The 115343-nt window shown below is 65.7% G+C and carries 97 protein-coding genes, 1 tRNA gene and 2 pseudogenes (2 of these 100 only partly in view); 63 read left to right on the top strand and 37 right to left on the bottom strand.

Annotated features, from left to right (window positions below):
- The 3 genes in view from ACREYQ_RS09065 to ACREYQ_RS09055 are tightly spaced (at most 21 nt apart) and all read right to left on the bottom strand, a layout consistent with a single transcriptional unit that may run on beyond the window.
- Positions 1-425, bottom strand: the beginning of a protein-coding gene (locus ACREYQ_RS09065; protein ID WP_432257318.1) for a Y4yA family PLP-dependent enzyme. It extends 910 nt beyond the left edge of the window; only the first 425 of its 1335 coding nucleotides appear in the window; it begins with the start codon at positions 423-425; its stop codon lies off the left edge, out of view.
- Positions 416-1411, bottom strand: a complete 996-nt coding sequence (locus ACREYQ_RS09060; protein WP_432257317.1) for an ornithine cyclodeaminase family protein — start codon at positions 1409-1411, stop codon at positions 416-418. Before ACREYQ_RS09060 ends, ACREYQ_RS09065 begins: the two co-directional genes overlap by 10 nt.
- 21 nt (positions 1412-1432) lie before the next feature.
- Complete coding sequence (locus tag ACREYQ_RS09055; RefSeq protein WP_432257316.1) at positions 1433-3388, bottom strand: TonB-dependent receptor; 1956 nt, start codon at positions 3386-3388, stop codon at positions 1433-1435.
- A 618-nt stretch (positions 3389-4006) separates the two neighbouring features.
- On the opposite strand from ACREYQ_RS09055, the pseudogene ACREYQ_RS09050 reads away from it, so the two are divergent.
- Positions 4007-4269, top strand: a pseudogene (locus ACREYQ_RS09050) (integrase); the annotation flags it as partial.
- 161 nt (positions 4270-4430) lie between these two features.
- Here ACREYQ_RS09050 and ACREYQ_RS09045 read toward each other — a convergent pair.
- The 8 genes from ACREYQ_RS09045 to ACREYQ_RS09010 all read right to left on the bottom strand — a co-directional run bounded on the left by ACREYQ_RS09045 (position 4431) and on the right by ACREYQ_RS09010 (position 11620).
- Positions 4431-5243: an SDR family NAD(P)-dependent oxidoreductase gene (locus ACREYQ_RS09045; RefSeq protein ID WP_432257315.1), complete on the bottom strand. Its 813-nt coding sequence runs from the start codon at positions 5241-5243 to the stop codon at positions 4431-4433.
- A 23-nt stretch (positions 5244-5266) separates the two neighbouring features.
- A complete protein-coding gene (locus ACREYQ_RS09040; protein WP_432257314.1) occupies positions 5267-6202 on the bottom strand; it encodes an NAD-dependent epimerase/dehydratase family protein in 936 nt (311 codons plus the stop codon).
- A gap of 29 nt (positions 6203-6231) precedes the next feature.
- Positions 6232-7431 carry an ABC transporter substrate-binding protein gene (locus ACREYQ_RS09035; protein ID WP_432257313.1) on the bottom strand — a complete coding sequence of 400 codons (1200 nt, stop codon included), beginning with the start codon at positions 7429-7431 and terminating at the stop codon, positions 6232-6234.
- Between the two features lie 88 nt (positions 7432-7519).
- Complete coding sequence (locus ACREYQ_RS09030) at positions 7520-8224, bottom strand: ABC transporter ATP-binding protein (RefSeq protein WP_432257312.1); 705 nt, start codon at positions 8222-8224, stop codon at positions 7520-7522.
- Entirely contained in the window at positions 8221-8940 is a 720-nt protein-coding gene (locus ACREYQ_RS09025; protein WP_432257311.1) for an ABC transporter ATP-binding protein, read from the bottom strand. The genes ACREYQ_RS09030 and ACREYQ_RS09025 overlap by 4 nt, the downstream gene beginning before the upstream one ends.
- Before the next feature lie 12 nt (positions 8941-8952).
- Positions 8953-9942 carry a branched-chain amino acid ABC transporter permease gene (locus tag ACREYQ_RS09020; protein ID WP_432257310.1) on the bottom strand — a complete coding sequence of 330 codons (990 nt, stop codon included), beginning with the start codon at positions 9940-9942 and terminating at the stop codon, positions 8953-8955.
- Positions 9943-9954: 12 nt separating this feature from the next.
- A complete protein-coding gene (locus ACREYQ_RS09015; protein WP_432257309.1) occupies positions 9955-10806 on the bottom strand; it encodes a branched-chain amino acid ABC transporter permease in 852 nt (283 codons plus the stop codon).
- 19 nt (positions 10807-10825) lie between these two features.
- Positions 10826-11620, bottom strand: a complete 795-nt coding sequence (locus ACREYQ_RS09010; RefSeq protein WP_432257308.1) for an SDR family NAD(P)-dependent oxidoreductase — start codon at positions 11618-11620, stop codon at positions 10826-10828.
- Positions 11621-12078: 458 nt separating this feature from the next.
- On the opposite strand from ACREYQ_RS09010, the gene ACREYQ_RS09005 reads away from it, so the two are divergent.
- The 4 genes from ACREYQ_RS09005 (at position 12079) to ACREYQ_RS08990 (ending at position 16866) form a co-directional block, all read left to right on the top strand.
- Positions 12079-13128 carry a Gfo/Idh/MocA family protein gene (locus tag ACREYQ_RS09005; protein ID WP_432257307.1) on the top strand — a complete coding sequence of 350 codons (1050 nt, stop codon included), beginning with the start codon at positions 12079-12081 and terminating at the stop codon, positions 13126-13128.
- A 76-nt stretch (positions 13129-13204) separates the two neighbouring features.
- Positions 13205-14032 carry a sugar phosphate isomerase/epimerase family protein gene (locus ACREYQ_RS09000; RefSeq protein ID WP_432257306.1) on the top strand — a complete coding sequence of 276 codons (828 nt, stop codon included), beginning with the start codon at positions 13205-13207 and terminating at the stop codon, positions 14030-14032.
- A 73-nt stretch (positions 14033-14105) separates the two neighbouring features.
- Complete coding sequence (locus ACREYQ_RS08995; protein WP_432257305.1) at positions 14106-15266, top strand: acyl-CoA dehydrogenase family protein; 1161 nt, start codon at positions 14106-14108, stop codon at positions 15264-15266.
- Positions 15267-15276: 10 nt separating this feature from the next.
- Entirely contained in the window at positions 15277-16866 is a 1590-nt protein-coding gene (locus ACREYQ_RS08990; RefSeq protein ID WP_432257304.1) for an acyl CoA:acetate/3-ketoacid CoA transferase, read from the top strand.
- A gap of 10 nt (positions 16867-16876) precedes the next feature.
- On the opposite strand, the gene ACREYQ_RS08985 is transcribed toward ACREYQ_RS08990, so the two are convergent.
- The 3 genes from ACREYQ_RS08985 to ACREYQ_RS08975 are packed head-to-tail and all read right to left on the bottom strand — an operon-like array spanning position 16877 to position 19798.
- Positions 16877-17242: an NIPSNAP family protein gene (locus tag ACREYQ_RS08985; RefSeq protein WP_432257303.1), complete on the bottom strand. Its 366-nt coding sequence runs from the start codon at positions 17240-17242 to the stop codon at positions 16877-16879.
- Positions 17239-18945, bottom strand: coding sequence for an FAD-dependent oxidoreductase (locus ACREYQ_RS08980; RefSeq protein ID WP_432257302.1), 1707 nt, complete (start codon positions 18943-18945; stop codon positions 17239-17241). Before ACREYQ_RS08980 ends, ACREYQ_RS08985 begins: the two co-directional genes overlap by 4 nt.
- Positions 18946-18964: 19 nt before the next feature.
- Positions 18965-19798 carry an SDR family NAD(P)-dependent oxidoreductase gene (locus ACREYQ_RS08975; RefSeq protein WP_432257301.1) on the bottom strand — a complete coding sequence of 278 codons (834 nt, stop codon included), beginning with the start codon at positions 19796-19798 and terminating at the stop codon, positions 18965-18967.
- Between the two features lie 53 nt (positions 19799-19851).
- Between ACREYQ_RS08975 and ACREYQ_RS08970 the strand changes: the two genes are divergently transcribed.
- Positions 19852-20850: a helix-turn-helix domain-containing protein gene (locus ACREYQ_RS08970; protein WP_432257300.1), complete on the top strand. Its 999-nt coding sequence runs from the start codon at positions 19852-19854 to the stop codon at positions 20848-20850.
- Between the two features lie 208 nt (positions 20851-21058).
- Here the strand turns inward: ACREYQ_RS08970 and ACREYQ_RS08965 are convergent, their stop codons facing one another.
- From ACREYQ_RS08965 to ACREYQ_RS08955, 3 genes are all read right to left on the bottom strand, one after another.
- The gene (locus ACREYQ_RS08965; RefSeq protein WP_432257299.1) at positions 21059-21577 is read right to left on the bottom strand and encodes a hypothetical protein; all 519 of its coding nucleotides are present in this window, start codon (positions 21575-21577) and stop codon (positions 21059-21061) included.
- Positions 21578-21646: 69 nt separating this feature from the next.
- Complete coding sequence (locus ACREYQ_RS08960; protein ID WP_432257298.1) at positions 21647-22684, bottom strand: transporter; 1038 nt, start codon at positions 22682-22684, stop codon at positions 21647-21649.
- 109 nt (positions 22685-22793) lie between these two features.
- The gene (locus ACREYQ_RS08955; RefSeq protein ID WP_432257297.1) at positions 22794-24557 is read right to left on the bottom strand and encodes an ABC transporter ATP-binding protein/permease; all 1764 of its coding nucleotides are present in this window, start codon (positions 24555-24557) and stop codon (positions 22794-22796) included.
- A 264-nt stretch (positions 24558-24821) separates the two neighbouring features.
- On the opposite strand from ACREYQ_RS08955, the gene ACREYQ_RS08950 reads away from it, so the two are divergent.
- The 11 genes from ACREYQ_RS08950 (at position 24822) to ACREYQ_RS08900 (ending at position 36927) form a co-directional block, all read left to right on the top strand.
- On the top strand, positions 24822-25769 hold the full coding sequence (locus tag ACREYQ_RS08950; RefSeq protein WP_432257296.1) for a helix-turn-helix domain-containing protein: 948 nt from the start codon (positions 24822-24824) through the stop codon (positions 25767-25769).
- A 373-nt stretch (positions 25770-26142) separates the two neighbouring features.
- The gene (locus tag ACREYQ_RS08945) at positions 26143-27531 is read left to right on the top strand and encodes a DUF1329 domain-containing protein (protein WP_432257295.1); all 1389 of its coding nucleotides are present in this window, start codon (positions 26143-26145) and stop codon (positions 27529-27531) included.
- Between the two features lie 134 nt (positions 27532-27665).
- Positions 27666-29489, top strand: coding sequence for a DUF1302 domain-containing protein (locus ACREYQ_RS08940; protein WP_432257294.1), 1824 nt, complete (start codon positions 27666-27668; stop codon positions 29487-29489).
- Positions 29490-29562: 73 nt separating this feature from the next.
- Positions 29563-31917, top strand: coding sequence for an efflux RND transporter permease subunit (locus tag ACREYQ_RS08935; protein WP_432260387.1), 2355 nt, complete (start codon positions 29563-29565; stop codon positions 31915-31917).
- An 11-nt stretch (positions 31918-31928) separates the two neighbouring features.
- Positions 31929-32936 carry a WD40/YVTN/BNR-like repeat-containing protein gene (locus ACREYQ_RS08930; protein WP_432257293.1) on the top strand — a complete coding sequence of 336 codons (1008 nt, stop codon included), beginning with the start codon at positions 31929-31931 and terminating at the stop codon, positions 32934-32936.
- A 136-nt stretch (positions 32937-33072) separates the two neighbouring features.
- On the top strand, positions 33073-34212 hold the full coding sequence (locus ACREYQ_RS08925; RefSeq protein ID WP_432257292.1) for an amine dehydrogenase large subunit: 1140 nt from the start codon (positions 33073-33075) through the stop codon (positions 34210-34212).
- 8 nt (positions 34213-34220) lie between these two features.
- The gene (locus ACREYQ_RS08920; RefSeq protein WP_432257291.1) at positions 34221-34772 is read left to right on the top strand and encodes a MauE/DoxX family redox-associated membrane protein; all 552 of its coding nucleotides are present in this window, start codon (positions 34221-34223) and stop codon (positions 34770-34772) included.
- Between the two features lies 1 nt (position 34773).
- Positions 34774-35409: a methylamine dehydrogenase accessory protein MauD gene (gene mauD / locus ACREYQ_RS08915; RefSeq protein WP_432257290.1), complete on the top strand. Its 636-nt coding sequence runs from the start codon at positions 34774-34776 to the stop codon at positions 35407-35409.
- 11 nt (positions 35410-35420) lie between these two features.
- Entirely contained in the window at positions 35421-35951 is a 531-nt protein-coding gene (locus ACREYQ_RS08910) for a methylamine dehydrogenase light chain (protein WP_432257289.1), read from the top strand.
- Positions 35952-35986: 35 nt separating this feature from the next.
- Positions 35987-36439 carry a c-type cytochrome gene (locus tag ACREYQ_RS08905; RefSeq protein WP_432257288.1) on the top strand — a complete coding sequence of 151 codons (453 nt, stop codon included), beginning with the start codon at positions 35987-35989 and terminating at the stop codon, positions 36437-36439.
- Positions 36440-36471: 32 nt separating this feature from the next.
- A complete protein-coding gene (locus ACREYQ_RS08900) occupies positions 36472-36927 on the top strand; it encodes a c-type cytochrome (RefSeq protein ID WP_432257287.1) in 456 nt (151 codons plus the stop codon).
- 28 nt (positions 36928-36955) lie between these two features.
- On the opposite strand, the gene ACREYQ_RS08895 is transcribed toward ACREYQ_RS08900, so the two are convergent.
- The 8 genes and pseudogenes from ACREYQ_RS08895 to ACREYQ_RS08860 form a co-directional block, all read right to left on the bottom strand.
- On the bottom strand, positions 36956-37375 hold the full coding sequence (locus ACREYQ_RS08895) for a DUF1801 domain-containing protein (RefSeq protein ID WP_432257286.1): 420 nt from the start codon (positions 37373-37375) through the stop codon (positions 36956-36958).
- A gap of 506 nt (positions 37376-37881) precedes the next feature.
- Positions 37882-39444, bottom strand: coding sequence for a TolC family protein (locus ACREYQ_RS08890; protein WP_432257285.1), 1563 nt, complete (start codon positions 39442-39444; stop codon positions 37882-37884).
- Entirely contained in the window at positions 39431-41410 is a 1980-nt protein-coding gene (locus ACREYQ_RS08885; RefSeq protein ID WP_432257284.1) for an FUSC family protein, read from the bottom strand. Before ACREYQ_RS08885 ends, ACREYQ_RS08890 begins: the two co-directional genes overlap by 14 nt.
- On the bottom strand, positions 41391-42440 hold the full coding sequence (gene mdtN / locus ACREYQ_RS08880; protein WP_432257283.1) for a multidrug transporter subunit MdtN: 1050 nt from the start codon (positions 42438-42440) through the stop codon (positions 41391-41393). Before mdtN ends, ACREYQ_RS08885 begins: the two co-directional genes overlap by 20 nt.
- The gene (locus ACREYQ_RS08875; protein ID WP_432257282.1) at positions 42437-42700 is read right to left on the bottom strand and encodes a hypothetical protein; all 264 of its coding nucleotides are present in this window, start codon (positions 42698-42700) and stop codon (positions 42437-42439) included. The genes mdtN and ACREYQ_RS08875 overlap by 4 nt, the downstream gene beginning before the upstream one ends.
- Before the next feature lie 70 nt (positions 42701-42770).
- Positions 42771-44448 (bottom strand): annotated as a pseudogene (locus ACREYQ_RS08870) (ABC-F family ATP-binding cassette domain-containing protein).
- A 373-nt stretch (positions 44449-44821) separates the two neighbouring features.
- Complete coding sequence (locus ACREYQ_RS08865) at positions 44822-45100, bottom strand: DUF302 domain-containing protein (RefSeq protein ID WP_432257281.1); 279 nt, start codon at positions 45098-45100, stop codon at positions 44822-44824.
- A 145-nt stretch (positions 45101-45245) separates the two neighbouring features.
- Positions 45246-46154, bottom strand: coding sequence for a LysR family transcriptional regulator (locus ACREYQ_RS08860; RefSeq protein WP_432257280.1), 909 nt, complete (start codon positions 46152-46154; stop codon positions 45246-45248).
- A gap of 127 nt (positions 46155-46281) precedes the next feature.
- Here ACREYQ_RS08860 and ACREYQ_RS08855 point away from each other — a divergent pair, with 127 nt between their 5' ends.
- From ACREYQ_RS08855 to ACREYQ_RS08835, 5 genes are read left to right on the top strand one after another with little or no spacing between them, the layout of a single operon-like run.
- Positions 46282-47286 carry a Bug family tripartite tricarboxylate transporter substrate binding protein gene (locus ACREYQ_RS08855; protein ID WP_432257279.1) on the top strand — a complete coding sequence of 335 codons (1005 nt, stop codon included), beginning with the start codon at positions 46282-46284 and terminating at the stop codon, positions 47284-47286.
- The gene (locus ACREYQ_RS08850) at positions 47279-49369 is read left to right on the top strand and encodes an acetate--CoA ligase family protein (protein WP_432257278.1); all 2091 of its coding nucleotides are present in this window, start codon (positions 47279-47281) and stop codon (positions 49367-49369) included. Before ACREYQ_RS08855 ends, ACREYQ_RS08850 begins: the two co-directional genes overlap by 8 nt.
- 2 nt (positions 49370-49371) lie before the next feature.
- Entirely contained in the window at positions 49372-50142 is a 771-nt protein-coding gene (locus ACREYQ_RS08845; protein ID WP_432257277.1) for an enoyl-CoA hydratase/isomerase family protein, read from the top strand.
- Positions 50139-51554, top strand: coding sequence for an aldehyde dehydrogenase family protein (locus tag ACREYQ_RS08840; protein WP_432257276.1), 1416 nt, complete (start codon positions 50139-50141; stop codon positions 51552-51554). Before ACREYQ_RS08845 ends, ACREYQ_RS08840 begins: the two co-directional genes overlap by 4 nt.
- A 23-nt stretch (positions 51555-51577) precedes the next feature.
- Entirely contained in the window at positions 51578-52396 is an 819-nt protein-coding gene (locus ACREYQ_RS08835; RefSeq protein WP_432257275.1) for an enoyl-CoA hydratase, read from the top strand.
- 59 nt (positions 52397-52455) lie between these two features.
- Here ACREYQ_RS08835 and ACREYQ_RS08830 read toward each other — a convergent pair whose 3' ends face one another.
- Positions 52456-53970 carry a CoA-acylating methylmalonate-semialdehyde dehydrogenase gene (locus ACREYQ_RS08830; protein ID WP_432257274.1) on the bottom strand — a complete coding sequence of 505 codons (1515 nt, stop codon included), beginning with the start codon at positions 53968-53970 and terminating at the stop codon, positions 52456-52458.
- A 176-nt stretch (positions 53971-54146) separates the two neighbouring features.
- Between ACREYQ_RS08830 and ACREYQ_RS08825 the strand changes: the two genes are divergently transcribed.
- The 15 genes from ACREYQ_RS08825 (at position 54147) to ACREYQ_RS08755 (ending at position 67353) form a co-directional block, all read left to right on the top strand.
- Positions 54147-55112, top strand: coding sequence for a LysR family transcriptional regulator (locus ACREYQ_RS08825; protein WP_432257273.1), 966 nt, complete (start codon positions 54147-54149; stop codon positions 55110-55112).
- A gap of 155 nt (positions 55113-55267) precedes the next feature.
- Entirely contained in the window at positions 55268-56899 is a 1632-nt protein-coding gene (locus ACREYQ_RS08820) for a thiamine pyrophosphate-binding protein (RefSeq protein WP_432257272.1), read from the top strand.
- Between the two features lie 18 nt (positions 56900-56917).
- Positions 56918-57652 carry a succinate dehydrogenase/fumarate reductase iron-sulfur subunit gene (locus ACREYQ_RS08815; protein ID WP_432257271.1) on the top strand — a complete coding sequence of 245 codons (735 nt, stop codon included), beginning with the start codon at positions 56918-56920 and terminating at the stop codon, positions 57650-57652.
- 2 nt (positions 57653-57654) lie between these two features.
- Complete coding sequence (locus tag ACREYQ_RS08810; protein WP_432257270.1) at positions 57655-57990, top strand: succinate dehydrogenase; 336 nt, start codon at positions 57655-57657, stop codon at positions 57988-57990.
- Positions 57987-58334 (top strand): succinate dehydrogenase, encoded by a 348-nt coding sequence (locus ACREYQ_RS08805; RefSeq protein WP_432257269.1) that lies wholly within the window; start codon positions 57987-57989, stop codon positions 58332-58334. Before ACREYQ_RS08810 ends, ACREYQ_RS08805 begins: the two co-directional genes overlap by 4 nt.
- Before the next feature lies 1 nt (position 58335).
- Complete coding sequence (locus ACREYQ_RS08800) at positions 58336-60084, top strand: L-aspartate oxidase (RefSeq protein ID WP_432257268.1); 1749 nt, start codon at positions 58336-58338, stop codon at positions 60082-60084.
- Between the two features lie 11 nt (positions 60085-60095).
- Entirely contained in the window at positions 60096-61031 is a 936-nt protein-coding gene (locus ACREYQ_RS08795) for a fumarate hydratase (protein ID WP_432257267.1), read from the top strand.
- Complete coding sequence (locus ACREYQ_RS08790; protein WP_432257266.1) at positions 61025-61708, top strand: fumarate hydratase C-terminal domain-containing protein; 684 nt, start codon at positions 61025-61027, stop codon at positions 61706-61708. Before ACREYQ_RS08795 ends, ACREYQ_RS08790 begins: the two co-directional genes overlap by 7 nt.
- 37 nt (positions 61709-61745) lie before the next feature.
- Positions 61746-62579 carry an amidohydrolase family protein gene (locus tag ACREYQ_RS08785; protein WP_432257265.1) on the top strand — a complete coding sequence of 278 codons (834 nt, stop codon included), beginning with the start codon at positions 61746-61748 and terminating at the stop codon, positions 62577-62579.
- Positions 62580-62657: 78 nt separating this feature from the next.
- Positions 62658-63572, top strand: a complete 915-nt coding sequence (locus ACREYQ_RS08780) for a LysR family transcriptional regulator (protein WP_432257264.1) — start codon at positions 62658-62660, stop codon at positions 63570-63572.
- A gap of 2 nt (positions 63573-63574) precedes the next feature.
- Positions 63575-64141 (top strand): LysR family transcriptional regulator, encoded by a 567-nt coding sequence (locus ACREYQ_RS08775; protein WP_432257263.1) that lies wholly within the window; start codon positions 63575-63577, stop codon positions 64139-64141.
- A 212-nt stretch (positions 64142-64353) separates the two neighbouring features.
- Positions 64354-65448, top strand: a complete 1095-nt coding sequence (locus tag ACREYQ_RS08770; protein ID WP_432260332.1) for a Bug family tripartite tricarboxylate transporter substrate binding protein — start codon at positions 64354-64356, stop codon at positions 65446-65448.
- A gap of 116 nt (positions 65449-65564) precedes the next feature.
- The gene (locus ACREYQ_RS08765) at positions 65565-66353 is read left to right on the top strand and encodes a tripartite tricarboxylate transporter substrate binding protein (protein WP_432260331.1); all 789 of its coding nucleotides are present in this window, start codon (positions 65565-65567) and stop codon (positions 66351-66353) included.
- A 24-nt stretch (positions 66354-66377) separates the two neighbouring features.
- The gene (locus ACREYQ_RS08760; RefSeq protein ID WP_432260330.1) at positions 66378-66572 is read left to right on the top strand and encodes a hypothetical protein; all 195 of its coding nucleotides are present in this window, start codon (positions 66378-66380) and stop codon (positions 66570-66572) included.
- A gap of 37 nt (positions 66573-66609) precedes the next feature.
- The gene (locus ACREYQ_RS08755) at positions 66610-67353 is read left to right on the top strand and encodes a sulfite exporter TauE/SafE family protein (protein ID WP_432260329.1); all 744 of its coding nucleotides are present in this window, start codon (positions 66610-66612) and stop codon (positions 67351-67353) included.
- Between the two features lie 307 nt (positions 67354-67660).
- Here the strand turns inward: ACREYQ_RS08755 and ACREYQ_RS08750 are convergent, their stop codons facing one another.
- The gene (locus ACREYQ_RS08750) at positions 67661-68584 is read right to left on the bottom strand and encodes a LysR family transcriptional regulator (RefSeq protein ID WP_432260328.1); all 924 of its coding nucleotides are present in this window, start codon (positions 68582-68584) and stop codon (positions 67661-67663) included.
- Positions 68585-68697: 113 nt separating this feature from the next.
- Between ACREYQ_RS08750 and ACREYQ_RS08745 the strand changes: the two genes are divergently transcribed.
- From ACREYQ_RS08745 to ACREYQ_RS08720, 6 genes are all read left to right on the top strand, one after another.
- Entirely contained in the window at positions 68698-69786 is a 1089-nt protein-coding gene (locus tag ACREYQ_RS08745) for a tartrate dehydrogenase (protein WP_432260327.1), read from the top strand.
- Positions 69787-69925: 139 nt separating this feature from the next.
- A complete protein-coding gene (locus ACREYQ_RS08740; RefSeq protein WP_432260326.1) occupies positions 69926-71284 on the top strand; it encodes a dicarboxylate/amino acid:cation symporter in 1359 nt (452 codons plus the stop codon).
- A 51-nt stretch (positions 71285-71335) separates the two neighbouring features.
- On the top strand, positions 71336-72586 hold the full coding sequence (locus tag ACREYQ_RS08735) for a glycerate kinase type-2 family protein (protein ID WP_432260386.1): 1251 nt from the start codon (positions 71336-71338) through the stop codon (positions 72584-72586).
- Positions 72583-74001, top strand: a complete 1419-nt coding sequence (gene pyk / locus ACREYQ_RS08730) for a pyruvate kinase (RefSeq protein WP_432260325.1) — start codon at positions 72583-72585, stop codon at positions 73999-74001. The genes ACREYQ_RS08735 and pyk overlap by 4 nt, the downstream gene beginning before the upstream one ends.
- A gap of 10 nt (positions 74002-74011) precedes the next feature.
- Positions 74012-75298, top strand: coding sequence for a phosphopyruvate hydratase (eno, locus tag ACREYQ_RS08725; RefSeq protein ID WP_432260324.1), 1287 nt, complete (start codon positions 74012-74014; stop codon positions 75296-75298).
- Positions 75299-75353: 55 nt separating this feature from the next.
- Positions 75354-76340, top strand: a complete 987-nt coding sequence (locus ACREYQ_RS08720) for a tripartite tricarboxylate transporter substrate binding protein (RefSeq protein WP_432260323.1) — start codon at positions 75354-75356, stop codon at positions 76338-76340.
- Positions 76341-76364: 24 nt separating this feature from the next.
- Here ACREYQ_RS08720 and ACREYQ_RS08715 read toward each other — a convergent pair whose 3' ends face one another.
- Positions 76365-77228 (bottom strand): c-type cytochrome, encoded by an 864-nt coding sequence (locus ACREYQ_RS08715; RefSeq protein WP_432260322.1) that lies wholly within the window; start codon positions 77226-77228, stop codon positions 76365-76367.
- Between the two features lie 365 nt (positions 77229-77593).
- On the opposite strand from ACREYQ_RS08715, the gene ACREYQ_RS08710 reads away from it, so the two are divergent.
- Positions 77594-77812, top strand: coding sequence for a hypothetical protein (locus ACREYQ_RS08710; protein ID WP_432260321.1), 219 nt, complete (start codon positions 77594-77596; stop codon positions 77810-77812).
- 62 nt (positions 77813-77874) lie between these two features.
- Here the strand turns inward: ACREYQ_RS08710 and ACREYQ_RS08705 are convergent.
- A tRNA-Leu gene (locus tag ACREYQ_RS08705) sits at positions 77875-77961 on the bottom strand.
- A 392-nt stretch (positions 77962-78353) separates the two neighbouring features.
- Between ACREYQ_RS08705 and ACREYQ_RS08700 the strand changes: the two genes are divergently transcribed.
- A complete protein-coding gene (locus ACREYQ_RS08700) occupies positions 78354-79379 on the top strand; it encodes an IS110 family transposase (RefSeq protein WP_432257737.1) in 1026 nt (341 codons plus the stop codon).
- A 404-nt stretch (positions 79380-79783) separates the two neighbouring features.
- Positions 79784-80932: an integrase core domain-containing protein gene (locus tag ACREYQ_RS08695; protein ID WP_432258891.1), complete on the top strand. Its 1149-nt coding sequence runs from the start codon at positions 79784-79786 to the stop codon at positions 80930-80932.
- 790 nt (positions 80933-81722) lie between these two features.
- Here the strand turns inward: ACREYQ_RS08695 and ACREYQ_RS08690 are convergent.
- Positions 81723-82625, bottom strand: coding sequence for an acyltransferase (locus ACREYQ_RS08690; protein WP_432260320.1), 903 nt, complete (start codon positions 82623-82625; stop codon positions 81723-81725).
- A gap of 355 nt (positions 82626-82980) precedes the next feature.
- Here ACREYQ_RS08690 and ACREYQ_RS08685 point away from each other — a divergent pair, with 355 nt between their 5' ends.
- On the top strand, positions 82981-86730 hold the full coding sequence (locus ACREYQ_RS08685; RefSeq protein WP_432260319.1) for an autotransporter outer membrane beta-barrel domain-containing protein: 3750 nt from the start codon (positions 82981-82983) through the stop codon (positions 86728-86730).
- Positions 86731-86757: 27 nt separating this feature from the next.
- On the opposite strand, the gene ACREYQ_RS08680 is transcribed toward ACREYQ_RS08685, so the two are convergent.
- On the bottom strand, positions 86758-87714 hold the full coding sequence (locus ACREYQ_RS08680) for a SphA family protein (protein ID WP_432260318.1): 957 nt from the start codon (positions 87712-87714) through the stop codon (positions 86758-86760).
- Positions 87715-87951: 237 nt separating this feature from the next.
- On the opposite strand from ACREYQ_RS08680, the gene ACREYQ_RS08675 reads away from it, so the two are divergent.
- The 14 genes from ACREYQ_RS08675 (at position 87952) to aspT (ending at position 105916) form a co-directional block, all read left to right on the top strand.
- On the top strand, positions 87952-88812 hold the full coding sequence (locus tag ACREYQ_RS08675) for a hypothetical protein (RefSeq protein WP_432260317.1): 861 nt from the start codon (positions 87952-87954) through the stop codon (positions 88810-88812).
- A 29-nt stretch (positions 88813-88841) separates the two neighbouring features.
- Positions 88842-90005 carry a BamA/TamA family outer membrane protein gene (locus ACREYQ_RS08670; protein ID WP_432260316.1) on the top strand — a complete coding sequence of 388 codons (1164 nt, stop codon included), beginning with the start codon at positions 88842-88844 and terminating at the stop codon, positions 90003-90005.
- A 102-nt stretch (positions 90006-90107) separates the two neighbouring features.
- Positions 90108-90473, top strand: a complete 366-nt coding sequence (locus ACREYQ_RS08665) for a hypothetical protein (protein WP_432260315.1) — start codon at positions 90108-90110, stop codon at positions 90471-90473.
- Between the two features lie 147 nt (positions 90474-90620).
- Complete coding sequence (locus ACREYQ_RS08660) at positions 90621-91865, top strand: formylglycine-generating enzyme family protein (protein WP_432260314.1); 1245 nt, start codon at positions 90621-90623, stop codon at positions 91863-91865.
- Positions 91866-91914: 49 nt separating this feature from the next.
- Positions 91915-92991 (top strand): HAD family hydrolase, encoded by a 1077-nt coding sequence (locus ACREYQ_RS08655; RefSeq protein WP_432260313.1) that lies wholly within the window; start codon positions 91915-91917, stop codon positions 92989-92991.
- 70 nt (positions 92992-93061) lie between these two features.
- Positions 93062-94816, top strand: coding sequence for an arylsulfatase (locus ACREYQ_RS08650; protein WP_432260312.1), 1755 nt, complete (start codon positions 93062-93064; stop codon positions 94814-94816).
- Positions 94817-94909: 93 nt separating this feature from the next.
- A complete protein-coding gene (locus ACREYQ_RS08645; protein ID WP_432260311.1) occupies positions 94910-97552 on the top strand; it encodes a fused MFS/spermidine synthase in 2643 nt (880 codons plus the stop codon).
- Positions 97549-98523, top strand: a complete 975-nt coding sequence (locus tag ACREYQ_RS08640; RefSeq protein WP_432260310.1) for an AAA family ATPase — start codon at positions 97549-97551, stop codon at positions 98521-98523. Before ACREYQ_RS08645 ends, ACREYQ_RS08640 begins: the two co-directional genes overlap by 4 nt.
- A gap of 16 nt (positions 98524-98539) precedes the next feature.
- Complete coding sequence (locus ACREYQ_RS08635) at positions 98540-99562, top strand: DUF58 domain-containing protein (RefSeq protein ID WP_432260309.1); 1023 nt, start codon at positions 98540-98542, stop codon at positions 99560-99562.
- Complete coding sequence (locus tag ACREYQ_RS08630) at positions 99559-100098, top strand: DUF4381 domain-containing protein (RefSeq protein WP_432260308.1); 540 nt, start codon at positions 99559-99561, stop codon at positions 100096-100098. The genes ACREYQ_RS08635 and ACREYQ_RS08630 overlap by 4 nt, the downstream gene beginning before the upstream one ends.
- The gene (locus tag ACREYQ_RS08625) at positions 100085-101134 is read left to right on the top strand and encodes a vWA domain-containing protein (RefSeq protein WP_432260307.1); all 1050 of its coding nucleotides are present in this window, start codon (positions 100085-100087) and stop codon (positions 101132-101134) included. Before ACREYQ_RS08630 ends, ACREYQ_RS08625 begins: the two co-directional genes overlap by 14 nt.
- Entirely contained in the window at positions 101134-102789 is a 1656-nt protein-coding gene (locus ACREYQ_RS08620) for a VWA domain-containing protein (RefSeq protein WP_432260306.1), read from the top strand. Before ACREYQ_RS08625 ends, ACREYQ_RS08620 begins: the two co-directional genes overlap by 1 nt.
- Positions 102786-104174, top strand: a complete 1389-nt coding sequence (locus ACREYQ_RS08615; protein WP_432260305.1) for a BatD family protein — start codon at positions 102786-102788, stop codon at positions 104172-104174. The genes ACREYQ_RS08620 and ACREYQ_RS08615 overlap by 4 nt, the downstream gene beginning before the upstream one ends.
- 44 nt (positions 104175-104218) lie before the next feature.
- Positions 104219-105916, top strand: a complete 1698-nt coding sequence (aspT, locus tag ACREYQ_RS08610; protein WP_432260304.1) for an aspartate-alanine antiporter — start codon at positions 104219-104221, stop codon at positions 105914-105916.
- A gap of 55 nt (positions 105917-105971) precedes the next feature.
- Here aspT and ACREYQ_RS08605 read toward each other — a convergent pair whose 3' ends face one another.
- On the bottom strand, positions 105972-106142 hold the full coding sequence (locus ACREYQ_RS08605; RefSeq protein ID WP_432260303.1) for a hypothetical protein: 171 nt from the start codon (positions 106140-106142) through the stop codon (positions 105972-105974).
- A gap of 197 nt (positions 106143-106339) precedes the next feature.
- Here ACREYQ_RS08605 and ACREYQ_RS08600 point away from each other — a divergent pair, with 197 nt between their 5' ends.
- Positions 106340-106462 (top strand): hypothetical protein, encoded by a 123-nt coding sequence (locus ACREYQ_RS08600; protein WP_432260302.1) that lies wholly within the window; start codon positions 106340-106342, stop codon positions 106460-106462.
- A gap of 290 nt (positions 106463-106752) precedes the next feature.
- Entirely contained in the window at positions 106753-107598 is an 846-nt protein-coding gene (locus ACREYQ_RS08595; RefSeq protein ID WP_432260301.1) for a class II glutamine amidotransferase, read from the top strand.
- Positions 107599-107601: 3 nt separating this feature from the next.
- Here ACREYQ_RS08595 and ACREYQ_RS08590 read toward each other — a convergent pair whose 3' ends face one another.
- The 5 genes from ACREYQ_RS08590 to ACREYQ_RS08570 form a co-directional block, all read right to left on the bottom strand.
- On the bottom strand, positions 107602-110409 hold the full coding sequence (locus ACREYQ_RS08590) for an Hsp70 family protein (RefSeq protein ID WP_432260300.1): 2808 nt from the start codon (positions 110407-110409) through the stop codon (positions 107602-107604).
- Positions 110402-112249 carry an Hsp70 family protein gene (locus ACREYQ_RS08585; protein ID WP_432260299.1) on the bottom strand — a complete coding sequence of 616 codons (1848 nt, stop codon included), beginning with the start codon at positions 112247-112249 and terminating at the stop codon, positions 110402-110404. The genes ACREYQ_RS08590 and ACREYQ_RS08585 overlap by 8 nt, the downstream gene beginning before the upstream one ends.
- Positions 112246-112812: a DUF2760 domain-containing protein gene (locus ACREYQ_RS08580; RefSeq protein WP_432260298.1), complete on the bottom strand. Its 567-nt coding sequence runs from the start codon at positions 112810-112812 to the stop codon at positions 112246-112248. Before ACREYQ_RS08580 ends, ACREYQ_RS08585 begins: the two co-directional genes overlap by 4 nt.
- 149 nt (positions 112813-112961) lie before the next feature.
- Positions 112962-114929: an RNA polymerase sigma factor RpoD gene (rpoD, locus tag ACREYQ_RS08575; protein WP_432260297.1), complete on the bottom strand. Its 1968-nt coding sequence runs from the start codon at positions 114927-114929 to the stop codon at positions 112962-112964.
- A gap of 317 nt (positions 114930-115246) precedes the next feature.
- Positions 115247-115343, bottom strand: partial view of an Lrp/AsnC family transcriptional regulator gene (locus tag ACREYQ_RS08570; RefSeq protein ID WP_432260296.1) — the 3' portion only. 362 nt of this gene lie beyond the right edge of the window; only the last 97 of its 459 coding nucleotides appear in the window; its start codon lies off the right edge, out of view; it ends in the stop codon at positions 115247-115249.

Genomic DNA, 115343 nt, shown 5'->3' with positions numbered 1-115343 from the left:
GCGCGCTCGAGTTCGTCCAACGCGTCGATGGCAACAATCGCGTCATGGCGGCAGGCCAGCCATAAAAGCTCGTTGCGCTTTGCTGCGCCCGTGACGCCGATGTTCTCCCCTCGAACGCCGTTGGCAAGTGCATGAACGAACTCGGGCACGCTGGCAACATCGACCGATCCGCCGAACCTTGCCACTTCGCGCAACCACGCCCCTGCCTTGTTGGCCTTCTTGCCGAAATAGACATGCCCCGAGACATTCCGGTCCCGTAGAACGCGCTGGAAGCCCGACAGATTGTCGGCAAAGCTCTCGGGGTGAACGAGGTGGAACGGGCCGTCCGTCGCACACGCTATCTGGTCGAGCAGCATGACGTCCTGCCGGGCGGCGACGGCCCACGCCCGCTCGCGGGCGCGCATCGAATTGGCCATCAGTTCCATAGCTCGACCCGACTGCCGCGGCCAGCTGCAATCCCTCGGGTTGCGAGAGCATGGGCGACGGGAATATCCGTGATGATCATCCCGCTCGAGAATGCGAACACCCGATCCTCCTGCGAGCGCCGTCCCGCTTTACGGCCGGCCACGATGTCGGGCAATTCGGCATCGATATGGGCTTCGCCGCCAGGCCCGGCGAGCCGCTTGCCGGTGACGCCCATCTGCGCTTCGTTCGTCGCGATTGCGTAGTCGGCCTGCCGCAGGGCACCCGCCTCCACGCCCTTGCTGGCGACAGAAATGAGCAAGCCACCCGGCGGCATCCACGCTGTCTGGACTTTCGGATGCGCGGCGCGACCCGAGGCGACGACGACGATATCGGATTGAGCGACGGCCTCGGGAACGTCCTTCACGAGTTCGATCTCGCGGTCGGGGAAGTGCCGGGCAAAGGTCGCAAGGCTCGCGGCGATCCCGTCGGGGTGCGTGCCGAACAGGCGCAGGGTTTTGAGAGAAGGCACCGCAGTCAAGAGATAGGACAATGTGTTGATGCCCTGTGCGCCCGTGCCGACCATCAGCGCCGATTGGGCGTTCTCCTTGGCGCAGTGCTTGGCGATGATCGCCGTGGTTGCCGGCGTGCGAGAGCCGCCGACGCGGTGGCAATCCATGAATACGAACGGCAATCCGGTTGTGTCGTCATAGAGGCTGATCGTCGTGTAGTACTTTTCGGCACTATCGTTGCCCTGGCGATAGGAGGTCTTGAAACCGAGTTGCTGGAGAGCGCCGTCGTAACCGAGCATCGAATAGGAAACCGCGTCCCGCTCCTCATTGGGAAGTTCCATCATGAGTTTCGTCGGGCAACGGGACTCTCCGTTGGCGTAGAACAGATAGGCATCCTCGACAAGCCGGATCACGTCCGCCGGAGGAAGGACGATGTCGGCCAGATCCGAGCGGGAGAGAATATGGACGGCCGGGGTGTGCATATAAGACTTGGTCATGGTCGATTCCTTTCTTTGTCGTCAAAGAGCAGCCGATACAGTGAGATAGATGGTCCGCGGGGCTCCGACATTCATGTAGCCCGCCGTATTCGACTCCCAGTACTCGCGGTTGAACAGGTTCGCGATGTTCAGATTGAACGAAACGGGGGTGCTGGCGACCTTGGTGGAATACCTTGCGCCCGCGTCGAAGCGCGTCCAGCTAGGCATCTGCACCTTGTTTGCGGCATCCAGGAATCGGGAGCCGGTGTAGATGGCGCGGCCGGTCAAGGTCAGCCCTGGCATCGATGGGATATCCCATTCAAGGCCAAGATTGCCTTGAACGTTCGGAACTCCCACAGCCTGGTGGCCGTCATTGGTACCGCCCGCGGTCTTCGTCAGCTTGGGATCCATCACGGTCACGCCACCGAGCAGGCGCAGGTTGCGGGTCAACTCGCCAAAGCTCATGATTTCGATCCCCCGGTGGCGTTGCTCGCCGTCCACGCCAAACACACCCGTGCTCGGGTTCGTGATGCCACTCGGCACGGAGATCTGAAACGCGCTTGCGGTAAGCGCCACGCTGCCGAAGTCGTACTTCGTTCCGATTTCGTACTGCTTTGTCTTGAAGGGCGCGAATATCTGCCCTGCATTCGCACTGGTTTCCGGGGCCGTAGGTCCTTGGGCGAGGCCCTCGATGTAGCTCCCGTAGAAGGCCAGTGACTTGTTCGGGCGCACGACCACGCCCACCATCGGCGTGGTTGCACTCTGATCGTACTGGGAAGTGATCGCGCCGGTCGTTCCGGAAAAGTTATTGACCTCGATCCTCTGGCGCCTGACACCGCCCACGACCTGCACCAGACCGTCCGCGAAGGAGGCTGCATCGGTAATGGCGATGGACGACAGCGAGGTCTCGGAGGCGCGCTTCTTCGAGAAGGACGAGGTCACGGCCGTGGGCTGCGCCAACAGGACGGGGGTGTAAATGTTCGTCAGGAAGCTGGCGTACGTTGTTTTCCCCAGGTCTTGAACCAGGCTGACGGCACTCGCCGCGATGCTCAAGCTATGGTCAACCGCTCCCGTCCTGAACTTGCTCCTGATTCCGGCTTCACTTGATTTCGCGCGATAGTCCGCGTCCTGGAATACCGTGGCCACGCGCCCATCGCCGTTGGCATTGAGAATTTGGGTGCCGTTCTGGTAGTCCGACCTGCGCCAATTGGACTGCGCGGCGCCGGTGGCTGCGAACAGGGCTATGTGATCCGTGATGTCGTATTCGCCCCGCACCATCCCGGTCAGGTTGCGCGTCTGCGAATAATCGAACGACTGGCTGGTATTGACGCCGGGCTTGGGAATGGGCGGAACGCCAACTCCTGGAGCCAGGAAGTAGCCACGCTCAGGGGCACGGATGGTGTCGCCCTGATACAGCAGGTCAGCATAAAGCCGAAGCCGTGGGCCTTGGTAGTCCAGCCCCAGGGATACGCCTCCACTCTGCGCGGTTTGCCTGTCGATTGGCGGCCGGCCATCGCGGTAGGCGGCGTTCACGCGCACGCCGATCTGCTTGTCCTCACCGAGGCGACGGCCCAAGTCCAGAAGGCCGCCGAAGCGGGAATCGGATGCGTATTCCGCAGTCAGGCGGGTCAACGGGTCCGCACCCGCACGCTTGGTCACGACGTTGATGTTGCCCCCCGTGCTGCCGCGTGGCGGCGTGCCGTTGAGTAGCGCGCTCGGCCCCTTGAGCAGCTCGATGCGCTCCAGGGCGTCCGTGCTGATCATGTGCTTTGGCAGGAGACCATACAGGCCGTTCAAGGCTACGTCGTCGTTCGCAACCCGAAAGCCGCGGATCGTAAAAGCTTCATACAGGTTGTCTCGCCCAACCACGTCACGGACGGACGGGTCAACCACGGTCAGTAGATCGCCCACGGTCTTTGCCTGCTGATCGCGTATGGCCTGCTCCGTATAGCTGGTCATGCTGAAGGGCGTGTCCATAAAATCAGTATTGCCAAGCATGCCGACGTTTCCACCCCGCGCAACTTGTCCGCCGGAATAGGGCTGAGGGAGCGCGTCAGGCCGTTTCGTACTGACCGTCACTTCGGGGAGAGATACGGCTGGCACCTCTGCGTCACCCTCTGGCTTTGGCGCGGTTTGAGCGTGCCCATGACCAATCACTCCGGTGGTCAATAACCCCGCGAAGGCCACGCGCAAGGCGGCAACCCGCGGATTGGGCCGCATGGGCGCCGAGGCGCGCGACGAGCGCGAAACAGAGGCAATCTTGTACAGCACAGTGTTCTCTCCCCCGGTTTTGTAAACGAACATCATTCGCATTAGCAATGATGCTGTCGCCCATTCCTGAGCAATCCAGCGCCAGCATCTGCATGCAGTTGAAGCGCGATTTCGCGCCGGACACGCAAGGTCATCCGCCAGCGGGGATGCCGTGCAGCGGGCGCGAAGGCCATCCTGGCAAACCGAGTAGCAGGCGAAGACCGTTAAGATGGCACGTTGTCTCCAGTGTGCCTTAAGTCTCACTTTTGTAATTTTGCGTAAGAATCTATCGCAATGAGACGCATTATCATTTGTGATTGCGGGGAAGGTCAATCACAATTTGGGAACTTTTCGAGCTAAACGTGTGCGCAACGCACCTGGCTGGCGTTGCACGAGTCACCGGCCACCCAACGGGCCTATCGCAAGGAAGCGGAGCGGAGCGGCTGATCCTGTGGGCGATCGTCCAGCGCGAACGTCCCCTGTCGTCGCTGACCACCGAGGACGCGATTGCCTATCGCACGTTCCTGCGCCGGCCGACGCCGCACAAGCGTTGGGTGGGGCCACCTCGACCACGCACCTCGAGCGAATGGCGCCCGTTTGCGCAGGGCCTGTCACCGCGTTCAACGGCCTCGCAAACACGCCCGGCCGTGCACGGGGGCGCGTCAAACGCCTCAAATCAGGGAAAAAGGACCAGTCAGGAAGTGACTGATTTGATTGGGATTCCAGGTGAGCACCGCCCGGAAACCCGCATGGCTGCGAGGGGTGGCTACCCCGGTAAACCGCACGGAAATCAAAGGGCCCCCTTTCCTGGGCGGCCCGGGATCATCGATAGCATGTGATCCGAAATACCGCCGTCCACCACGAGGTTTTGTCCCGTTACATAGGAGGCGCCCTGGCTCGCGAGATAGGCCACTACGGCACCGACGTCCTCCGGGCGGCCGATGCGGCCTAACGGCACCAGCGCCTCGCGTTGCCGGAGCATGGCGTCGTCGCGATACACCGCCTCGGTCAACGGGGTGCGAACCATGCCTGGGCAGACAGTATTGACGCGTATGCCATCAACCGCCCATTCCTGCGCGAGGTGGCGGCACAACATGATGAGCGCTGCCTTGGCGGCCGAATAGGCGCCATAGCCCGGGTGCGGGGTCAGGCCAGACATCGACGCCACCGCCGTGATGCTGCCGCGCGTGCGTGCCAGTTGCTCGCGCGCCGCCTGGGCCAGCAGCCAGGCCGAACGGGTGTTGAGGTTAAAGGTGAGGTCCCACTGAGCTACCGGCAGGTCGGCCAGGCGCCCGGGGCCGGACGCCCCCGCGTTGCACACCAGCGCGGTCAGGTCCCCGCCCTGAGCATGGGCCTGGGCCACCAGGGACTCGCATTGCGCGGGATCGGTGATGTCACCGGCGGCGCCGCCGGCCCTGGCGCCGGCGGCGCGTAACGCTTCCACCAGGCGGTTGAGCCGATCACCGGGCTGCGAGGCAGCGGCAGTGACGTAGATGGGTGCGCCATCGCGGCGGGCCTGCCCGATCAACGCGAAGCAGATGGCGCGGCCAATGCCTCCGGTGGCGCCCGTGACGAGCGCATGCCTCGGGGATGCGGCGTTCATGGCGCAGCTAGTGTCATGGTGTGTCATGGTCGTTGTCCGTGTGATCTTGAGTCACGTTGCCGACGGTCTTGCTTACGGTGGTGGTCGAGCGTGGCCGCAATGCCTTGCGCCAGGCCGGTTCGCTGACGCAGCGGCAGCAGCGCATCCAGGCCGTCCTCGGTGATGCCGGGCGCAATGGTGAGCGGCGGGCCTTCCGCCTTCAGGCGCGCGCCAGGCACCTGGCGCCGGATCTCAGCTATGACTTCGTCCATAGTGGTCGATTGGCCCACCAGGTTGTACACGCTAGCGCCCTGCGCCGGTGTGAGCAGGGCCTGCTCGAACGCTTGCGCCACATCGTCCACGTAGATCAGGCCCGAGGCGCCGGTATAGCCGATGGTGCACGGCTCGCCGCGCGCTGCCGCGCGGCAGGCGAGACTGGGGCCGGCGCTGATGCCCGTTTCCCGCCCCGGGCCATACACCACGAAGGGCCGGAAACCGATGCTGGCGACCTGGCGCTCATGCCAGTAGGCGCGTGCCGCGCCTTCCACCGCAAGCTTGAAAGCGCCATAGTGGGTGGCGGGCTGCGGATGCCCTGCATCGTGCGGACCATAGACGCCGGCCGAACTTGCATACACCACCCGGGCGATGCCATGGGCATGCGCCGCCTCGAAGACGTTCAGAGAGCCCATCAGATTGATCTCGGCGCCGCGCACCGGATCGGCGCTGCAATCGGGCGTGAGCACGCCGGCCAGGTGGATCACGCCGTCACAGCCGTGCATGGCCCGGTGCACGGCATCCGCATCGCGGATATCGCCGACCTCCCATTCAAGCCCCTGCGCGGCGGGACCCGCGATGTCCGCCACCGTGGCCCGGTTGGAATGCATGTCGAACACCCGCACGTCCGTGCCGCGGGCCGCCAGGCGGCGGATGATCCAGGCACCGAGAAAGCCGCTGCCCCCGGTGATCAGTACGCGCTTCATCGAAGATTCTCCATGGCTTGGACGGGATCTCACATCTTGCAAAGCGGCGATGCGGCAGGGGTCAGCGACGGCTCGAAGCGCTTCTCGATCACGGGTCGCAGCACGCCGTCCATGGTCTTCGCGCGACCCGCGTAGTTGGGCAGCACGAGCTGGTTGTCCTGCCCCCGCATGGTGACGCTGCCATAGATGGTCTCGAGCTGCGCGCCGCGCAAGGCCCGGCTCACTTCAGCAGGCTTCGTGCTGCCCGCCTTGCGCACGCCCGCGAAGATCACCTGCGCGCCGTTGTAGGCCTGGCCCTCGTTGTCGGTGGGCAGGCGGTTGAATTTCGCCTTCCATGCCGCAGTGAACGCCTTGTTGCGCGGCGTGTCGATGTCCGGCGTGTAGGTGGTGGTGCCGATGGTGTCCTTCAGCGCGTCGCCGGAAGCCTGGATCATGAAGTTCTGGATCAGCGCATGGCCAATCAGCTTCTTGGCCGGGATCAGTCCGAATTCCTGCGCCTGCTTGACGAAGGCAATGGCATCGCGGCCCACCTCGGCCACCCAGATCGCTTCGACGTTGGCGGCCTTGAGCTGGGCAATATAGGGTGAGAAGTCCTTGGTGCCCATCGGGACGTAGAGCGACAGCGGCACGCTCTTGCCCGCGGCCTCGGCGGCCTTCTTGAAGGATTCGCCGGAGTCGCGGCCCCATACATAGTCGGCAGCGAGGATGGCGAAGGACTTCTCCTTGAGGTCCTTGGCCCACTGGCCGATCATGGCGATGTCCATCGCGTCCGAATGGTTGGTGCGGAAGCTGCGCGCTTTGCAGGTGTCGCCGGTGAGCTTGTCGGATTTGCTGGCCACGCTGAAGTAGGCAGCGTCCCAGCGCTCCAGGTTCGGCGCGATCGCCAGGGAAATGGAGGAGGGAATCGCACCGATCAGCAGATTGTAGCCGTCGCGCGCGAGCTTCTCCGCCACGCGGCGCCCGGCGTCCGGTGTGCCTTCGTCGTCGGCGATCTGCACCTCGACCTTGCGGCCGTCCACGCCGCCAGCGGCGTTGGCTTCATCGATCGCGAACTGCACCGCGCGCAGCACTTCCTCGCCTTGCTGGGCGAAGACGCCGGACTTGGACGTGACCAGGCCGACCCTGAGTGGATCCTTGCCTTGCGCGAGGGTAGTCAGAGGCAGCACCGCCATGACGGCCAGGACCGAAAGCAAGGGTAGCGTGCGTTGCGGGGGGGTTGTCTTGAACATGCTCTGTCTCCTGATTTTCTGGGCCGGAAGCGGTCCGGCGGCCGTTCAACACGGAGGTGGTTCAGGCCCGATTTGGCCGGCTTTGCCCTCAGATCATGACGTGGGCTTCGAGGCGTTCCAGGCAGGCCCTGGAGTGTTCCACTGGGCCTTCAGCCACGACCGCACCTTTTGCCATCGCGCAGTACCGCTCTGCCACGCGTACCACCAGGCTCATGTTTTGCTCGATCAGCAGCAGCGCGGTGCCTTGGTCTGCGACCCTGGTAAAGATGCTCGCGAGCTGGTCGACAATGACCGGCGCCAGGCCTTCGGTGGGTTCGTCAAGCAGGATCAGCGCAGGGTTTGCCATCAGCGCGCGGCCGACCGCAAGCATCTGCTGCTGACCGCCCGAGAGCGCCGTGCCCGGCGTGTGCGCCCGCTCCTGCAGGATGGGGAAGAGCTTGTAGATCTCCGGCACTGTCCAAGGGCCTTTGCGGCCGGTGGCGGCGCCCAGGTACAGGTTCTCCTCGACGGTCAGGTTCGCCACGATGCGGCGGCCCTGCGGCACCACCACCACGCCATGCTGGGCGGGCGCGTAGGGCCGCGGCCGCGCCAGGCGATGCTTGCCCAGGTGGATCTGGCCGCCGCGTAGCGAGGCCAGCCCCAGGATGGTGTTGACCACCGTGGTCTTGCCCACGCCGTTGCGGCCGACCAGCGCCACGCGCTCGCCGGCGGCAACGCAGAGGTTGAGGTTGTGCAGGATATGCGCCGAGCCATAGAAGGCGTTGACGTTTTCCAGGGTCAGCAAGGCGCTCATGCGGCACTCCCGAGGTAGGCATCGCGTACACGGGGGTTCGCCCGCACGGCGGCGGGTTCTCCATCGGCGATCACGCGGCCCAGTTCAAACACGGTCACGGCATCGGAGATGCCGAACACCACGTCCATGTCGTGCTCGACGAGCAGCACCGACACCTCCCGGCGCATGGTCAGTGCCTTGAGGTGTTTCGCCAGGTCCAGCGATTCCTTGACCGACAGGCCCGCCATGGGCTCGTCCAGCAGCAGCACGTTCGGGCGGCCGACCAGCGCGAGCGCCAGGTCCAGCCGGCGCTGCTCGCCATAGCCCAGGTCTTGCGCCGTGACGGCGGCCAGCGGCAGCAGGCCAAGTTCTCCGAGCACGGCATCGGCGTCGGCGTCGGAATCCACCACGCCCATCTTGTGCGAGGCCAGCTCCACTTGCCTGCGCACCGGCATCTGGCCAAAGATGCTGGTGCGCTGGAAGCTGCGCGACAGCCCGCTCATACGGCGTTGCGTCGGGCCCAGCGCGGTCACGTCCTGCCCGTTGAGGCAGACCTTGCCGCGCGTGAGGCGGCGGCGCCCGGTGATGGCGTCGATCACCGTGGACTTGCCGGCACCGTTGGGGCCGATCAGGCCGCGGATCTGGCCGCGGCGCAGCGTCAGGGACACACCGTCCACCGCCTTGACGCCACCATAGTGGATGGCCACGTCTTCCGCCTGCAATACGAAGTCGCTCATCGAAGTCTCCTCTCAGCTGGTGCGAACGGTGGCCGGGGCCGGCTTGGCACCAATGCGCTGCTTGCGCAGGGACCGTCCCGTGAGCGCACCCGCGATGCCGGCGGGTGAAAACACGATCACGGTGATCAGGGCGATGCCGAAAATGGCCATCCAGTGGTTGGCGTAGGCGCCCAGGATGTCCTTGGCCAGGAAGTACACGATGGCGCCCAGCGCCGGTCCCCACAGGGACTTGTAGCCACCCACCACCGCCATCATCAGCGCCACCCCCGACAGGCTCCAGTGCAGGTTCTCGGGCGAGACGAAGCCGGTGTTCAGCGCCGACAGCACGCCGGCCAGTCCGCTCACTGTGGCCGACAGCGCATAGACGGCGGCGCGTGGTACCACAGTGTTGATGCCGATGAAGCAGGCACGCTCCTCGTTGTCGCGCACTGCCTCGGTGATGCTGCCAAAGCGGCCGCGCAGCAGCAGCGCGAGCAGCAGCAAGACGAGCACCAGGGTGACCCAGCACACCAGGAACATGGTGGCCGGCTTGAGCAGCTGCGCCTGCGGCACGCCGAACAGCGAGGCCGGCCATGCGATGCTCATGCCATCGGCGCCGCCGGTGAGCCCGCGCGAGCGCGAGGCCATCAGGAAGAACATTTGCCCCACGGCCAGCGTCAACATGCCGAACGCCACGCCTGGCACGCGCACGATCACCAGGCCCATGACGAACGCCATCAGCGCCACGCCGGCCAGAGTGGCGACGATGGCGGCCTCCGCCGGTATCACCTCGAGTTGCAGGATGAGGCCCAGGGCATAGCCGCTGAAGCCGAAGTACAGCGCATGACCAAAACTGGCCATGCCGTTTTGTTTCAGCAACAGGCCCACGCCGCTGGCAAATACCGCGTAGATGACGGCTTGCGTAAGCAGGGACAGGATCGTGCCCGAGCTGACCAGGGCCGCGATGGCCGCCCCTGCCGCGAGCGCTGCCACAGCGCCAAGACTCATGTTTCTAGTGGACATGGTGTTTTCTCCTCAGGTCCGGCTGCCAGCGAAGCCGGCCGGCTTCCAGATCAGCACGGCAACCATCAGCAAGAACGGCAGCAACATTGCGGTCTCGGGCAGGTAGACCGCGCCCAGCGCCTGGATCATGCCCAGGATCATCGCCGCCACGAACGCGCCCGCCAGCGAACCCAGGCCGCCAACGACAACGACCACGAACGAGTCGATGATCACGTCGCTGCTCATCGATGGCGACAGCGACAAGAACGGCGCCGCTACCACGCCGGCCAGCCCGGCCAGTGCGGTGCCGAGTCCGACCACGCCGGCGCTCAGCAAATCGGTGTTGACGCCCTGCATGGCCGTGGTGGTCGGATCGGTGCTGGCGGCGCGAACGAACAGGCCGGCGCGGGAGTAGCGCAGCCACAGGCTCAGGCCCAGTGCGACCAGCAAGCCCGCGCCGATCACTGCAAGGCGGTAGGCCGGCACGGGCGTACCGAACAGGTTGATCGACGTGCTTAGCGCAGCCGGGGCGGGCACGGACAGATTGCTTTTGCCCCAGACGGTCTGCACGAAGTCCTCGATCACCAGCAGCAAGCCAAAGGTGACCAGCACGACGGAGAGCGGGTCGCGGTCCTGCAGCAGCCGGAAGCCGTAGCGGTCCAGCAGCACGCCCAGCACCGCCATCACGAGCGGCACGGCTGCCAGCGCTATCCAGAAGCTGGAGTGCAGGGCAATCGAATAGCCCAGGTAGGCCCCCAGCATGTAGAGCGAGCCGTGCGCGAAATTCACCACGCGGCGCAGCCCGTAAATGAGGGCCAGTCCTGAGCACATCACGACCAGCAGTGCCCCGTAGACCAGGCCGTTGAAGAGGTTAATCGTCAGCATCTTTCATCTCCTCCAGCCCTCACAGAGGCGGCAAGGCGTTATCCGGCGCGCCGAACGCGGTCCAGCCACCATCCACCGGCAGTACAACTCCGGCGATGTAGCTGGCCGCTGGCGACGCCAGGAAGGCGATGGCTTCGGCGATTTCGGCCGGTTCGGCCATACGGCCCATCGGCGTGCGGTGCGCGATCGCATTGCCGTCGATCGCCCCCTCGCTTGCCAGTCCGGCCACCAGCGCGGTGCGCACATAGCCCGGCGCTATGGCATTGACGCGGATTCCCTCGCGCGCCCATTCGCTGGCCATGGCCCGCGTCATGCCCAGCACGCCGGCCTTGGCCGCGCTGTAGGCATTGCGGCCGGGGATGCCGCTCAGACCAGCAATCGAGCTCAGGTTGACGATGGCGCCGCGGTTGCCGCGCGCATCGCGCGCCTGCTTGCGCATCGTCCGCAGCGCGGCCTGGCACATCAGGAAGCAACCCCGCACATGCACGGCCACCACGCGTTCGAATGCCTCGAGCCCCTGCTCCAGGGTGGGGCGGGCCTGGTCGCCGATGCCGGCGTTGTTGACGAGTACGTCAATCCGGCCCATGCGCGCCATCACTGCGCCGAGGGCGCCCTCAACGCTGGCCTCTTGCGTCACATCGCAGGCCAGTCCCAAATGGGCCGTTCCAAGCTCGGCAGCCCGCGCGGTGACGGCGTCAGCGCGCAGATCCAGCAGCACCATCCGGCATCCATCCGCCGCCAGCCGCTGCGCTGTCGCCCAGCCGATGCCATCGGCAGCGCCGGTGACGATCGCCACCGGACGGGCGTCATCCATCCGGATCCGTCTTTCTCGATCGAAAGTGGTTTCCATGGTTCAGGCCACTGCGGGGATTGCGTGGGCCGACTCTCGGCCAAAACCGGCATGGGTTCGGGCTGCGCAGGCGTGTCTGGCGCCCGCGATGTATGCCAATGGCATCTGCATGCTTGTCTCCTGTCTGTGTTATCCGCGAGCGATTTGAGCTTGGCTCGGGGGTAGCCGGATTGTGTTTTGCCGGCCGGTCCGGCGCGCCCACGATTCAGGCCTGGAACAGGACGATTCATGCGCGGTGGGATCAGGTTTTCCCTAGTGTTGGCATGCGTCCCGTGTGGCGGCATTTCGTGGTGTTGCCGAATTGATTGGAATACTAGTCAAAAAAGGAATAGCATTCAACTATTGAATTTAGTTCTGTTTGTACTGCTATCCGGCAAACGTCGGATCGACGCCGAATGACGAATGACAAGCGCAGAGAGACCATGAACAAGACACCCATCGCACTGATTGGCGCCGGCGCCATCGGTAGAACCCACGTCGACCGCATTGGCCGCAGCGACAACCTGCAGCTAGCGGCGATTGCAGACCCGAGCGACGCGGGCCGCACCCTGGCGCAGAGCCTGGGCGTGCCTTGGTATGCCGATCATCTCGCCATGCTGGAGGACGTCAGGCCCCGAGGTGCCGTGGTCGCCACGCCAAACCAGACCCATGTCGCGGTGGCCACGGACTGCCTGGAGCACGGCGTTGCGGCGCTGGTCGAGAAGCCGGTGGCCGACAGCGTGGCCGGGGCGCAGAGACTGGTCGATGCCCAGGCGCGCACGGGCGTGCCGGTGCTGGTCGGCCACCATCGCCGGCACAACCCGATCAGCCGCCGAGCCCGCGAGATCATCCAGTCCGGACGGCTTGGCCGGCTAGTGACGGCCAGCGCCATGGCGATGTTTCTCAAGCCCGACGCGTATTTCGAAGCGGCCTGGCGGCGCCAGGCAGGCGGCGGGCCGATCCTGATCAACCTGATTCACGACATCGACCTGCTGCGTTTTCTGCTGGGCGAGGTCGAGTCGGTGCAGGCGGCCAGCAGCCACGCCGTGCGCGCCTTTGCCGTGGAGGACACCAGCGCCGCCGTGCTGCGCTTTGCCAACGGGGCGCTGGGTACGGTGCTGCTGTCGGACGTGGCGGCGTCGCCCTGGTGCTGGGATTTCTGCTCGGGCGAGCTGGAGTCCTATCCGCGTCAGCAGGCGCAGTCGCATTTCATCGCGGGCACGCACGGCTCGCTTTCGCTGCCCGACTTGCAGGTCTGGAGCTACCGCGGGGAGCGCAGCTGGCATGCCGAGCTGACGCTGGAGCAGTCCGCCGTGCACCAGGCCGATCCGTACAGCCAGCAGTTGCAGCACTTCAAGGCCGTGATCGAAGGCAGCGAAGCGCCGCTGTGCAGCGCGCTCGACGGCCTGCGCACGCTGCAGGCCACGCTCGCCGTGCACGAGGCCGCGGTCGGTGGGCAAAGCGTGCGCCTCGGGGCCGGCGGCAGCCAATAGCCTGGCCTGCCTGAATCGACTGAATACCCCCCAAATATCCGGCGTCATCGCTGGACCGAGTGCCGAGAGAACGATCATGTCCCCAAGCTATTCGCTGGCTTACCTCACTTCGAACACGCTCACGCCCCCGCAGGCAATCCAGCTTGCGGCCACGCTCGGCTACCGCTTTGCCGGCTTGCGGCTGGTGCCCAATGCCGCGGGCGCGCCCCGGCAAGCCCTGATCGGGTGCCCCGACATCCTGCGCGAAACCCAGGCGGTGCAGCGGGATACGGGCGTCGGCGTGTTCGATCTGGAGATCATCCGCATCGGCGCAGACTTCGATCCTCGCGCCAGCCTGCCGTTGCTCGATGTCGGCGCGGCGCTGAAGGCGAGGGCGGTGCTGGTGGCCGGGGACGACACTGATCCCGCGCGCCTGGCAGACAGCTACGCGCGCCTGTGCGAGCTGATGCTGCCCTACGGCATGACCGCTGATCTGGAGTTCATGCCCTGGACCGCCGTGCCCGATGCGCGCGCAGCGCTAAGCATCGTCAGGGCCGCCGGGCGCCCTGCCAATGCGGGAATCCTGGTGGATGCGCTCCACGTGGCGCGCTCGGGCACGACCCTGGACGACCTGCGCGCGCTGCCGCGCGAGCTGCTGCACTACGCGCAGATCTGCGACGCACCGGGCAGCGCGCAGCTCGGCCGCGCGTTCACGGTGGAGGAGATGATCCACACCGCGCGTTGCGAACGCCTGTTGCCTGGCGAGGGCGGCATCGACCTCAAGGGCCTGTTCGCGGCGCTGCCTGCCGATTTGCCCGTGAGCGTGGAAGTGCCCCACGAGATCCGCCTGCCGAAAGCAGGGCAGGCCGAATGGGCACGCCAGGCGCTCGCCGCCAGCCGGGCCGTGCTCGGGCCAGTTGAGTAAGAAATCGCCAGCCTCAAACATTGGGTGACGGCCTGTCACTCCCGAAACGACGACAGAGATACGGAAATACACCATGGATTTTTCCCTGAACGAAGAACAGAAGATGATGATCGACACCGTGCGTCGTTTCATCGCCGAGGAACTCAAGCCGCTAGAAGCCGAGATCGAGGAGAACGGCTTCCTGGAGCCCGCCAAGGCCCGCGCCATCCATGAGAAATCGAAGGCCTTGGGCCTGTATGCGCTCAATATCGCGCCCGAGCTGGGCGGTGGGGGGCTGTCCGCCGTCGACCGCATGCTGTGCGAAGAGCAGTTCGGCCACACCACGGATATTCTGATTCGCCGCGCCTTCGGCAACGTGTATGAGCCCCTGCTCGTATGCAAGGGCGAGCAAATCGCGCGCTGGCTCACGCCTTCCGTGCGCGGCGAGCGCACCTGCGCAATCGCTATCACCGAGCCGGGAGCCGGATCGGACGCGCAAGGCATCAAGACCCACGCCAGGAAAGTGGACGGTGGCTGGGTGCTCAACGGCGCCAAGCACTTCACCAGCGATGGCGAGTGGAGCGATTTCTTCCTCGTCTCAGCCAGGACCGGCGACAAGGAAATCTCCATGTTCATGGTTGACAAAGGCTTGCCTGGCTTCACCGTGGGCAAGGACCAGAAGATGATGGGGCTGCATGGCACGCCGCATGTGGAGCTGTTCTTCGACAACGTGCGCCTGGAGCCGGCGGCGCTGCTCGGCGAAGAGGGCCAGGGCTTCAAGCTGGCCATGAGCGCGCTCAATGTGGTCCGGCTGGCGCAGGTAGGCGCACGCGCCGTTGGCAAGGCCAGCCATGTGCTGGAGTTGATGGTGGACTACGCAGCCCAGCGCCAGCAATTCGGCAAGGCGATCGGTGAATTCCAGATGGTCCAGCAGATGCTGGCCGACAGCGTGATCGAGATCAATGCCGCGCGCTGGATGGTCCTGCATACCGCCTGGATGCTCGACTCGGGACTGGACGCGCGCGAGCAGATCGCCATGGTCAAGGTGCATGCCGCCGAAACCCTGGGCCGCGTGGTGGATCGCGCCGTGCAGGTATTTGGCGGCATGGGCTTTTGCAAAGAGCTGCCGATCGAGCGCTACTACCGCGATGCCCGCATCTACCGCATCTTCGACGGCACCAGCGAGATTCATCGCACCGTGATCGCCAGGAGCGTCCTGAAAAAGGGCGCGATGCTGTTCGACGTAAACCGCTAGGGAGCCCGTCATGAGCAGCGGCAAATTCATGACGGCGGCGCAGGCCGCCGGGCTGATTCGCGACGGCGACACCGTCGGGCTGATGGGCGGCGGCGGCGGGCTGATGGAGGCGGCCTGCCTGTTCGAGGCCGTGCAGGCGCGCTTTCTGGAAACGGAGCATCCGCGCCATCTGACCGTGATCCATGCGCTGGGCATCGGCGACAAGAAGACCAGGGGCATGAACTGCTTCGCGCACGAAGGCCTGGTCCGGCGCGTGATCGGCGGCCACTGGGTGTGGTCGCCCTCGATGCAGCGACTGGCCGAGGAAGAAAAGATCGAGGCCTACATCCTGCCCGGCGGCGTTTCCAGCCAGCTGATGCGCGAGATCGGGGCGGGGCGGCCCGGCCTGTTCACGCATGTGGGCCTGGGCACCGTCTGCGACCCGCGGCAGGGCGGGGGCAAGATGAACCGCAGCGCGAAGGAGGAACTGAGCGAAGTGGTGCAGTTGGACGGGCGCGAATACCTGCGCTACAAGCCGTTCCCGATCCACGTCGCGCTGGTGCGCGCGAGTGCGGCCGACGAGGACGGCAATATCAGCTTCGAGCACGAGGCCGCCAACCTGGATGCGCAGTCGCTGGCCCTCGCGGCACGCAACAGTGGCGGCAAGGTGATTGTGCAGGTCAGGGAACGGCTGCCCCGGGGGAGTCTCAAGGCGCGCGAGGTTCGTATTCCGGCCGCGTGGGTCGATGCGGTGGTGGTCGACCCGGGGCAGCGCGCCAGCTATGAGATTCCGTTCGATGCGGCCTTCAGCGGCGAACTCGCCGGCGAGGCCCGCACGGCCAGCGAGGCCGCGGACCACGCCGCCGAACGCGCCGCCGCGCAGGAGGTCTTCAGCGAACGCCAGGCCGTCGCGCGCCGCGCCGCCGTGGAACTGTTCAATACCGGGAAGGCCCGCCCGGTGGTCAACTACGGCGTAGGCGTGCCCGACGCCGTGGCCAAGCTGATTGCCGCGCGCAACGAACAGTATCGTCTCTATCAGACCATCGAGCATGGCACCTATGGCGGCACCTTGATGGATGGCGTGCTGTTCGGCTACGCGCGCAACGCCAGCGCCATGCTGGACGCGGCCACGCAGTTCGATTTCTACGCGGGTGGCGGGCTGGACATTGCCTTCCTTGGCTTTGGCGAGATGGACCAGCTGGGCAATGTGAACGTCTCGCGCCTGGGTGGCCTGACGGTGGGTCCCGGCGGCTTTATCGATATCGCCCAGAACGCGCGCAAGGTGGTGTTCTGCGGCACGCTGGCCGCCAAAGGCGTGAAGCTGGCCACTGGCGATGGCCGGGTGCGCGTGCTGGAACAAGGCAAGGTGAAGAAGCTGGTGACGCAGGTGGAGCAGATCACCTTCAGCGGCCCTCAGGGCCTGGTGCGCGGACAGGAGGTGCTGTACCTGACCGAGCGCGCCAGCTTCCGCCTGACGCCGCAAGGCGTGGAGCTGTTCGAGCTGGCCCCCGGCATCGACCTGCAGCGCGATGTGCTGGATCAGATGGACTTCGTGCCGCGCGTGGCCGCCGAAGTGGCCGTCATGCCGGCGCGGCATTTCACGGCCGGCATGGACAGCTGAGGGCTGCCCGTCAGGGCAGGGTGGTGGACGTGAAAGGGCGCAGGCCGGGCATGTCCACTGCCCGCACCAGGCGGGTTTCCTGCGCCGTGATCAGGTTCGCAGAAGCCGACAGGTATGCCGGAAAGTCCGGGTGCGTGTCGCGTGCCTTGCATCGGCGCTCGTAGTCGGCGAGGTCCTGGTAGGCCCAAAGGTGGACGAACTGGTTCAGCGGCCCGACGTGGCTCACATAGAAACCCACCGGGCTGCCCAGCGTCTGCAGCAGGATGGGCATCGCCAGGCGGTCGAAGACCTCCAGGAACTCCGGCATCTTGCGCAGCGCGATGGTGTAGGTGCGGTGGTCGATCAGCGGCTTGTCTTGCGTGTCCTGATAGCTCATGCCTTTGCCCCGGCCTGGTCGGCAATATGGTTCGCCGTGATGTACCCGAAGGTCATGTTCGGCCCGTGGGTGATGCCCGCGCCGGGATAGTTGCCGCCCATGATGCTGGCGCGGTCGTTGCCCACCGCGTACAGGCCGGCGATCGGCGTGCCGTTGCGCTTGAGGACTTCGCCGGCCACGCTGGTCCTGATGCCGTCGAAGGTGCCAAGGTCGCCCACGAGCACCTTGACCGCGTAGAAGGGTCCTTTTCCGATCGGCCCCACGCAGGGGTTGGGCTTGTTCTCGGCGTCGGCAAGGTAGCGATTGAACGCGTTGCCGCCGCGCCCGAAGGCCGGGTCATCACCCCGCGACGCGCCCACGTTGTACTCGCGCACGGTCTTTTCCAGGCCAGCCGGGTCGATGCCGGCCTGCCGAGCCAGGTCCGCCAGCGTAGGGCCCTCGATCAGATAGCCATTGCGCAGGAGCTTGCCAAAGGGCATCGGCGCGGGCTTGACGAAGCCGAGGCCATACTTGGCCAGGGCGGCCTTGTCGCAGACTAGCCACATTGCCGTCTCCTGCTGTCCCTCGCAGGCCCTGATCATGGCCGCGCCGACATCATGGTAGGAGTCGGACTCGTTGGTAAAGCGCCTGCCGTTGCGCAGAACGCCGATGACGCCGGGCTTGTAGCGGTCCAGCAGGTGCGGGAACACGCCGAACCCGCCATCGCCGTAAGGCACGCGCGATACCGGCATCCACGCAGCGCTGTCGCGGTAGCGGATGTCGGCGCTGCCCCCGGCGGCCTCGGCCATGGCCACGCCGTCTCCCGTGTTGCCTGCCGGTGTGGGCGAGAGGTGTTCGCCCCCGCGCGCGACGTGCGGGTAAGCCATGGCGATGCGCTTCACGTCATGCGGAAACCCCCCGCAGGCCAGCACCACGCCGTGCCGGGCGTGCAGGCGCCGCTCGCCGCCCTCGCCGTCGGCACGCACGCCGACGGCCTTGCCGTCGGTCATCAGGATCTCCCTGGCCGCCGTACTGGTCAGGATGGGCACGCCCAGGTCCAGTGCCGACTTCGCCAGCCGCGCCGCCAGCGCATTGCCGCTGGTCACATTGATGCCGCGGCCGTAGAGCATGAGCTCCTTCAGGTGGGTCGCCAGCCGCCGGGCCACATAGAGGAACGATGTCAGCGACTTGGTGGCACGGAAGAAGTGCTTGAGGTCGGTATTGGACGAGTTGAACATCATGCCGATGAAGGTGATGGCCTTGAGCGGCGGCTTCAGGCGCCGCATGTCCTTTCCCAAGCCTCGTATGTCATACGGCGCGGCCAGGATCGAGCGGCCCACGTCCACGCCGCCTGGCGCATCGGGATGGTAGTCGGGATAGAGCGTGGGGACGAATTTCATCTCCGTTTCGCGCTCGAAGAACGCCACCATCTCTGGGCCGTTCTTGAGGAATGCCCGGACGGCGGCCTCGTCATAGAACGAGCCCGTCTCCTGCATCAGGTAGGTGCGCACGGCGTCAAGCGTGTCGGCCGGATTCTGCCCGCGGCCGTGCGGGCTCATCGGGATCCACAGCACGCCACCGGAGAGCGCGGTGGTGCCGCCGAACACGGCTTCCTTTTCCAGGACCACCACGTCGAGGCCGCGTTTTTTGGCGGTGATGGCGGTAGCCAGGCCGGCGGCACCGGAGCCGACGACGATCAGGTCATATTCAGTACGATTGGGCATAGGGTTCTCCTGCCGGGTTTCAGGCCAGGGCGGGCCAATTGAAGCCGGGACGCGGGACCATGTCCATCAGCATGCTGGGCATGCCGCCGTCCACGGAGAGTTCAGCGCCATTGACGTAAGCCGAGCGCGGGCTTGCCAGGAACACGGCCACATCGGCGATATCCTGCGGCTCGCCGATGCGCCGGCTGGCGGTGACAGCCGCGCGGCTGGCCTCGAAGCCCGGCGATTCATAGAACCTGGCCGACAGCGCGGTGCGGATCATGCCGGGGCAGATCGCGTTGCTGCGAATGCCACACGGTCCCCATTCGGCGGCCATCTGGCGCGACAGCAGCAGCACGCCGGCCTTGCTGGCGCTATAGGCACCGCTGCCCGTCTGTGGAAACAGGCCAGAGATCGACGCCACGTTCACGATGCTGCCGCATGCGGCTTCCCGCATGGGTGGCAAGAAAGCGCGCGCGCACAGAAGGTAGCCGGTCAGGTTGACGGACAGCACCTGGTTCCAGTCGGCGAGACTTACGTCTGCCAGGTTGCCTGGGCGCAGTACGCCGGCGTTGTTGATCAGCGCGTGGCAGGGGCCGAGTTCCGCCTGGATTCTCGCGGCGGCGGCGCGCACGCTGGCCTCGCTTGTCATATCGCAGTGCGCGAAGAGCGCGGCGGCCCCCACTGCGCGCAGATCGCGCGCCACGGCATCGCCGCGGTCGCCATCGAGATCCAGCACCGCGATGCGGGCGCCGGCCTGCGCGAGTCCGTGGGCGATGGCCTCGCCAATGCCGCTGGCGCCGCCGCTGACCACGCAGACCCGGCCTTCGAGGCCGAGCCAAGGCTGCGTGCTGGCTCTGTTCTGGGGTGTCATCTTGTCTCCTCAAGTCAGTGAGCGGATTGTTGGCCGGGGACGGTTACGCAAGATTGACGAATCCAGCCAAGAGTCGGACAATTCGTGCAAATACAGAGAGGGTTCAGGTCATGGTCAGGGTTATCCCGAACTATTCGCTCTACGGTGACCAAGCGCTCCCGGGCTGGCAGGTCACGTTCGATTTCGAGTGGATCCCGCAACGTTCGCGTCCCTATAACTGGGACATTCGCCCGCATATGCACGATGCTTTCCTGCAAATCCTGTGTTTGCGCACGGGCTCGGCCGAGGTGCTGCTCGAGCAGGGGCGGGTACAGGCGCAGGCGCCCTGCGTGCTGTTGATTCCAGCACAAACCGTGCATGGTTTTCGGTTCTCAAGCGATGTGGATGGCCCGGTGGTGACCGCCGCGCAGCGCCTGCTGGAGTCGTTGGCGAACGTGGTCATGCCCGAACTGTTGCAGACCATCCGCACTGCGGCGGTGATATCGCTGGCCGGGATGGACCGTGAGCTGGACACCCTCATGCAGCTATTCCTGGCGGTGGAGCGCGAGTCGCGCGGCCAGGCCATCGGCCGCGTGGCTGCCGGCGTTTCGTTGCTGACCGCGTTGCTGGTGCAGATCGCCCGGCTGCAGCACATCGAGCACTCCACGCCCACGAGCGTGAGCTCGCGCAAGGTCGCCAAGATCGAGAAATTCCGCGCGCTGGTGGATGAGCATTTCAAGCAGCACCTGCCGATGCAGGCCTATGCGTCGCAGTTGGGTATCACGCCAGGCCAACTCACCCGCCTGTGCCGCGAGGTGCTTGGCATGTCGAGCCTGGATGTGATCAATGCTCGCCTGATTCATGAAGCGCAGCGCGACCTGGTCTACACCCGCAACAGCATCAAGCAATTGGGCCACTCGCTGGGCTTTGCCGATGAGGCGTATTTCGGCCGCTTTTTCCGCAAGCACACGGGCCTCGCGCCGCGTGAATTCCGCGCGCGGGCACTCGAGGCCATGCTGAGCCCTGAAGCCGCCGAGATGCGGAACTTCACGCCGCCGGCGCCATCGTGTTGACGATGTTCGAGCCTGGCGCCGGTGCGTTTCGCTGGGCCAGATCGCGCGTGGATCTTGTATTCGGTTCAAATCCCCGGCTAATGGCGTTCTGCGAAGTCTACGCAAGCGAGGACGGGGCGGACAGTTTCCTGAAGGTCTTCGTCGCAGCCTGGGTCAAGGTGATGAACCTCGCCCGCTCGCGAGCGGGCATGGAGCGCGAAGAACGCGCTTACTTGCTGCCGTCGCGCGCATCCCCGCCAAGCGGATCGACGATGATCATGGTCCGGTCCAGCACGCCCCGGTCGTCAAAATACGCGCTGAAGTGCGCCGGCTGATACATGCCGGCGTAGAGCCGGTAGGACCATGCCTCGCGCTTCATCAAGGGGTAGTACTGAACCGGCTCGCGCGGCTTGCCGAAGTGCTCGGCAACGTCCTGCTTGGTCCACACGCCGGGGCGGGCCTCGTAGATTTCCTGCTCGGTCAGCATCGGGCGGAAGCTGGTCAGCTTGCCGCCGGCGTCGAAGTCGGCAGCGTAGACCTCGAAGCCCAGTGGTTGCTTCGAGTAGATCCACCGGCTGGCGCCGTTGGCAAGCTGGTAGGTCTCGGATGGCGCGCCGAAGGTATCGCGCACGGCGCTCTGCGGGCTGCCGAGCATCGTCTGGGCGGTTTCCACGGGCTGGAGGGTGGCGCAGGCGCACAGCAGGGTTGCCGCTGTGGCGGCCAGCCAGACGGACAGGCGATGGCGCATGATCGGTCTCCGGAAAGTGCGGCGGATGCGAACCAGTTCAGCATAGCTTACGGAGCGCGAGGGCGGGGCCTACCCGGCCTGCTTGCGGAACGCCCAGCGCCCGGCCAGCACCGTGAAGCTGGCCACCAGCGCCACCAGCACCCAAAAGCCGTGCGGATGATCGGCCAGCGGGATGCCGCCCACGTTCATGCCGAAGAAGCCGGCCACGATGTTGATCGGGAGTGCCAGCACCGTTACCAGCGTCAGCGTGAACAATGTGCGGTTCGTCTGCTCGTTGAGCTTGGCGGCGATTTCTTCCTGCAACAGCTTGATGCGCTCGACCAATGCAGCCAGGTCGTTGAGCACGAGCGAGAATTCCTCGGTCGATTCACGCAGCTCCTGCAGGTCCGTTTCCTGCAGCCAGGCCGGCGGCCGGTTCAGCAGCCGGAAGAGGGCGCCGGGCTCGGGCGCCAGCAGCCGTTGCAGCCGCACCAGTCCGCGCCGCATCGAACCCAGGTCGGCCCGGTTGCCTTGCAGGCGCTGCGACAGCAACTGGTCTTCGATCTGGTCGACGTTCACGCCCGTCTCGCGCACGATCTGCACCAGCACGTCGGCCTGGTCGCGCAACAGGTGCACCACCAGGTCCAGCGGCGAGCGGAAGGCCTCGCCGCGCCGCACCGCCTCGCGCAGCCGGTCCACGGAACGCAGGGGCCGGGCGCGGGCCGTCACCAGCAGGCGGTGGTCGGCGTGGGCCCACAGGGTGGAGATGTCGGTGGACGTGACGCCGAAGTTATAGATCACGTCGTTGACGACGGCCAGCAGCGCGGCGTCCAGGCGCTCGATCCGCGTTGAGCGGGAGCCTTGCCGCAGGGCCTCGAAGAACTCTTCCGGCAGGGCCAGCTGGCCCTTCATCCAGCGTTCGCAGGCGCTGTGCGACAGATTGAAGTGCAGCCACAGGAAGGGATGATGGTGCGCTGCGTCCGGCGGTGCCACCGGATTCTGCCGCAGCCACGCTGCCGCGGCGTGGGAATCGATCTCGCGCACCGGTGCGCCGGGCTCGAACAGGAAACCGCTGACCAGACCGACCGGGTCCGAGCCATAGCCGGACTCGACAATGCCCGCTTGCATGCAAACTTCCTCCCCATCCAATGTGCTTCGCGTGACGTTAGCACACCACTGTGATGGTTGAGGAAGGCAGCATTGGCATCGTGGAGTCCCGTGGGTGGCAGCCCGGCGACTACCAGCCAAAGCGATAGTCCCTGGTCGGATGCAGCCACCACTTGCCGTTGCCGGGCAGCTCCAGCACCTGGTGGTGATACTTCAGCAACGTGGGCCGGTGGCTGACGCTGACCAGCGTGGCCTGCATGCCGGCCAGCAACTGATACAGGGCTTCCTCATTGCTGATATCCAGGGCACTGGTGGCCTCGTCCAGCATCACATAGCGCGGCTTTGCGAGCAGCACGCGCGCGATGGTCAGCCGCTGTTGTTCGCCAAGGGACAGTACCTTGCTCCAGTCCACTTCCGTGTCCAGGCCGCCAAACCTGCCGGCAATGTCCCGCAGGTTGACCGTCTCCAGCAGTTGCACAAGCTCATCGTCAGGGATCTGCCGGCCAAGGTGGCTCGGGTATAGCAGCTGGCTGCGCAGGCTGCCCACCACCATGTATGGGTGCTGCGGCAGGAACAGCATCTCCTGCGGCGTTGGCCGCACGATGCAGCCCGTGCCGCTGTTCCACAATCCGGCGATGGCGCGCATCAGCGAACTCTTGCCGCCGCCGCTGGCGCCGACGATGAGCAGCCCTTCGCCCGGGTTGATCGACACACTGAGGTCGGTGACCAGCGTTCGCTCCTGGTTCGGCGTTTGCAGGGTGACGTGTTCCAGCGCCAGGCGCGAATCATGGACGGATTCGATCGTGCTGGCTGGCTTCGGCGATGCTGCCGGCTTGCCGGTCAGGGTGTTGGCGAACGTGTCCAGACGGTCCAGCCCTGCCACGAACCGGCTCAGGTCTTCAAAATTGTCGACGATCACCGTCAGTGCGTTCAGCACGGCGGTAAACGCCCCGGCGGCGCGGATGGCGCTGCCGACTTCGAGCTCGCCGTCCAGCACGCGTGAGGCGACGATGGCGCTGGGCAGCAGGATGGTCAGGAAGGCATACCCATACTGGAACATATTCAGGCCAAGCTGCCACCTGATGAGCCGGTTGAAGTTCTGGAACGCCCTGGCAAAACGGCCCTGCACATGCGAAGACTCTTGGGGTTCACCCCGATAGAAGGCGATGGATTCAGCATGCTCGCGAACGCGGATCAGGCTGAAGCGGAAGTCCGCCTCGCGCTTGAGCTGAAAGAAGTTCAGGCCGATCAGCACGCGCCCGAAGAAAAAGATGGAAACAAAGGTGCCGGCGATGGCATAGACCACCAGGAAGTAGACCAGCTCCCTGGAGATCAGCCACAGGACGGCGCTGAAGGCAATGAGCTGCAGCAGCGCGCCGATGCCGACGGACAGGAAGAAAAGGGACTGCCGGGTGAAGGTGTTGATGTCCTCGGCAATCCGCTGGTCGGGGTTGTCGATCGCGGCATCCGAGTTGAGTTTGTAGAAAATGCGGTTCTTGAAATACCCGTCCAGGTAATGATGGGTCATCCAGCGCCGCCAGAGCAGGCCCAGCCTGTTTCTGATGTAGTGGTAGACAGCATAGAGAGGGATCGCGACGATCAGGATGACCAGGCACGACCGGATCGACGCCCAGAAGCGGTCAGCGTCCCCGGCCGCCAGTGCCGAGGTGAATTCACCGGTCTGCTCGTTGATCAGGACTTCGGCCTGGGTCTGGCCAAACAGGAAAAGGACCAGCAGCAACAGCAAGCCCGCGGCCTTCCACCGTTCCCGCGATACCCAGTAAGGTTTCGCAATGACCCAGAAGCGGGTCCACACGTGCCGGGTGGAGGTGGCGATGCGTTCCCTCCGGGCCGAAGTGCGGTCGGCGATCTGCGGCTCTGGCACGGCGCTCATGATCCACCTCCCGGCGCTGAGCGGATTTTGTACGCGTCACATGGACTTCGCCGCCGGCAGGCTGGGACACGGCGGAAAATCGTTCTTGAAATATAGCCAGCAAAATCGGTGCCCGTCGGTAACCTGCCAACGGCAGGGGCATCCGCCATGCCACCCTATTTGGGGAGTTGCCCGCGCGCCGGGCATCTGGCTTACTTCCTCGCCGTATCCAGCATCCTGCCGGTCCATAACCCCTGAGCCAATGCCCTGTAAGGAAGGTGTGAGTTGAGTACCGAGTACTTTCGCTTCGCCCGTTTCGACAACCCGGAAGACCACGCGCGGGAGCTGGCCCAGGTCGAACAGCGTTACCTGCAGACGGGGCCGGGGCGGTTCAGCGGATTGCTGCAGCAGTTCTCGATGGGCGAGGGGGTAAGCCTTTACCGGGAGCGCATCAACGTGCCGTTGCTCCAGCAGGGCCGGACCCCCGCTGACGCCAGGACCTTTGTTGTCCCGCTGGTGCTGGAGCGCAGTGCCACGTTGCTGGGGCGGGCGGTAGGCAGCACGGTGGGGCATATGCTGGGCGGGCAGGAGTTTGTTGCCCAGACCGCTACCGAAAGCGACTACGTCGGCATCGCCATCGAAAACGAGGCCTTCGCCTCCTATGCCGACTATCTGGGGGGGCTGGACTCGCTCGGGTGGGGCGCTCAGCCGATACTGGAAGCCGGCGGCGCGGCGCTGCGCCGCGCGAGCCTGTGGCTGAAGGACTGCCTTGGCGCCGTCGAGGACAACCTTGGCGCGCTGGCCCATGAGCCGGCACGCAAGGCGCTCCGCGACGACGTGGTCGAACAGTTGTTGTGCCTTCTGATCGACATCCAGGCGCCAAGGCAACGCGATGTGACGCATCTGACCTACAGCGATATCGTTGGACGTTCACGAGACTACCTGCTTGCCGAGCCCGAGCAACCCGTCAGCGTGCTGGATCTGTGCCGCACGCTCAGGTTAAGCAGGCGAACCGTGCAGACGGCGTTTCTGGCATTGACCGGGGTAACGCCCAGCGTCTACCTGCGCTCGGTCCGGCTGTCTCTGGTGCGCCGGCTGTTGCTGGAAACCCGCGCAGCGGAGCTGAGCGTCTGCGACGCTGCGGCGCGGTGGGGCTTTGTCAACAAGGGCAAGTTTGCCGCGGAGTATCGCAAGACCTTTGGCTACCTGCCGTCCCAGACCCGGCGCGGCTGACGTCGCTGCACCCCCGCTCCTCCGGGGGCTCGGTCACTGCCGATCTCCTGATCGCGAACCCGGTCCGGTTCGCGGGATTCGATGTACTAGGGAAACCCCCTAATCGCGATCTCCGGCGCCCGCAACCCTCTGTTACAGGGCACCTTCAATTTGGGCCATGCCAGAGGCAGGCCCCCTTCTAGACTCCGCAGGACAGATCGCCGATAGCTGGCGCCCGCCAGCAACGGCCGGTGTTCCAGGGTATCCGGCGATCGCGAGCCGCTCGCGTCTGTCCCATCGCTGCAGCCCTGGCGTGAGCGAGTCCTGGTGTTCAGCACGCCCCCAGCGCGGGAGGCGCGACACATGCCAAAGCGCAATCAAAAGGTAGACGGAAATGAATCAACGCAGATGCCTGACAAACCTGACCGTGACCGCCATGATGGCGGTGTTGATGCTGGCCGACGGCCTCGCCCTGGCTGACGCCGACCTGGGCGGCGCCACGCTGACCCCGGCCGGTGCCGAGCGGGCTGCCAACAAGAGCGGAACGATCCCGGCGTGGGAGGGCAAGGACGCGCCCGCGGCAGGATGGACGCCGGCGCAGCCGCGCGGCGCGTTCTGGGCGCACAAAAGCGAGAAGGCTCTGTTCTCGATCGATGCGGGTAACGTCGACAAATACGCGGACAGGCTGACTGCCGGGCAGGTCGCCTTCATCAAGGCCACCAAGGGCTACAAGATGGACGTCTATCCGACCCACCGCAATTGCGGCGCAGCTGACTGGGTGAGCGCCAATACCAGGCGCAATCTGACCGAGGCCAGAATGGCGGCCGATGGCGTGACGCTGGCGAGCGCCGTGCTGCCGGGCGTGCCGTTCCCGCAGCCGAAGAGCGGTGCCGAGGTGATGTGGAACTACAAGACCCGGTATCGCGGCGTGGGTGTGTCCGTGCCAAGCTACTACACGGTGTTGTCGCCGCGCGCGGGCAGCGACGAGTGGGTCGATGCCAACCAGGAGATGGACATCTTTTTCCCGTGGGCAAAGAAGGGTGCGAACACGCCGCAGGACGTCAAGCAGACGCTCGATGCCCTCTATTTCCAGTACAAGTCCCCGGCAGCGCTGGCGGGCCAGGGCGCGGTGGGGGTCAGCTCCTTCGGCGCGGCGCCTGTCGAAGTTTCCTATTACTTCCCCGGACAGCGCCGTGTACGGCGCATGCCGAGCTACTCGTACGACGCGCCGCAGATTGGCATGGAGAACCAGTACACGGTCGACCAGGCCTTCATGTTCACGGGCAACCTGGACCGCTTCGACTGGAAGATCGTCGGCAAGCGCGAGATGTACGTTCCGGCCAACGCGTTCGGCATGTACGACTTCAAGGCCAATCTGCACGATGTCTTTCAGCCGCAAGCTATCGGCAACGAGCATCGCCGCTATGAACTGCACCGGGTGTGGGTGGTCGAGGCGACGGTCAAGGCCGGCGCGCGCCACACCGCGCCGAAGAAGACCTTCTTCTTCGACGAGGACAGCTGGCTGGCGGTGGTGTCGGAGGACTATGACGCGCAGGGCAAGCTGTGGAAGCTGCGCGAGGGCTTTCCGATCCCGGTCTGGGAGACCGGCTCTTGCGACCTGGAGACCTTTGTCCAGTATGACCTGATCACCGGCCGCTACGTCGCCGACATGGCGACGTCGGGCGCCGGCAAGGGCATGCGCTGGATCCCCGAATCGAGCGAGCCTCGCTACAAGATGGACTTCTACACCGCGGAGAGCCTGCGCGCACGCAGCGAGCGCTAGCCCGCCAGCCCGCCGCCGTCCGGCGGCAATACCAGACACATCCAGCTTTGCGCGAAGGGTCGGGAGCCCCTTCGCCGGATGCGTTCGTCCGTACATCGGCCATACACAAATAGAAAAATGAAGGGGAGGGAGCTGTGGGCATCAGCAGGAAACATCTGTTCTGGGGAGCAATCACCACCGCGGCAGTGCACCTGGGCACGGCCCGGGCGGTGGAAATCAAGGGCGAGACGGTCTACGGATCGTTCGATTCGCAGATCACCACCGGCCTGGCGATGCGCGCGCACGAGGTGGACTGCCAGCGCGTGGGCGATCCCAATGCGTCAGGCTGCGGCGGCAACGTCAACACGGGGCAGTTCTCCAATCAGGACAACGGCAACCTGAACTACCGCAAGGGGGACTTGTTCGCCGCCTACGTCAAGGGCACGCATGAACTGCTGCTCAATTTTCCCGAGGACATCAAGTTCATGGCCCGCGGCACCTGGCTGCTCGACGCTGCCGCCAGCCATACCGCCCGCTCGGACCTGACCCCGGATGCGCGCGACCAGGTGGCCCGCGACGTGCGGCTGCTGGACCTGTGGGTCAGCAAGGGCTTCAATATCGGCGACCAGAGTGCGCGCGTGCGCCTGGGTAACCAGGTGATCAACTGGGGCGAGAGCATCTTTGGCCTGGGGGGCATCAATTCGACCAACGCGCTGGATATCCAGAAGCTGCTGGTGCCGGGCACTCAGCTCAAGGAAGCCGTGTTGCCGGCACCCATGCTGAGCTTCGCCACCGGTCTGGGCAACGGCATGAACATGGAGGCGTATTACCAGTTCCAGTGGAACAGCAGCCGCCTGCCTCCGGTCGGGTCGTACTTCTCCACGACCGACAATCTTGGCCGCGGCATGGAGCCGTTCAACATCAGCACCACGAATCCCAATTTCACTGGCACGGATGCCGCGGCCATTGCACGCTCGCGCAGCCAGGGCACCATTCAGCAGGTCCAGCAGGGCATCAACCAGGGCCTGTTCGCCGGGCCGCCGTACAACACCTTCGGTGTGCCGTTCGAGAACAATGGCTCGGCGCGCAGCCAGGGCCAGTACGGCCTGGCGTTTCACTACAAGCCGCCGGGCACGCAGCTGGACCTGGGCGCCTACGTGATGAACTATCACGACAAGCTGCCCGTGCTTGGCCTGCGCGCCAATGACACGCTGCATCTGGACTACCTGAACGACCGCAAGCTCTATGGCGTCAGCGCCAACTTTCCGGTGGGCGAGTGGGCGGTGGGCTGGGAGTTGTCATACCGCCCGCATGATGCGGTGGCGCTCACGGCCTGCTACGGGCCCAACGGCCCGCTCGACCTGATCAGCAACGGCACCAGCGGCGTCGACTGCCAGCAGTGGATCGACCGCAAGCGGTTCCAGATGCATCTGACCGGGTTGCTGGCAATCACGCCGAGCAGCAGCGCGGGCTTCCTGCTCAAGGGCCTTGGCGCGGATGCCGGCACGTTTACCAATGAGCTGGTCGCGATCTACTTCCCCGGCGTCAATACGAACTCGCGCTACTTCCGCACCGTCGGCGGCACCACCGTGATGCAGGCGCCGGCGGCCGGGCTGCTGCCGTGGGCGGACAATTCGACGACCGGCACGCTTGGCTATCCGGTCACGGCGGCCAAGGGCACTTCGCTGTCGATGGGTTACACCGCCGACTTCAACTGGACCTACGACGGTTCCCTGATTCCCGGCTGGCAGGTGACGCCCGGCGTGACCTTTTCATGGTCCGTCATGGGCTACACGCCGACCGGGATGGCCAACTACATGCAGGGCGCCAAGTCCGCCAACCTGTATGTGCTGTTCAACCAGAACCCCACCAAGTGGCAGGCCGGCCTGAACTACACGCTGTACTGGGGCGCCAACCCGCTGGCGCAGCCGCTGGGTGACCGCAGTTTTGTCGGGGCGTTCCTGACCCGCAACTTCTGAGCCTTTGGGACAGCGGGCGCGGCGCCTGCCGCCGTGTCCGCGCCCGAAGCACTGATTCAAGGATTTCACCGTGATGAACGGACTCGTCAGGCGCCTCGAAGCCTTCCTGTTTGGCCACCGCGTGGCCACCCTTGCGGTCATCGGCATGTTTACCGCCGTGATGGGCTACTTTGCGTTGCAGCTGCGCATGGAAGCCGGCTTCGAGAAACAGCTGCCGCTCGGGCACGAATACGTGCAGACCTTCCAGGCGTACCGTGAAGACCTGTTCGGCGCCAATCGCCTGACGGTGGTGGTCAGGCCGCGTGCCGGCACGGTCTGGACCAAGGCGGCGCTGACGCGCCTCTATGACGTCACGCAGGCCGTGCTGTTCCTGCCCAATGTCGACCGCCTTGGCGTGCAATCGCTATGGACGCCCAACAGCTTCGTCAACGAGATCACCGAGGAGGGTTTTCGCGCCGACCCGCTGATCGACGGCACCATCAGCCCGCCGGCGCTGGACGATGCCGTGATTGCGAAGATCCGGCGCGCGGCCAGCGATGGCGGCTTTGTCGGCACGCTGGTCTCGCGCGACCAGACCAGCGCCATGATCACGGCCGAGCTTGAAGAGTATGACCGCGCCGGCAACAGGCTGGACTATGTCGCCTACAACCGCCTGCTGGAAGCAAAGCTGCGCAAGTTCGAGGACAAGGACTTCGAGATCCAGATCATCGCCTTTGCCAAGCAGATCGGCGATATTGCCGACGGCGCCTCGAGCGTGCTGGTGTTCTGCGCCATCGCCCTGGTGCTGACCGCGCTGGCAGTGTTCTGGTACTGCCACTCGGTGCGCTTCACGCTGCTGCCGGTGGCCTGTTCGCTGACCTCGCTGGTGTGGCAGTTCGGCACGTTGCGCGTGCTGGGATTCGGGCTCGACCCGCTGGCGGTGCTGGTGCCGTTCCTGGTATTTGCCATCGGCGTCTCGCACGGTGTGCAGCAGATCAACTTCATCACGCGCGAACTGGCGCACGGCAAGAACGCGATGCAGGCGGCGCGCAGCAGCTTTACCGGCCTGCTGGTGCCGGGCACGCTGGCGCTGGTGACGGCCTTCGTGTCGTTCGTGACACTGGTGATCGTACCGATCCCGATGGTGCGCGAGCTGGCCATCACGGCGTCCATCGGCGTGGGCTACAAGATCGTCACCAACCTGGTGATGCTGCCGCTGGTGGCGTCGTGGTTCCATGTGTCGCGCGGCTATGCGGAGCGGGCCCTGGCGCGGCACGAGCGCCGCTCGCGCTGGCTGCGCGCGCTGGCCGCCGTGGCGCGTCCGCGCAATGCGGTGATCGTGACGCTGCTGGTAAGCGGCCTGCTTGGCCTGGCTGTCTACGAAGGGCGCCACCGCGTGATCGGCACCGTGGCCCCCGGCGCGCCTGAGTTGCGCGCGGACGCGCGCTTCAACCGGGATGCGTTGTCCATCTCGAAGAACTATGACGTTGGCCTGGACTGGCTCACGGTGGTATTCGAGGCCACGCCGCAATCGTGCGACAACGGGGGTATTGGCGCCTACCAGGACGACTTTGCCTGGGCCATGCGCGATGTGCCGGGGGTGTTGTCCATCAGCGGCTTCTCCAGCCTGCTGCGCACCTACAACCTGGGCTACAACGAGGGCAATCCCAAGATGTCGGCCGTTCCCGTCGATCCCGGCAACTATGCCGCCCTTGCTGCGGAGATCGGGCGCCTGCGCGGCTACATGCGCAAGGACTGCAGCATGACCGCCGTGCACCTGTTCCTGGCCGACCACAAGGCCAGCACCATCCATGGCGTGGTCGACGCCGTCAAGGCCTTCCGCAGCGCGAATCCCGAAGCCGGCGTGAAGATCCGGCTGGCCTCCGGCAATGCCGGCGTGCTGGCCGCCATCAACGACGAAGTCGAGCGCAGCGAGCAGCCGATGATGCTCTACGTCTACGCCACCATCCTGCTGCTGGTGCTGGTCGCTTACCGCGACCTGCGCGCGGTGGTGGCCTGCTGCCTGCCGCTGACGGTGGCGACCTTTGTCGGCTACTGGTTCATGAAGGCGCTGGATATCGGCCTGACCGTGGCGACGCTGCCGGTGATGGTGCTGGCCGTCGGCATTGGCGTGGACTACGCCTTCTACATCTACAACCGGCTGCACGCGCACATGGCGCAAGGGCAGCCCATCGTGCAGGCCATGGAGAACGCCCTGCTGGAGGTCGGCATGGCAACCATCTTCACGGCCATCACGCTCGCCGTCGGGGTCTCCACCTGGGCCTTCTCTGAACTCAAGTTCCAGGCCGACATGGGCAAGCTGCTGGCCTTCATGTTCCTGGTCAACCTGGTGATGGCCATGACCGCGCTGCCTGCCCTGGCGGTGGTCCTCGAACGGCTGTTCCCTCGCCGCGGTGCGGTGCGGGCTTCCAATCTGATGTCGCACTGAAGCTGATACCGATGAAACTTTCATTCCTGCTGACGTCCATGGCCATGGCGGCCTGCTGCCATGGCATGGCCTGGGCAACGGCCAATGACGGTGGTGCCGCACCGGCACAGGGCGCAGTAAAGCTTGACCGGGGTCCGGCAGTGCGCTCGCCTTCCGCCGTGCGGGCAAGCATGCTGGGCGCCGCGCGCGCCGGCGAGCGCATCGTCGCCGTGGGCGACCACGGCGTGGTGCTGTTGTCCGACGATGGCGGCAAGACCTTCCGGCAAGCCTTGCACGTGCCGACCCGCGCGGTCCTGACAGCCGTCAGCTTTGCCGATGCGCGCAATGGCTGGGCCGTCGGGCACCACGGCGTGATTCTTTACACCGCCGATGGCGGCGAGCGCTGGACCCTGCAACGGTCGGATACCAGCGCGGACCAGCCGCTGTTCACAGTGCTTTTCCTGGACGGCCAGCACGGCGTGGCGGCCGGGCTGTGGTCACTGCTGCTGGAGACTGACGATGGCGGGCGCACCTGGAACAAGCGCGAGCTGCCGGCGCCGCCGGGCGGCAAGGCTGCTGACCGGAACCTGTTCAGGATCTTCGCCGCCACCGGGGGCAAGCTGTTCATTGCAGCCGAGCAGGGACTGGTGCTGCGCTCGCTGGATCAGGGCAAGACCTGGACCTACCAGCAGACCGGCTACAAAGGCAGCTTCTGGACCGGGGCGGCTGAGCGGGATGGATCCGTGGTGGTCGGCGGCATGCGCGGCACGGTCTACCGCAGCCGCGACGGCGGCGACTCCTGGAGCCAGGTGCAGAGCGGCACGGCCAGTTCGCTGACCGACCTGGTCCCGGTCGAGGGCGGCGTGGCCGGGGTGGGGCTGGAGGGTGCCTTGATTCGCAGCGGGCCTGATGGCGCTTCGTTCGAGGCCGCGACCCGCCCGGACCGGCTGGACCTGACCGCTGCGGTTGCGGCGCCGGACGGAATGCTTGTGCTGTTCTCCAGCCAGGGGCCGGTTGCCGCGAGCACAGAGCGCCGATGACGAGCGGTGCATGACTCTGTAACGCCGTGCCATTCATGGGGTTGCCAATCCGGGCCACAGGTCACGCAAGGCGATCCATATAGTAGATGCAACGCTCACAACCTCTCTGCAAGAGCCTCTATCCATGCCATCAAGAATGAGAGCCTGCCTGACCGTCCTGGGCCTGGCCGCGGCGGCTGCCGCCAGTGCGGCGACCCCACCGCCGCCGCTTGCCCCCGAGACCCTCAGGATCGAAGCCATGCCTGCGCCTGGCGATCACTGGATCTACCTCCTGGACCTTGAGCCCACCATCGATGCCCGCCTGGGTGTATTCGATCTCGACAAGCAGAAGCTGATCGGCCAGCGCGGCGCGGGCATGATGCCTGGCGTGGCGCAGTCGGCTGACCGCCGCTTTACCTATGTCGCGACCACCTATTTCTCGCGCGGCAGCACGGGCGAGCGCACCGACGTGCTGGAGATCACCGACAACCAGACCCTGCTGAAGACCGGCGAGGTTGTGCTGCCGCCCAAGCATGCGCAGCAGATTCCATCGCAGTTCAATACCACCGTGTCTGACGATGGCGGCTTTGCCTTCGTCACCAACGTGACGCCGGCGACTTCGGTCACGGTGGTGGACCTTGCCGGGCGCAAGGTTGCCAGCGAGGTGGATACCGCAGCCTGCGTGCTGGCATATCCCTCGGGTCCGTTGCGCTTTACCTCGCTGTGCGAAAGCGGCAAGGCGCTGACCGTGACGGTAGGCACGGATGGCAAGGAAACCCATAGGGAGCAGTCCGGGCGCTTCATCGATGTGGAGAACGACCCCGTCTTCACCCACGCGCAGCGCTGGGGCAACGGCTACCTGTTCCTGTCCTTCGGCGGCAAGGTAACGCCTGCCGACTTCAGTGCCAGTCCGGCCCGCTTTGATGCGCCGTGGCCGCTGGTCGCGCCGCGGGAAGCTGCCGAGGGCTGGCGCCCGGGCGGTCAGCAGCCATTTGCCGTCCATCGCTCCAGCGGCCGGCTCTACGTTGCCATGCACCAGGGCGGCGACGGCTCGCACAAGGAAGGCGGCACCGAGATCTGGGTGTTCGACCTGAAGTCGCACGCCCGGATCGCGCGCTGGCCGGTGACCGCGGCGAAGCTGCTGCCGGTGCTGGCGCTGACCGTGACGCAGGACCCCAATCCTGTGCTGGTGGGCGCCACCGGCATCGGGCTGCAGAGCTTTGACGCCGGCACCGGCAAGCTGCTGCTGTCGGACCGCAAGCGCGGCCACGCGATCCTGCAGGTCTTTCCCTTCTGAGGCGCGCCATGGTGATTGACCCCGTTTTCCTCAGGACCAGCCAGGCTGCCGCCGGCATCGTCTTTGGCCTGGCCGCGCTGGCCAAGCTGATCGACATGCCGCGCTTCACGCAGGCGCTGGCGTCGTATGGCCTGCTGCCCGGCCCCCTGGTGCCGCCGCTGGCCTGGGTGCTGGCCCTGGCCGAACTGACAGTCGCCATTGCCTTGCCCGTCGACGCGCTGCGCCAGTGCGCCGCCTTGGGTGGGCTGGCGTTGCTGGGCCTGTTCTTCGGCGCCATCGCCGTCAGCCTGGCGCGCGGCAATCGCGATATCGACTGCGGCTGCTGGGCCTTCGGCCAGAAGGCCGGCGCCACCCCCGCCGGGTTGTCAGGCTGGCACCTGGTTCGCGTGGCGCTGCTGACGGTGTTGCTGGCGCCGAGCCTGCTCGATCCTTCAGGCCGGGCGGTGGTCTGGATGGACTACGTCACCGTTCTGGGCAGCCTGGCTGTTGCCGCGGGCGGATTCTTCGTTATCGATTTGCTGCTGGCCAACCAGGCCACGGCACGCAAGATGGGATCTTGAAATGCAGAGTGCAATGGTAGTTTCGCAAATCATGCTGTGGGGCGTCGTGGTGGTGCTTGGGCTGGTGTGCCTGGCGCTGGTGCGGCAGATCGGGGTGCTGTACGAGCGCATCATGCCGGTGGGCGCGCTGGTGGTGGACAAGGGTCCCGTAGTGGGGGCCATCGCGCCGGCCTTCGAGCTGCGCGACCTGCACGCGCGCGCCGTCAAGATCGGCGGCATCGCCGACGATGCGCGCAACACTTTCCTCTTCTTCGTCGCGCCGACCTGCCCGGTCTGCAAGAAGCTGCTGGCGCTGTTGCCGTCGCTGCAGGGCAAGGAGGGGCGCCACTATCGCTTCGTTCTGGCCAGCGATGGCCAGCCGGCGGAGCATGAAGCCTTCTACCGCAAGGCCGGTCTTGATGCCTTCCCGTACGTGCTGTCGCAGGAACTGGGCATGGCCTACCACATCGGGCGCCTGCCTTATGCCGTGGTGATCGACAGCGAGGGCAAGGTGCGGGCCAAGGGCCTGGTCAACAACCGCGAGCACCTGGAAAGCCTGCTTGAAGCCAATGAGCTGGGCATGGCCTCGATCCAGGAGTACGCGGCCCGCCAGCACCAGCACGGCGGCGACGCCCTGCCGCAGCCGGCCCAGCACTGAGGAAACAGAACATGAAATGGATGGACGCATTCTTTGAGCGCTCGGCACGCAACGTGGCGCAACACAGCGGCCGCCGCAGCGCCCTGGGCAAGCTCGGCCGGCTGATGGTCGGTGCCGCCGCGGTGCCGCTGCTGCCCGTCGACCGGTCCGCGCGCGCCGCGACCCCGGCTTCCGCTTCCGCCGCGCTGCCCTCCGGCATCGATGACCAGGCCAGTTGCGACTACTGGAAGCACTGCGCCATCGACGGCTACCTGTGTGCCTGCTGCGGCGGCAGCTCAAACAGTTGCCCGCCCGGTACGACCACGTCGCCGATCACGTGGATCGGCACTTGCCTGAATCCGCACGACGGGCGCAACTACATCGTCTCGTACAACGACTGTTGCGGCACCACCAGCTGCGGCCATTGCCTGTGCAACCGCAACGAACGCGAGCGGCCCTTGTACAAGATGTCACTGAACAACGACATCAACTGGTGCATGGCCAACAAGCCATCGACCTACGTCTGCTCGGTGTCTTACCTGCTGGGGGTGCAGGAGCAATGAAGACGGTCCTTTCCCGTAGGGCAGGCGTGCGGGCCTTGCTCCTTGCTGCCGTGTGCGCGGGTCCGGCGGTGGCTCAGGACACTGGCGCAGGCAAGGCGTTGTTCGCGCAGCACTGCGCTGTCTGCCACCAGGCCGGCGGCGTGGGGCTGGACGGCTTGGCGCCACCGCTGACCGCCATGCCAGGCCGCTATGCCGGCACCCCGGCCGGGCGGGAGCTGCTGACACGCGTGGGACTGTTCGGCATGTACGGCGAGATCGAGTCCGGCGGCAAACGCTTCAACGGCAATATGCCAGCCTTCGGCGCCTTGCCGGACCACGAGCTGGCGGACATCCTCAACTATCTCGTGTTCGACGTGTCAGCCGCCACCCGCGGCGCCGGCGTGCCGCCGTATCAGGCCGGAGAGGTCGCCGCGCTGCGCGGGCAGGTCATGGGCGGCGCGGAAGTGCGCCGCCAGCGTTCCGCCGTGCTGGAAGGGTCCGGAAAATGAGGCGCGGGGTACTGCCGGCCCGCCGGGGGGGAATGTCAGGCGTGTTACTGGCCCTCTGCAGCATCGTCGCGGTGGCGCCGGCTATGGCCCAGGTCAGGCTGACGCGCGCTGACGAGGCGCTGGCGTACCGCAACTACACGCTCAACTGCATGGGTTGCCACGGTCCCGCCGGCGAAGCGGTGGCTGGCAAGATCCCGCCGCTGGGCCAGGCGCTCGGCTGGTTCATGCATACACCGGCCGGGCGTCAGTTCGCCATCAGCGTGCCCGGCGCATCGAATTCGGCGTTGAGCGACGAGGAACTGGCACAAGTGACAAACCTGTTGCTGCTGCGGTTCAACCAGGCGGAGCTGCCCCCCGACTTTCAGCCATACACCGCCGATGAGGTCCGGGAGCACCGCCGTCCGGCGCTGAAGGATGTCGCCACGGTGCGGGCCGGGGTCATTGCGGAACTCAGGAAGAAGGGGATTCCCATTCAGTACGGGTATTAAGAGTCCCGGCGGGGCTTCTGACGAGACCTTATGCCTCTGCGCTCTTGCTGACCTTTGCCCGAGTGCCCGCAGGCGCTTTCTTCTTCGGCTTGCTCTGATTGAATGCAATTGCGGCACGGACCAGGTTCTTCAGCGCGCGCGTGTTGACCTTGTCGCCCTCGAACAGATCGATCGCCCGCCACTTGTTGCCGGCAAGGCCGGCGTTGAAGAGGTTGTCGGGATCCGGCAGGCTGGCGCCGTTGGTGAAGGTGACCTTCACCTTCCCCTTGTGGGCGTTGGCGACGGCGATCATGCCGTCGCGAGACCACACCGGGCTGCCCATCCATTTCCATTCCTCGGCGATCTCGCCGTCGGCCTCAAGGATGGTCTTGCGCAGGCTGGCCAGGGTCTTGCCGCGCCAGTCCGTGAGTCCTGCGATCAGCTCGTCGATATGTTCGGATGGATTCATGGATGCCTGCTCCCGGAATGGCTCTCGCCCGATGTTCCGCCATCATACGATGCGCGCCAATACCTGCTCCAGGGCGGCATCTCTCATGCTTATGGCAAATGCCTGCCAGGTAGTGTCGGCACGGGCCCGCGCGCGCTCGCCGGGCGCGCGGCATGCTGGCTGGCGCCTTGCCGGAGCACCTTGCCCGGCTTTGACGGGTCAAGCCGGCGATCCTCGGACCCAACCCGGTTGTTGTGGCTGCGTTGCGCCGGCCTTGAGAATGCGCCGATCCTGACTTCCTCACCCATCCCGCCCACAACATGCTGCGCGTGAACAGCGCCCGAGGCGGCAGTCAGCATGGCCACGGCCATCAGGGAGATCGGGTGAATGCTTTTCATGGACGCCTGCCTTCTGTGTTGGAAGGCCCGAAGGCCATCGATAGGGCAGGGAGCATAATTCAAGCGGACGCCCGGATATGTAACCTATTGTTAATGGCCGACGGAAGCCCGATGCGGTATGGGCGCGCGTCACCGCATCGGCCATCCCCCCCCATCGGGCGCCGCGCCAACCGACCCGGTTGCCAGCGCCAATGTCGCCGCCGCGGCCAGCGCACCGTTATAGGCGTCGGCAGACGCATTCCGTGCCAGCAGCAGCTGGTTCTGCGCCAGGTTGGCTTCGGTGACAGACCCCACGCCCTTGCTATAGGCGGCGAAGGCGGCGTCATAGGTGGTCTGCGCGGCCTCGGCCAGTGCCCTGGCCGCATCGTAGGCGGCCAGGCTCGATTCGAGTGCGCTCTGGCTGACCACGACCTGCCGCACGGACTCTTCCTTGGCGCGCGTCAGCCTGGCCGACGCACTGTCGGCATCGTTGCGCGCCTGTGCCAGCACCGCCGAGCGCACCCCGCCGTCGTAGATCGGCACGGTCACGCCCAGGAACACGCTGGCGCCGTAGCGGTAGCCGTTCAGGTTGACGGTGGGCGGCTGCTGGCCGATCGGCGGAATCGCGGTGATGGCCGAGCCGCCGGACGCGTACGACGTGAATGCCGACAGGAATACCTTGGGCATGAAGCCGGCCTCGGCGGCCCTTACCCTGGCCTGGCTGGCGCGTTCCATGGCATAGGCTGCGAGCACGTCAGGGCGGCTCGCAATGGCGCGTTCAACGATCTGCTCGATCGCGCTGCGCATGGCTGGCGACAACGGCCGCAGCGGCATCTCGGCAATGCGGGGTCTGGAAAGCGGGGAGATGCCGATGGCCGTGACCAGCGCCAGGTAGGCATCGGTCTCGGCCCCTTGCGCCTGCACCATGGCCAGGTTGGTCTGGGCACGGTTCTGGGTGGCCTGGGCGACTTCCACCACGGTGCCGATGCCGCGCTGGTAGCGCGCCCTGGCGGCGGCAAGCACGGCATCGGCATTGCGCATCGCCTGTTGCACGGTGGTGGCGCGCGAACGCGCGGCCTGGTAGCGATAGAACGCGATGCTGACTTCGTGGATGATCTTCTGGTGTGCCCCGGTAAAGCCGATGTTCGCGGCAACCGACGCCTGTTCGGCGGCATCGACAATGCCCGCGCGCTCGCCGAAATCGAACAGCAGCCACTGCAGCGACAGCACCGAGACCGCGCCATGCGTCGACGCATTGGCGCCCAGCGTGCCCAGCGCCGTGGACGAGGCGCTATGTCCGTTCTGATAGCCGCCCATTGCCGACGCCGAGATGTACGGCAGGTAGCTGCTCCTGGCGATGCCGGCAGCCAGCGCGGCATTGCGCGCGTCGTTCCAGGCAATGCGGGTCAGCGGGTTGGCGGACTCGGCCAGGTCGATCAGTTCGGGCAGCGTGTAGGCGTGCGCGGCATCGAGTGCGGCGGGCGGGGGCACGGATGCCAGCGCGGTGTTGGCCGGCAGCGTGTAGCCGGAGGGCCGGGTTGCCGGCGCCGGCTTGCTGGCTGCGCCCGGCACGATCTCGCCGGACGCGGTGGTCTCGGGCTGCCAGGGCCGGTCGGAGGCCGGCGGGGCCAGGTCGAGCGACGCGGTGGCACATCCGGCCAGTGTCGCGACGGCCAGTGTCAGCGGGATCGCCAGCGAATCAGGTTTGCGCATGAATGGATGTCGGAGAGGCCGCAACCGTGGCGTCGACGGGTGTTTCCGCCAGCCGCCGGTCGACAAGGGCCAGCAGGGCCTGGCGGACCTTGTCGGCTTGGCGAGCGTGCGGGCCATCGGCAGCGTGCGTGGTCGGCGGTACGGCGTTGGTTGCCTGCAGCGCGTGCAATCGGCTTGCCACCTCGGGGTCGCCCGGAACGCGTTCCGCCAGCAGGAACACGGGCCCCGCAATCGCATCCAGCACGGCCAGGCGCCGACGCCGGTGGTCGATCCAGTCCCGCGCCGGGCCGACCGGGGCGGGTTCATAGTTGGCCAGGATCAGGTCCTGGGTGATCTCGCCGTGCAATGCCATGGCGCTTGCGGCATGGCCGCGCCGTGCACCGGGCTGGCGCGCCGTGGTCAGTTGCTGCCATTGCGCGACCAGCGCCGCCAGTGCCGTGTCGATGCGGGCGGCAATGCTGACCGGCCAGATCCGGGTGAAGACAAGGTAGACGACGAGATTGCCCAGCACGATGCCAATCACCCGGTCGCGCGCAACCGTCAGGTCGAAACCCGGGCCCGAACCCTGGATGACACACAGGTAGAACGCAAATGCCACCTGGAAGCCCGCGTAGGCAATGCGCGGCGAGCCCTGCGCCACCCACGCCGAGATCCACGTGCCGGCAAACACCAGCAGCAGCAACCCGCCCACCGACGTCAGCGAGGGGACCACGTAGACGATGGCCGCCGTGCCGAGCACCGCGCCGGCCAGGCAGCCGGCCAGGCGCAGCGACAGCTTTTCCACCGTTTCCGCCGCGGTGCCAAGCGATACCAGGTAGCAGGTGATAAAGCAGGTATGGATGCCGGACCAGTTCAGCTGCTGGTACAGGAAGTAGCAGAACATGGCCGCGCCGGTAGTCTTGAGGGCGTAGCGGACATGGGCCGGATTCGAGAACGCGTCGGCATCGAGGAAGCCGCCATGCGCGTTGTCGGCTTGTTCTTGCGGCGCCGGATCGACCGGCTCCGCGTAGTGGTTGATGGCGCCGACGAGTTCCGTGGCAACCGCTTGCTGCACGGGTGAAAGGCCTTCAAGGCGCGGAGCGCTCAGCCCGATTTCCACCGGATAGCCGCCGGCATCGAGCATGCGCGCCATGTCGTCGAGCGTGGCGGCGATCGGCGCGGCAATGGCTGCCGGCAGTCGCGCCCCGGGCTGCCGGCCGGCGACGTCTGCCGCCAGCAGGATCGCCATGGTCGATGCCGCGGCCTGCCGCAATGCCGGCAGATCCTGCGCATTGACGCTGCCTTCGATCTTCGCCAGCTTCAGCCAGCCGGCGATCGGCTGGACCCCGTCGCGCAAGGCTTCATGCAACGCGTCGGGGTCGCCATCGGGCGCCTGCAGGCTGCGTGATGCCAGCCGCAGGCAATGGGCCAGGCGGTCGGTCGCCAGCCGGCGCGGCGCCGGGCCCAGCACAAGGTTGACCACCACGTTGACGCCGAGGGGAATCGCCACCATCAGCCAGGCATAAAGCAGGGCACGCGTGGCAATTTCGCCGGACGGCACCAGCCCGAGTTCATCGAGCGCAAAGCCGATGATCATCGCCAGGATGCCGCCGATCGGCCGCAGCTTGCTGGCCGAGGTCAGGAACAGCACGGCCGCCGACACCACCGCCATGCACGCCACGCGGCGCATCGGGTCGTCGACGCTGAAATCGGCCAGCCACAGCACCAGGCCGATGACCAGGCTGACCAGCACCAGCGCTGCCACGCTCATGACGATGCTGGAGGTGCGGTCGTCCCGGTTGATGAAGAAGATCACATAGGCCGAGATGGCTGCTTCGGGGGTGCCGTAGATGCTGGTCACCAGCACCGTGAGAGTGCAGGCCACCGTGATGCGTGTGGTGGCCGCCGCGCGGCCGGGGATCGGCGCCAGCATGGCCCGGATATCCGCCAGGCCCAGGCGCGGTTTGTCAGCGGCAGGCTGCGCCATGCCGGATCTCGACGGTTGCGCTCGCGCCCACCCTGGCCAGCGCCTCCGGGGGCTCCGCCAGCTTGATGCGCACCGGGAAGCGTTTGGCCACGCGCACCCAGTTCACCGACGGCTGGACATAGGGCAGCGAACGCGGCAGGTTGATGCGGTCGGTATCGGTGATGCCGACGCCGATGCTCTCGACGGTGCCGCGGATGGCCTGGCGCCGGTCGATCATCGAGTAGACCGTGGCACAGTCGCCGGCATGGATATCCGCCAATGCGGTCTCGCGGAAGTTCGCCATCGCGAACCATGCGCCGGTATGCACCAGCAGGAACAGCGACTGGTTGGGGAGCACGACCTCGCCGGACAGCACCGTCAGCCCGCTGACGCGGCCGGCATGCGGGGCGCGCACCACGGTGTCGTCCAGCGCGCGCTGCGCCAGCGCCAGCGCCGCCTCGCGCGCATGCACGGTGGCGATGGCGCCGGCTTCATCGCCGACCGCCTTTGCCGTGGCGGCGCGCTGTATGTTGGCCTGCTTGAGCGTCACCGCCGCGTCGCGCTGTGCCACCTGCGCCTGGTCGAGCTGCTGTTTGGGCACATAGCCGTCCGCAGCCAGCGGGCGCAAGCGTTCCACCGTGCGCGCCGTAAGCGCGTAGTTCTGCTCGGCCCGCGCGATCTGGTCCGATGCCACCGCCGCCGTGGCCTGCTCGGTGGCAATCGTGCGCCGCCGCGTGCCAAGCGTGGCCTGCGCCAGCTCCAGGTCGGCGCGGGCCTGGGCCAGGGCCAGCTGGTAGGGTACCGGGTCGATCTCGAACAGGACATCGCCCTTGGCCACCTGCTGGTTGTCGGTGACATGGATGCGCGCAATCCGGCCGCCGACCGGCGACGCTACGTGGACCAGGTCGGCATCGAGCGAGGCATCGTCCGATGCCGGGAAGCTGAGCGTGCGATGGTAGGCGTAGAAGGACAGCAGGGCGGCCAGCAGGACGATGACCAGGGCAATCAGTTTGCCGCGCAGCGGGCTTTTGCGGAGGCCGGCCATTTTCATTGGAAGTGTCCCGTACCCAGTAGCCAGACGATTTCAGCAATCATGACGCCGATCGCCGTGTTGACCAGAAGCTGGTAGCGGACCGTTTCCGCCCAGCCCGTCTTGATAAAGATCCGATAAGACACGACAGCGCCGGCAATGCCGAGCACCGCGCTCAGGAGCCAGAGCGGGAGATAGGCCCCGAACAGGCTGAAGGACGGGGCGCCGGCGCAGCCATAGAGCGATGCCGCCAGCGCGGCGGGCAAAAGCGTGCGTGCCATAACAGTCGGAGCAGAAGTGATGCACGCAATATAACAGCGCGGATTCGGGCTTGTCCAAGAGGCCGCCATTTCAGGCGATGGCCTTGTCCTCTGCGGCAGGCTGCTCGCGCAGGCGACGGGCTTCGTCGCGCAGGAACTGCTGGTAATCGTCCAGATCCCCGTCGAAGGGCTCGACACCGCCCTTGGTAACCAGCCAGAACTCGTCGCATACGGCGCGCAGCAGGGCCCGGTCGTGACTGACCAGCATCACCGTGCCTTCGAATTCGTTGAGCGCCATGCCTAGCGCCTCGCGTGTGGCCAGGTCGAGGTGGTTGGTAGGCTCGTCGAGCAGCAGCAGGTTGGGGCGCTGCCACACGATCATGCACAACACGAGCCGCGCCTTTTCGCCGCCGCTCATCGTGCTGACCGCCTGATGGACCATGTCGCCACTGAAGTTGAAGGTGCCGAGGAAGGTGCGAAGGGATTGTTCGGTTCCACTCTGGCCGGGGGCGCGCATGTGAGCCGGCGTGTCCCTGGCAAGGCGGATCATGTGTTCCATCGGCGTGTCGAGCGGGCGCAGCACGTCGAGTTCCTGCTGTGCGAAGTAGCCGATATTCAGGCCTTTGCCTTCGCTGATTTCACCGGCAATCGGCGCCAGCGCGTGCGCCACCGTCTTCACCAGCGTGGACTTGCCCTGGCCGTTGGCACCGAGAATGCCGATGCGCTGCCCGGCCAGCACGGAACGGTTGATGCCCCGCACGATGACCGTGGGCGGCGTGCCCGGCAGTGAGCCGGTCGGCGCCGGGTAGCCGAAGCTCGCGTCCAGCATCGACAACAGCGGATTCGGGACGTTGAGCGGCTCCTTGAACTCGAAGTTGAACTCTGCGTCGGCAAGCACCGGCGCGATCTTCTCCATGCGTTCGAGCGCCTTGACCCGGCTCTGCCTGCTTCGCCTTCGAGGCCTTGGCCTTGAAACGGTCGATGAATTTCTGCAGGTGGGCGATCTTCTCCGCCTGCCTGGCCATCGCGGCCTGCTGCAATACGAGCTGCTCGGCGCGCATGTCTTCGAACTTGCTGTAGTTGCCGCCATAACGCACAAGCTTGGCGTTGTCGACGTGCACCGTCACCTGCGTCACCGCGTCGAGGAATTCGCGATCGTGGCTGATCACTACCAGGGTTCCTTGATAGCGCTTGAGCCAGGCTTCCAGCCAGACCAGCGCGTCGAGGTCGAGGTGATTGGTCGGCTCGTCGAGCAGCAGCAGGTCGGACGGGCACATGAGCGCGCGCGCCAGTTGCAGTCGCATGCGCCAGCCGCCGGAGAAGCTGTTGACCGGCTGGCCAAGCTGCGCAGCACTGAAGCCAAGGCCCAGGATCAGCGCTTGAGCACGTGCGGGGGCATCGTGTGCACCGGCGTCGTGCAGGGCCATGTAGGCGTGCGCCATGCGCATGCCGTCGTCGCTGGCCTCGGCGGCGGCTACTTCGGCCTGCGCGGCCAACAGCACGGTGTCACCCTCGACTACGAAGTCCGTCGCGCTCTGCCCGGTCTCTGGCATCTCCTGCGCGACCTGGCCCATCTTCCACGCAGCGGGAATCGAGAACTCGCCGCTGTCTTCGTGCAGCGTGCCGTTGAGAAGGCCGAAGAAGGACGACTTGCCGGCGCCATTGCGGCCGACAAGACCAATCTTTTCGCCGGGGTTGAAGGTGACGGAGGCGCGGTCGAGCACGGCATTGACGCCGCGACGCAGCGTGACATTACGGACGGAAATCATAGGGAGCCACTTCGGAGGGGATTGGCATGATAGCCGACCGGACGTGCAGGGCTGCCTCTTTTCTGGCCGCAACGCATTACGGCGAACACCGGCCACAAAGCACGGGACTCCTGGCGCACCCGGCGTTCCGGCTGCGGCGCCAGCGAACATAGCGGTGAATGACGGCTCCTGGCCGGCAATCGCCGTTGCTGAGTCCTGAGCGAACGGCAGAGAATCGGCCGACCCCGTTGGTGGCAGGGAAGTCGATCTTCTAGCATAGATGCGCTGGCCAAGCGACCGACAAGGCAGGGAGCGCCCGATATGACGGTTGCGGGTCAAGTGACAAGGGCCTAGCCGGATAAATCACCCCGGGGCGCCTTGCGCGCCCACAGCGTCAAGAATCAGCCGCTGCGCCACTGCCAGCGGCGCGGCCGGCCGGCAATGGGTGAGCGCTTTCCAGTTCCGCGGAGGTGTGGAAGCTCACCCAGGTGCCGCCCTGGCAGTCATCGCGCACCGGCACGCGCAGGGGCAAGTCCAGCGCAACGCCGGATGCTGCGAGCATCAACGGCGTTCCCCGCTTGGCGTTGCCATAGATCAGCACCTGCGTCGGCGGCATTGCCAGCCCGGCGTTGCGTGCAGCCTCAGCATGGCCGATCCGCGCGAAGATCGTCATGCCCTTGTCCAATTTGCCTGTCACCGCCGGCTGCTGCCGGTGATGCGCGGCCGTCTCTGACCGACCCGTTGCAGCCCGTGGATATTCCAGCGCCGAATGTCTGGCAGCCCAAGGTGAGGCGTTCTGGCACACTGCAGGGTTCCAACTAGGCACTCGTGCTCCTTGCGACTTCAGGCACCAATTCATGAAGTCGAGAAAGAACGAATCGTGCCGCCCGGGACAACGGATGATGTCGCGTGACGCCCATGGCAATGATCCGTGGCAAGCGCGGCTCGACAATCTCGACGGCGGATAAGTGCCCGGTGGCAACTTCGTGATCCACCGCGAGGATTGGAAGTATTGTCAAAGCGCCACCCGAAAGCGCAACCTCCTTCATCGTATTCAGCGATTCGACTTCCAGCGCCACGTCCAGCGAGATGCCGAGCTGACGCGCGTGCTGGTCGAGAATCGATCGCAGCCCGTTGGGGGCCGGTGGCAGGACAAGCGGAAGGCCATCGAGCTTGCGGAACGGCACCGTCGGCGCCCCGGCGAGCGGATGCGCGGGCGTGCAGATCAGGTAGGTGGCGACCTCAGCAAGCACGTCTTCTCCCTGGCGGGGCCCGGGGCCATAGCGGTTCATGACCGCCAGGTCCAGATGGCCCGATTCCAGTTCCTCGTCAAGTTGTCCGCTGAAGCCTTCGGCCACGCGCAGCCGGACACCGGGCGCCGAAGCGCGCAGATTCTCGAACAGCGCCGGTATCAGGCGCTGCGCCATTGACGGCAGCACGCCGATCCTCACCTGTCCGAACGGGACGCCCGCGGCCTCCTTGACCTCATCGCGCAGCCGTGCCGACTGGGCCAGCAGCAACTGCACATGCGGGAAGATCCGCTGGCCGAATTCCGACAGCACCACGCCTCGGCCGGTTCGTTCGAACAGCCGGTCGCCCCACTCCGCCTCGATTTGCGCAATTGCACGGCTCACCAATGACTGGGCAATCCCCTGCGAGCGTGCCGCACGTGACAGCGATCCTACTTCGGCCACCAGCGCCACGGTTTCGAGCTGTTTCAGGTTCACACTGGTTCCCCATCCAAATAGTCGATAACAGATATCGATGATTCTACTCTTTTGAGTTGGCTCAGGACTCCATACACTGAGGACATCCCTCCTCGCAGAGAGGGCTTACGCAACATTTGGAGAGAACATGCCGTGTTTTTCCGCTGCGCTTCGCGTATTCCGGCGACCGTTATGCGCCTTGCTGGTCGCTGCCACCCCGGCCGCTTTCAGTGCCGCCGCTGCCGCCTCGACCGGCTATCCCGCCAAACCGATCCGCCTGGTCGTGCCGTTTCCGGCCGGCGGGCCCACTGACGCGATGGCGCGACTGATCGGCCAGCACCTGTCGCAACAGCTTGGACAGCCTGTGTTGGTCGACAACCGCGGCGGTGCCGGCGGCACCATCGCCACCGAGGCCGCCGCGCAGGCGGCACCCGACGGCTATACGCTCTTCTTTTCCACCACCGGTACCATGGCCATCAACCCGTGGCTCTACCGCTCGCTGAAGGTGGACCCCCTCAAGTCGTTCGATGCCGTGGGCTCGGTGGCGTCCACGGTCAATGTGCTGGTGGTGTCGAACAGCCTGCCGGTCGGCAACCTCAAGGAACTGATCGCGCTGGCAAAGCAGAAGCCGGGCACGCTGACGTTCGGCTCGGCCGGCAATGGCAGCTCCAACCATCTGTCCGGCGAACTGTTCAAGTCGATGGCCGGCATTGATATCGTCCACGTGCCGTACAAGGGCTCGGCCGCGGCGTTCACTGACCTGCTTGGCGGACGCATCTCGATGATGTTCGACACGGTATCCAGCCAGGGGCAGTACATCAACGCGGGCAAGGTCAAGGCGCTAGGCGTGACCGGCGCGACCCGTTCGGAAGCGCTGCCCAGGGTGCCGACGATTGCCGAGGCCGGCCTGCCGGGCTTCGACGTGACGATCTGGTTCGGCCTGTCGGCGCCAAAGGGCACCACGCCGGACGTGATCCGCCGCCTGAACAGCGAACTACAGGCCGTGCTGGCGCAGGCAGACGTGCAGAAACAGCTTGCCGCGCTGGGGGCCCGGCCCCTGCCGGGAACGCCGGCGGAGTTCTCGAAACTGATCCAGCATGACGCGGGCAAATGGTCGCCGGTGGTCAAGGGATCGGGAGCGACCCTTGACTGAGACCACAGCAACCTTCGACGCCCTGTTCTCGCCCGCATCGGTGGCCGTCATCGGCGCCTCGGATAACCCCAACAAGGTGGGCGGACGACCGATCCACTACATGCGCATCTTCGGCTATGCGGGCGATGTGTTTCCGGTCAACCCGGCGCGCGAGGTCATCCAGGGCTATCGTGCGTACCCCGATCTTGATGCGATCGGCAAGGCGCCGGACGCCGTCGTGATTGCAGTCTCGGGCGAAGCCACGCTAGGGCAGGTGCGCAAGTGCGGCGCCGCGGGCGTCAAGGCTGCCGTCATCATGGCGTCGGGTTTTGCCGAGACGGGCGAGGCGGGACGCCGGCGGCAGCAGGAACTGGTGGCCGTGGCCAATGCCAGCGGCATGCGGCTGGTAGGCCCGAACGCGCAAGGCACGGCCAATTTTGCCAGCGGCGCGGTGCTCAATTTCTCGACGATGTTCATGGAGGTGGCGCCCCAGGACGGCCCGATCGCGATCATTAGCCAGAGCGGGGCGGCGAGCGTCATGCCCTATGCGTTGCTGCGCCAGGCCGGCTACGGCGTGCGCTACCTGGTGGCAACAGGGAACGACGCCGACCTCGACGCCTGCGCGATGACCGCGGCCGTGGCGGCGGACGCCGACGTGCGGCTGATCCTGGTCTACCTCGAATCGGTGTCCGACCCTGCGCAGCTGGCCCGCGCCGCGGCGGTGGCCCGCGCGCGTGGCGCCAGTATCGTGGCGATCAAGGCCGGCAACAGCCAGCGCGGGGCAAAGGCGGCAGCCTCGCATACCGGTGCGCTGGTCGCCAACGATGCCGCGATCGATGCTTTCCTAGCCCGCCACGGCATATGGCGTGCACGCGACATCGGTGAACTGGTCCGTGCGGTGCCGCTCTATTTGCAGCAGCGCTCCCCGGGGCAGGGCCGCACGGTCGTGATGAGCCATAGCGGTGCCGTGGGGGTGATGGCGGCCGACCTGGCTGAACGGCATGACCTGCCGCTGACGGAACTGCAGCCGGCAACGCTGCGCGAACTGGGCGCGATCCTGCCCGAGTTCGGTATGGCCAGCAATCCGCTCGACATGACGGCGGCGCTGCTGGGCAAGGGCGACATGTTCCCGCGTGTGCTCCAGGCGCTGGGCGCCGATCCGCAGGCCGACATGGTGATGGTCGGCATTCCGGTGGCCGGCCCAGGCTACGACGTTGAGGCCCTGGCGCGTGCCGCCGCCGCCTTCAGCGCGCACCACGCCAGGCCGCTGGTGGCCAGCGCGCCGCAACAGTCGGTCCGCGAGGCCTTTGTGCGACACGGCGTGCCGGCCTTCGTCACCGAAGCCGAAGCCGTTTCAGCGCTGGCGCAATACGCCGCGCACCACCGGCTGGCCGAGACGGCGACCTCGCCGGCCTGGCCTGAAGCGCAGCGGCTTGACGGCAGCGGCTTGCAGGACGAAGCCCAGAGCCTGGCCTTGCTCGCCGAAGCTGGCGTACCGATCGTGCCGCACCGGCACTGCGACAGCGTGGATGCGGCGGTGGCAGCGTTTGACGCGCTCGGCGGGGTGCCGGTGGTGGTCAAGGGCTGTGCTGCGGATGTCCCGCACAAGAGCGAGCACGGCCTCGTGCATCTTCGGCTGACCGATGCCGCGAGCGTCGCGCGGGCGGTGCAGGACTGCCTCGACACGCTGCAGCGGCTGGACGTGGCGTCGCCAGGGGTCGTCGTGGCGACGATGGTCAAGGGCCGTCACGAGTTTGCGCTGGGGGTCTCGGTCGATCCCGTGTTCGGGCCCTTGGTCATGATCGGGGAAGGCGGCACGCTGCTCGAACTCCGCAAGGACGTCGTGACCCTGCTGGCGCCGTTCACGGCCGAAGACGTTAAGGCGGCCTGCGCACGGCTGCGCCTGGCGCCGCTGTTCGATGGCTATCGCGACATCCCGGCGCTCGATCTTGACGCGCTGGCAGCGTCCGCGGTGGCGCTCGGCGAATGGGCATTGCGTCACCGCACTGCGCTGGCATCGGTCGACATCAACCCGCTGATGGTGATGGCGGCCGGCGAAGGTGTGATGGCTGTCGATGCCGTGGTGGAACTCAAGGGGAATTGAACATGGAAGCTGTACGCGTCGAACAGGATCGCGACATTGCCATCGTCAGGCTGAACCGCCCGAGCCGAATGAACGCGGTTAACGACGCCCTGCGCGGCGGGCTGATCGAAGCGCTGGGCCGGCTCAACACCGAACCTTCGGTGCGCGCCGTCGTGCTGGCCGGTGCCGGCGAACGGGCGTTCTGCGCCGGACAGGATCTCGATGAAGCGGCCGCCGTGACCTGGCAGCAGCTCGTGCCCTGGCTAAACCGGCAACGGGCGATGTACCAGGCCGTCCGCGACCTGGACAAGCCCTGCGTGGCCGCCGTGGGGGGCGTGGCCGCAGGCGCGGGTTTCCAGCTTGCGCTGTGCGCGGACTGGCGGCTGACCACGGCAGGCAGCCGCTGGGGACAGCCCGAAGTCAGGGCAGGCCTGGCGAGCATCGTCGGATCCTATCTGATGACGCTGCACGTGGGGCACACCCATAACGTGCAGATGTCGCTGTCGGGCGAACTGGTCAGTGGCCAGCGCGCCTTCGACATCGGTCTGGTGACGGCGCTGTGCGGCGAGACCGAACTGATGACTCAGGCGCTCGCGCGGGCCAGATCGCTCGCAGCGCTGCCGCCGACTGCCGTCCGCCTATCCAAGCAGCGCTTTCGCGCGATGACGCAGCCGGGTTTCGATGAGGCCTGTGTCGCCGGCATCCGGGCACAGCTCGAATGCTATGCCGACGGCGAACCGCAGCGCCTGATGGCTGCGTTCCTCGAAAAACGCAACACAAGGGAGTCGCAGTGAAGCAGTTGACCCAACACTACATAGCCGGCGCGCGGCGCGCGATGCGTGGCGGCGAGTCGATCCGTGTCTACGATTCGGCGACCGAAGCCCCGTTGGCCGATGTCTGTCTCGGCACCGCAGACGATGTGGCCGAAGCCGTGGCGGCAGCCGTGCGGGCACAGCCTGGCTGGCGGGGGCTGGGCGCAGCCGGACGGGCGCCGTATCTGCATGCGCTGGCCGACGCGCTGGAAGGCTGCGCCGCGGAGCTGACCAATGAGATCTCGCGCGAAGTCGGCATGCCGCTGAAGCTGGCGCGCCGCATTCAGGTCGATGCACCGATCGCGGCGTGGCGCGCCACGGCGGCACTGGCCGACAGGTTCGCCTTCGTCCGCATGATCGGCAATTCCCGCGTGACGCTGGAGCCAGTCGGGGTGGTGGCCGCCATTACGCCGTGGAACTACCCGTTGCACCAGATCACGGCCAAGCTGGCGCCGGCGCTGCTGGCCGGCTGCACGGTGGTCCTAAAGCCGTCAGAGCTGGCCCCGGCCGTGACCGAACGGCTCATGGCCGCGTGCGAGCAGGCGAAGCTGCCGCCAGGCGTCCTCAATCTTGTGTTGGGTGGCGCGGCGGTCGGCGAGGCGCTGGTATCGCATCCAGACATCCAGATGGTGTCGTTCACCGGCTCCACGGCGGTCGGTCGCAAGGTCGCCGCGCAGGCGGCCGGCGACATGAAGCGTGTGTCAATGGAACTGGGTGGCAAGTCAGCGGCAGTCGTGCTGCCGGGCGCGGATCTCGCCAGGGCGGTCAAGGCGACGGTCAGCTCATGTTTCCTCAATTCGGGGCAGACCTGCAGCGCCACCACCCGGCTGATCGTCGCGCGTGAGGACTATCCGCAGTGCCGGCAACTGCTGGCGGAGGCGGCGGCAGCAATGAAACTCGGCGATCCCGCCGATGGGGAGACGCGGATCGGCCCCTTGCTGTCGGCGCTGCAGCGTCAGCGCGTGCGGGCGCATATCGCGCAAGCGGAGCAGGAAGGCTTCGACCGGATCGCCGGCGGTGCCGATGCGCCAGTGCCAGCGACCGGCTATTTCGTCGCGCCGACCATCTACGGCAACGTCGCACCCGACAGCCGGCTGGCGCATGAGGAGGTCTTCGGGCCGGTGCTGGCGGTGCAGTGCTATGACAGCGTCGACGAAGCAATTGCCCTGGCCAACGGCACGCCCTACGGACTGGCAGCCACTGTCTGGGCTGCCGATGACAGCGCCGGCGAAGCGGTCGCCAACGCGCTGCGGGCAGGGCAGGTGGACGTCAACGGCGCACGGTTCAATCCCGCTGCGCCGTTCGGCGGCTTCGGCATGTCCGGCGTTGGGCGGGAAGGCGGCGTGTATGGGCTGGAGGAGTTCCTGGAACCGAGATCCGTTCAGCTCCCTTAGTACACATCGAAAGGAATCGCAACATGTACAGTCAGATTACCGTTGCTCGCGCCGGAAAATGCGAGCGGATCGCCGTGGTCACCATGAACCGGCCGGACAAGCTCAATGCGCTGACCAAGGTCATGGAGGCCGAACTGCGCGACGCCATGGAGGCCATCGATCGCGACGACAACGTGCGTGTGGTGGTGCTGACCGGGGCAGGCAAGGGCTTCTGCGCCGGCATGGACATCAACGAGCTCGAAGTGTTGCCACCGGGGGATATCCGCGCCGCCCAGTGGATGCGCCCGTTCGACATGAACCGGCGCGCCGACTACCAGACGCGCTATGGCTACTTTCCGTCCCTGCGCAAGCCCGTGATCGCGGCAATCAATGGTGCGGCAGCGGGGCTGGGGCTGGTGTTCGCACTCTACAGCGACATGCGCTTCGCCAGTGCCGACGCCGCATTCAGTACCGCGTTCGCGCGTCGGGGCTTGATTGCCGAGCACGGCATTTCCTGGCTGCTGCCGCGCGTGGTCGGCCCCGGTCATGCGGCCGACCTGCTGTACTCGGCGCGCAAGGTGCTAGCTGACGAGGCGCTGCGCATCGGCCTGGTCGACCGTGTGGTCGATGCGGACGCCCTCATGGCGACAACGCTCGACTATGCCGGCGATTTGGCCGAGAACGTTTCGCCCCGATCTATTCGTGTCATGAAGCGGCAACTGTGGGAGCAGCCGTTCCAGTCCTTGGCCGAGGCCACGCGCGTCGCCAATGCCGAGATGTTTGAAAGCATCCAGAGCGAGGACTTTACGGAGGGGGTTGGGCATTTCCTCGAGCGCAGACCTGCCCAATTTTCCGGCCGGTGACCGGCAATCGGTGCTATGCCCGGAGTAAGACAGCTACCCGGCCCCGACCCTGCAAAGTGTTACTTTGCAGTGGGCATCGCGAACTCTGCGCCTCCCGCGGTGTCGTTTGGCCACCGTTGCATAATGCTCTTCTGCCGGGTGTAGAAGCGCACGCCTTCTTCGCCGTACGCATGCATGTCACCGAACAATGAGCGCTTCCAGCCACCGAAGCCGTGCCATGCCATCGGCACAGGGATGGGCACGTTGATGCCGACCATCCCCACTTCGATGCGGCGGCCGAATTCGCGGGCCACTTGCCCATCGCGCGTATAGCAGGCGACGCCGTTGCCGAACTCGTGTTCATTGACCAACTTCACGGCTTGTGTGAAGTCCTCCACCCGCACACACGACAGCACGGGGCCAAAAATCTCTTCCTTGTAGATGCGCATATCTGGAGTGACGTTGTCGAACAGCGTGCCGCCAGTAAAGAACCCTTGTTCGTGCCCGGGCACCTTGTAGTTGCGGCCATCGACAACAAGCCGTGCACCTTCTTCCACCCCCAGGGCAATGTAGTTCTCGATGCGTTCGAGCGCTTGGCCCGTGACGACAGGGCCCATTTCCGCGTCGGCATCCATGCCGTTCTTGATCACCAGTTCGCGTGCACGGGATTCGAGCTTTGGCATGATCTTGTCGGCCACGTCGCCCACGAGCACTGCCACGGAGATCGCCATGCAGCGTTCGCCGGCGGAGCCATAGGCGGCGCCGATCAGTCCGTCCACGGCTTGGTCGATGTCTGCATCAGGCATCACCACCATGTGGTTCTTCGCACCTCCCAGTGCCTGAACACGCTTGCCGAGTCTCGCCCCGGTCTCGTAGATGTAGTTTGCAATGGGTGTGGATCCCACGAAGCTCACGGCCTTGACGTCATTGTGATCGAGCAGGGCGTCGACAACGGTCTTGTCACCTTGAATGACGTTGAACACGCCATCGGGAAGCCCGGCTTCCTTGAGGAGACGGGCCATGAAGAGCGCTGCCGAAGGGTCGCGTTCACTCGGCTTCAGAATGAAGCAGTTGCCGGTGGCGATCGCAACTGGGAACATCCAGCACGGCACCATGCAGGGGAAGTTGAACGGCGTGATTCCCGCGACAACGCCGAGAGGCTGGCGCAGCGTCCAGTTGTCCATGCCGGTCGAAACTTGGTCAGTGAAGTCGCCCTTGAGCAGTTGAGGCACGCCGCAGGCAAATTCGATGATGTCGATGCCACGGCTGACTTCGCCTGCTGCATCGCTCAGCACCTTGCCGTGCTCGGCCGTGATGATCGCAGCAAGCTCGTCCTTGTGTTGGTTCATCAGTTCCAGGAACTTCAGCATCACGCGCGCCCGGCGAATCGGGGGCGTGTCCGCCCACTTGGGAAATGCAGCTACTGCCGATGCCACAGCAGCGTCGACGTCCTCGACTGTGCCCAGGCGAACTTGGCGTGCTACGGCGCCGGTGGCGGGGTTGAACACCGCCTGCGCTCGCTTGCCATTGCCTTCATACGGCTCTCCGGAAACGAAATGAATCACCTCGGAGGGGTTGGTGTAGGACGCAGTCATGGGCATCTCCTGTCAGTACTGGGCGGGGAGGAATTGCCCGCCGCGTTATCGATGTCTGAAGTGTATGGACCGGGTAGACCCCGGGGTAGTCGCCCGACACTGAACTTACTGTTCAGGAAATTTAACCGCTGCCATGCTATAGATGCGAAATGTATGTCTGATTAAGGAGGGGGCTGATGCGTAAAGAGAACGTTGAAGAACTTTGGGAGCACCTGCATTGGCTTGTTGTATTGCAGCAGCAGGGCAGCTTTAGCAAAGCCGCCGCGCGTCTCGGCGTCAGCAAAGCATCCATGAGCCAGCACATCACGGATCTCGAGAAGGCGGCCGGTATTAGCCTGGTTCAAAGGACCACACGCAGCGCAAGCTTGACCGACGCCGGTCGGCAACTGGTGGAATCCATGCGTGGAGCATTCGAGCAGATCGCAACGGGATACGCCAATGTTCGCGACCTTGCAGGGGCGCCAAGAGGCTTCCTGCGCGTGACAGCGCCAGTGGCGTTTGCAAGGCAGCAGCTAGTTCCGCGTCTGCCGGATTTTCTGCGCAAATACCCCCAAATTCAGCTAGAGCTGGACATGTCAGATCGCTTGCGGCCGTTGGCACAAGAGGGCTTCGATATCGCCGTCAGACATACCTCCGCCCCACCGGAAACCCACGTCGCATGGACCTTGTCGGCGACGCGCACAATTCTCGTGGCGAACCGTGCATACCTGCGCAACCGGGGAGCACCGGAGACGCCGCAAGCCCTGGTCGATCACGCGTGTCTCCACTATCCACGGCGGCAAGGAACGACCACTTGGACGTTTGTCCCTTCCATTGCCGGCACTGGTTCGAGGCACGCTGATCCGGTGACAGTCCCGGTCACTGGGCCTCTGGCAGTGAACAACAGCGAAGCGCTGCGTGATGCCGCGATCGAAGGCTTGGGCATTGCGCTATTGCCGGACTTCAGCGCGCAATCTGCCTTGGAAACCGGTCGCCTTGTCGAGGTTTTGCCGCAATGGCGATCGACGGGGGCATTTGGAGACTGGCTCTACGCCGTTCGACCTTACTCAGCACACGCATCACGTGTGTCCCAGGTGTTTGTGGATTACTTGCGCGAGACATTCTCAGAGGGCTTTACGTCTACGCCCCCCACCCTCATCTGAGGCCGCTGGAAACAAGTATCTCATAAGCCATTTTTTGTCATTTGATTCAAAAAATATCAACTTATAAATTATTGATTAAGGAATATCGATTACTTAAACTCATTTCAACTCAACCACAAAAGACCACGGCCGAAAACGGTCGGGTACGGAGACAAATGCTCGGTTCCGAACTCGTCATTCGAGCGCTCGCGCGCCGCGGTGTCACCACGATCTTCAGCCTGTCGGGCAATCAGATCATGCCGCTGTACGACGCCTGCATCGATGCCAACATCCGCATCGTGCATGTCCGGCATGAAGCGGCTGCTGTATTCATGGCCGATGCGTGGTCCCAGATCACGGGGGAAATTGGCGTTGCGATGCTCACTGCCGCACCCGGAATCGCCAACGGTATTGCGCCGCTGTACTCGGCATCCCAAGCGGAAAGCCCGATCCTCTTGCTCTCCGGCGATTCTCCTGTATCGGAGGATGGAATGGGGGCATTTCAGGAACTGGATCAGGTCGCGATGACCTCGCCTTTGACCAAGTGGTCGAAGCGAGTGACCGATGCGCGAACTTTGGCATCCGCGGTCGATACAGCGATATCCACGGCAATGGCAGACCGCCGCGGCCCGGTTCACTTGGCGCTTCCCTTCGATTTGATGACTCGCGAATCCGGCGTCGATGCACTGCCCGACCAGATCCCGGATGTGGCGCCGGTGGCACCGGTGAGCGCGGCGGTCGAATCCATCGCACAACTGCTTGGACAAGCACGTCGACCACTGATCCTGGTGGGACCTTCACTGTGCCGCGGGTCGCGCAAGGCTTCCCTGCGCGCCAGCAGCCAGGTCTTGAGTGCCCCCGTCGTGTCGATGGAGAGCCCGCGCGGCCTGCGCGATCCTTCCCTCGGCGCGATCGCCGAAGTGGTCGCGGAGTCGGACCTGATTGTGTTGCTGGGCAAACGCCTTGATTTCACAACTGGCTTTGGGCGTGAAAGCGTCTTCGGCAAAGCAGCGCGGATCGTCGTCATCGATGCCGACGTCGACATGGTCCGGCGCGCAGAGCGGCTACTCGGCGACCGCCTGGCTGCGCGCTGCGTTGCAGATGTTTCAGTCGCACTGAACGCCCTGAACACGGCCGCTCGTAAGCCCTCCGGGGATCGGGGTGCATGGATGGAGCGTGTCGCGGCAGCGAGTCTCGAGCGTGGTACCCCCGCTCCGGCAACCACCTCGGGCATCCATCCTCGCGCGCTTTGCGAGACGGTAGATGCCTTCCTGCGCGAGGCACCGTCGCCTGTTCTGGTCTGCGATGGCGGTGAATTCGGTCAATGGGCGCAGGCGTACTGCAGCGCTCCGACGCGGATCATCAATGGCATGTCAGGGGCTATCGGCGGCGGCATCTGCTACGCCATCGCGGCGAAGATTGCCCGGCCCGAGTCGACGGTGGTGCTGCTGATGGGTGATGGCACTGCTGGTTTTCATTTTTCCGAGTTCGATACGGCAGTGCGCGAACAGGCAGCAGTTGTGGCCGTAGTTGGCAACGATTTGCGTTGGAACGCCGAACACGTGATTCAGCAACGGACCTACGGCGAGGATCGCTTGATTGGCTGCTCGTTGAGCGCAACGGCTCGCTATGACGCCGCCGTGGCCGGCCTGGGCGGATTCGGCAGGTTGGTGGAGCGCCTCGACGACTTGGCACCCGCCCTCAAGGCCGCAGTCGACAGCCGCCAGCCTGCTTGCCTCAACGTTCAGATGGAAGGACATCCTGCGCCGATCTTCGCGCGCAACCAGGTTGGCGCGTCAGCGCATTGAATGAAACGGGAGAAAGTGATGGAGGCGACAAAGGCCGCGCAACGCACGCTAACGGTACGCATTTCCCGCGGCACCGAGGAAGGAAGCTTTGCGACGTATGAGGTGCCATGGCGCGAGAACCAGACCGTTCTCGATGTGGTGACCGAGGTGCAGCGTCGCATTGATTCAACGTTGTCCTACCGCTTCGCATGCCGCGTAGGCGTTTGCGGATCCTGCGCGATGACGGTGAACGGCAAGCCGCGATGGACATGCCGAACCCACGTCAGTCGTGTCGAAGAAGACGGCATGATCGTAATCGAACCGTTGCGTAACATGCCGCGCATCAAGGACCTGGTGGTCGACATGTCGGAGTTCTTCGACAAATGGAAGAAAGCCGGTAGCACGTTTGTTGGAACCGCCACGCGTCACGATCCGCCGGCTGCGGTGTCTCCGACCAGCAAGAAGCGGAAGATGGCAGACGCCGCCATCGAGTGCATTAACTGCGGCGTCTGTTATGCCTCGTGCGACGTGGTGGCATGGGACAAGGAATACCTGGGGCCAGCAGCGCTGAATCGCGCATGGACGCTCTTCAACGACGAACGTCACGCAGACCCGAAGGACGTACTGAACAAGGCAACTTCTGGCAGCGGATGCAATTCCTGCCACACGCAGGGCAACTGCATGACCCACTGTCCCGTCAGCTTGAGTCCGACTGGCAGCATCGCAGGTCTTAAGAAGAACGCATTGTTGCAATTCCTGAAGGGAGGTGACTGATCATGGAGCAGCGTCTATTCGCACTCCAGCGCCTAAGCGCGATGGTCATGGCGCCGTTCGTGCTTGTGCACCTGGGCGTCATTCTGTATGCGGTGCGAGGTGGATTGACCGCAGCCGAAATTCTCTCCCGCACACAGGGCAGCCTCCTCTGGATCCCGTTCTACTCGCTGTTTGTGGTCAGCGTGGCAGTCCATGTGCCAATCGGGTTGCGCAACATCTTGATCGAGTGGGCCAGGTTGAGCCGCAGTGCTGCATCGATCTTCTGCTTCTTGTTCGGGCTGTTGCTGCTGTCGATGGGTCTGCGCGCCGTGGCAGCGGTGGGAGGGCTGCTGTCATGAAGTCTCCGAGAAATCACCGTGCCTATTGGGCGTTTCTTGGGCACCGTCTCTCGGGCCTTGCGCTTGGAATCTTTCTGCCTGCTCACTTCTATGTCTTGGGTCTCGCTCTTGACCAGCGGGCCCGTATGGACGCGTTTCTGAAGTTTGCCGACATGGGCGCCGTCAAGTTTGGCGAATGGGGCCTGGTTCTGCTCTTGTCCATTCACATGTGCTTTGGCCTGCGACTGCTGGCGCTGGAGCTTCTGCCATGGAGTTCCACCCGCGATGCGCGCTTGTCGTGGATCAGTTGGGGAGGCGCGCTGTCGCTGTTCGTCGGCGTGATCTTTGTCCTGGGGGTAATCTGAAATGCAAATCGAGAACCACAAGACAGACATCCTGATCCTTGGCACGGGTGGGGCAGGGTTGTTTGCAGCCCTCCATGCCAAGAAGGCCAATCCCGCGCTCAAGGTGTCCGTGGCCGTCAAGGGTCTACTAGGGAAGTGCGGCTGCACGCGGATGGTCCAGGGCGGCTACAACGTGGCACTGTCCACAGGCGACTCGGTTGAGCGTCATTTCATGGACACGATCGAAGGCGGAAAGTGGCTGCCGCGCCAGGATCTGGCATGGCGGCTCGTAGAGGGTGCGATCGAGCGCGTGCGCGAACTCGAGAATGAGATCGGATGCTTCTTTGATCGCAATCCAGACGGCACGCTGCACCAGAAGGCATTCGCTGGCCAGAGCTTCGATCGCACGGTTCACAAGGCTGACCTGACTGGCATTGAGATCATCAACCGCCTGATGGAACAGGGGCGGGCGCTCGATGTGGAAGAGCTGGAGGAGCATCGGGCCATTGAACTGATTCCGGCCGCGGACGGCTCGGGTATCTCTGGCGTGCTCTTCATCGACATGCGCCGCGGCACCTATCGCTTCATACAGGCCAAGGCCGTTCTGCTGGCGACCGGTGCGGGACCGACGATGTACCGTTACCACACGCCCTCCGGTGACAAGACCTGCGACGGCTTGGCGATGGCCATGCGCTACGGGCTGAGTCTCCGAGATATGGAGATGGTCCAGTTCCATCCGACGGGCCTGCTGGGCGGCCCGGATACCCGCATGACCGGCACGGTGCTCGAGGAAGGCCTGCGCGGCGCCGGCGGCTGGCTGATCAACGGCAACGGTGACCGCTTCATGACCAACTATGACCCCCGCGGAGAGCGAGCGACGCGGGACGTGGTCAGCCGTGGCATCTACGCCGAAATGCGCGCCGGTCGGACCGGACCGATGGGGGGCATCTATATCCAGATGAGTCACCTTGGTCCGGAGAAGGTGGCCAAAACCTTCCCGGGGATGGTCAACCGATGCAAGGATTGCGGCTTCGACCTGGCAGGCGGACGCGTGGAGGTCGTGCCAACCGCCCACTATCTGATGGGCGGCGTGGAGTTCAATGTCGATTGCAGCACTGCTTCTCCTGGTCTGTTCGCAGCCGGGGAGGACTGCGGCGGCGTGCACGGCGCCAATCGACTGGGCGGAAACGGCGTGGCGAACTCGACGGTTTTTGGCGGCATTGCGGGGGATTCCATGGCCGCCTATGTATCGAAGGTGCAGCACTGGAAGGAACCAGACAAGCGGGTCATCCTGAGTGGCGTCGAACGTGCCGAGTATCCCTTTTCGAAGACGCCGGGCGCGATCCACGAACTGCGCGATGCGCTGGCGCAAACGATGTGGGATGACGTTGGCGTGCTGCGCAATGAACAGGCGATGCGCCGCGGGCTTTCTTCCGTCGCCGCCCACCGCGACGCCCTGCTGGCCATGGGCGTTCCCGACGGGGACCGCCGCTACAACGTCACCTGGCATGACTGGCTCAATCTGCAAAGCCTGGTGGACATGTCGCGCGTGGTTACCGTATCCGCGCTGGCCCGCGAGAACAGCCGCGGGGCCCATGCTCGCGAAGACTTTCCAGAACCCGGCGATCTGCACAGCAGTCGCTATACCCGGGTGACGGCAGATGGCGATGACATTCGCCTGGAGATGGTCCCGGTGAAGTTCGACATCGTGACGCCAGGAAAATCACTGATTGCCGGTGAGGCCGGTCAACCCCCAAAAGTTGCAGCATAAGGGCCGCTACGATGACCATTTCTATCGATCGGGTCGAGGAAGCCGCGCTCGAGATCATGAAACGCGCCGCGATCGAGATCCCGAAGGACTACAAGCAAGGCATCCAGGAGTTGCAGAAGACCGAGACCGGAAAGCTGCCGCGATTCGTGATCCACGCGATGCAGGACAACTGGGAAGCAGCCGATCAGGACCGCCGCCCAATGTGCGCCGACACGGGCCTGCCTCGCTACTATGTGAAGGTGGGAAACAACGCTACGGTGCAACGCGGTTTCGTTGCAGTAGAGCGCGCATTGCGCAAGGCGACAGCCGACGCCACGCTGGCGATTCCGCTACGCCCCAATCGCGTGCATCCACTCTGGCGCACGGACAACAACAACAACGTTGGTATCAATGCGCCCGAGATCGAATGGTCATTCGAACCCGATGCCGATTGGGTAGACATTACCACCGTCCACAAGGGCGGCCTGTTCGGGACCGATTACCGTATGTTGTTTCCCGGCGACGGTATCGACGGGATTAAGCGATTCGTCCTCGACACCCTGATCGCATTCGGCAAGCGCGGCCTGGCCTGCCAGCCGGCAATCGTCGGCATCGGCCTGGGCGGCTCCAAGGATACGTGTATGCAACTCGGCAAGCAGGCGGCATGTCTGCGCGTAGTGGGCGACCGCAATCCCGATCCGAAGATCGCCGAGCTCGAACTGGAGCTTATGAAGCTTGGCAACTCGATTGGCATGGGTGCCATGGGTTTCGTGGGTTCCTCGATGGTGGTCGACTGCCATATCGAGGTGGGCCACACCCACACGGGTGGGATGCCGATCAGCCTTCATACATTCTGTCTGTCGTCGCGCCGTGCTACAGCGCGCATTTATGCAGACGGCAATATCGAATATCGCACGGACCCCCAGTGGTTCACCCCTTACCTGCGCAGGGAGACGGTCGAATGGTAAGCCCGCAAGATGATGAACTGAAGGTCTTCCGCGTCAACCTCCCCGCCAAGACGGAAGACATTGCAAAGCTCGAGCTCGGCTCTGCCGTCTATCTCACGGGGGTGATCTATACGGCACGAGAAGGCGTCTACAAGAAGGTGCTCGACGAGGGCCTGGAGCCGCCGGTTGAGCTGCGCGGGCTCAGCAATGTCAACTTTCATTGCTCACCTGCCGCCGCGCCCAATGAGGACGGGAGCTATAACGTTGGTGCAGTGACCGCCACCGCGAGTTTCCGTTTCTCCAAGTGGATACCAAAGTGGATGGAAAAGACCGCGTGTCGCATCTTCATCGGTAAGGGTGGCATGCCGGCAGACGACTACAAGCGGGTGCTCGCGCCTGGTGGAGCAATCTACCTCACGACTGTCGGCTATGGAACCGGCGCGCTGCTCGGTCGGGGCATCAAGCAGGTGAGGGACGTGTTCTGGCTCGACGAACTAGGCATTGCGCAGGCGATGTGGATGTTCGAGGTGGAGAACTTCGGTCCATTCATTGTTGAGAGCGACCTGGAGGGCAACTCCCTGTTCGCGCAGCACGCCGAAGTCATCAACGCTGGAATCGAAAAGCTCTACGCCGGTCTCAAGCCGCCGGCATTGCACCGATACGGCGAGACCGATGATCGCAAGAACGAGGTGATGTAAAGACACTCCCGCAGCAAACCAGAGCCAGGAACACGACATGATCATTGATTTCAGACTCCGCCCGCCGGTCGGTGGCTTCCTCGATACGCTGATGTATTCGGCAGGTGAGCGCCGCGACGGCTTGACCCGTACCGTTGGCTTCGAGCCGTCGCCAGCCGCTCAACAACAGTCCATGGACGTGCTGCTTAAGGAAATGGATGAGGCAAGCGTGGACAAGGGCGTTGTGGTTGGGCGTCTCGCCGGGACACTGGGCAGTGTGTCGAATGAGGATGTCGCGCGAATCGTGCGTGACCATCCGCAACGCTTCATTGGTGCCGCGTCCATCGATCCGACGAATCGGGTGGCCGCGTGCAAGACGATCTCCGATGCGGTCGGTAGCGGGTTCAAGGCCATCAACATCGAGCCGGGTTCGTATCCGATTCCCATGTATGCCGATGACCGGCGTCTGTACCCCATCTACGCGCACTGCGAAGACCTGGGCGTGCCCGTGATCATGATGGTCGGCGGCACCGCTGGTCCGGATCTGAGCTACTCCGATCCCGTCAAAACCGACCGCGTCCTGACGGACTTTCCCAAGTTGAAGGTGGTCGTCGTGCATGGTGGATGGCCCTGGGTGACGGAAATCCTGCACATCGCATTCCGTCGGCCAAACATGTATCTGTCGCCGGACATGTATTTCTCGCGCATGCCAGGCTGGGAGGAATACGTGAAGGCCGCGGACTCGTTCCTGGCCGACCGCATGCTGTATGCAAGCTCCTTTCCTTTTTGCCCGGTGCGGGACTACAAGCAATGGTTCGAGGCCTTGCCGATTCGTCCCGAGAACATGGAGAAGGTGATGGGCGGCAACGCCCGTCGTTTGCTGGGGCTTTAGTCCGCATGCGCAAAGTCCATGCGGCAAAATGACGGCGCAGCGCGCTAGCGGATTGAATCACACATCAGATTGTCAGACATGGACGTCAAAACGCTTTACACACTCGTAGCCATTGCCGACAGAGGAAGCTTTGCTGAGGCGGGCAATGCCATCGGGCTGACGGTCTCTGCCGTCAGCATGCAAATGCGCGCTCTCGAGGAAGAGCTGGGCATCACAATCTTCGACCGGAGTCGCCGGCCCCCCGTGTTGACGGACGCCGGGCTTGCCTTCACGAATCGTGCGCGTGACCTCTTGACCCATTGGGAGAGCATGAGCGCGGCTCTCAAACGCGAAGCGGCCGGCGGTGTCCTGAAGCTCGGTTCCGTGCATACCTGCGTGTCTGGCGTCTTGCCGCTTGCGTTGAAACGACTGCATCAACAGGGGCACCGAATCGACATCCACCTGACCACGGGTCTTACCCATGATCTGGAGCGGGCCGTATATCGACGGCAATTGGACGTGGCTGTCGTCACCGAACCGGAGGTCCCGCGCCTGGACCTGCAGTTCATGCCTTTTTTTAACGAGGAGTTCGTGGTGATCACACATACCACGACCCGAGGAGACTCGGACAAGGGGATTTTGGAGACGACGCCCTACGTTCGATTCAATCGCACAGCTCGCGTTGGCCTGCTTGTCCAGGAAGAGATGGTGCGGCGCCAGATCGCGGTCCGGTCGACGATGGAGATCGATACGCTCGAAGGTGTCATCGCCATGGTGGCCAACGGTCTCGGCTCGTCAGTCGTGCCGGCTCGGGGTGTCGAAAGCGAGTTTCCGGCATCTATCCGCACCATCCCGTTCGGCTCGCCGCCTTTAATGCGTCGCCTTGGTATCTTGGTACCTCGCGATAATCCTCGTGCACATCTCTCGCACTTGCTGCTGGAAGCGTTGACCGATGTGACGAAGCCGACCAGTGCGCCTGACGACGGCCGCCCGAGACTGGTGCAGAAGAGCTAATCATGGCGACGTTGCGATTCTCTCTTCGGCAGTTGGAATTATTCTCGACCGTGGCGAGAATGGGATCCACTTCTGCCGCGGGAGACGAAGCAGCGCTGTCGCAGTCGGCCGTGAGCTCGGCCGTCAATGAGCTGGAGCAGACCCTCGGGGTCACGCTATTCGACCGTGTCTCGAAGCGGCTTGTACTCAATGACGCGGGACGCGCGCTTCAGGAACGGGCTACTCGGCTCATATGGGATGCGCGCAAAATCGAACGGGAGTTTTCTGGGGGACATCCGCCCTGTCATCTGAAGATCGCAGCGAGCACGACCATTGGTAATTACCTTGGGCCGCTCATTCCCCAGACCGTATTGGGAAGTTCCGAGGCGATCAAGTACGCCGTCGAGCTTGGCCTGGGCATCAGTTGTCTGTCGAGAATTCTGGTGCAGTGCATGTTGGATAACGGGGCCGTAATTGAGTTGCGCACGGACTTTCCTCGACTGACACGGCCGCTGTCCATCGTGTCGCAACCGGCGCGCCCGCCTTCGGTCGCTATGTCGGAGTTTCTGAATCCGTATCGAACGGGATAACGGAAATCAAGCAATCACCATTCTCCGATCTCACCTGGAAAGATGGGAGTGGGATTATTTTGTCATAAAAAAGATAAGAACTTAAACCGCTTACGATAAGTGCAATATCTCGTTTCCGTTCCAGGGAACTTGTAATCAGGATTGATAAAAAGAATAGAAGGCAATGCTCACGATAGTCGTCGAATCATGACGACGCCACAAAGGAGACAACGATGAATTTACATGACACAGGAAAAGCCATTGGCAATTGGCTTGCGCAAGGGCGGCAGTGGTTGCGTCCCATACGCCAGCATCCCATCGTTAAGGAGCTGTGCCAGGACACGGATGCGCCACGGTACAGGACATCGACCGCAGTGGCCATGTTTGCGTTTGCCGTTGCGCCTTTGGCGATGGTGCCTGCTCACGCGCAGGAGTGGCCGAACAAGCCGATCCGCCTCGTTGTTCCGTTTGCGTCTGGAGGAGCCACGGATCTTCTGGCGCGTGCAGTCGCCGTCGAACTCGGCAAGCAGTGGAAGCAGGCGGTTGTCGTGGATAACCGGCCAGGTGCCGGCGGCGCGGTGGGCGCTGAAGCCGTTGCCAAATCGGCCCCGGACGGCTACACGCTCCTCCTCGCGTCGGGAAGCATGTTCACGGTCAATCCGTTCATCTATCAGAAACTCCCGTACTCGGCCGAGAGTTTCGAGATGATCAGCAAGATTGCCAGCGGGCCGATGGTGCTGACGGTGAATACGAAAGTTCCGGCCAAGACGATGGCCGAGTTCATCAGCTATGCGAAGGCCAATCCTGGCAAGCTGACTTTCGCGTCGGCGGGCAACGGCAGCCAGGTGCACATTGCTAACGAGGCCTTTGCCGAAGCCGCAGGAATCGATGTGGTGCATGTGCCGTACAAGGGCGAAGGGCCGGCCTATTCAGACCTTATGGCGGGGACGGTGGATATGACCGTGGGCAACATCAATGCCCTTTCGCCGCTCCTCAAGGGTGGCCGGCTTCGCGCGCTCGCCGTGACAGGTAAAGAGCGTTCCCCGCTGCTGCCCGACGTGCCGACCACCGCGGAGGCGGGCCTGCCAGGCTTCACCTTTTACGGGTGGTTCGCGCTGATGGCACCGGCCGGCACGCCTAAGGCACTCACGTCAAAGATGTATGCCGACCTCGAGAAAGCTGCTGCCGAACCCAGCATGCAGCGATATCTCGCTGCGCAGGGTATGACCAAAACTCTGACGCCCAAGGGCCGTTTGCCCGAGGAAATCGCGCAGGAATCGGGGCGCTGGAAGGTATTGGTCGCCAAGCGGAAGATCTCCGCCAACTAAGAGCGTCCAAAGCGCCGCCCTCCAGCGCCTGCTCGTAGGGCGCGGCCCATAAGAAGAATCGCACGACCACGTGGCAGTGTCTGGTGCTGCCACCGTCCTGGCGAGGAGACAGTCGAATGAACAGGATTCTCGGCGGATGCATCAAAGCATTTGGCGTCGGTGCTTTCGCAATTGGCACCACAATGGCCGGGGCCGCACCTGCAGCGGCGCAAGCGTATCCCAGTCGCCCCGTCACAATCGTGGTGCCCTTCGCGGCGGGAGGCGACGCAGATCAGTCTGCGCGGAACCTCTCCGTGACCGCGTCGGCCCTGCTGGGCCAGCCCGTAGTTGTCATGAATCGATCCGGCGCGAATGGCGCGATCGGTTCACAGGTGGCGAAGGATGCCAGCCCGGATGGATACACGCTGTTGCTGGCTCGGGTCGGCTCTCAGGTACTCCTGCCAGCTATCCAGGAATCCGGACTCGCCTACAAGTGGAATGACTTTACGTTTGTCGGCCTGCTTGAGTTGAATCCGGTGGTATGTGTCGTGCACCCGGACTCCAAGTTCAAGACGCTTGCAGACTTGGCGGCGGAACTCCAGGCGCATCCCGGAAAGCTCAACTACAGTGCGTCGGGCCCGGCCACGGTACAGAACCTCGCCCCCCAGTTGCTGCTGCAGAGTCTTAACCTGAAGCCAAATGGAGCGGTGAACGTGAACTATAAGGGAGGAAATGAAGCGGCACTGGCAGTCATCTCCAAGGAGGTGGACTTCAGTTGCAACAACTTGAGTTCGATGGCAGGGCAGGTCGCGGGCGGCAAGCTGCGTGCCTTGGTCACGACGACGCCAGAAAGGCTGAAGCAGTTCCCGGACGTTCCAACTGCCAGGGAAGCCGGCTTTCCGAAGCTCGAAGCGGTGATCGGGTAGAGCGCGTTGTATGGTCCCCCCAAAATGCCGCCGGAAATTGTCAGCAAATGGGCCGGCGTCCTGAAATCGGCGTCCACCGACGCCCGATGGATCTCCGCGAATGCGACGTACGGCGGCATTCCCCGAGTTCTGACCCCTGAAGAGACGGCCAAGTACGTCTCGGAGAACTTCAGCGCGTATCAGTCGCTCGCGAAAAGCGCAGGGATCAAGATGCAGTAGGCTTCCGAAACGCATTGCAAACACGAACCGGAAATCCATGGGGACCGAACACTACGCAGTGCTGGGGGCAACGGTCGCGGGAGCCTACACGGTATTCGGACTCACCGGTTTCGGCGCGGCGATGGTGGCCGTGCCGATCCTGGTGCAGTTCATTCCCTTGCAGTTTGTGGTTCCCATGCTTCTCTTACTCGATCTCGTGACGACATCGATGGTCGGGATGCGCAACTGGAATTCGGTCTCCCGGCCGGAACTGCTTCGCCTGATTCCCTTCATGATGGTGGGGGTGGCACTCGGTACGACGGTGCTCGCTAAAGTCGAATCACGTTGGCTCCTGGTAGGGCTCGGGCTCTTCGTACTTGCGATGACAGGACGGGCCCTCCTAACCTCCGCGGCACGAGCAGAGGAGGTGGCAAGGGGGTGGTCGGTACCTGCCGGCGTGGTAGGGGGCGTATTCAGCGCACTGTTTGGGACTGGAGGACCCATCTACACGATGTATCTGTCCCGCCGGCTTCCGCAGATCGATGCCTTCCGCTCCACGATTGCAGCAGTCATCCTCTTCAGTGCTCTGGTGCGCCTGGCGGCTTTTGCGAGCAGCGGGCTGCTGCAACAAGGAGACTTGTTGCGCAGCGCCGCATTCGCAATGCCATTCAGCCTGATCGGGCTCGCGGTGGGATCACGATTGCGCAGGAGAATCTCGGCGGACGCAGTGCGGCGCGCGTTATTGATCTTGCTCTGCGCCAGTGGCGTTTCTGTGCTTTTTCGTGGCCTGTTGATGCATTGAGGAAGCCTCTATGACCGATCCCATAGATGGGCTCGAATCCGCGTTGCGGGACATCGTCGGCGATCAGCGTCAAGTCCATCGAGGCACATTTGGCCAACGTCAAGGCAATGCTGGATATTGCCTAACGGCAAGACGCTGATGCGGTTCGCCATTCAGTGGATCGAGAGTCAATAGTGCAGAGTCCGTCCACCAGGCAAGGAATCCCCTGGAGACCTTTAAAGTCCGCAAGAGAAAAGTCATCAGGATCTTTGTCGTGCCTGGCGTTGAGCCTCTTTCGCTGCCGTCAGCGCCCGACTACTCGCAGCCGCTATTTCCCGAACTCACTGAACTTCGCCGCCAGGAATTCAACGAACAGCCGGATGCGCGACGACAACTGGTGCCGCTGCTGGTAGACGGCATAGATGTCGGCCTCCGGCGTTGCGTACTGCGGTAGTACCTGCACCAGCCTTCCACTGCGCAGGAATCGCTCGATATCCCACTCGGCGCGCATCACGATGCCGTGGCCTTCCAGCGCCCAGTTCACCGCAATCTCGCCGTCATTGGTGGTGAGGTTGCCGCGCACGTGGACCGATTCGGTCCGCGCCTTGGCCCCCTTGCCGGAGGTCAGGCGCCATACGCCGTAGGCGTCGCTGCCCTGGCGGATGCCGATGCAGTTGTGCTTGCGCAGGTCGGCGGGCGTGTGCGGCGTGCCGTGGCTGCGCAGGTATCTGGGCGAGGCGCACAGCAGGCGCCGGTTCGGCGCCAGCTTCCTGGCGACGATGCGCGCGTCGGGCGGCTGGCCGAAGCGGATGCAGACGTCGAAGGCGTCTTCGGTCAGCGGGGGCGGGTCGGCGGACAGCTGGAGCTGGACGTCGACCTCCGGGTAGGCAGCGACATACTCGGAGATCACCGGCGCCACATGCATGCGCCCGAACCCGAGCGTGGCATTGACCCGCAGCAGGCCGCTCGGCCGGCCCTTGGAGCGGGTCAGGATCTGGTCCAGGTCGTCGATCTCGCTGAGGATGCGCCGGGCGTGCTCCAGGTAGACCTCGCCCTCCGGCGTCAGGCTCATGCGCCGCGTGGTGCGGGTTACCAGCGGCATGCCGATGCGCGCCTCCATCTGCGCCAGCCGCTTGCTGACCGCGGCCGTTGTGATCCCGAGGTCGCGTGCGGCCGCGCTCAGGCTGCCGGCAGTGGCGACAGAGGTGAAAAAGCCCAGTTCGGACGGCTGGATACCCGACGAAGACGCCATTCCATCTTTAATTTCAGGTTAAGAATGGTTTAACTCTACAAGCGATCCAAAACCTTGTCCACGGCCCAGAATCCGCCCCACGCACTCAACGCGATTCAGACCAGGAGACACAGATGAAGACGTACCGCATTGCAACGATCCCGGGCGATGGCATTGGCAAGGAGGTGGTGCCGGCCGGCCGTGAAGTGATGGAGGCCCTGGCGGCCGCCGGCGCAAACTTCCGCTTTGAATTCGAAGACTTCGACTGGGGTGGCGACTACTACCGCCAGCACGGCGTGATGATGCCCGCCGACGGCCTGGATGCGCTGCGCGACAAGGACGCCATCCTGTTCGGCTCGGCCGGCGACCCGCATATCCCGGATCACATCACGCTGTGGGGCCTGCGCCTGAAGATCTGCCAGGGCTTCGACCAGTACGCCAACGTACGCCCGACGCGCATCCTGCCCGGCATCGACGGGCCGCTCAAGCGCCGTGCCCCGGAAGACCTGAACTGGGTGATCGTGCGCGAGAACTCGGAAGGCGAGTACTCGGGCGTGGGCGGCCGCGTGCACCAGGGCCACCCGATCGAGGCAGCCACCGACGTCAGCATGATGACCCGCGTGGGCGTCGAGCGCATCCTGCGCTTCGCCTTCAGGCTGGCGCAATCGCGTCCGCGCAAACAACTGACCGTGATCACCAAGTCCAACGCGCAGCGCCACGCCATGGTGATGTGGGACGAAGTGGCCGTGCACGTCGCCAGGGAATTTCCGGACGTCAGCTGGGACAAGGAGCTGGTCGATGCCGCCACGGCGCGCATGGTGAACCGTCCGAAGTCGCTCGACACCATCGTTGCCACCAACCTGCACGCCGACATCCTGAGCGACCTGGCCGCGGCGCTGGCCGGCAGCCTGGGCATCGCCCCGACCGGCAATATCGATCCGGAGCGCCGTTACCCGTCGATGTTCGAGCCGATCCACGGTTCGGCCTTCGACATCATGGGCAAGGGCCTGGCCAACCCGGTCGGCACCTTCTGGTCGGTGGTCATGCTGCTGGAACACCTCGGCGAGAACGAGGCGGCGCAGCGCGTGATGCAGGCGGTCGAAGTCGTGACCGCCAACCCGGCGCTGCATACCGGCGACCTGGGCGGCAAGGCGACCACCGCTGAAGTGACCAAGGCAGTCTGCGACCTCCTCGCCGCCGGCCAGCAGGCAAAGGCGGCCTGACCGCCACGCCACATGAGCCCGGCCACGGCCGGGCCACATCCCGCGGGCCTGCCGGCCCGCACCGCCTTCCGGCATGGAGAGCAGCCGTCCAGAGCTGCGCCGGGAGCGCTTTGCCTTAAAGACATAGCAGGAGACAGCAATGATTCACAGGCTGCTAGGCAAGCTCTACGTCCAGGTATTGCTAGGTGTCAGCGCCGGCGTTGCCCTGGGCGTGTGGGCGCCCGATATCGCGAGTGACCTGAAGCCGCTTGGCGACATATTCATCAAGCTGATCAAGATGGTGTTCGCGCCCATCATCTTCGCGACGGTGGTGCTCGGCATCGCGCGCATGGAGAACATGAAGGAGCTCGGCCGCGTCGGCGTGCGGGCCCTGATCTACTTTGAGGTGCTGTCGACGTTTGCGCTGGCGCTGGGGCTGCTCGTCGTCAACGTGGTCCAGCCGGGCCATGGCATGAATATCGATCCGGCGCACCTGGACACCAAGGCCATTGCCAGCTACACGCATGCCGCAGAGAAACCGCACACGTTCATCGACTTCATGATGAACCTGGTGCCGACCAGCATTGTCGATGCGCTGGCCAGGAACGACATCCTGCAGATCCTGGTCTTTGCCACGCTGTTCGGCATTGCACTGTCGCATATCGGCGCGCGCGCCAGGCCGGTGGTGGACTTCCTGGACGCCTTCACGCACGGCATCTTCACGGTGGTGGGGATGATCATGCGGCTGGCGCCGATCGCGGCGTTCGGCGCCATGGCCTTTACCGTGGGCAAGTACGGCCTGGGCTCGGTGGTGTCGCTGGGCAAGCTGATGGGCACCATGTACATCACCTGCGTCCTGTTCGTGGTGATCGTGCTGGGCGGCGTGGCCCGGCTGTCCGGATTCAGCCTTTGGAAGTTCCTGAAGTACATCCGCGACGAACTCTTCACCGTGCTCGGCACCAGTTCGTCGGAATCGGTGGTGCCGCAGTTGATGCGCAAGCTGGAGAACGCCGGCGTCAGCAAGCCGGTGGTGGGGCTGGTGGTGCCTGCCGGCCTGACCTTCAACCCGGACGGGCAGTGCATCTACTACACCATGGCTGCGATCTTCGTGGCCCAGGCAACCAACACGCCGCTGACGCTGATGGACCAGCTGATCGTGCTTGGCGTGCTGCTGCTGACCTCCAAGGGCTCGGCGGGCGTGACCGGCTCCGGCTTCATCACGCTGGCGGCGACGCTGGCGTCGCTGGGCAAGATTCCGGTTGCCGGCATGGTGCTGCTGCTGGGTGTCGACCGCTTCATGTCCGAGGCGCGCGCCATCACCAACACGATTGGCAATGCTGTGGGCACGCTGGCCATTGCACGATGGGTGGGGGCGGTGGACCGCCAGCAACTGGCCGATGCGCTGGACGGCAAGCTCGATGACGAAGCTGCCGCGGTGGTGCCGCAGGACAAGGATGACAACCCGGTACGCGCACGCATCGCCCCTGCGGCGGATGCTCACGCCAACCTGATGCACTGAGGGGCCGACTTGACCAAGCCATATTCCGAGCCCGCCGCGCTGCTGCGGCGCATGTTTGAAGCGGCGGTCGCCGCCGCCCAGCCGGCCAGGACCCTGGCTCGGCACCTGCCGCCGCCGCCGCGCGGACGCACCCTCGTCATTGGCGCAGGCAAGGCGTCGGCGGCCATGGCGAGCGCGCTGGAAGCGGCATGGCCCGGGCCGCTTGAAGGCCTGGTCGTCACGCGCTACGGCTATGCGGTGCCATGCTCGCGCATCGAGATCGTGGAGGCCGCGCACCCCGTTCCGGACGATGCCGGGCTGGCCGCTTCGCAGCGCATGCTGGAGATGGTGGCGGGCCTGGGCGAGGACGACCTGGTGGTCTGTCTGGTCTCGGGCGGCGGCTCGTCGCTGCTGCCATTGCCGCTTCCGGGCATCACGCTCGACGACAAGCAGCGCGTCAACCGCGCGCTGCTGAAGTCCGGCGCCACGATTGCGGAGATGAATTGCGTGCGCCGGCACCTGTCCGCCATCAAGGGCGGGCGGCTGGCCGCGGCGTGTTATCCGGCGCGGGTGCTGAACCTGCTGATTTCCGACGTGCCGGGCGATGACCCAATCGATATCGCATCGGGCCCGACCGTGCCCGACCCGACCACGCGCGCCGATGCGCTGGCCATTGTCAAACGATATGCGATCGAGCTGCCGGCCAATGTGATGGCAGTGCTGGCGTCCGAAGCGGCCGAGACACTCAAGCCTGGCGACCCGCGCCTGCCGCGCATCCGCACCGAGTTCATCGCCACGCCGCGACTGGCGCTGGAAGCCGCCGCGCAGATGGGCCGCGACGCAGGCTATGCCGTGCACATGCTGGGCGACGCCATCGAAGGCGAAGCCCGCGATGTCGGCAAGGTCCTGGGCGGCATCGCGCTGGAAGCCGCCAGGCGTGGCCAGCCGTTTGCCGCGCCGTGCGTGCTGCTGTCCGGTGGCGAGACCACCGTCACGGTGCGCGGCGCCGGGCGGGGCGGCAGGAACGTGGAGTTCCTGCTGTCGCTGGCGCTGACGCTGCGCGGCGAACCCGGCATCCATGCGATGGCGGGCGACACCGATGGTGTCGACGGCCAGGAGGAGATCGCAGGGGCCGTGATCGGTCCCGACACGCTGGACCGTGCCTGGCGCGCCGGCCTGCGTCCGCAGGATGCGCTGGCCGCCAACGACGGCCATGGATTTTTCGAGGCGCTGGGGGATGCCGTCATCACCGGTCCCACGCTGACCAATGTCAACGACTTTCGCGCGATCTTGCTGACGCGCGCTTCTGGAGCCTCCGCATGAGACGCCTTCGCAATGCCAAGATCGTGGCCACGCTCGGTCCCGCCAGCACAGACCCGGCCACCATCGAACGCCTCTTTGACGCGGGCGCCGATGTGTTCCGCCTCAACTTCAGCCACGGCACCCATGCCGACCACCAGCAGCGCCTGCAGAGCATCCGCGCCATCGAGCAGGCACGCGGCCGGCCCATCGGCGTGCTGCTGGACCTGCAAGGGCCCAAGCTGCGTATCGGCACCTTTGCCGACGGCCCGGTGCAACTGGCCGCGCAGGCGGCATTCCGGCTCGATCTGGATGCCAGCGTGCCGGGCTCGGCGCAGCGGGTCAGCCTGCCGCATCCGGAGATCTTCGCGGCGCTGCAGCCGGGCGCGGAACTATTGGTCGACGACGGGCGTGTGCGGCTGCGCGTGGAGCGGTGCGGCCCGGAGTACGCCGAAACCACCGTGGTCAACGGCGGCACGCTGTCCGACCGCAAGGGCGTCAACGTGCCGGGCGTGGTGCTGCCGCTGTCGGCGATGACCGAGAAGGACCGGCGCGACCTGGACTTTGGCCTGTCGCTGGGCGTGGACTGGATTGCGCTGTCGTTCGTGCAGCGCGCCGAGGATATCGAAGAGATCCGCCAGATCGTTGACGGCCGCGCCGGCATCGTCGCCAAGCTGGAAAAGCCCGCCGCCATCCAGAGCCTGGAAGCGATCGTGGCGGCATCGGATGCGGTCATGGTGGCGCGCGGCGACCTGGGCGTGGAGATGCCGGCCGAGCAGGTGCCGTCGCTGCAGAAGCGCATCGTGCGCGCCTGCCGCAAGGCCGGCAAGCCGGTGATCGTTGCCACCCAGATGCTGGAATCCATGGTCGGCGCGCCGGTGCCGACGCGCGCCGAAGCCTCCGATGTGGCGACCGCCGTCTACGACGGCGCCGACGCCGTGATGCTGTCGGCCGAATCGGCCTCGGGCAGCTATCCGGTGGAAGCGGTGCGGATGATGGACAGCATCATCACGCGAACCGAAGCGGACCCGCAGTACCACGAAGCCATCCAGGCTTCGCACTCGGAACCGCGCGCCGAAGCCGCCGACGCCATCGGTTATGCCGTCAGGCATGTGGCCAGCCTGCTGCGCGTGCCGGCAGCGGTCACCTACACCAGCTCAGGCTACTCGGCGCTGCGCATGGCGCGCGAACGGCCCGAAGTGCCGATCCTGGGCATGACGCCGCGCGTCGCTACCGCGCGCCGGCTGGCGCTGGCCTGGGGCGTGCATGCGGTGCTCTGCCATGAAGTGGTCGATGTGCTGGAGATGACCGACCTGGCCAGCCGCACCGTGCTGAAGGAGCAGTTCGGCGTGGCCGGGCAGCCGATCGTCATCTCGGCCGGCCTGCCGTTCACCGTGGCCGGCACCACCAACCTGCTGCGCATCGCGCAGGTCCAGTAAGGGGAAGACCATGACTGCAATCAGGGAGCTCCGCGGCTATGAGCTGCTCGATTCCCGGGGCAACCCGACGGTGGCGGCCCAGGTGGTGCTGGCCGATGGCGCGGAGGGCTTCGCCGCCGCACCGTCCGGTGCATCGACGGGATCGCGTGAAGCGCTGGAGTTGCGGGACGGCGACAAGCGGCGCTATTTCGGCAAGGGTGTGCAGAAGGCGGTGCAGCACATCAACGTCGATATCGCGCGCGCGCTCAACGGCCTGGACGCCGCGGACCAGGCCGAGTTGGATGCCTGCCTGATCCGCCTCGATGGCACGCCGGAAAAGTCGCGCCTTGGCGCCAACGCGCTGCTGGCCGTCTCGCTGGCCAGCGCCAGGGCCGCGGCGGCTTCGGCCGGCCTGCCGCTGTACCGGTCGCTCAGCGCCGGCAGGATCGAGACCCGCTTGCCGCTGCCGATGATGAATATCATCAACGGGGGTGCGCATGCCGACAACAGCATCGACATGCAGGAGTTCATGATCCTGCCGCTCGGCGCGCCCAGCTTCTCCGAAGCATTGCGCTGGGGCGCGGAGGTATTCCATACGCTCAAGGGTGTGCTGAAGGCGCGAGGGTTTGCCACCGCCGTTGGCGATGAAGGCGGATTTGCGCCGGACCTCGCTTCAAACGAGCACGCGCTCGAGGTCATCATGCAGGCCATTGAAGCCGCGGGCTTCCGGGCCGGCCGCGACATCGCGCTGGGCCTGGACGTGGCCAGCTCCGAGTTCCATGAAGAGGGTCGCTATGCCTTGCAGTCCGAGGGCCGCAGCTACGACGCGCAAGGCTTTGTCGACCTGCTCGACAGCTGGGTGCGCCAATACCCCATCGTCACCATCGAGGACGGCATGGCGGAGCAGGACTGGCAGGGATGGCGCCTGCTGACCGAGCGCCTGGGTGCGCGCGTGCAGCTGGTGGGCGACGACCTGTTCGTGACCAATGCCGCGATCCTTGAGGAAGGCATCGCGCAAGGCGTGGCCAACGCCATCCTGATCAAGCCGAACCAGATCGGCACGCTGACCGAGACCCTGCAGGCCATCGCTGTGGCCGAGCGTGCCGGCTACGCATCGGTGATGTCGCACCGCTCCGGCGAGACCGAGGACACCACCATTGCCGACCTGAGCGTATGCACCGCGGCCACGCAGATCAAGACCGGCTCGCTGAGCCGCTCCGACCGCGTGGCCAAGTACAACCGGCTGCTGTTTATCGAAGCGGAGCTGGGTTGCGCGGCAACCTTTGCCGGAAGGCAGGCGATTTCGCAGGGAAAGTAGGGCTTCAGACAGCCGGGAGCCGGCTGCAAAACATAGAACAATCAGGAGACAAAACATGCGTGGTACTGAACTCGGGCGTCGTACTTTTGGGGCGGCCTTGCTGGCTGCGGGGGTGATCTTCAGCGGCACGTGCCTGGCGCAGGAGTGGCCGGCCAAGCCGGTCACCCTGGTGGTGCCGTTCCCCTCTGGCGGCACCACCGACGTGCTGGCCCGCGCGCTGGGCGACCAGTTGTCGAAGAGCCTGGGCCAGCCCGTGATCGTGGAGAACCGGCCCGGCGCCGGCGCCACCGTGGGCGCGGACTATGTCGCCAAGAGCAAGCCCGATGGCTACACGCTGCTGATGGGCGCGGTCCACCATACCATTGCCAGCAGCGTCTACAAGAAGCTGCCCTACAGCTTCCAGAAGGACCTGGCGCCCATCGCCACGGTCGCCATGGTCCCCAACGTGCTGGTCATCAATGCCGCCAGGACCCCGGCGAAGAACGTCACGGAACTGGTGGCGCTGGCGAAGCAGGCGTCGCCGGAGTTTGCCTATGGCTCCAATGGCAACGGCACCGCGCAGCACCTGATCGGTACGCAGTTCCAGACGGCGACGGGTGCGTCGCTGCTGCACGTCCCCTACAAGGGCAGCGGCCCGCTGACGACCGACCTGCTCGGCGGACAGGTGACGATGTCGTTCGACACCCTGACGCCGGTGCTGCAGCAAATCAAGTCAGGCAAGCTGCGAGCCCTGGCCGTGACCACCGCGCGGCGTTCCTCCGTCCTGCCCGATGTGCCCACGCTGGAGGAGTCGGGGCTCAAGGGCTTTGATATCGGTACGTGGTTCGGCGTACTGGCGCCGGCCGCCACGCCCGCGCCGATCGTGACGCGGTTGAATGCCGAGATCGTCAGGATCGTGAAATCGCCGGACTTCCAGCAGCGCATGCTGGCGGTGGGCGCGGAACCGATGGCGAGCACGCCGCAGGAGTTTGCCAGGCGCATCCAGGACGAGACCGTCAAGTTCGCCAGGCTGGTAAAGGATGGGAAGGTGACCATCGAGTAGCCGGCGGCGTCTGCCCGCAAGGCGTCAGGACCCGCCGCCGGGTGCTGCCGCCTTGCGTCCGGCCATATGACGCAGGTAGGCCAGCAAGTCCTTCAAGTCCGCGTTGGACAGCGTTTGTTCGTCGATGGCCGACATGCGTGAGTTGGGCCACCAGCGCAATGACTGCGGGTCACGGATCAGCCTGGCCAGCTTGTCGTCGCCCAGATACTCCACCGGGCTGTACGGCACGTTCAGGTCCGGGCCGAGGTTGGCATCGCCGACGCGGTTGAGGGAGTGGCACGAGAAGCAGACGCGCTGGAAGGTCGCGAAGCCGCGCATGACCGGTCCATCGGCAGGCTGGCCGGCGGCGGGCCGGATGGCTGCATAGCGCTCGGCGGGGGACGCGGTGATGTCGATGCGCACGATGCTGTAGGTCCAGTGACTCTCGTTGATCGCCGTGGCGGCTCCGCCGGGCGGCACGGTCCAGATCAGGCGAAACGGGCCGATATCCTGGTCCTTGAGCCTTGGCCATGGCGCGGCAGGGTTCTCGACCGCCAGCCACGCGCGTGGTTCGTTAGCGCGATCGGCCAGCAGCAGGCGCATCGGCAAGTGGGAAACATAGCCATCGCTGGCCGCGGTCGTGGCACTGGCACTGTCGTTGACCGGCATGCCGCGCAGAAGGGCTGTCAGGGGGATGGCCTTGAATGTCAGGCGGCGCTTCAGGTTGTCGTCATCCACCGTCACATTGACCAGACGTGGATCGCGCAGCAACTCGTCGCGGGTCCAGCTGCGCTGCTGCGTGCCTGCCAAAATGGTCAGGGTTGCCGGGTCCGCGGCGCACGCCGGACCTGCCAGGAATGCCAGTGCGCAGCCAAGCGCGCCAACGAACTTTGTCAGCCAGTGATTCATGTGCCAGTCTCCTTCGGCATCCCGTGCGATTGCTGTGATTGGTGGGGATACTGTACGCGATCGGTGCGGCAGTGGCGAATGCGAAAGGTCTTATCGCCGCACGATGGCGGGAGCGGGAAACTGCAGACCTCACCGAAGGGTTCGGTGAGCGGGGGTGACAACCCGAAAGAACCTTAGGAAATTTGATCTCGTTCTATTCAGAGTCGCACGGACAAGCTGTTTCCATGGCGGGCCGGGCGGGGCAGCTGCGAAGCTGGCCGGGTCTTTTTCCTGAGGTTCCCCGGTATGTCACTCCCGTTTTCAGGCCCGCCACCTTTATCTCATCCGGGCAGGCGGGCTTTCTCTGGTTAGTAGGAGATAACACGATGCAAATGTCTACCCATCACCCTGCCGATGCCCGGCATATCGTTCCGGCCAGCACGATCGAATCCTTTGAGCAGATCAGCGCCGGGCTCAGTGCCATCCTGTTGCTGGTTGAAATCGAGAGCGAGCGTTCGGAGGGCTGCCACAACGTGTATTCGCTGCTGGCCATGGTGAAGGCGAGGTTGGACCAGACGGCAGGAAAGCTGCGCGCGGATGATTGAAGCATTCGCTGTGGCAAAAACAAAAAGCCCGCACTTTCGTGCGGGCTTTCTGCTTGAAACTCTGGTGCCCAGGAGAGGACTCGAACCTCCACAGTGTTGCCACCGCTAGGACCTGAACCTAGTGCGTCTACCAATTCCGCCACCTGGGCAGGTGGTGAGCCGCGAATTCTACCGAAGGCGGCGGAATTTGCAAGGGGGTTTTGGGCGGTGTGTGGAAAAAAATCGGTGATGGGGGATTTGTCGCGGTGTGGTGGGTTGTTGCGCTTGGCGTGCTTTCTGCTCGTTGGCTTGCTTGGTTATGTCGGTCGGGTTTCCTGTTGTCGTAGGTTTTACCGCCTGGTTCCGCCCTGCTGGGCGGGTCACTTTTGTCCGAGCGACAAAAGATGGAATGAACGCGCCCCGGCCCTCCGATCAAAGGCGCCGGTAGTTCAGTTGTGCATCCGGGGAAACGTGACAGGATAGGCGGGTCCCCCATCACGAAACGGCATCGATGTGCCAGAGTGGGAGTGTCACCAACCACGCGAGGATGGAGGGACCCGAGATGAATACTACGACTTACGGCCTGGATATTGCAAAGACTGTCTTCCAGCTCTATTGGGTCGAGCCTTCCGGCAAGTGTTCCAACCGCCGCTTCAGCCGGCCCAAGCTGCTGGAGTTTCTCGCGAATCGCGAGCCCGGACGTATCGCGCTCGAAGCATGTGGCAGCGCGCACTGGTGGGCCCGCCAACTGCAAGCCTTGGGTCATGAGCCAGTGCTGCTGCACGCCAGGTACGTGCGACCGTTCGTGCAGACGAACAAAACCGATGCGGCCGATGCCAAGGCTATCTGGACCGCGGCGCAGCAGCCCGGGATGCCGTTCGTGGCCCCGAAGACCGAGCCGCAACAGTGCGTGCTCAGCCTGCACGCCATGCGCCAGCTGCGCGTGAAGATGCGCACCATGCTGGTCAACCAATTGCGCGGCACGTTGTTTGAGTTCGGAATCCGGATCCGTCCCGGGCTACGGATTGGCCTGCAGGAAATCGTGCAACGAATGGACGAAATCGAACAGGACGTGCCGCCCTTGCTGTTCGAGTTCGTGCGCGAACAATTGCAAAGCATCGAACGGCTCGATCAAGAGATAGCTCGCCTGGATCAACGCATTGATACCTGGGGTCGGCAAAGTCAGGCCTGCAAAACGATTTTGGCCATTCCCGGCATCGGCATGCTTACCGCCACGGCCATGGTTGCCACCATTGGCGACGCGCACACCTTCAAGTCCGGGCGCCAACTGGCGGCTTATCTTGGCCTAGTGCCCAAACAGACCGGCACCGGCGGCAAGGTCTGGCTGAGCGGCATCAGCAAACGCGGCGACCCCTATCTGCGCACCTTGCTGATTCACGGCGCTCGGGTCGTGCTGAGTCATCTGCGCAGAAAGAACCAGCCCGGCTGGAGCCTGATGCTCGCCCAGCGACGGCCGAAAAACGTCGCGGCTGTTGCCCTGGCTAACAAGACGGTGCGTACCATCTGGGCCCTGTTGGTCCACGACCGCACCTATGACCGAGACTACGTCTCGGTCAGGCCTGCCTAGCGGGCAGGCCTGAGCTAGCAAGCAAGGAACCCGTCCACAGGTTGCGAGGGTAATGTCCACGTGATGGCAAAACAGGTTGGACCGCGGGAGTGCAAGCCCAATTGGTTACTGGTGCTCAAAGCACGGCCAAAAGATAGGGACACTCCCGGCGAAATCCATCAGGGCCTGCAGGCCAGGCCTGCACCGCAAGGCCGGATATAAGTCTGCAGCCAATCCTGTCCAAGCCTGATGTTGGCTTTACCTTGCAAACCGGGGCGCGTTCATATAAGTAACCAAAAACGCGTCGCCGGTACGACTCACCCACATAGGTAACAGAACAGTTCAAGCACATAGGTAACAGTTTTCTACCCTGCATGGGCGACAGCCAAAGGGAGGCGCCCATGCCCTGGAGTGAGCTCAAACCTATGGACCAACGACTTCTGTTCATTGCCGAGCACCTGCGCCGCGCGGACAGCGTCAGCGCGCTGTGCGAGCGCTATGGCATCAGCCGCAAGACTGGCTACAAGTGGATCGATCGTTACGCCAATGAAGGCGCCAGTGGGCTCGCGGACCACAGCCGCAGCCGCCATGCGCAGGAGCGGATCGCCTATCCGATCCGCCAGGCGATCCTGGAACTGCGCGGGCAAGGCGGGATGGAGCTGGGGCCGAAGAAGATCCAGCAGCGCCTGGCCGAACGGTTTGGCGAGGCAGAGATACCCTCGCGCACGACCATCTACAACATCCTGAAGGCAGCGGGCCGGATCGATCCGCAACGCAAGCGCCGACGGGTGATGCGGTATGGCACGCCGCTGCGCTCGCCGCGCGAGCCGAACGCGCTGTGGAGTGCGGACTTCAAGGGACAGTTCCTGACGGCGGACCAGTGCTGGTGCTATCCGCTCACGGTGATGGACCACGCCAGCCGTTACCTGCTGAGTTGCAAGGGCCTGGCCGGCCCGCGGCTGGCGCCGACGAAGTCGGTGTTCAAGCGGCTGTTCCGGCGTTATGGGTTGCCGGACCGGCTGCGCACCGACAACGGCGTGCCGTTCGCGTCCACGGGGTGTGGAGGACTGTCGCAGCTGTCGATCTGGTGGCTGAAGCTGGGGATTGTGCCGGAGCGGATTGCGCCCGGGCATCCGGAGCAGAACGGCAGGCACGAGCGCATGCACCGCACGCTCAAGCGCGCGACGGCGTTGCCGCCAGCGGCGACGCTGGCGGCGCAGCAACGGCGCATGGATGCGTTCCGGCGCTTCTATAACGAACAGCGCCCACACGAAGCGCTGGGCCAGCAGACGCCGCACAGCTGCTACACCTCATCGAATCGGGAGTATCCGAGCCGGCTGCCGGAGATGAGCTATCCAAGCTACATGGAGACGTACCGAGTGAGCACCGCCGGTTTGCTCTACCGCCACAACGTGGTGATGTATGTCGGACACTTGCTGCGAGGAGAACTGGTGGGACTGGAGGCGATCGACGATGGCGTCTGGCATGTTCACTTCGGCCCAATCGTGATTGGAGGAATAGATGAACGCCACAACCGCAAGCGCTATCTAAGTCTCAAAGTGTTACCCATGTGAGTGAACTCGTTTGTTACCCATGTGGTTGTCCCGTACACGCCTCAGGCGGCTGGCCACCCATTCCACGGTGTGGGTGGTTCGGGCGGCGGTGATTTCCGTTCGACGGGGTAGGTGGTTCAGGCCTGCTACGCTCCCGGGATGTGCCTTGCGTCGACGGACTATTGGACGAACCCGACTTTAGGCTATTGGCAGCCTTCTAACGAGGTTATCGGTAGGACGCCTACGGCTGCGCTGCGCGCACTCAGTATCGTAGGTCGGGGGCTCGGGCACGGAGTGCGTCGCTGCGCTCGCACGGCGCTGCCGCGGATGATGCCGGGCCAAAGGAAAAAATCAGGACATGGCCGCTAGTTCTGCCACGTTAGGACATGCGCGTAGCGCAGCCGAAGGCGTCCGACCGACGCCGTAGTTAGTAGGCTGCCAATAGCCTAAAGTCGGGTTCGTCCAATAGTCCGTTGATGTGGGTACAGACAGGGTGCGTAGCAGGGTCGAACCACCAACCTCATCGACTGGAAATCACCGCCGCTGGAACCACCAACGCCGAGGAATGGATGGCCAGCCGCCAGAGGCGACGCGTTTTTTGGTTACTTTTTGGCGCTCGGCCAAAAAGTGACCCGCCCAGCAGGGCGGAACCAGGCGGTCCAACCTACGACAACATCGAACCCGCCCGACATAACCAAGCAAGCCAACGAACACGAAGCCAGCCGTCTACGCCGGCGATACAACCCACACCCGCCAAGCACCACAAACCGCCCAAACAGCGAAAACCCAATCACCCCCCCAAAAAAAAACCTCACCCCACCCGCCCCGACACCAACGCATCGATCTCCGCATCCTTCTCCTCCCACTGGCGTGCCAGCCAGTTGTGGAATTCCCTGCGGAAGGCCTTGTCGCTGCCGTAATCCGCCTCGCAGAAGGCCGGCGGCACCGGCAACTGCCGCATGCGCACCAGCACCGGGCCGCCGCGCCCGCAGGCCAGGTCCCAGAAGCCCGGCGCGCCTTCCGGGTACGCAATGGTGACGTCGATCAGCGAGCGGAACTTGTTGCCCATCGCATTCAGCGCCACCGCCAGTCCGCCGGCCTTGGGCTTGAGCAGATGGCGGTACGGAGAGTCCTGGCCCGCGCGCTTGGCATCGGTAAAGCGGGTGCCTTCGGCAAACACCATCACGCTGGTCGGTACCAGCGAAAACTTCGCGCAGGCGCGCTTCGCCGTTTCCTGGTCCTGGCGCTGCAACGCCGGATTGCGCCGCAGCTGCGCCTTGCCATGGCGCTTCATGAAGGGAAAGTCCAGCGCCCACCATGCCAGCCCGATCACCGGCACATAGATCAGCTGTTGCTTCAGGAAAAACTTCAGCAGCGGGATGCGCCGGTTCAGCGAGCGCTGCAGCACGAAGATATCGGCCCACGACTGGTGGTTGCAGTTCACCAGGTACCAGTCGGCATAGCGCAGCCCTTCATTGCCCTGGACATCCCACGGCTCGCGCTGGATCCACGCGAACCAGCCGGTGTTGTTAGAGATCCAGGCGGTGGCGATGCCGTTGAGCAGCGGATCGATGCGCCGCCTGACGGCGGCAAACGGCAGCGCCAGCTTCAGCAGCGCCAGCGGAAACAGCAGCGCGCACCAGAACAGCGTGCTGGCGATCAGCAGGGTCCAGCTGAGAATCCCGGTGATCCAGGCGAAACGGCCACGTGGCACAGGAGCCCGGCGGCGTGCAGCCGTGGAAGGGGGCGGAGCCTTTGATTGACTCGTTTCAGCGGCAACGGGCGGAGAAGAAGGCAGAGTGGTCATGGGGTGCCAGTTTGCAGGCTTGTTTTGGATTGGAGCTTGAGCTTGATCAGCGCGGACGCTGGCGCGCGGACTCCTCAAATTGATGCTGCTACCCCGTTCGGGTCACGCAGCACACTTAATACAGGCTACCAAATGTTTCACTGGTGTGCAGATTGCCTGCTCCTCAGAATGCAACAAATATCCTACAAAGGGGATGACTGTGCGAGTTCCGGGGCAAATTCTGCAGCACGGTGTCAGTCTCAGGATGCGGTGCAATCCTGCCTTGCGGCCGATTGCCGCGTTGATCGCGTACTGGCTTGCGCCGGCTGGCACCTTGGCCCTGGCTTCGCTGGAGGTGCGCGCACAGACCGCGTGCGGCACGATTGCCAGCGGCACCTATGCGGCACTGTCCTGCACGCCTGCATCGGGCGATGCCGTGATAGAAGCGGTGTCAGGCACCACCTTCAACACGAGCGCAGGTGCGAGCCTGCGTGCGGCCGCCAGGGCGGCGGATGCCTCGGTGACCCTGACCGGCACCACCATCACAAACAGCACCGCCACGGCTGCGAGCGGCGTGACGTCGCAAGTCAGCGTTGGCCCCGGCGATGCCAGCGTGACGTTCAGTGGCGGCACCAGCGCCATCACAATGCAAGGGGCAGGGGTGGACGGCGTTGCCGTCACCAACAGCACGGCCGGCAGTTCAGCCATCACCGTCAATGCGGGCACGACGCTGAACATCACTAACCTGGTCGGCGGCAACGAGCATGACGGGTTCGATGTCAATGCCACCGGCGGCGGCAACGCCAGCATCATCCACAGCGGTTCGGGGGTGATCTCCACGGCGGGCGGCAATGGGCTGTGGGTCAAGGCCGCCGGCGCTGGCGTCATCAACGTGCAGGTGGGCAGCGGCGTTACGCTGAACGTCGACAATACCAACGGCATTGCCGATCCTGCCGATCCCGGCGAACTCGGCGGCCCGTCCAATCACGCCGGCATCCGTACCCGCACTACGGGCAGTGGCGTCACCACCGTCAATAGCGCCGCGGCCATCAACGCCAATGCCATGAATGCGATCGGCATCTATACCGATGGCGGAACAGGGGCCACTTCGGTGAGCAATGCCGGCGCCATTGTCACCAACGGGGAGAACGGCTTCGGCATCCGCTCCGCCGCCCAGGGCGGCCCCATCGAGATCAGCAATACGGGCGCCATTACCACCACGGGGCCGAATGCCCACGGCATCTATCTCAGCGCCGGCGCGGGACCCGGAAGCTTCACGGTGAACAACAACGGGGCCATCACGGTCGGCAGTGCGGGGAACGGCCCGGGGTCGCGCGGCATCTACTTGATCGCGCGCGGCGCCGGCGATGCCATCGTGACCGGCAGCGGGCCGATCACGGTGCTGGGCAATGCCGCAACCACGCGCAGCTACGGCATCATCATCAGCGCGGAAGCGGGCAAGGCCTCAGTGTCGTATTCGGGTGACCTCAGCGTGCGCGGCGACGGCGCCGGCGGCATCCGGGCACACTCCACCGGCGGCAATACGGACGTCACCTACACCGGCAGCCGCATCGAAACCTTCAATGTCAATGCCAACGGCATCTACGCCACGAGCAACTCGCCCGCCGGAACGGTCTCGATCGCGGCGCAAGGCACCATCGTCACCCACGCGGACAACGGCGGTGGCGAAGGCTCCGGCGGCGGCTCGTTCGGGCTGCAGGCCACCAGCCTTGGCGGCGATGTGAGCATACGGTTCACCGGCCAGGCCATCGATGTGAACGGCTCCGGCGCGGCCATCGTTGCCGGCAATGCATTCTCCGGCGGCAGCGGCCTGGGCCGCGTTGACGTGCAGAATTCCGGGGCGATCATTGCCCGTGGCGACAAGCAACGCGGGCTCTGGTCATACACCGGGGCCGGCACCCAGGCCATCGTCAACCAGGGCGCGATCCAGACCCTGGGCGCCACGGATGCGCAGGGCATCTTCGCGAATGCCACGGGCGCGGCGGCGATCAGCGTGGCCAATGGGGGCGCCATCACCACCCGGGGCAATAACGCGTCGGGGATCGAGGCCTTGTCGCAAGGCGGATCGAGCGAGGTGCGCAACAGCCAGCCCGTCAGCGCGGGCTGGGGAACCAGCGCGGGCGTGGCGCTCGGCGGCGCCACCCAGGCGGTGCGCAACAGTTCGGCGATCGATGCGCTGAGCGATGTGGCGGTGCGCGCCGATGCCAACGGCTCCGGCGGCACCTTCACCCTTGCCAACACCGGGCAGATCACCGGGATCGTGAGCGCGGCAACCTCCGCGGCCAGCATCGACAATGGCGGCACCTGGAACCTGCGCAGCTTCGCGGACACCACGGGCAGTGGAAGCCGCGATACGTGGAGCGTGGCGGTGGCCAACCTGGGCGCCGGGGCTGGCAATCAGATCAGCAACACCGGGACGATCTCGCTCGCCAGCCAGGCCAGCGCCGCCGCGGCAGACCGCAGGCAGCCCGCGGCCACCATCACCAGCTTCAATACCACCGGGGCTTACCTGCCGCTGGGGCAGAGCGCCAATGCGCCGACTCCCGGCGGCGCGGTGCAAGGTCAGATTCTCGGCGTCAGGACGTTCACGAACGCGGGCCTGCTCGACCTGACCGGCGGCGGCAGCGCGGTGGGTAACGTGCTGGTGATCGGCGGCGGCCAGACCGCCGGGCAGGATGGCGGCGGTGTCTATGTATCGAATGGCGGCACGATAAAACTGAACACCGTGCTCAACGAGGGCGGCAGTCATTCGCGCTCGGACATGCTGGTCATCGATGCCGCGGCGACCGGCGCTGGCGGCGCGAGCAAGCTGCGGGTCAACAATGTCGGCGGCGCCGGCGCCCTGACCGCCGCGAACGGTATTGCGGTGGTCGAGATCCTCGACAAGTCTCCGAGCGCGAGCGACCCGAATGCGTTCGCGCTCGATGGCCGCGCCGTCGCTGGTGTGTACGAGTACCGGCTGTTCCGCGGCGCCGAGCATGGCGGCAATCCCGATGTCTGGTATCTGCGGTCGGAACGGATGGGGCCGCCTGATCCACCCACGCCGCCGGAGCCGCTCTATCGCCCCGAGGTGGCCGCCTACCTTGCCAACCAGCGCCTGGCCGGACAGATGTTCGTGCACAGCCTGCATGACCGGCTGGGCGAGCCGCAGTATGCCGAGGGGCAGGGCTTTGACCCGGCCCAGGACAAGCCGCGCAGCGGCTGGCTGCGCGTGGTCGGCAAGTGGGAGGGCAGCGACAGCAAGGACGGCAACTTCCGCACGCGTACCGACAGCGTCTTGCTGCATGGCGGCGCGGAACTGGCCAAGTGGCGTGTCGCCGGCGAGACCGACCGGCTGCATGTCGGCGTGATGGGCAGCTACGGCAATGCCGGCACCGATGCCGATGCGGCGGGCAATCCGGCGCGGGCCAGGGGCAAGGTGGAAGGCTGGTCCGCCGGTGCCTACGGCACGTGGTACCAGAACGACGAGAAAAGGCTGGGCGCCTATGTCGATACCTGGTTCCAGTACGGCTGGTTCACCAACCGTGTGGAAGGCGACCAGTTGCCGACGGTGCGTTATCACGCGCAGGGGCTCGGACTGTCGGGCGAAGCCGGCTATGCCATCCCGTTGCCGCGCGACTGGGTGGTGGAGCCGCAGGCGCAGATCATCTATGTCGACTACCGCGAGAGCGATATCACCGAGCCCAATGGCACGCGCGTCAGCGGGGCGGATTCCAGCGGCATTGTCGCGCGGCTGGGCGTGCGCACGCATCGGACTTTTGTGCGCGAGGACGGGCGCAAGCTGCAGCCGTATGCGACCGTGAACTGGTGGTACTCGGATACCAACAGCAATATCTCGTTCAACCAGTTGCCGGTCGGCGGCCTGTACCCGCACAACCGCTTCGAGCTGAAGCTGGGGCTGAATGCCGATTTTGGCAAGCGCTGGACCGGCTGGACCAATGTGTCGGGTTCCTGGGGCCAGCAGAGCTATTATCAGTACGCGCTGCGGGCCGGGGTGAAGTACACCTGGTAGCCGGCAGCGCGCGGGAAGGCGGCGCGCTCAGAACACGATGGTCGCCGTTCCCATGAACGTGTTGGTGCTTTTCAGGCGGTTCTTGCTGGCCACCGAGGGCACCCAGCGCAGGCCCAGCGACAGCAGGCTCTTGGCGCCGATCTTGGTGTCGTAGGTGACGATCGGGCCCACCGCCCAGTCATGGCCGCGGAAGCCGTTCAGGCGGTCGGCCAGCGGGCCGCTGTCATCGCCCAGTTGCTGCGTCGTGCCGACAATCAGCCCGAGGCCGGCGCCGTTGGCAAAGCGCTTGAGCAGCATGGTGTCCAGCGTGAACAGCGGCGCGTTCTGGTAATCGGTGGCGTTGTTGCGGGTGTAGAACTGGATCCCGGCCACGGCATCGAACTCAAGTCCGTGTTCGGGAAACAGCTTGGTGTAGGCCACCTGCGGAATAAAAGTCCAGTTGTTCAGGCTCGGGTTGGCCAGGGCGTTGGGGTCGTACTTGCCGGTCGGCGCCCACACGTTCAGGCTCAGGGCCACGTGCTCGGTCTTCGAGAAGTGGTAGCCCGCGATGATCGGCGCGAAGGTAATGTCGAACAGGTTCGACGCCGTGTCCTGAGTGCTGCTGCCGCGGCCGCCGGCGCTGACGTTGGCCGTGACCTTGGTCCAGACGTAGGGCAGCGTGAAGCTGGAAGCAAAGTTCCACGCGCCGGGGCCGGTGTCCCAGACCTTCATCACGGTTGCGAGCGTGAACGCCACTTTGCCGTCCACGCCGGCGGATGCCTTGCCCGCGATAGGCACATTGCGGCTGCCGCCGATCGAGCCATCCAGGTAGATCTCGCCGACGTTCACGATGAGCGCCGGCTCCGGCGACACGATCCCCGCATTGGGAAGCACGCTGGTGCCGGTCACGGGGCGCCCCAGCGCGCCTTCGGTTGCGTGGGCACCTGTGCAGGCAAAGAAGAAAGGGGCGGCAATGGCCAGCCGGTTTGCGATGGTCTTTGACATGGTCATGGAGCATGAAGTGCAAGGTCGGCCAGGCGCTTGCCGGAATGCCGACCTCGGGCGCATGTCAGCTGCGCCTGCTACAGGGAAATCAAATGGTGAAGCATTGCCTCACCCTCATATTTTCGCGACATTTGATACTACCAGCAAAGGCCCTCGTCACTGCCAGTAAGCAAACAAACGAAAATCTTCATCACGAGATCGCAAATATTTACTTCACAAGTCTCGACGCGGTCTGCGATGATGAAAGCGCCATATTTTTTTGGTGGTGTTATCAATTTCAGTCAGGGTGGTGGTTTGGAAATGAATTCATTCATGCAGGGAATAAAATTCGCCGCGGGTGGCGTGGCAGCGATATTGCCGGCGTTTGCCTGTGCGGCAGGACCTTCGGCGGATGACATGAATGCGTCAAACAATCCGCTGAGTCCGACCATTACCCTGAATCTGCAGGACCAGTATGTGGGTCGATATTACGGACTCGACGACAAGGACGGAAACAGCGTCTTGCTGCGCGGCACCATTCCGCACAAGCTGTTCGGGCTGCCGCAGATCGTCCGTTTTACGATGCCCGTCGTCACCACGCCGAACGTGGCACCGGATGGCAGCAAGACCGGGCTGGGCGACCTGAACCTGTTCAACCTGGTCTTGCTCAAGGGGATGGGGATGGAATGGGGCATCGGCCCACAGTTGACCATCCCGACGGCATCGCACAACCAGACCGGCACCGGGAAATGGCAAGCCGGCCTGGCTGGCGTGGCCATCTCCCCGCAGAAATGGGGCATGATCGGCGGGCTCGTGACCTGGCAGCATTCCTTTGCCGGGGAAAGCGGTCGGCCAACCCAAGACAACCTGACCGCGCAGCCTTTCGTGATGTATAACCTGCCGGAAGGGTGGTACCTGCGCAGCACCGCAACCTGGAACTTCGACCTGAAGCGTGGGAGTTATTACATCCCTCTTGGTATTGGCGCGGGCAAGATATGGAAAATCGGCAAGGAAACCTACAACCTGTTTGCCGAACCGCAATGGACGGTGGGGCACGAGGGAGTCGGAGTGCCAAAATTCCAGGTGTTCATGGGGTTGAATATCCAGTTTCCGCTGTAGCCATCAAGAAGGACTTTCATATCTTGCCGATGACCCGCTCCCACGCAAGCCAGCGCATTGCGTTGCTGCTCGGCGCACTGGCTTTGCTCTGGTGCGGTGCCGCCTTCGGCCAGGCCGAAGCGCCGGCCGAAAAGAAACCGCTGTCGTTCTTCGACCCTGAGGACGGCATGCTGGACATGAGCGATTTTCTGCTCAACCACAAGGGGGCCCTGCCCGTGCCGGTTGTTATCACGGAACCCGCCATTGGCTACGGTGGCGGGCTGGGCCTGATGTTCTTCTCGGAGTCCATGGCCGAGGCCGCCGCCAGCGCCAAGGCCAGCGGCAAGGGGCCGGCGCCGCCCAACATCACCATGCTTGGGGGCGCGTATACCGAAAACGGAACCTGGGGCGCTGGCGTGGCGCACTTCCACACCTGGGACGGCGACCGCTACCGTTATCTTGGGGCGATCGGCAAGGTCGATGCAAATCTGGACTATTTCGGCTTGCTGAACAAGCCCCGCGCCTATGAGCTGCGAGGCGTGGCCCTGGTGCAGCAGCTTCTCGTGCGCATTGCCGATACCCGCTGGTACGTGGGTCCGCGCTATGTGTACTTCGATTCGACCGCAACCTTCAAGTTTGGCGACGCGGGCGAGCTGGGCAGCTTCAACCGTTCCCAGCGCATCGGCAAGGGCGGGCTGGTGGTCGACTACGACTCGCGCGACAACATCTTCTACCCCAGCCGCGGCAGCTATGCCGAGCTGGAGGCGCAGTTCGCGCGCGGCGGCTTCGGCAGCACGCAGTCATTCAACATGTATAACGCGCGCGGCTTCACCTGGCTGCCGCTGGCACGTACCGTGATCCTGGGGCTGCGTGCCGATACGAAGTTCTCCACCGGCGACGTGCCGTTCTACGCGCAGCCGTTCGTCGACCTGCGCGGCGTGCAGAAGGGGCGCTACCAGGACCGCAATGCGCTGGCGGCTGAAATGGAGCTGCGCTGGGATGTGACGCCACGCTGGTCGCTGCTGGGTTTCACCGGCGTGGGCAAGGCCTATGGGCGCTGGCATGATTTTTCAGATGCCTCGACCATCTACAGCATCGGTACGGGCTTTCGCTACATCATCGCGCGCAAGCTGGGTGTGTCGATCGGTATGGATGTGGCCCACAGCAAGGGCCAGAACGCGTTCTATATCCAGGTGGGGAGCGCCTGGCACTGAGTTGCCAGTCCCGCTCCGTGTGCGGCAGGCTGTCCTGGCGCTCAGGGGGGCCAACGTGCTCGCTACGCTATGGCAAACAAGAAAATGACGGACAGGCGGGGCATGATGGCCAGGCTGTCCGCCCCAGATGAGACTGTAAGCCGGAACTACCTGCGCGAAGCTGTTCTGCTCTGCGAAACGCATCTGGCTGGCCTGCCGGATGTCTCCAAGCCCTACGTCGGCGGGCACTTCGTCTGGAGGAACCGCATTCACTACTATGTGGCGGGGCGCGAGCGTGGCGGCGGCAACCGGTTGATCGAGGTGTTCGTGATCGATGCGAGCGAAAACCTCGAGCCGCTGCCCGCGTTCCGGTATCCGCCACCGCTGGCGGCGCTGTTCCCGGCGGACTACAGCGTCCTCCATGAGGGCGACGAAGACCAGGCGGCATCCATGGCGATGATCGGGCCAACGGCAAATGTCCGGCGATGAGCAGGGCGACCGGGGCAGAGCACGACAGGAAAACTTAAATCACTTCCCCCCGAAACTAGAAAAAGCTGACTTCTGATTGCTGTAGTCATCTGAGATCATTGCCCGGGCTGGGTCAGCATGATTTTCACATACAAAGAGGCAGAGTGAATGAGCGGACGACGTGAGAGCGGCAATCCCGGCGCAGGCACGGGGCGTTCTGGCTCCGTTGCGCCTGCCGCCGGACGGCGCAGCGGGCAAAAGGTGTTGATTCTGGCGCTGCTTGGCCTTGGCGTCGCGGCTGGCCTCGGCGGCAGCTATTGGCACATGAAGGGGCGCACGCCGACGGCGCCAGCCATCGTCGTTGGCAATGGCAAGAACGGTCCGGCCGGCATGGTGCGCGTGCCCGGCGGTGAATTCCTGATGGGCAGCGACAGCAAGATGGCGCAGCCCAATGAAAAGCCTGCCCACAAGGTGCGCGTGCACGCTTTCTGGATGGACCAGCACCACGTCACCAACGCGGAGTTCCGGAAATTCGTTGAAGCCACGGGCTACGTCTCGACCGCTGAGCGGGTCCCTGACTGGGAAACCCTGCGGGTCCAGTTGCCGCCCGGCACGCCACGCCCGCCCGACAGCGCCATGGTTGCCGGCGGCATGGTCTTCGTGGGCACGCCGCGGCCGGTGCCGCTGCAGGACTACTCGCGCTGGTGGCGCTATGTGCCCGGCGCCGACTGGCGTCATCCGACCGGCCCCGGCAGTTCGATCGAAGGCAAGGACAACCATCCGGTGGTCCAGGTCTCGTATGAAGACGCGCAGGCCTACGCCAGGTGGGTCGGCAAGCGCTTGCCCACCGAGGCCGAATGGGAATTTGCCGCGCGCGGCGGGCTGGAGCAGGCCACTTATGCCTGGGGCGAGCAGTTCTCCCCCGATGGCAAGCAGATGGCCAATGTCTGGCAGGGACAGCAGAACCAGCCATTCCCGGTGGTCAGTCCCAAGGCCGGCGGCGCGCTGGGCACCAGCCCGGTCGGCACCTTCCCGCCCAACGGCTACGGCCTGGCCGACATGACCGGCAATGCCTGGCAGTGGGTGGCGGACTGGTACCGGGCCGACCAGTTCCGGCGCGAGGCCGGCAAGGCGCAGCCGATTGAAAACCCGATCGGTCCGATGGCCTCATGGGATCCGGCTGAACCCGGCGTGCCGGTCAACGCGCCCAAGCGCGTCACGCGCGGCGGCTCCTTCCTCTGCAACGAGGATTTCTGTCTCAGTTACCGCCCCAGCGCGCGGCGCGGGACCGATCCGTACAACAGCATGTCGCACCTCGGCTTCCGGCTGGTGATGGACGAAGGCCGCTGGGCGGAGATACAGCGGCAGGCACCGGTGGCAACGACCGGCCCGTCCCTGCCGGCGGTGCGCTGACACTGCCCGCATCACACAACAACGACAACACGCGACTGGAGTGAACATCATGGACATGGCGGCTGCCCGCGGTTTCCTGGCAGGCCCCTCGCGCAAGGCCATCGCTGCGCTGGCGCTGGCCGGTCTGACCCTCACCGGCTGCTCCACGCCCGCGGCCGGGCCCGAGTCCCAGGCCGCCGCCACGCAGGCGGCGCAGCCGGCCGGGCAGGCGCTGGCGTCGTGGCGCGATGGCGCCGCGCGGCAAGCGCTGCTGAAGTTTGTCGCCGACGTGACCCGCCCGGGCTCGCCGACGTTCGTTCCGCCCGAGGAACGCGTGGCCGTGTTCGACAACGACGGCACGCTGTGGAGCGAGCAGCCGCTCTACTTCCAGTTCTTCTTCCTGCTCGACCAGGTCCGGGCTGCGGCGCCGCAACACCCCGAGTGGCGCAACAATCCTGCCTTCAAGGCGCTGATGGCCAACGACATGCAGGGCGTGATGCGCAACGAGAAGCAACTCGCCGCGCTGATCGCCACTGCCAACAGCGGCATGAGCGTCGACGAGTACGACCGCACCATCCGCGACTGGCTGGCGAAATCGCGGCATCCGAAATTCAACCGGCCCTATACGGAACTGGTCTACCAGCCGCAGCTGGAACTGCTTTCTTACCTGCGTGCCAATGGCTTCAAGACTTACATCGTCTCCGGCGGCACCGTCGAATTCATGCGGCCATGGAGTCAGGCTGTCTACGGCATTCCGCCCGAGCAGGTGATCGGCTCCTCGCAGGCGGTGCGCTACCAGGTGCGCGGCGGCAAGCCGGTGCTGGTGCGCGATCCGAAGCTGGAGTTCATGGATGACGGACCGGGCAAACCGGTCGGCATCTACCGCCATATCGGCCGCCGGCCGATCCTTGCCGTGGGCAATTCCGACGGCGACCTGCAGATGCTGGAGTACACCACCGGCGGCGACGGCCCGCGCATGGGCGTGCTGGTGCATCACGACGATGCCGTGCGCGAGTTCGCCTACGACCGCCAGTCGAAGGTGGGCAAGCTCGACAAGGCACTGGACGCCGCCCGCGCCAAGGGCTGGACGGTGGTCAGCATGAAGCAGGACTGGCAGCAGGTTTACCCCACGGCTGGTGCGAAGTAGGCAGAAAAGGAAGACGGCATGCCACGCTTGCCGGACGCAGGTTCAAGCAGTTTGACTACCAGGAGCAGCAATGCAACGCATGACAGAGACCACCCAGGCGAGGCGCGGCGCGCGCTTTGCCATGGCCGCGATGGCGATCGCCGTCGCGGCGATCGCCGGCTGCAACAAGGCCGACGAGCCGAAACAGCAGGCGCCCGCCGCGCAGCAGCCGGCAACGCCTGCGCCCGCAGCCGCGCCGGATACGTCCGCGACGCCGGCACAGCCGCCTGCGCAGTCCAACCTGCCGGTCGCGCCTGAGGCCGGCTCCGCGCCGATGGCCGTCAATACGTCGGGCAAGAAGCCCAACATCCTGGTGATCTTCGGCGATGACATCGGCCAGACCAATATCAGCGCCTACAGCATGGGCGTGATGGGTTACCGCACGCCGAACATCGACCGCATCGCCCGCGAAGGGATGATGTTCACCGACTACTATGCCGAGAACAGCTGCACGGCCGGCCGCTCGTCGTTCATCACGGGCCAGTCGCCGCTGCGCACCGGCCTGTCCAAGGTAGGCGTGCCGGGCGCGACTGTGGGCCTGCAGGCCCGCGACGTGACCATCGCCGAAGCCCTCAAGCCGCTGGGCTACGCCACCGGCCAGTTCGGCAAGAACCACCTGGGCGACCGTGACGAGTACCTGCCTACCAAGCACGGCTTCGATGAGTTCTTCGGCAACCTCTACCACCTGAACGCCGAGGAAGAGCCGCAGCGCCCGTACTGGCCCAAGGACAAGAACGACCCGTATGTGAAGAATTTCTCGCCGCGGGGCGTGCTGCATTCCACGGCCGACGGCAAGATCGAGGACACCGGACCGCTGACCACCAAGCGCATGGAGACCATCGACGACGAAACCACCGACGCGGCGCAGAAGTTCATCACCAAGCAGGTCCAGGCCGACAAGCCGTTCTTTGTCTGGATGAACACGACCCGCATGCATGCGTTCACTCATGTGCGTCCGTCCATGCAGGGCCAGAGCGGCATGCCCGGCAACGAGTACGCCGATGGCATGGTCGAGCACGATGGCGATGTCGGCAAGCTGCTCAAGACGCTGGACGACCTGAAGGTGGCGGACAACACCATCGTCATCTACACCACCGACAACGGCCCTAACCAGTGGTCCTGGCCCGACGCGGCAACCACGCCGTTCCGCAGCGAGAAGGACACCAACTGGGAAGGCGCGTTCCGCGTGCCGGCGATGATCCGCTGGCCGGGCAAGATCAAGCCCGGGACTGTCAGCAACGAGATGTTCTCGGGCATGGACTGGTTCCCGACGCTTCTGGCGGCCGCTGGCGATGGCGATATCAAGGAGCGGCTGCTCAAGGGCACATCGATCGGCAGCAAGAACTCCAAGCTGCACCTCGACGGCTATAACCAGCTGGGGTACCTGACCGGCCAGACCAACAAGGGCGCGCGCAACGAGTTCTATTACTTCAACGACGACGGCGTACTGGTGGCGATGCGCTATGACAACTGGAAGGTCGTCTTCTGCGAGCAGACCACGCCGGGCGGCTTCCAGGTCTGGCAGGATCCGTTCAAGTGCCTGCGGGCGCCAAAACTCTTCAACCTGCGCATGGATCCGTATGAACGCGCTGACATTGTGTCCGACCAGTACAACGACTGGCTGACCAAGAACGGGTACCTGTTCGCGAACGGCACGATGAAGGCCTCGGTGTTCCTGGAGACCTTCGTCGACTATCCGCCGAGCCAGCGCCCGGCCAGCTTCAGCATTGACCAGGTGCGCGAGGACGTCAACAAGAAGATCGAAGCGGCAATGAAGAAGAAGTAATGCAGTCAGTCATCAGCGCCGTCCACCCGTGACGGCAGTTGAAACCGGCGAAGGCCCGCGTACGTGCGGGCCTTCGCGCCAACGGTGCAGTTCATGATCGAATCTCATGCCGCCCCGGGCGGCAATGATGGCAAAGGCGGGCGCCGGGCGCGCTCTGTCAAGACCGAATTTCCTGAAGCCGCCGTAGCGCAGAGGGGCGATACGGCCGACCAGACGTGGCTCTGGGCGGCCGTTTTACTGTTTGTGTCCGGCACGGCGGGACTGGTTTACCAGATCGTATGGATCCGCCAGCTGTCGCTGGTGGTGGGCGTCGACGTGCATGCGGTCACCACCGCGGTCAGCGCCTTCTTTGCCGGGCTGGCCCTGGGCGGGTGGCTGTTCGGCCGCGTGGCCGACCCCCACGGCAATCCGCTGCGCCTGTATGCGTGGCTTGAAATCGGCGTGCTGGTGCTGGGCATCGGCGCGACCGGGGCGCTGGCGCATGCGGCGGCCCCGTTTGCGTGGCTGGAGCCGCGCACAGGATGGCTGGCGTGGGCCTTGCCCTTTGTGCTGGTGATCCTGCCGGCTGCGGCCATGGGCGGGACCTTGCCGGTGCTGATGCGTGTGTTGACGCCACGTGCCGGCCGCGTGGGCGCGCATGGCGGGCGGCTGTATGCCGCAAATACCGCCGGCGCGATTGCCGGCACGCTGCTGGCCGGCTTTGTGCTGGTGCCGCTGCTGGGCATCCTCGGCAGTGCCATCGCGGCGGGCGTGCTTAACGGTGCCGCCGCGCTGGTGGCCTGGCTGCTGGCTGCGCGCAGGCAAGCCGTGGCCGCTCCGGTTGCGCCCTCCGCCGTGCAAGGCGCGGCCACCGGCGATGCCGCGAACGGCCGCCTGGCGCTGGTGCTGTACGCCGCCGCCGGCGGCATTGCGCTTGGCTACGAAGTGGTCTGGTCGCAGGCCATCGTGCAGTTCCTCAGCACGCGCACGTTCGCCTTTACCGTGGTGCTGGCAACCTACCTGGCCGGGCTGGCCATCGGCAGCGCGCTCGCCGCACGCCATGCAGATCGCGTGCGCGACCCGTGGGGCGCTTTCGGCCTGCTGGTGGCGGGGGCAGGGCTGGTGGCACTGCTTGAATTCGTGCTGCTGGGCGAATGGCTGCTGCGTGCACAGGGCAGCTTGTCCGCCTGGGTGCAGGGCCTGACGTCCAGCCCGCTGATGGCGGCCTGTGCCAGCTTTGCGCTGGCGGCGCTGTCGGTCGTGTTCGTGCCGACCTTGCTGCTGGGCGCGGCGTTCCCGTTCGTGCTGCGCGTGAGCGTCGACAGCCGGCAGGTCGGCGCCGGCGTGGGCAGCGTGGTGGCGCTCAATACGCTGGGCGGCATCGCCGGCACGGCGCTGGCCGGCTTCGTGATGGTGCCGTACCTGGGGCTGGTGCATACGCTGTCGCTGCTGGCGGTGGCGGCAGCGGTGGTCGGGATCGTGGCGGTGGCGCTGGGCCGGGGCGTGCGGCCCGCGGCACGCTGGGCGGTGCCGATGCTTGGCGTGCTGGCGGTCATCGCCGCCGCGCTGGCACCGGCGGACCGGCTGGCCACGCTGCTGGCGCGGGCGCGCGGCGGCGAACTGGTGTTTTACGAAGAGGGGCGCGGCGCGACCGTGGCCGTGGTGGAGCAGGCTTCCCCCAGCAACCGCTTCCGGCGCCTCTATATCCAGGGCGTCTCCAATTCCGGCGATGCCATGACCTCGCAGCGCTATATGCGGCTGCAGGCGCTGCTGCCCTTGATCGTCCACAACGGCACGCCCAAGTCCACGCTGGTGATCGGTCTTGGCACCGGCATCACGGCCGGCGCCACGCTGGCCTGGCCGGGGCTGGAGCATCGCGTGGTGGCGGAATTGCTGCCGCCCGTGGCGCGTGCCGTGCCCAAGTTCGAAGGGAATTTCGGCGTTGCCACCGACAAGCGCATGGATATCCGGCTGCGCGATGGCCGGCGTGAACTGCTGCAAAGCACGCAGCACTACGACCTGATCACGCTGGAGCCGCCGCCGCCGTCGGCGGCCGGCGTGGTCAACCTGTATTCGACCGATTTCTACCGGCTGGCCGCCGCGCGGCTGCAACCCGGCGGGCTGGTGGCGCAGTGGCTGCCGCTGCCGACGCAGAACGACGAAGACACCCGCATGCTGGTGCGCAGTTTTCTGGACGTGTTCCCGCACGCCATGCTGTGGACCACCGAGCTGCACGAGATGATGCTGGTGGGTTCAATGTCGCCGCTGGCGCTGGATGCCGCGCGTATCCGCACGCGCTATGAACAGCCCGAGGTGGCCGCGGCGCTGCAGGCCGTGGGCGTGCGCTCGCCGGCGGCGCTGATGGCAACCTGGGTCACCGACCGCGCTGGCCTGGACTGGTATGCGGCCGATGCGCCGGCCGTGACCGACGACCACCCGCGCATCGAGTACGCCGGCTGGGTCCGCCGCGACGCCTTCCCGGAAACCCTGTCCAAGCTGCTGTCGCTGCAAAGCGAGCCGCCGCTGGCAGGCGCCGATGATGCATTCTGGGGCGACCTGCGGCGCGAGCGCGAAGTGCTGCACACCTTCTACCGCGCCGGGCTCGACGCCTACCGCGGCGACCGCGAAGCCTGGGCCGGCCATATCACGCAGGCCATGCGCGCCGATCCCGACAATCCCTACTACGCCTGGTTTGTCGGCGGCCAGTCAGCTCGCCCTGCACGCCGCGCACCGGCTGAACCAAGGAACACGCCATGAGCGCACGCGACGACGTCCTGGCCCTGCAACAGCGCATGGGCGAATCGATTGTGGGACAGCAACGCATGATCGAACGCCTGCTGCTGGGCCTGCTCGCCGATGGCCACCTGCTGGTGGAAGGCTTGCCGGGGCTGGCCAAGACGCGGGCCATCAAGATGCTGGCGCGCAACCTCGATGCGCGGCTGTCGCGGATCCAGTTCACGCCGGATCTGCTGCCCGCGGACATCACGGGTTCGGAGGTCTACTTCACCGAAGGCGGCAAGGGCGAGTTCCGCTTCCAGGCCGGCCCGGTGTTTGCCAACCTGGTGCTGGCCGATGAAGTCAACCGTTCGCCGGCCAAGGTGCAGGCGGCGTTGCTGGAAGCGATGGAGGAGCGCCAGGTCACCGTCGGCGGCACCACGCACAAGCTGGAGCCGCTGTTCCTGGTGATGGCCACGCAGAACCCGATCGAGCAGGAGGGCACCTATCCGCTGCCCGAGGCGCAGATGGACCGGTTCCTGATGCATGTCAGCGTGGGGTATCCGGAAGCGGATGCCGAGGCGGACATCGTCAAGCTGGCGCGCGGGGAAGAGGCCGGTAACGGGGCCGGCGGCGGCGCGCAGGCGGTGCGGCTGGCGCCCGAAGCGATCTTCACCGCGCGGGCGGAGATCCACGGCATCCACGTCAGCGAGGCCGTGGAGCGTTACATTGTCACGCTGGTGCAGGCCACACGAGCGCCCAAGCCCGTGGACGACGACCTCGACAAGTGGATCCAGATCGGCGTGAGCCCGCGCGGCTCGATCGGGCTGGACAAGGTGGCACGGGCGCACGCCTGGCTGCACGGGCGCGACTTTGTCACGCCGGAGGATGTGCAGGCAGTGGTGAGTGATGTCTTTCGCCACCGGCTGATCCTGTCGTATGAGGCGCATGCGGCCGGCATTGGCGCCGATGCCGTGATCGACCGGCTGGTCCAGCGCGTGGCGGTGGCCTGAGGACGGGGCCAAGCCGATGCGCCTGCCGTTCCGCGCCATCGCCCGTGCCGCGCCCTCAGCGGTGCAAGGGCCGTCTTCAACTGCCATCGCCGGCGTCAGCGTGGACGCCGCGGCGCTGGCGGCCCTGGAAGCCGCTGCGCGCGACTTTCACTTCCTGCCGCGCCAGCCGGTCCACAGCGTGCTGGCCGGGCGCCATGCGTCCAAGGTGCGCGGGCGCGGGCTGACCTTTGAAGAGCTGCGCCTGTACCTGCCCGGCGACGATATCCGCAGCATGGACTGGCGCGTGACCGCCCGCACCGGCAAGCCGCATGTGCGCGTCTACGCCGAGGAAAAGGATCGTCCGGTGCTGCTGGTGGTGGACCAGCGCATCAATATGTTCTTCGGCAGCCGGCGCGCGATGAAATCCGTCAGCGCGGCCGAGGCTGCGGCATTGGCCGCCTGGCGCGTGCTGGCCGAAGGCGACCGCGTCGGCGGCGTGGTGTTCGGTGATGCCAAGACCGAGGAGTTCACGCCGCGCCGCAGCCGCGAAGCCGTGCAGCAGCTGCTGGGCGGCATCGCCCGCTTCAACCAGGCCCTGCGTGCCGATGCGCCGGCACGGCGTGCAGCAGGGGAGCTGAACGCGGCGCTGGAGCGTACCGCGCGCATGGCGCGCCACGACGGCCTGGTCATCGTCATCAGCGATTTCGACGGCCACGATGACCGCACCCGCGACCTGATGCTGGAAATAGCCGCCCGCAACGACGCGCTGACCATCCTGGTCCACGATCCCTTCCTGAGCGAGTTGCCGGAGTCCGGCCAGCTGGTGGTCAGCGACGGCGAGCTGCAGGTGGAACTGGGCTTTGGCCACGCGGCCACGCGGCGCAGTATTGCCGGCTTTGTCGACGCGCATGCGAGGGCACTGCTGGACTGGCACCATGCCGTCGGCGTGCCGCTGCTGCCGCTGTCGACGGCCGAAGAGACCGCGCTGCAATTGCGGCGCCTGCTGGGCCGGCCGCTGCAGCAGGCGCCGGTGCGGCAACGCGCAGGAGGGGCGCGATGAGCCTCACGCACAGCACTGCCTCCGGGGTCGCGGACAGCACGGGCGTGGCGACACTGGCGACACTTGCCGACGTCGCCGTGCCCCCGCCGCCATCGTGGGCGCCGCAAACCATTGGCTGGCCGATCGCTGGCGCCTTGCTGCTGCTGGCCCTGGCATGGGCCGGCTGGCGTGCGTGGCGGCGCTACCGCGCCAACCGCTACCGGCGCGAGGCGCTCGCGGAACTGGCCGCACTGCCGCTGAGCGAAGACCCTGCGCATCGCGTCGCAGCGCTGCGGCAGATGGCTGCATTGCTCAAGCGCACCGCACTGGCGGCCTGGCCGCGCGCACAGGTTGCCAGTCTGGCCGGCAGCGGCTGGGCCGACTTCCTGCGTGCGCACGCCGGTCGCGCACAAGAGGGCGCGCCGCTGCTGGCGGCACTGGTGCAGGACGCCGAATACCGCGACGACGCGGTGCTGGCGCAATGGCCCGACACCCAGGTGCAGGCCGTGGCCGGCGCGTGCCGGCGCTGGATTGCGGAGCACCATGTACCAGTTTGAATATCCCTGGCTCTTCGTGCTGCTGCCGCTGCCGTTGCTGCTGTGGTGGTGGCTGCCGCCGTACCACGAGGAAAGCCCGTCGGTGCGCCTGCCGTTCTTTGGCGAGGTGGCCAGTGCCGCCGGCCTGACCCCGGCCACCGGCGCGGTGGTGCCGCGCCGCAACCGGCTGCAATGGGTGCTGGCGCCGCTGGCGTGGGCCCTGGTGGTGACGGCGCTGGCGCGGCCGCAGTTCCTGGAAGCGCCGATCCAGAAGGTGCAGCCGGCGCGCGACCTGCTGATCGCGCTCGACCTGTCGCAGTCGATGGACACGCGCGACTTCCGCGATCCGTCCGGAGCACCGGTTCCGCGCGTGCAGGCAGTGCGGCAGGTGGTCAGCGATTTCGTCGCCAGGCGCCCCGGCGACCGCATCGGCCTGATCGTGTTTGGCGACGCGCCGTATCCGCTGGCGCCGTTCACGCTGGACCACCAGCTGGTGCAGACGCTGATCACCGGCCTGCTGCCGGGCATGGCCGGGCCGAGCACGGCGCTGGGTGATGCCATCGGGCTCGGCATCAAGATGTTCGGGCACAGCGAAGCGTCCGAGAAAGTGCTGATCGTGCTGACCGACGGTAACGACACCGCGAGCCGGATGCCGCCGGAGCGCGCCGGCGGCATCGCGAAGGAGCGGAAGGTGGTGGTGCATACCATCGGCATCGGCAATCCCAATGCGTCGGGCGAGGAGAAGGTCGATCTCGGCGTGCTGCAGCGGCTGGCGGCGCAGACCGGCGGGCGCTATTTCTTCGGCGCCGACGAGGCCGGGCTGGAGACCATCTACGCGACGCTCGACCAGATCACCCCGCATCTCCAGAAGACGCTGTCATGGCGGCCGCGGCGCGAGTTGTTCATGTGGCCGCTGGGCGCGGCGCTGGCGCTGGTGCTGGTGTACCAGTTGCTGATGTTCGGCTACTCGGCGTGGTGGTTGTCGCGCCCGCCGCGCCCGCGCCGCACGGCTGCCGACGCCGACGACATGGCGCATGCCAGCGGGGAGGGGCGCTGATGCAGACGCTGCTCGATACGCTTGCTCACTTCCATTTCCTGCGCCCGTGGTGGCTGCTGGTGCTGGTGCCGGCCGCGCTGCTGGTGTGGGCGGTGCAGCGCCGCGGCGACGTGCGGCGGCGCTGGCGCCAGACCATTGCGCCGCACCTGCTCGATGCGCTGATGATCGGCGAACGCCGCCGCGTCGCATTGCGCCCGGTGCACCTGACCGCGCTGCTGCTGGCACTGGGCGCCATCGCGCTGGCGGGGCCGAGCTGGCGGCAGGAGCGCCCACCGTTCCTGGACGACAAGGCACCGCTGGCGATTGCCGTGGACCTGTCGCGCACCATGGACGCGGTGGATGTCACCCCCACGCGGCTGGAGCGCGCCAAGCTCAAGATCAAGGCGCTGCTGGCGCGCCGCGACGGCGGCCGCACGGCGATCTATGCCTATGCCGGCTCCACCCACCTGGTGCTGCCGCTGACGGACGACACCAGCCTGCTGCAGACCTTTGTCGATGCGCTGCAGACCCGCATCATGCCGGTGCCCGGCCGCGACATGGCGCAGGCGCTGCGCACCATCGACGCCGACCTGGCGCATGAGCCGGTGCCCGGCACCATCCTGTTCCTGACCGACGGCGTCGACCCCGCCGCCGCCAGGGCGTTCCGCGCGCAGGCGGATAGCGGCCGCAGCCAGCCGGTGGTGCTGGCCATCGGCACGGAGCAGGGCGGGCCGCTGCGTAATGTCGAAGGTGCCGAGGGCGGCTTAGTCGAGCAGGACGGGGCGCGCGTGTTCGCGCGGCTGGATGTGGCGGCGTTCAAGCGCTTCGGCGACGACAGCGGCGTGCCGGTAGCCACCTTCACGCCCGGCAGCGACGACGACGTGGCCTGGGTGCAGCGCCATGTGCAGTCACACCTCGAACAGATGCAGGCCGGCGAGCGCACGCGCTGGAAGGATGAAGGCTGGTGGCTGGTGCTGCCGATTACGCTGCTGGCCATGCTGTGGTTCCGCAAGGGCTGGACCGTGCGCTGGACCGCCGGCCTGCTGCTGGCGCTTGCGCTCGCCGCGCCGCAGCCGGGCCTGCGCGCGCAGCAGGCCGATGCCGCGCGCCCGTGGCGCTTTGCCGACCTCTGGCTGACGCATGACCAGCAAGGCCGCCGCGCCTTCGAGCAGGGCGACTTCGCGCGGGCTGCAACGCTGTTCGACGATGCGATGTGGCGCGGCATCGCCCAGTATCGCGCAGGCCAGTATGCGCAGGCGGTGCAGAGCTTTGCGCTGGTCGATTCGCCGCAGGCTGACTACAACCAGGGCAATGCGCTGGCACGCCAGGGTCAGTACAAACAGGCCGCCGCGCGCTATCGGCAGGCGCTCAGGCGCCAGCCGCAATGGCCGGCGGCCACGGCCAACCTGGCGCTGATGGAAAAGCTGCTGGCGCAGCACAAGCCAATGGACAAGCAGGATCCCGATGACCAGGAAGAGCCCCCCGACGTGCCGCCGGACGAGGTCAAGTACGACGCCGCGAAGCCGCCGGAGCAGGGTGGCCAGTCCATGCATATTGGCCTGACACAGGACGCCGAGATGTGGATGCGCGCGATCCAGACCACGCCGACCGACCTGCTGCAGCGCAAGTTCGCGCTGCAGCGCGGGCAGGCCGCGCCGCAGCAAGGGCAGCGATGAGCGGCCGCGCCGTGTGGCATCGCGCGTGGCTGCGGCACCTTGCGCCGCTGGTCTTGCTGATGGCGGCGTTGCTGCTGCCCATGCTGTCGCGTGCCGCGGCCGGGCCCATCGTGCGCGTGGAAGTGGGCGCGAAGCAGCCGGTGCTGGCGGGCCAGCAGGTCAGCATCGACGTCACCATCCTGGCGCCCAACTTCTTCCTGTCGGCGCCGGCTTTCCCGGTGCTGCAGGTGCAGGGCGCCATCGTCACCATGCCGGATGAGCGTGCGCTGAATACGACCGAATCCATCGACGGCTTTGCCTACGCTGGCATCCGCAAGACCTACGCCTTCACCGCCGAGCAGGATGGCGATTTCCAGTTGCCACAGGCGACCATCCGCTTTACCTACGCAGGCGATGACGGCGCGCCGCGCGAAGGCAGCGTCACCTTGCCCGCCACACTGATCCGGGCCGGCGCCGGTGGCGCGGTCACCGCGGGGAGCACCGCGGGGCGGCCATTGCTGCCGGTGGCACGGCTCACCGTGACGCAGGCGCTGGACCATGCCGCCGGCGACGGCGCGGTACGGCTGCACGCGGGCGATGCGCTGGTGCGCACCGTCACCACCTTTGCGCCGCAGACCCAGGCAATGATGATCCATCCCCCGCACGCCGCGGCGCCGCGCGGCGTGCGCGTGTTCAGCGCCGATCCGCGGCTGTCCGACCACGCCCAGGGCGCGCCCGGGCCGGGCGGCACGCGCGTGGATGCCATCACTTACGTCTTCGAACGGACTGGCACCTACACGCTGCCGGCGGTGACCGTGGACTGGGTCGACCCGGCCACGCGCAAGCCGGCAAAGTCCGAAGCGCCCGCGGTCAAGGTGGTGGTGGCCGCCGCGCGCACCGCCGGCACGCTGGCGCCGGGCGGGCCGTCGGCAAGCGCGCTGCCGGGTGAGGGCGGCCTGCCGTGGCGGTCGTTGCTGCGGGGTGCGGTGGCGCTGCTGGCCGTGCTGGCAGCCGGGCTGCTGTGGTGGCGGCTGCAGCCGCAGCTGGCGCGGCTGCGGCAACGACTGGCCGAGCGCCGGCGCGCCCGGGCCGAGGGTGCCGACGCGCGGCTGGCGGCAACGCTCCAGGCCTGCCAGGCCGGCGCTGCCGCAGCCGCCAGCCAGGCGCTGCGCGCCTGGACCCGCATCGCCCACGGCACCACGCCTGCGGCGTGGGCAGAAGGGGTTGGCGATGCCGGGCTTGCCGATGCCGTGACCGGCCTGCAACGCCACCTTTATGGTGCGATGCCCGCCCAGGCTGCCTGGGATGGCAAAGCGCTGGCCCAGGCCCTGCAACGGCACGCCCGAACCGCACCAGCGCACCCGCACCGGCAGGCCGTTCCGGCGCTGCCTCCGCTCAATCCCTGATCGGCCACTGACGATTCGCTCCCCGCAAACAATAAATTCGCCCCATGAAATGTTCCGTTGACCTGTTTGCTGCCAACCCCCTGATGGTGCTGTTCATTACCGTGGGCCTTGGCTACTTCGTCGGCAAGGCGCGTGTCGGCCCGATCCAGCTGGGCGGCGTCTGCGGCACGCTGATCGTCGCGCTGTTCATGGGGCAGACCGGCTGCCAGATGCATGGCGAGCTCAAGGACATGGCCTTTGCGCTGTTTATCTTCGCCATGGGCTATTCCGGCGGGCCGCAGTTCTTTGCCAACCTGAACCGCTCAAGCCTGCGCTATATGGTCTTGCCGGTGGTGGAGGCCATCGTCGTGCTGGCCATCGCGGTCGGCGCCGCCGCGTATCTTGGCTTCGATCCCGGCACTGCCGCCGGCCTGGCCGCCGGCGCGGCCACGGAATCCGCCGTAGTCGGCACAGCCGCCGAAGCCCTGAAACACCTGGGCCTGGACGCGGCCACTGTGAGCCGCTACGAGGCCAATATTGCCACGGCCTATACGCTGACCTACCTGGTCGGCCTGATCAGCATCGTGTTCTTCACCAGCCAGATCGCGCCGGCCTTGCTGGGCATCGATCTGCGCAAGGCGGCCAGGGAAGTCGCGGCAAGGATGGAGGCCGCGTCCGACGACGATGTTGCCACCCAACCCGCGCTGCCGCGCCTGATCGGGCGCGCGTACGCCGTGCATCAGGCGGCCGGCATGACCGTGGGCCAGCTCCAGCACCAGGTGGGCGGCCGGGCCTCTGTGGTCAAGGTGCTGCGGGCCGGCGCCGCCATCGACCTGGGCGATGACGACACCGTGCTGGCCGGCGATATCCTCGCCATGGTGGGCATCCGCAGCAATCTGCTGAAGGCTGCCGCCCTGATCGGGCCGGAAGTCCTGTTGCCCGAGGCCCACACGGATGCCATCCAGCTGGTCGAAAAGCAGCTCATCGTGAACAAGCCCCGCGTCAACGGCAAGACCCTGGGCGAACTGGCGCGGCAGGCCGGCGCGCGCCGCCTGCGCGAAGTCTGGATCCTGGAGGTGCGCCGCTCGGGCATGTCGCTGCCGATCACGCGTTCCACGCCGCTGCAGCATGGCGACGTGATCACCATCGTCGGCCTGGAGCCGTCGCTGTCCGAGGCTATCGCAGGCATCGGCGTGGAAGCCAAGGCCACCGAGGTCACCGACCTGGTGTTCCTGTGCGTGGGCATCCTGGCGGGCTTGCTGGTGGGCACGCTGACCCTGCGCGCGGGCGGCATGAACATTTCGCTCGGCAGCGGGGGCGGGGCGCTGCTCAGCGGGCTGGCGTTCGGGTGGATCAATTCGAGACGGCCATCGCTGGGCACCTTCCCGAGGTCGGCGGTGCAGATCCTGAAAGACCTGGGCCTGGCGGTGTTCGTCGCCTGCGTCGGCTTGTCGGCCGGACCGGATGCGATCTCGTTGATCCGCGAGCACGGTGCGGTCCTGCCACTGATCGGGCTGGCGGTGTCGCTAGGGCCGGCGTGCCTGTCCCTGTGGATCGGGCACAAGTTTCTCAAGATCGAAGGCCCGCTGCTGGTCGGCGCGATCGCCGGGCAGCACGTGAGCACCCCGGCGATCAGCGCCATCCTGGCGGCCAGCCAGAGTTCGGTGCCGTTGCTCGGCTACACCATCACGTATGCGATTGCCAACGTGCTGCTGCCGGTGCTGGGTCCGATCATTATTTCACTGGCGCACAGATTCACTTAGCTGCCAGGCAGGGGGGGCGCCGTGCGTGAAAACGCCCCTGGCGGCCGGCACGGAGTCATCGCCCCCTGGCAATGGCGCTGAGAACGCTGCTGCCCCGGGTCGTAATGCTGGGGCGCCAGCGTCCGGGATGGAATTCGCCAAGCTCAACCAGCTCTTGCTCGATGAGCGCATGGACAGCCGCACGGTCCAGGTCCTTGATGTTGGGCGTTGCTTCGTCGATCAACATGAGTGTGGCCACTTCATGAGGCGTTAGCATGGCTGTCTCCCGGGCGGGTGGGCTGGCTGGGGCTGGATTCCTCGGCAATCTTCGTTTCTGGCGCGAACATTCATTCAATGACGTGAACGGCAAGTCGTCAAGACAAAACTGTGACATTTCGCGGAGCGGTCTACCATGAAGTAATGGCTCAGAGGTCGTTGTCTCCCATGGGACTTATCTTCCACCAGCGTGGCCATCCGGAGTTGCCGCAGCACGGTGCCCGCTATTACCTGATGATCGGCGCAGGGCTTGTCGTGTTTGGGGCGCTGTATTTCCTGCTCTCCATGTAGCATCGCCGGCCGTTCGTGGCACGACCCGTTGATGTTTCGCGGGCCGTGGGCAGGCATTGGTGCCTGAATATGCGTGTTAAGGCATTTCTGGCTTGACCTGGCCGCTCGTCCCCTTGGCCGGCCGCACCGATAGCAGTTGCCGGGGCGAATCGCCTTGTACCCCCATGCTCTCCTCGCGCGGCGCATTACCGGCTGCCGCGCACTTTGCCGTTCGCGGCTTGCCGTCCTACAACTGGAGTGTGGGCCGGAAGGCACCGGGCCGCACTTGCCAAAGGTCGAGGAGGAGCATCATGTGCCGCTGGCTGGCTTACTCGGGCAGATCCGTTGCCCTGGAGACGGTTCTGTTCCAGCCGGAACACTCGCTGATCGACCAGAGCCTGAATTCGCGGCTGGGTCATACCACGACCAATGGGGATGGGTTCGGCGTCGGCTGGTACGGGCGTCATTCGGAAGTCCCGTTCCGCTACCGCTGCCTGCACCCGGCCTGGAGCGACACCAACCTGCGCGAGACGGCCAGGGCGGTGCGGGCGCCGCTGTTCGTGGCCCACGTGCGCGCGGCTACCGGCACGCCGACGCAGGAGACCAACTGCCATCCGTTCCGCTTCGGCCGCTGGCTGTTCGTCCATAACGGCCTGATCCGCGAATACCCGTTGCTGCGGCGCGACCTGATGATGGCGGTGGCGCCGCATCTGTTCCGCTGGATCGAGGGCTCGACCGATTCCGAGGTGATGTTCTTCCTGGCCCTGACCTTCGGCCTGGAGCGCGACCCGCTCGGCGCGCTGGAGCAGATGGCCGGGCTGATCGAGGACGTCGGGCACCGCTACGACGTGCAGTTTCCGCTGAACATGACGGTCTGCGTGACCGATGGCCAGCAGATCGTGGCGGTGCGATATTCGAGCGAAGCCAACTCGCGTTCACTGTTCCACAGCACCTCGTTCCGGCAGCTGCGCGCGCTCTACCCGGACGACCCGCGCATCGCCGCAGCCGGCGACGATGCCTTCCTGGTCCTGTCGGAGCCGCTGATCGACGTGCAGGGGGTGTGGGAGGAGATTCCCGAGGGGACCATCCTGGTTGCGCGGGGCGGCGAGATCGACGGCAACCGCTTCGTGCCGCGGATGCCAAGCCGGACGACGTGACCGCTACCCAGCGATCAGCTTGAGGCCGGCGGGCAGCGCCTCCCCAAATACCCGCCCTTCGTCGGCGGCATTCAGTTCCACGACTTCGCGCACCATCGCAATCCAGCTTTGCGGCGCGTTGGCCGCTTCCAGGCGGCGCACGACGCTGGCCCGGGCGTCGTCAGGCAGGTCCCGGGTGCGGTCGCCGGTCATGCGCGCGATCTGCACGGCGGCGAACGCGGCCGGCTCGACCTTTTTCCAGTCGAGCGCAAGGATGGCGTCCACCCAGCGCGCGGCGGTCCCGGCCGGCACGACGCTGTGCGCGCTGCCGTAGAACGGCCGGCGCGCGCCGATGCGGCCCACGGCCCACCAGCCCTGGTTGTTTTCCGATGGCTTGCGCAGCCGGGTCAGCAGCCATTCGGCCAGCTCGATCTTGGCGTCGGCGGGAATGCGCTCCAGCGAGCCGGCCAGGCGCACCATGTCGGCATACCCGCCCCGGGTGGGCCCGGCAGGCTTCTTGTAGCGGGCGCTGCCTGGTGGCTGCAGGTAGAAGGCCATGTCTTCCAGCAGGCGCAGCTGGGCGCTCTCGTCCAGGCCGCCCGCCGCGCGCCGCCACAGCGTCCACCACTCCGACCAGTTCTGGCTTTCGTTGACGTACTGGATGCCCTGGTCGTACTGCGACCAGAGCTGTTCCACGCGCCATTCGTCGAGCGGATAGCCGAAGCCCGGGCGCACGCAGTAGCCCGCCAGGTTCAGCCACAGGCGTTCATGGTCGGCAGTGCGCCGCCGCCGCCGGGCGCGCTCCCAGAAGGCGCCGAAGAGCTCACGCAGCAGGGCGCTGTCCCACTGCTCGCGCGCGCCCAGCAGCTGCTCCAGCTGCGCGCGCAGGCGCTTGACCTCCTTGGGGCCGACGTCCTGCGAGCGCGCGCCGAAGGTGCGGTCGATCGCCTCCAGGGCCTGGGGCAGGGACGGGTGCGCCGTGTCCGCCGCGGGCGCCGCTGCCGGGGCGTCGTTGCCGCGCAGCTGGAACTCAAGGCGCCATCGCTGCGCGGCATCTTCAATGTCGATGCAGTGGACTTCCAGCGTGCCGACCTCGGTCAGCGAGGTGGTGATCTGCACCGGCGTTTCGCGCGGGCCGCTGGCGCCGCGCGGCTGCACCACGGTGGCGATGGGCGGCAGGCGGACGAAGTCGCCCGTCGACAGGTCGGTCAGCTGGCCCGGCTGATAGGCCGTATCGGCGACGGAGGAAACCAGGTGGAACTGCACGGGATGCCCAAGCCGCAGGGCAAAGGTGCGATCGCTGAGGTGGATCTCATGGCCTTCTTCGGTGCCCCGTGGCAGCAGGCAGATCCCTTGCGGCCCCGACGCCCCATCCTCGAGCACCAGGAAATAGCTGCGCGGCGAGCCGCCGCCGATGCGCGGCGCCTGGCCGGCACGCGCCCGCGCATACGCGACCGCGCCGCGTGCCACGGCGATGTCGGGATCGGCATTGTGCAGGACCTGCAGCGGCGCGCCGCGCCAGCTGCCCAGCGTATCGGCGATGCGGCCGGCCAGGGCTTGCGCGCGGAACACGCCGCCGTTGAGCAACAGGGTGTCAGGCACCGGCAGCGCGTCATCCTGCGCGGGTGGCGCATCCAGTGCCGCCCGCGACTGCGCGGCGTGCTGGCCCAGGAAGGCGGCAACGTGCCGGGTGACGGCAGGGTCGGATGCATATGGCAGGCCGAATTCGACAATGGCCCCGCGCGCGCGGCCGGGCCTCTCGCTGGCCGGCACCTTGGGGAAGAAGCCGTCGACGACAAGCTGTTCGACTTCCTGCCGCGTCACTTCCACCGACCTTGCGCCGCCGATCAGTTTCGAGCCCGCGCCCAGCAGCGTCACCGTGACCGAGTCCGGTGCCTGCGCGCTCAGCAGCTGCTCCTTGGCGGCGCGGCAGCGTGCGACCAGCTGCGACAGGCTGGCCGCCGACAGCCGGGCCTGCACCGGCCCGCCGGAGCCCAGGCGCGCTTCGACCAGGTGCGCCAGGCCCAGGTCCATGTTGTCGCCGCCGAGCATCAGGTGGTTGCCCACGCCGATGCGGGTCAGCTGCGGCTGGCCGTCCTGCATCTCCACCCGGATCAGGGTGAGGTCGGTGGTGCCGCCGCCCACGTCGCAGATCAGCACCAGGCGGGTTTGCGCCAGGTCCGTGTCCAGGGTCCGGCGATGGTGGAACAGCCAGTCGTAGAGCGCGGCCTGCGGCTCCTCGAGCAGGCGCAGTGCGGGCAGCCCGGCCAGGCGTGCGGCCTCCAGCGTCAGCGCACGCGCGCCTTCGTCGAACGAGGCGGGCACGGTGAGGACCACGTCCTGGTCCTCGAGCCTGGCATCGGGAAAGCGGTGGTTCCATGCCGCGCACACATAGCCCAGGTAGCTGGCGCTGGCGACCACCGGCGAGATCTTGTCGAGGTCGTCGTCGCCGCCCCACGGCAGGATGGGCGCGGTGCGGTCGACCGAGGCATGCGACAGCCAGCTCTTTGCGCTGGCCACTAGGCGCCCCGGTACCTGCGCGCCGAGCGTCGCGGCCAGGCGGCCGAACACGGTCCGGCGCGCGGCCGCGCTGGCGGCGGATTGCCAGGGCAGCTGCAGGTCATCACCGCTGAGCTCGCCCGGCGCCGCGTGGTAGCGCACCGAGGGCAGCAGGGGGCGGGCCGCGACCTCGCCCGGGCTGACCAGCTGGTCGATATCGAAGACGCGGATATCGTCGGAACCGGCCTTCGCATAGGCGACGACCGTGTTGCTGGTGCCCAGGTCAATGCCGACGACATATTGCTTCGTCGCCGGTTTCGGGGCTTCAGGCATCGGCGTTGCCGCGCACGTCGAACTCGACCTTCCAGCGCTCGGCGCTGCCGCGGGGCACGGCTTCGAGTTCCAGCGTGCCGGCCTCGGTCACCCGCGCATGCAGCCTGACCGGTACCACTTCGCCCGCGTTGCGGCCTTCGGCGGGCAGGGTTGCCTGGATTTCTTCCAGTTCCTGCAGTTCCTCCGGCCCCCAATAGTCCAGCAGGGTGCCGACCTGGTCCTGGCGGCGCACCGACGAACCAAAGAAACGGAAGTGCACGGGTTCGCCCACCACCAGGCCGAATTCCTGCGGCGGCAGTTCGGCCTCGGTGCCTTCTTCCATGCCGAACGGCGCCACGCACAGGGCCTGGATCGGCGGTTCGAAGCCAGGCACGGCCGGCATCGACGATTCCACGGCGATATAGTACGAGCGCGCGGTGCCGCCACGAATCCGCACCCCCTTGCCGCGCCGCACGTAGCCGTAATAGGCGGCGCCGCGTGCCACGGCCAGGTCCAGCTCGGCGCCGTCAAGCAGGCGGGCCGGGGCCGCGCCTTCCGCGGCCAGCCAGCCGTTGAGCGTCTGCAGGAAGCGCTCCGCCAGCAGGCCCGACTTGAATACGCCGCCATTGAACAGGACGGCGCTCGGGTGCAGGAAGGTCGCGCCTTCCGGCTGTACGCCTTGCAGGCCTTCGACTTCGGCCAGTGCCGCCACCTGGCGGCCCAGAAACGCGGCCAGGTGCCGCGTGACGGCGGCATCCTGCGCATAGGGCAGGCCCAGCTGGGTCAGGCCGGCGCGGGCCCGGCTCACCGGGCGGGCCGAGGCCTCGACTTGCGGGAAGAAACCTTCCAGGATGGTCTGGGTCAGCTCGGCGCGGGTCAGGTCCGTGCGGATCGAGCCGCCAATCAGCTTGGAGCCGCGGCTGGGCACGACCAGCGGCACGGTGTCGGTGGCCGGGTCGGTCAGCAGGGTTTCCTTGGCGGCGCGGCAGGCATAGGTCAGCGCGCGCAGTTGCCACGGGTCGGCCTGCGTGCCCTGGGCGGCCAGCTTGCGGGCCACCACGTGGGCCAGGGCCAGGTCCATGTTGTCGCCGCCGAGCAGGATATGGTCGCCGACCGCGATCCGATGCAGTTCAAGGTTGCCCTCGCGCTCGATCACGGCGATCAGCGACAGGTCGGTGGTGCCGCCGCCGACGTCAACCACCAGGATGACGTCGCCGACCTTCACCTGCTTGCGCCACTGGCCGCCGCTGTTCTGGATCCAGCTATAGAGCGCTGCCTGGGGTTCCTCGAGCAGGGTCATGCGGGCATAGCCAGCCGCGGCGGCGGCCTCGGCCGTCAGTTCGCGCGCGGCCGGGTCGAACGAGGCCGGAATCGTCACGGTGACGTCCTGCTCGCCGAACGGCGCTTCGGGGTGGGCCTGGTCCCAGGCTTCGCGCAGGTGGGTCAGGTAGCGCACCGAGGCTTCCAGCGGCGACACGCGCGTCACCTCGGGCGGCGCGTCGTTGGGCAGGATCGGCGCACGGCGGTCGACGCCGGGATGGCACAGCCAGCTCTTGGCGCTGGATACCAGGCGGATCGGCGTGGCCGCGCCGCGGCTGCGCGCCAGTTCGCCCACCGCGAAGTCGCGCTCGGCGTTCCACGGCAGCCGCAGGTCGCCCGGGGCCAGTTCGCTGGCGTGGGGCAGGTACAGGAAGGAGGGCAGCAGGTCGAGGTCTTCGACGGCCCCGGGCGCGGTCAGCTGCGTGATGGGCAGGACGCGCTGGCTGGTCTTCTCGCCATCGCTGGCGGCCAGGTCGACATAGGAAACCGCGCTGTGGGTGGTGCCCAGGTCGATGCCGATGGCATAGCGTGCGTCGCTCATAGCTCCACCTCGGCGGGGGCAATCACCGTGGCGTCATGGCGCTCGGCCACGCGCGGCAGGCGCACTTCCGCGACCTTCCAGCCGCGGTGGCTGATGCTGCCATGGAACGGCGCGTTGCCGACCACGTTGCCGGTCAGGCGGATGGCGCTGGCGTCAAAGCCGTCGGCCAGCGTCACGCGGCTGCCCTCGGCTTCCTCGCGCACCGGCCGGATGGTGAAATGCTCGCGCAGCACCGCGCGGCAGCCATCGTGCACCAGGCGGGCGGCGGCGCCGATCTCGGCGTCGGCATAGCGCGCGATGTCTTCCTCGACGAAGTCGACAAAGCGCGCGCCGCGCTGGAGCAATCCCAGCAACTGAAGGGCCGCCACCGGGCTGGCTTCCTTCAGCGCGGGTGCGGCAGCTTCAGCCACCGGCGCGGGGGCGGGCGCCGGCGCCGGGACGAATCCCTCACCGTCACGCAGGCGCTTGATACCGGCCGCGAGTTCGCGGTTGCCAAGGATGGCGAAGAAGGTGCCCACGGCAAGCGAGACCCTGCCGAAGAAAGATAGGTTCGAGTCAGTCATCCAAAAGCTCCTGTCTGCGCTGCAACGCCGTTCAGTTAAGGTGTCCCACTACCGTCATTCCCGCCTGCGCGGGAACGACGAGCCCTAATTGAACAGCATTACCCTGTCTGCGCTGTGTCAGTCGGCCAATCTGGTATTGCCGGCAAGTATCACGCGTCACGCAGGTAGGTGATCAGTTGATCCGCGCGGCTGGGATGCCGCAGCTTCTTCATGGCCTTGCTTTCGATCTGGCGAATCCGCTCGCGCGTGACATCGAACTGCTTGCCGACTTCCTCCAGCGTGTAGTCGGTCGACATGTCGATGCCAAAACGCATGCGCAGCACCTTGGCTTCGCGCGGCGAGAGCTCATCGAGCATCTCGCGCACCACGGCACGCAGGCCGGCCTGCAGCGCGGCGTCGGCCGGCGTGGCCGTGTCCGAGTCGGCAATCATGTCGCCCAGGCTGGTATCGCCATCCTCGCCGACCGGGGTTTCCATCGACACCGGCTCTTTCGCGATCTTCATGATCGAGCGGACCTTGTCCTCGGTCATGTCCAGGCGCTCGGCCAGCACCGCCGGATCGGGTTCCTTGCCGGTCTGCTGCATGATCTCGCGCGACAGGCGATTGAGCTTGTTGATCTGCTCGATCATATGCACCGGCACCCGGATGGTCCGGGCCTGGTCGGCGATCGCGCGCGTGACGGCCTGGCGGACCCACCACGTGGCGTAGGTCGAGAATTTCCAGCCGCGGCGATACTCGAACTTGTCGACCGCCTTCATCAGGCCGATGTTGCCCTCCTGGATCAGGTCCAGGAACTGCATCCCGCGGTTGGTGTACTTCTTGGCAATCGAGATCACCAGGCGCAGGTTGGCCTGCGTCATCTCATGCTTGGCCTGGCGCATCTGCCGCTCGGCGGCCAGCATCTTGCGGTTGACGGTCTTCAGTTCGGGCAGCGACAGGGCGGCGCGCGCCTGGATGTCGATCAGCTTTTGCTGATGCGCCTCAAGGTCCGGCAGCGCGCGCGCGACCGCCGCGCTGTACGGGCGCGATTCGGCGACAAGATCCTGGCCCCAGGCGAGGTTGGTTTCATTGCCGGGGAAGCGGGCGACGACGTCCTCACGCTCCATCCCGCAGCGCTCGACCAGCAGCTGGACCACCTGGCGCTCGACCACGCGGACCTCGTCGACCATGGCCTGGACATTGGCGCACAGGCGCTCGATGGTTCGCGCGGTGAACCGGATCGTGCGCAGTTCCTCGCGCACCGCATCGCGCGTGGCCAGGAAGGCTGCCGACGCCGTGCCGCCGGCTTCGCTTTCCTGGCGCATGCGCTCGAACTGCTCGGCGACGCGCGCAAAGCGCTTCATGCATTCGTCGCGCAGCCTGGCCAGGTCGGCTTCGGCGCTCTGCTGGCTGCTGCCTTCATCCGCGGCGTCGTCGGCGTCGTCATCGGCCTCGTCGGCGCTGTCGATGGTGTCGTCGGCCTCGTCAGCGGCCGCCGCGGCGACGGGCTCGGCACTGCTCTCGTCGCTCAGGCCGTCGACCAAGTCGTCGATGCTGATTTCATTGCTGGCGACCTTGGCCGACAGCTCGAGAATGGCGGCGACGGTGAACGGGCAGGCCGAGATGGCATGCACCATATTGTTCAGGCCATCCTCGATCCGCTTGGCGATCTCGACTTCCTGCTTGCGGGTAAGCAGCGTGGCCGAGCTCATCTCGCGCATGTACATGCGCACCGGGTCGGTGGTCCGGCCGAACTCGGAGTCCACGGTGGCCAGCGCCACCTCGGCCTCTTCTTCGGCCTGCTCGTCCGAGGCCACCACCGGGCCGTCGCTCAGCAGGAGGGTCTCGGCATCCGGCGTCTGCTCATAGATCTTCACGCCCATCTCGGCGAACGTGCTGACGATGCTTTCCATCGCCGCCGTGTCGGTGAAGTTTTCCGGCAGGTGGTCGCTGATATCCGCGTGGGTCAGGTAGCCGCGCTGCCTGCCCAGCTGGATCAGGGCGCGCAGTTGCTGGCTGCGCGCCGTGGCTTCCGCCGCGGGATCAGTCTGCGCCGTCGGCGCCGGGTTGGTCTGGCCAATGTCTTTGGCCGCTGCTGCTCGTGTTTTGGCTGCCGTTCGTTGTGCGCCGCTTGTCATCTACTACGGTTTCCTTCGTGCATCGCGTTTCGACGGCAGTGCGCACGATGGCGTGCGTTTTCGGACCTGCTGTCAAGGCTCGCGGGGGGTCTCGGTGGGGCGAGGGACAAAACCGGACGCCGCGACCGTTTGAATAGGGGCCGCATATTCTACAGCCATTGATGCGTCGCAGCAGGTCGGAGGGCAGTGATCGCCGGGCAACAAAATGACCCGGAGGGCGGATTTTGCGTTTTTAAGGCGAAAAAATGCGCCGAAATGGCGGAAATTGCTAGTCGCGCTGGGCTGGCCGCCGGCCCGGAGACAGCGCGAGTGACGCCTCATGCATAGTCGAGCGGCAGGGCCGTGGTGTACTTGATCTGCTCCATGGCAAAGCTGGAGCTGACATCGGCCAGTTCCGCCCCCTGGATCAGCTTC

Source organism: Cupriavidus sp. TMH.W2 (genome assembly GCF_050847365.1).
Classification (GTDB): domain Bacteria; phylum Pseudomonadota; class Gammaproteobacteria; order Burkholderiales; family Burkholderiaceae; genus Cupriavidus.
This window is presented reverse-complemented; position numbering and strand designations above follow the sequence as displayed.

Coding starts and splice junctions, on each gene's coding strand:
- ACREYQ_RS08890 (WP_432257285.1), bottom strand. CDS start 39,444: ATGCGCAAACCTGATTCGCTGGCGATCCCGCTGACACTGGCCGTCGCG.
- ACREYQ_RS09055 (WP_432257316.1), bottom strand. CDS start 3,388: ATGCTTGGCAATACTGATTTTATGGACACGCCCTTCAGCATGACCAGC.
- ACREYQ_RS08695 (WP_432258891.1), top strand. CDS start 79,784: ATGGACCAACGACTTCTGTTCATTGCCGAGCACCTGCGCCGCGCGGAC.
- ACREYQ_RS08825 (WP_432257273.1), top strand. CDS start 54,147: ATGCGTAAAGAGAACGTTGAAGAACTTTGGGAGCACCTGCATTGGCTT.
- mauD (WP_432257290.1), top strand. CDS start 34,774: ATGCAGAGTGCAATGGTAGTTTCGCAAATCATGCTGTGGGGCGTCGTG.
- ACREYQ_RS08605 (WP_432260303.1), bottom strand. CDS start 106,142: ATGTTGATCGACGAAGCAACGCCCAACATCAAGGACCTGGACCGTGCG.
- ACREYQ_RS09025 (WP_432257311.1), bottom strand. CDS start 8,940: ATGAGCGACTTCGTATTGCAGGCGGAAGACGTGGCCATCCACTATGGT.
- ACREYQ_RS08595 (WP_432260301.1), top strand. CDS start 106,753: ATGTGCCGCTGGCTGGCTTACTCGGGCAGATCCGTTGCCCTGGAGACG.
- ACREYQ_RS08830 (WP_432257274.1), bottom strand. CDS start 53,970: ATGACTGCGTCCTACACCAACCCCTCCGAGGTGATTCATTTCGTTTCC.
- ACREYQ_RS08865 (WP_432257281.1), bottom strand. CDS start 45,100: ATGACGATCTTCGCGCGGATCGGCCATGCTGAGGCTGCACGCAACGCC.
- ACREYQ_RS08770 (WP_432260332.1), top strand. CDS start 64,354: ATGAATTTACATGACACAGGAAAAGCCATTGGCAATTGGCTTGCGCAA.
- eno (WP_432260324.1), top strand. CDS start 74,012: ATGACTGCAATCAGGGAGCTCCGCGGCTATGAGCTGCTCGATTCCCGG.
- ACREYQ_RS08720 (WP_432260323.1), top strand. CDS start 75,354: ATGCGTGGTACTGAACTCGGGCGTCGTACTTTTGGGGCGGCCTTGCTG.
- ACREYQ_RS08980 (WP_432257302.1), bottom strand. CDS start 18,945: ATGCCCAATCGTACTGAATATGACCTGATCGTCGTCGGCTCCGGTGCC.
- ACREYQ_RS08785 (WP_432257265.1), top strand. CDS start 61,746: ATGATCATTGATTTCAGACTCCGCCCGCCGGTCGGTGGCTTCCTCGAT.
- ACREYQ_RS09015 (WP_432257309.1), bottom strand. CDS start 10,806: ATGCTGACGATTAACCTCTTCAACGGCCTGGTCTACGGGGCACTGCTG.
- ACREYQ_RS08635 (WP_432260309.1), top strand. CDS start 98,540: ATGCGCCTGCCGTTCCGCGCCATCGCCCGTGCCGCGCCCTCAGCGGTG.
- ACREYQ_RS08965 (WP_432257299.1), bottom strand. CDS start 21,577: ATGCGCCATCGCCTGTCCGTCTGGCTGGCCGCCACAGCGGCAACCCTG.
- ACREYQ_RS08600 (WP_432260302.1), top strand. CDS start 106,340: ATGGGACTTATCTTCCACCAGCGTGGCCATCCGGAGTTGCCGCAGCAC.
- ACREYQ_RS08945 (WP_432257295.1), top strand. CDS start 26,143: ATGAATCAACGCAGATGCCTGACAAACCTGACCGTGACCGCCATGATG.
- ACREYQ_RS08620 (WP_432260306.1), top strand. CDS start 101,134: ATGCAGACGCTGCTCGATACGCTTGCTCACTTCCATTTCCTGCGCCCG.
- ACREYQ_RS08800 (WP_432257268.1), top strand. CDS start 58,336: ATGCAAATCGAGAACCACAAGACAGACATCCTGATCCTTGGCACGGGT.
- ACREYQ_RS08745 (WP_432260327.1), top strand. CDS start 68,698: ATGAAGACGTACCGCATTGCAACGATCCCGGGCGATGGCATTGGCAAG.
- ACREYQ_RS09010 (WP_432257308.1), bottom strand. CDS start 11,620: ATGGATGACGCCCGTCCGGTGGCGATCGTCACCGGCGCTGCCGATGGC.
- ACREYQ_RS09045 (WP_432257315.1), bottom strand. CDS start 5,243: ATGAACGCCGCATCCCCGAGGCATGCGCTCGTCACGGGCGCCACCGGA.
- rpoD (WP_432260297.1), bottom strand. CDS start 114,929: ATGACAAGCGGCGCACAACGAACGGCAGCCAAAACACGAGCAGCAGCG.
- ACREYQ_RS08795 (WP_432257267.1), top strand. CDS start 60,096: ATGACCATTTCTATCGATCGGGTCGAGGAAGCCGCGCTCGAGATCATG.
- ACREYQ_RS08650 (WP_432260312.1), top strand. CDS start 93,062: ATGCAACGCATGACAGAGACCACCCAGGCGAGGCGCGGCGCGCGCTTT.
- ACREYQ_RS08855 (WP_432257279.1), top strand. CDS start 46,282: ATGCCGTGTTTTTCCGCTGCGCTTCGCGTATTCCGGCGACCGTTATGC.
- ACREYQ_RS08585 (WP_432260299.1), bottom strand. CDS start 112,249: ATGAGCGACGCACGCTATGCCATCGGCATCGACCTGGGCACCACCCAC.
- ACREYQ_RS09020 (WP_432257310.1), bottom strand. CDS start 9,942: ATGTCCACTAGAAACATGAGTCTTGGCGCTGTGGCAGCGCTCGCGGCA.
- ACREYQ_RS08640 (WP_432260310.1), top strand. CDS start 97,549: ATGAGCGCACGCGACGACGTCCTGGCCCTGCAACAGCGCATGGGCGAA.
- ACREYQ_RS08895 (WP_432257286.1), bottom strand. CDS start 37,375: ATGAATCCATCCGAACATATCGACGAGCTGATCGCAGGACTCACGGAC.
- ACREYQ_RS08835 (WP_432257275.1), top strand. CDS start 51,578: ATGTACAGTCAGATTACCGTTGCTCGCGCCGGAAAATGCGAGCGGATC.
- mdtN (WP_432257283.1), bottom strand. CDS start 42,440: ATGAAAATGGCCGGCCTCCGCAAAAGCCCGCTGCGCGGCAAACTGATT.
- ACREYQ_RS08910 (WP_432257289.1), top strand. CDS start 35,421: ATGAAATGGATGGACGCATTCTTTGAGCGCTCGGCACGCAACGTGGCG.
- ACREYQ_RS08820 (WP_432257272.1), top strand. CDS start 55,268: ATGCTCGGTTCCGAACTCGTCATTCGAGCGCTCGCGCGCCGCGGTGTC.
- ACREYQ_RS09000 (WP_432257306.1), top strand. CDS start 13,205: ATGTCCCCAAGCTATTCGCTGGCTTACCTCACTTCGAACACGCTCACG.
- pyk (WP_432260325.1), top strand. CDS start 72,583: ATGAGACGCCTTCGCAATGCCAAGATCGTGGCCACGCTCGGTCCCGCC.
- ACREYQ_RS08645 (WP_432260311.1), top strand. CDS start 94,910: ATGATCGAATCTCATGCCGCCCCGGGCGGCAATGATGGCAAAGGCGGG.
- ACREYQ_RS08760 (WP_432260330.1), top strand. CDS start 66,378: ATGCCGCCGGAAATTGTCAGCAAATGGGCCGGCGTCCTGAAATCGGCG.
- ACREYQ_RS08845 (WP_432257277.1), top strand. CDS start 49,372: ATGGAAGCTGTACGCGTCGAACAGGATCGCGACATTGCCATCGTCAGG.
- ACREYQ_RS08590 (WP_432260300.1), bottom strand. CDS start 110,409: ATGCCTGAAGCCCCGAAACCGGCGACGAAGCAATATGTCGTCGGCATT.
- ACREYQ_RS08715 (WP_432260322.1), bottom strand. CDS start 77,228: ATGAATCACTGGCTGACAAAGTTCGTTGGCGCGCTTGGCTGCGCACTG.
- ACREYQ_RS08975 (WP_432257301.1), bottom strand. CDS start 19,798: ATGACACCCCAGAACAGAGCCAGCACGCAGCCTTGGCTCGGCCTCGAA.
- ACREYQ_RS08815 (WP_432257271.1), top strand. CDS start 56,918: ATGGAGGCGACAAAGGCCGCGCAACGCACGCTAACGGTACGCATTTCC.
- ACREYQ_RS09030 (WP_432257312.1), bottom strand. CDS start 8,224: ATGAGCGCCTTGCTGACCCTGGAAAACGTCAACGCCTTCTATGGCTCG.
- ACREYQ_RS08805 (WP_432257269.1), top strand. CDS start 57,987: ATGAAGTCTCCGAGAAATCACCGTGCCTATTGGGCGTTTCTTGGGCAC.
- ACREYQ_RS08680 (WP_432260318.1), bottom strand. CDS start 87,714: ATGTCAAAGACCATCGCAAACCGGCTGGCCATTGCCGCCCCTTTCTTC.
- ACREYQ_RS08875 (WP_432257282.1), bottom strand. CDS start 42,700: ATGGCACGCACGCTTTTGCCCGCCGCGCTGGCGGCATCGCTCTATGGC.
- ACREYQ_RS08935 (WP_432260387.1), top strand. CDS start 29,563: ATGAACGGACTCGTCAGGCGCCTCGAAGCCTTCCTGTTTGGCCACCGC.
- ACREYQ_RS08755 (WP_432260329.1), top strand. CDS start 66,610: ATGGGGACCGAACACTACGCAGTGCTGGGGGCAACGGTCGCGGGAGCC.
- ACREYQ_RS08885 (WP_432257284.1), bottom strand. CDS start 41,410: ATGGCGCAGCCTGCCGCTGACAAACCGCGCCTGGGCCTGGCGGATATC.
- ACREYQ_RS08740 (WP_432260326.1), top strand. CDS start 69,926: ATGATTCACAGGCTGCTAGGCAAGCTCTACGTCCAGGTATTGCTAGGT.
- ACREYQ_RS08925 (WP_432257292.1), top strand. CDS start 33,073: ATGAGAGCCTGCCTGACCGTCCTGGGCCTGGCCGCGGCGGCTGCCGCC.
- ACREYQ_RS08765 (WP_432260331.1), top strand. CDS start 65,565: ATGAACAGGATTCTCGGCGGATGCATCAAAGCATTTGGCGTCGGTGCT.
- ACREYQ_RS08580 (WP_432260298.1), bottom strand. CDS start 112,812: ATGACTGACTCGAACCTATCTTTCTTCGGCAGGGTCTCGCTTGCCGTG.
- ACREYQ_RS08995 (WP_432257305.1), top strand. CDS start 14,106: ATGGATTTTTCCCTGAACGAAGAACAGAAGATGATGATCGACACCGTG.
- ACREYQ_RS08960 (WP_432257298.1), bottom strand. CDS start 22,684: ATGCAAGCGGGCATTGTCGAGTCCGGCTATGGCTCGGACCCGGTCGGT.
- ACREYQ_RS09035 (WP_432257313.1), bottom strand. CDS start 7,431: ATGTTCAAGACAACCCCCCCGCAACGCACGCTACCCTTGCTTTCGGTC.
- ACREYQ_RS08955 (WP_432257297.1), bottom strand. CDS start 24,557: ATGAGCGCCGTGCCAGAGCCGCAGATCGCCGACCGCACTTCGGCCCGG.
- ACREYQ_RS08655 (WP_432260313.1), top strand. CDS start 91,915: ATGGACATGGCGGCTGCCCGCGGTTTCCTGGCAGGCCCCTCGCGCAAG.
- ACREYQ_RS08990 (WP_432257304.1), top strand. CDS start 15,277: ATGAGCAGCGGCAAATTCATGACGGCGGCGCAGGCCGCCGGGCTGATT.
- ACREYQ_RS08810 (WP_432257270.1), top strand. CDS start 57,655: ATGGAGCAGCGTCTATTCGCACTCCAGCGCCTAAGCGCGATGGTCATG.
- ACREYQ_RS09040 (WP_432257314.1), bottom strand. CDS start 6,202: ATGAAGCGCGTACTGATCACCGGGGGCAGCGGCTTTCTCGGTGCCTGG.
- aspT (WP_432260304.1), top strand. CDS start 104,219: ATGAAATGTTCCGTTGACCTGTTTGCTGCCAACCCCCTGATGGTGCTG.
- ACREYQ_RS08780 (WP_432257264.1), top strand. CDS start 62,658: ATGGACGTCAAAACGCTTTACACACTCGTAGCCATTGCCGACAGAGGA.
- ACREYQ_RS08625 (WP_432260307.1), top strand. CDS start 100,085: ATGTACCAGTTTGAATATCCCTGGCTCTTCGTGCTGCTGCCGCTGCCG.
- ACREYQ_RS08790 (WP_432257266.1), top strand. CDS start 61,025: ATGGTAAGCCCGCAAGATGATGAACTGAAGGTCTTCCGCGTCAACCTC.
- ACREYQ_RS09060 (WP_432257317.1), bottom strand. CDS start 1,411: ATGACCAAGTCTTATATGCACACCCCGGCCGTCCATATTCTCTCCCGC.
- ACREYQ_RS08775 (WP_432257263.1), top strand. CDS start 63,575: ATGGCGACGTTGCGATTCTCTCTTCGGCAGTTGGAATTATTCTCGACC.
- ACREYQ_RS08930 (WP_432257293.1), top strand. CDS start 31,929: ATGAAACTTTCATTCCTGCTGACGTCCATGGCCATGGCGGCCTGCTGC.
- ACREYQ_RS08920 (WP_432257291.1), top strand. CDS start 34,221: ATGGTGATTGACCCCGTTTTCCTCAGGACCAGCCAGGCTGCCGCCGGC.
- ACREYQ_RS08735 (WP_432260386.1), top strand. CDS start 71,336: ATGTTTGAAGCGGCGGTCGCCGCCGCCCAGCCGGCCAGGACCCTGGCT.
- ACREYQ_RS08630 (WP_432260308.1), top strand. CDS start 99,559: ATGAGCCTCACGCACAGCACTGCCTCCGGGGTCGCGGACAGCACGGGC.
- ACREYQ_RS08675 (WP_432260317.1), top strand. CDS start 87,952: ATGATGAAAGCGCCATATTTTTTTGGTGGTGTTATCAATTTCAGTCAG.
- ACREYQ_RS08665 (WP_432260315.1), top strand. CDS start 90,108: ATGATGGCCAGGCTGTCCGCCCCAGATGAGACTGTAAGCCGGAACTAC.
- ACREYQ_RS08615 (WP_432260305.1), top strand. CDS start 102,786: ATGAGCGGCCGCGCCGTGTGGCATCGCGCGTGGCTGCGGCACCTTGCG.
- ACREYQ_RS08750 (WP_432260328.1), bottom strand. CDS start 68,584: ATGGCGTCTTCGTCGGGTATCCAGCCGTCCGAACTGGGCTTTTTCACC.
- ACREYQ_RS08670 (WP_432260316.1), top strand. CDS start 88,842: ATGACCCGCTCCCACGCAAGCCAGCGCATTGCGTTGCTGCTCGGCGCA.
- ACREYQ_RS08900 (WP_432257287.1), top strand. CDS start 36,472: ATGTCAGGCGTGTTACTGGCCCTCTGCAGCATCGTCGCGGTGGCGCCG.
- ACREYQ_RS08700 (WP_432257737.1), top strand. CDS start 78,354: ATGAATACTACGACTTACGGCCTGGATATTGCAAAGACTGTCTTCCAG.
- ACREYQ_RS08985 (WP_432257303.1), bottom strand. CDS start 17,242: ATGAGCTATCAGGACACGCAAGACAAGCCGCTGATCGACCACCGCACC.
- ACREYQ_RS08660 (WP_432260314.1), top strand. CDS start 90,621: ATGAGCGGACGACGTGAGAGCGGCAATCCCGGCGCAGGCACGGGGCGT.
- ACREYQ_RS09005 (WP_432257307.1), top strand. CDS start 12,079: ATGAACAAGACACCCATCGCACTGATTGGCGCCGGCGCCATCGGTAGA.
- ACREYQ_RS08710 (WP_432260321.1), top strand. CDS start 77,594: ATGCAAATGTCTACCCATCACCCTGCCGATGCCCGGCATATCGTTCCG.